Genomic DNA, 115,343 nt, shown 5'->3' with positions numbered 1-115,343 from the left:
AGGAGATAGGTGCTGAAGGCAATTCCTGTACCGCCATAAATAAGGATCAATCCTAATTGTGAGTCTAGAAGGTGCAGAACTTGAAGGAGACGGAAAATCGCGACAATGCTCATAACAGCAGGGAACATCTGAATCAGGATTAAAAATAACAAACCCACACGACGACCGAGAAAACGAAACCGGGAGAAAGCGAAAGCCATTGTTGTCGTAAAGAACAGTGTCAAGGTGCTGGAACAGGTACAAATGATCAGTGAATTTTTCATCCACATCAGAAAATCAATACCACTGAACAGGTTTAAATAATTGTCGAGAGTGATTTTCTGCGGAATCAAACTGCTGCTGTATAGACTGGTTCCAGCAGAAAATGAGGCCATCACCAGCCAGATTGCTGGAAATAGTACCAATAAACATGCGATCACCAGAATCAGCCGGGTAAAGTTTAATTTTATGGCCTGGTCCCATCGTCTTCTTGAGCGGACCTTTTTTGGTTGTTCTTTATTTGTTAATATTGAAAGAGTTGTTGTCTTCATTCTTTCACCTGCCTGAAAGCGCCTGTCATGAATGAATTAATCAGGGTCAAGCCCCCGACGAAGATGAAGATAATAATCCCAATTGCTGAGGCGACGCCATACAACTTGGAAACGTCACCCATCACCAGTTTATACATCCATGTGGAAAGTAAATCTGTCGCTCCGGGAGCTCGGGGATCAATGCTTGTAATCGGTCCACCACCTGTAAGCAAGTAAATTACACCAAAACCGGAAAAATTCGCGGCGAATGAGATAACCAGTAAAGGCAGTGTAGCTGATCGAAGGAGGGGCATTGTGATTCGGTGAAAGATTTGCCATTTAGTAGCCCCGTCGATAGCGGCGGCCTCATTCAGAGTTGGATCTATGCTCTGCAGCGCACCAAGGCAAACTGACATCTGGTATGGGTAAGCCAGCCACAAGTTGACTATGATACAAGAAAGGCGCGCCCAGAAGGGATCGGTCAGCCAGGGGATTGTAGATATGTTGAAAGCTGCGAGGAGCTGGTTCACCGGTCCGAAACTACTGTTTAATAGACCCGCCCAAACCATCACTGTCAGTGTGGCTGGTAACGCCCAGGGGTAGATCAGAATTGTGCGATAAAGGTTTCGCTCTTTCAATGTTGGGTTGTTGAGGAGGATGGCCAGAACTAATCCAACCACGAAATCCAGAAGGGTGGTAATCACTGTCCAAACGAGCGTCCATGACAAAACAGTCAGGAAGTTGCTTTGGTCAATCCCGAAAAGGATGCGTTTGAAGTTGTTGAACCATACAAACTCATAATCAAATAGGTGTTTGGTAGAGTAATTAGTGAACGCAAAGTATATGCTGGTCAATACGGGGATTAAAGTCACGGCTCCGATGGCCACGAGGCCAGGCAGCATAAACATGTATGGCGTAATTCGGCGTTTCACGGTTTTTATTCCTGGTTTTCAATTGCTTGCCTAATGGCTTCGGATGCTTCCATGAGTGCCTGAACTGTACTTTCCTCGCCACGGGCAACTAGCTTGAAGGCATTGTCCAATGGTGTCCACGCCAGGCTCATTTCGGAGATATTGGGAACCGGTTGACCGTATCCGACCTGCTGAACAGCCGCGATTGCGTCGGGGTTATTGGCAATCAGAGGATCAGTCAAAACATCACTCCGGACAGGGATATTCCCGTTTGAGGCTTCAAATAGCGAGACAGGCAGGTTCGCACCGAGATAGACCGCTAGCTGAGCGGCTGCTTCCTGCTTCTGGCTATAGGGATTTACACCCCAACCGTGAAAATTGATCATTGGATGAGGCATTTCACCGTTGGGTAATTGGGGCAGGACCGCAATTCCAACGTCAATGCCCGCTTCTTCATAGATACTTGCCTGGTTGGCATTCATGAACATCATGGCCACTTTACCCTCAGTAAATTTGCCAGTGATCACATTCCAATCGAGATCCGTTGGGATCAGACCTTCCTCATTGCGAAGGGTCATTAAATAATCCATGCCATCCGCAGTATTTTTGCTAAAAACACCGATATCGTTTGGGTTATAAGAGCCTTCTTGCTCGCCAAAGATATACCCGCCATAACCACTAATGAATCCCCAGCTGAACCAAACATTATCGTCGAGAAGTAAAAATCCGTAAATATCATCGGTGGTTAACTGATGGGCCATAATGACCAGTTCTTCCATGGTCTCTGGAGGATCTGAGACCAGTGCTTTGTTGTACAACATGATCACTGTGTCGGCGATTTGAGGGATTCCATACAAAGTATTGGCGGTGGTAAATGCGTTCAAGCCACTGATCTGGTAATTTGCGAGTTCCTCTTCGCTCAAGGCATTATCCGGCAAAGGAGCGATCAATCCTGCCTCAGACCAAATCCCGACGTTGGTGTGGGGATACTCAAACAGGTCAGGACCCTCTCCAGCTGGGAAGGTTGTTTCGACCTTACCTAACATTTCAAAATACGGGTATTGAATCACCTCTACGGTATTGCCGGTTTCAGCTGCCCAGGTGTCCACAACATTCTGCAAGGTTTCCATTTCCTGTTGGGTGGATAGATAGGTCCAGAGAATAATATTCTCAGACTCCTGGGGCCTGCATGCCGGTAGAGAAAAGGCTACCAATAAAACACCTACAATCATGAAAACTCTTAATAACAAGATTTTTACTTTCATATGTCTCTCCTAAAGACTGCTTGACTGCAAGGTTATTTCGCCTGAGCGTAACTGGAAAGCGTTTTAGCTAGTTGATTATTCTCCTGTTGATGCACGAGGAACTAGACAGGGCTTGAGAAGGATTTGTGGTTCTTTTGGTTCTTTACCGTCAATTAGTGTCAGCAACATATCGGCGGCCATACGTCCCAGGCTCATGATCTGGTCGAAAACGACAGTAATAGGCGGTGTAAGCATTGGGTAAAGTGGACTATCCGCATAACCGATGATTGCCAGGTCGTCTGGAACGCTCATACCAAGTTTTGCTGTTGTTTTCAAAACACCCATCACGGCTGCCTCATATGCACCGGATACTGCGGTTGGGGCGTTTGGAGATTTGAGAAGGAGCTCGAGTTCATATGCAATTTCTTCTGGTTGGCAAGATTTGATGAAAAAGCAATCATCGACCGGCAACCCGAAATCCTGTAGAGCTTCACGGAACGCATTTTGGAGGTGGTATCCGACACTGCTGAGGTTCTCATCCATTGCCTGGTAGCCAATATAAGAAATCTTTCGGTGTCCCAATTTGACGAGATGTTCGACCTGTAACCGAGCAGCAGCTTTAATGTCTGCATCAACGTAATAAAGTCCGGTGTTATCCAGGCAGCGTCCAATCATCACAAAGGGCAGGTCTGCGGATTTGAGATAATCCACTCGCTTATCATGGAGGAGGGTGTTGAGTAGGATTACACCATCCATCATCCGGGCCTGGACACTGGCTTCAAGGGTTTGTAACTCTGTTGCATTGGGGAGGGGCAGGATTGTCAGTCGGAAATCGGTTTCCTCGAGTACGTTTCCAATAGCAATTGCAAAAGAGTTTAGAACCATTTGGAAATCAATCAGGTTGCTGGGGTAAGTGAGAGAAATGATATCTGATCGGCCTAATGCCAGAGCTTTTGCAGAAGCAGAAGGTTGATAGTTCAGCTTCCGCATGGCCTCTTCGACGCGTTCAACAGTCTCCTGGCGGACCTTTTTGGATTTATTGATCACATATGAGACTGTGCCTATGGAAACACCGGCCTCCTTGGCGACATCATAAATTGTGGACATGTATCGGCTCCTTTTGCTTTGGTTAAGCGCTTAACTTGAGCATATCACACGGGTTTCTGAATGTCAAGGAGTGTAACCCGGAACCTTTAAGCGCTTAACCAATTTGTTGACAAGCAGAAAAGATTGTGATAATCTATCCATGTGAAAGTTAAGCGCTTAACTTGAATGACCACTTTATCTCACCTAACTTCTTTCCCCTGATTAGTCAGGGACCTATATTCGGAACTGGAGCCACGCATGAAAAATTTGTACAAGTTAGTTTGTTTGCTGATCTGTATTGCTTTTGTTTCCGGTTGTACTCCTGGAACTGAGGTAACGGAAACGGTAATGCCTACAGAATCGGAAATTGTAGAAGAAACTGAGGTTCTTGAAACACCGGTAGCCGAAGAATTGACTTTGACTTTCGAAGATCCAGTTTCCGGGATGACAATCCAATATCCTGAGGGGTGGATGCCAATTTCAAACTCAGGCAGTATTGGTATCACTGCCATGAGTTCGGATTGGATGAACATCGCGGCTTTTAATCTTCTTTATGAAGACCAACAATCTCTGGAAGAGGAATTGACTGCAATTGAAGAAGCTCTGGTTGCAGGTTCTGCTGGTTTCACGGACGCTGCTATTATAAGCTCCGAAAAGCTCACTGTATTTGACACCGAATTTGATGCTTTCTCGTGGACAGGCTTCAATACCATGGCCAGTGCAAATTACTCTGGTATTGATGCAATAGTTCCGTATGGTATGAATATGGTTCATATTAGTGTTTACGCCCCCTCAGAAACTTGGGAGCAGGCGAAACCAACCTTACTCGCGATTACAAATTCTCTTATAGCCCCGGCTGATGATTTTGCTTATATTCCGCCAGTCGCAACCGCAGAATGGCTCTCTTTCAACAGCGCTGAATATGGACTGTATGTATCTTATCCTCCTGAATGGCAAGAACCGATCGCTCCGTGGGTAGGCGAAGGTCTGTGGTTGAATTCAGAAGATTGGATGACTTCTGTGATTGTTTGGGTCATTGAGGGCACTGATGCGAATCAGGCTTTGGCTGATTGGGAATCCACCCAGGACATTTTCCCAACCCTAACGGTTACTGATGGCGATCCGGTCTCGGTATTAGGCGCAGAGTATCCAACGAAATCCGGTGATGGCTTCAATTCGATGGGATCGGCGATCAATTGTGGTGTAACCTTTGTTCCATATAATGGCAAACTCTTGGAAATCTTATGGTATGCCGGAACGGATGGAGATTATTGGACTAATGGACAGACGATCTTTACCGGAATCTTGGAATCGATAAAGGGTGTTTCCACCCTTTCCAGCGAGACCTATAACTTGACTGTATCTTTTCCTTCAACCTGGCAAGAACCGATGGAACCATGGGTTGGTCAGGGTATTTTTCTGAATTCAGCAGACTGGATGTCTGCGGTTGTCATCTGGGTTGAGGAAGGAACAGATTCTGCTCAAATGCTGGCAGATTGGGAAGTTACTCAGGAAATTTTCCCAACCCTCACAGTCTCAGATGGCGATCCGATCACAATTATGGGTGTTGAATACCCTACAAAAGTTTGTGATGGTATGAATTCCATGGGGACAGCCATAAAATGTGGTGTTACGATGGTGCCTCATGATGGGAAAATGCTTGAGATTGTTTGGTATGGCGGGATTGATGGCGGTTACTGGGATGATGCCCAGACAGTATTTCCGGCCATCCTGACATCTATCAATATTCCATAGAAATCGCGTCTTCTCTATTAATACTATCTCTCCTGGATTTTTGAGGAGAGATAGTATTGTTAACCAACATAATCATCTTTTACTTAACCTCATATGATGTACGAGGTTGTCTTTTGGGAAGCAAGCGTTCAAGGTTGAATCAATTCAGATAAATAATCTGCAGAGTACCAGCGACCGTCTGACATCACACCGAGTGGTGACCTAAGGGTTGAGACATCTTCCAGGGGATTGCCGGCGGTAAGAATCAAATCCGCCTGATTGCCGACTTCAATTGTTCCAATATTCCCTTCACCGCCCATGTTTTCAATGATAATTCCTGCATTTACTGTTCCTGTAACCAGTGCTTCGTAGGGGGTAAACCCATTATTCACAAGAATATCCAATTCATCATGGATGGAATATCCTGGCACGATTCCCATGCCGCCAGTGCCCGAGTCTGTTCCCAGTAGGAGCAGAACCCCTCCTTCGTGGAGGCCATTTAATATCCAGCGATCAATTTCATATTTGATTGCGCAGAACTCTTCCACATTTTTACATTGGACCAGGTGTTTCTCCTCACCCAGAAAGTAACTATTAAGATAACCTTTCTCAAAATAAATACTTTCTGAACGAGCCAGGAATGATTCTGAATCAAACAACTTCAATTGAATGACATCATCGATGACCATTGTTGTACAAACCGGAATTCCATTATCCCGCAGATTTTCTGCAATTACTTCAAGCTTCATTTGATTCTGATTTTGAAAATCCAAGAAGAAACTATCTGTAGCAATATCAAATTGTATAATTGCTGATCCGGCGACATATTGTCCCCATTCCGAGGGTGACAAGGATTGATCTCTGTCGAAATTTATAAATTCATAGAGGAGTTCTTCGATATGTGCTATCTCATCCATGTTTTCAGCAATCACACCATCCAATCCAACAGAGTATGGGATATGCCCGGTTGTATACATACCAAGTTCTTCTGCTTTTTTCATTGCTTGATAAAAATCATCGGGGGACAGGTAGGAATAGAACTTAAGAAAATCAAAACCAGCCGAGTAGTTTTCTTGCACGATACCCTTTGGGTCATCCAATGGACTGGCATAAAGTAGTTTCCCTGAAGCATAGATCGTGGGTCCTATCCGGAAACCCGCTTTAATCTCATTTTGCCATTCTAGGGCATAGGTAAGAGGAGAGCCTTCCGGTGCAAAATCCCGAACCGTTGTAACGCCATTTGCTAAATATAACGATAAAGGGTGGGTTGGCCATATGTCACGATCATCCCAATCTGCCCGGGTGTGCATGTGCATGTCTGCCAATCCTGGAAAGAGATAGGCACCATCTCCTTTGATGATTTCCGCATTCTTTGGGATTTTGATTTTTTCGAAGTCTCCGAAAGAAACGATTTCAGAACCTGAGATTAGAACCGTCTGATCAGGGATTACCTGCTTCCCTGTCATAGGTACCAAGTTCACATGGACAAAGGCTGTGATATTCTGGTCGATGGTTTCGCAACCTATCAGTGAGCTTAACAAGATCATCAATACAGCTATGAATGAGAATTTGCCTGAAAGAATTATTTTCTTCATCTTGATTTATAGCTTCCTCTCATATTCAATCCCTGACCAACCTAGGTCAGGATCAACTTCAGTTTCACGGATTTTCACAAACCCAAGCGCTTCATAGAAGTGCTGGTTTCTGATTGCCCATGAGGGAGTTCCTAAGGTCCATCTCGTGACATCTGAATGCAATTTGAACATCTTACACATTGCATCTTGACCGATACCTTTATTTTGATATTTTGGATCAATCCAAATACGGCCTACTTCAAAATGGCTCTCGCCAAGATCGAACAAAATCAAGCCGCCAACTAGCTGTCCATCAAATAATATTTTGTAGTAGTGTGTATGCTGAATCCAATGCAAGTTCCATTTCAATGAGTTGTAGCCAGGAGGGCCTTCGAGACTGCAGTTTGGCGGTTTGTTTTTGTTATCATCAATAAATGCACGGATCTGGGTCTCGGTGAGCTTTTCCACATCTTCAGGGCGTGCTTTTGCGATTATGATCATTTCATTTTTCCCGGATTTTTCGCCATAAGCCCAAGAAAATATTAAAACGGGGGACGCGATTGAGATAGTCGACATAAGATTCTCCATACTGGGATGCACAGAAATGTTCTTCCTGTATAGATTGGAGAACGAAGAAGATGATACAAATGGTCGCAAGCAGATAAATCACCCAATATTGAGTGATGCAAGCAAAGCCAATGGACATCAGCATATAGCCCAGATATTGGGGGTGCCTTGTGATGGCATACAACCCTTTATCTACAACCTGGGTTGTTTCCATGTAACTTTTTTTACTACTAGCATTTCCAGATTTTTGTAGGAGGAAGAATGGAGTGAAAATAAAAACCGCCGCGATCACAAGGATTGAAACCCCTGCAATTTTTAATGGGAGATACTGTCCGTGTGGTAAGAGCATTGCAGCAGCAATTATGGAGATCAAAGTAAGCGAGGCTAGCCATGCAAAGATCTTTGGTGGGGCAATGTTTTTATTGTTTTCAATATGGTTGGGGCTTTTATTCGATTTCATTGGTTAATCCTTTTCTAGATAAGTGGTTTGATTTGAGGATTTATTGATAATTATGCTTTGCCTTTTTCAATATAACCCCGATAATAACAAGAAAAAATGGAATAGTTATCGAGACAAAAATAGTGTTGATGCCGAATACAAAAGGAACAAAAATCGTTCCGATTACTCGAAGAAATTCCCAGTAGTAGTTGGGCCCCAATAAGATTCTGATTTCTGGTTCAGTTTGGCCATCTTTATATGAGCACTCAAATGCGTACTTCCCGGGTTCATCTACTGAGATACTCATGACCAACACGCCTATTCCACCTGCTTCTTTTGACCAATACCGATTGGATTCAACATAGTCCGGTACAGCTTGAATGATTGAGTCTGTTGCATGAGATGTCAAGGAACATTGAATATCTGGGGGAAGGTTGGTGTAATCCTCTGCAGACGCTGCAACCAGGCTGTATTCATAATAAATCCCGTAAGCTCCGGTCCGGGTAAGAAACACCTCTGTTTTACCGGGTAGAGATAGATGATGTTGTTGTTCACGATATGTGTTTGATATCATGGATGGATACATCTTAAGGCCTGGACTTTTAAAGATGACAATGGAAGCGATTATCCCAACGATAAATATTATGCTTGCAAAAAGGAAGAGCCAAGGATATAGATTTTGTTTATTTGTTTTCATTCTTTTTCTCCAACCTTGTTTGTTTCAAATATTGAAAGGTTCAAGTATCCAATACTCACAAATGATCCGATTAGTATAAAATGGTGAAAAAAGCGGAATTTCTGATTCTCCATGTGAATTCTCCAGGCCTAACATATCTTGATATTTTGTGATCCAGAGATCCAACGGGTGCAAAAGTACTCGACCCAGAGGATAAGAAGAGTCGTAGTCACTGGTAGGCAGACCAACATATATAGAAAATAGGTGCCTGTAGGTGCATGTGTAGAAAAATAATAGGTGAATGAGTAGATGAAGACATTTACTAAATAGTGAAAAATCATTGCAGGTATCAAACTATTAGATTTAAGAACAATGTACCCATAGAAAATACCCATAATGCAGCCCATTAAGACTTGCTTCAGGACAAAAGTAGGTTCAGCACCAAAAAGAAGATTAATCAAATGAAGTAGTCCAAAACCGAGAGAAGTGATAAAAATTGATTTCTTTGCTGTGTACTTTCGCATAAATAAAACCAGGAAAACGCCGCGCCAGAAGACTTCTTCAAAAATTGAGGGAAACGAATCGATCCAAACTCTTGTCCCTGGCCTAAGGACTGCTTTTATTTTGAAAGCAGATTGGATAAAACGGAGGCCAAGGGGCATGCCTTCCATCAAACGATAAATGAATGAATTTGTAGATAAAAGTAGCAGCATAATCAAGCTACATGAAACCCCCAATAAAACCAGGGGGATGAATGGTCTGAAATGCGTTAGGCGGATATTGTCCAAATATTTACGGAAAGTTGTCTTTCCATTCGGCAATTTCATGATAAATGGTACGATAATGAATAGGGTTAGGATGTGAGCGAGCGTAGGTGTGATAAATGCACGGTAATGAGCGTCTCCAGGTATACCAACCCAATTTGCCCCCACTGCGACGAGGACGATCAAGATTATGAAAACCACACAAAACATGGCGAGACTGATCCAATGATGTTGGTGAAAATAAAAACGTCTTTTTAATTTGCTTTGACTTCCATTAAGACCCATTGGTTCTCCTTCAGCAATTCATATAAAGGAGAATAACATTTTGGTTAAGAAAACGCATCAGGCGCTAGATTTGAATCAAATAAACCTCCGGCCAGGTTATTAACCATGTCGGAGGTTATAGCTATTGTTGACCCTAGTTTGGGATTCTTACAACCCAAGTAATATTGCGAAGAACTAATCTTCGTTCATAAAACCTTTTTTCCAGGCAAAGACTGCTGCTTGGGTGCGGTCAGCCAGCTGTAATTTATTGAGAATATTGCTCACATGGCCTTTTACCGTGCCAATGCTAATATACAACTCTTTGGAAATCTTCTGGTTGGTATAGCCCGAGGCGATTAAATTTAGAACTTCCAATTCCCGATCTGTTAATTCGGTAAATGGGTTTTGACTTGTTGCTTCCCCTCCATTTAATTGTCTAATCACCCGGGCTGCAATTCTTGGATGCAGAGTGGCTTCGCCCCTGGCTGCCCTGCGGATCGCTTCAACAAGTTCTTGCGCTTTAACATCTTTTAATAAATAAGATATTGCACCTGCCTGTAACGCAGGAAAGATATGGTCATCTTGATGGAAAGATGTCAAAACGATGACCTGCGATCTGGGGCTGACATCTTTTACTTTCCGGGTTGCCTCAACGCCATCCATCCCAGGCATGACTAGATCCATCAGCACGACATCTGGAACGTGCTCTCCAGCTAACCTGACTGCATCTTGACCATTCTCAGCTTCCGCAATCACGGCCAGTTGGGGTTGGGCTTGCAAGTATCCGATTGCACCTTTTCGGACCATTTCGTGATCGTCTACAATCATGACAGTAATGGGCTCTGACATTTTTCACTCACCAATCTCGTTAGTTGAAAAGGAAACCGCAATTCGTGTACCCGATCCAATTTCGCTCATTATATTAATCTCCCCGCCTATAGATTCTGCCCGTTCCTTCATTGATTCTAAGCCGATTCCATCATAGAACTTTTGAGTATCAAAACCAATACCATCATCTTGAATAGACAGCTCAAACCTTTTGTCAGCTTTTTTTAAAGTTACCTTGACCTGTTTGGCCGAACTATGACGGGCCACATTGGCCAGAGCCTCCTGTACAATTCGATAAACTGCTTGTTGGATACCCAGGCGAAGTTGAGGGGTGTCTATTATTTCAAGGTTGGCATTAATTCCTGCCTGGTGTGCCCATTCAATGATATATTCATTGAGTTTCTCATCGAAAAAGTCATCATTTCTTGATGGAGGTCGAAGTTCATGAATAAGGTCGATTAATTCACTTCGAACGGAATTAATTAATCTATCTGCCTCAATAAGATGGCCTTTTGCATTTTGCGGATCCCTTTCATAAAGCGTCAATGCTGTGCCAAGATGAAATGAAGCAGCCAAAGCTTCCTGTTTTGCACTATCGTGGAGATCTCGAGCCAGGCGGTTGCGCTCTTCAGAAACAGCCATTTCCTTACTTCTTCGGAGAAATTCTTGCAATTGCTCAGCCATATGGTTGAGTCTGTTAGCAAGCTGGCTGATCTCATCACCCGATGGATCGGAAATAAACTCAGAGAAATCTCCCTGACTCCAAGCATCAGTCACATTGGAAACCTTTTGCAATCGTAGCGTCATACCTTTAGCGGTCCAAAACCCAAACAATGTTCCGATCAGACCAGCTGCCAATAAAAGTATTAAGACACTTTGACTGAGTATGGTCATTATATTATGTGGGAGGTCATTTTCAGTTGGAATACTTGCGAAGTAGATAACTCCAACACCTAAAAGGTCTTGATTGCTTTCGTCAAAATAAGGAACAGCAAAATAAAAACTTTCATTGGGCTCCAATTCGACAAATAATCGTTCTGGATCGACGTTTCCAGCCAGCGCTGTATCAAGCACTTGTTCCAAACCTGGCAAAATTCCAAGATCCAGTGGCTTGCCAATATTATTTTCCGAAACCAATTCGGTATCAGAAGAAGCGAGAAGGTTTCCTTTCGGATCGAGAATTAATACGCTTCCTTCACCGGTTGTTCTAGCTCGGACTTGCAAATCTCCAATCTGGAACAGGTCGAGAAAAGAAATCTGAAGTTCATCATCCTTTAACAGAAGGGACAATAACTCAGAATCAACTGGCTCATGAGACAAAACATAACGCCATTCGGGAGCATAATTTTGACTGACTGTTTGTATCCAGGCTTTTGGGGAAAGAACATTATTAAGAATATCCAGCGGAACTAGCACAGTTGAGAATAATAGGTATCCCAGGATCAATACAAGAATAAGCAACGATACCATAGTGACAGCGGTGTAGCTGAACGTCAACTTCCACTGCAACCGATGAAAGAAATACTGGATGCGTTTAATAAAAGTCATAGTAGTTTATGTAAAGAAAGAAGCATAAATGGAAAAGTTGTATTTTCAGTATAACAGATAATGATTTTCACTAAACCTGACCTGCGATATGTTCAATATCTACATAAAGTTGGCACTATTTAGGAAAACAAAAAATTTTCTAGGTAAATTCTTCCGAGGGAGGCAAGGTATTCGATCTTCTTCTGTTCGTAAAAGCTCCCGACTGATCCACGGTTAAAGGACCAGATAGAGTCAAACAGAATGCTTAAAATATAGATGTCGAAAAAATGATGTTTCTCGATAGAGCTAAGAGGACGAATAGTCTCATATTCCTGGATAATTGTTTTAGCTGCTTGAATATCCAAAGTTTCCGATGGATAGAGCCATGCCCAGGTGTCGACCAGGCAAGCCAGATCAAAAGATAGGAAGGTGTGGTTAGCGTCATCAAAATCAATCAGCCCCACCAGATGGCCTCCATGGAACAATGCGTTTGAATAGTGGAAATCGCAATGACAGATCCCTTTAGGAAGATTGTCCGGGAACACGAGCAAAGCTAATTGTTGTTCAATCCATGATAATTTGTTATACGCATCAATAGTATTTATGTCTTGGGCAGTACTTGTAGCCAGATCTCGGCATAGCGGAACATTATAATTCCATCGAGAATCTTGATACACTGAATGAAAGTTCTGGGTTAGGATTTGTAATTCAGCTACTTTATGAATTATTTGGCTCTTTTGGGCTGGTGATAATTTTTTGACAGGGTGACCTTCAATGAATTTAAAGAGGGCATAGGGTTTGCTTTGAAAACTGCCAACATAATTGTCTTTTTGATCCTTTATGATGTGGGGACACGGGTATTTGTTTGATGCCAGGAAAGATAACAATTCGCTTTCAAACAGTACTGAATAAGAGGAACGATTCTCGTAATATCTAAGAATGAATTTTCCTGCGGATGTTACCACAAGATAATTCGATTGAACGGTTCCTTGAGGTATTGCTTTGAAACTTACAAGTCTTCCCTTGTTATACGGTAAGAGAAGATCTTCAATAATTTCTTTTGAAAATTTTGTCTTTGCTCCCATAACAAGTTTCCCATTCTTAAATGTTAGGTAAGTATAAACAGATATTGGTTTTATTTTAATAGTCCAGAAGACCTGTTTTCTTTATATCTTTCGTAGGGGATACTTTCCAGGGAGATGAAGGTCTGGTTAAGAATTGGGAAATGAATAGAAAATCATAGCTATCATTTGAATGTGATCGAGAGGAATCCTGAGAAGAATTAACAGAAATTCATAGGATTTTTCGCGTCTATCTCTTGACTAAATAAGTTGTCCCAACCTAAATGAAAGTCCAACAGACTCAATTCGAGAACATATAGCGCCCCCGGCGCGACTCGAACGCGCAACCAACTGATTCGAAGTCAGGTACTCTATCCATTGAGCTACGGGGGCTAGCTGGATTATTATACCGTAATTTCCCTCATGTTAATGGGCGAATTTCGCTTTCATAGCCTTCTTCCTTTGTTGACCTGGTCATCTTTGTCAACTATACTTTATTGAATTAACTATCCCCGCAGATCAACGAGGAGCCGCCATGAGCAAAACCTTCAGATATATCATTTTCAGTCTGCTTTATTTTATCCAGGGGGCGATACTCAGTTATTTCACCGGCTTCAATGCAATTTATCTTCTATCTTTTGGCGTAGATATGAAGGGCGTCGGGTTGATTGGCCTGATCGGGATGCTGCCTTTTGTTCTCAAGATTTTTCTGGGGATGTTGTCGGACAAGGTTAATCTCCTGGGGATGGGATATCGCAAGCCCTACATATTAATTGGCGTTGCCATCCAAGTGGTGACATTGATCATAGTCCCATTTATTGACCCTGGTTTGAATTTTAGTCTCTATGCCCTGCTAGGCTTTCTGATGATGATGGGGATGGCGCTTTATGATACCGCCACGGATGGTCTGGCATTGGATACGACGCCAGAAGAGGACCAGGGAACGATCCAGGGCTTGATGGTCGGAGGTCGGGCACTGGGCGTGGCGATTATCAGTGTTTTCTTTGGCGCTTTTGCGAATTTCGTTTCCTGGCATGCAGCGTTTTGGTCATTAGCAGGGATCAGCACCGTGGCATTCCTGTTGGCCTTCTTTATTAAGGAGAGCCGGGTCAAGGAACATCCAGCTTTTGAATGGTCAGCTTTCAAGAGCCTGGCCCGCAAAGAGATATTAAGCCTTGCTCTGATTGGCGCATTATATTCTTTCATTATTAACTCAGTTGCCGAAATTATGAATCCCTTCTTTGAAAAACGGTTTATGATTTCCACTTTCCTGGCGGGGCTTTATTCCGGCGTGTGGGGGGTAGGCATTATTGTAGGTGGTTTGATGGGAGGACGCTGGACGGATAAACTCGGTCACCGCAATTCGGTGAAATATGCGATGTTAGTCTCTTTTCTGTCCATTCTGTTATTTCTGTTCATTCCCAATCCCTGGATTGCTTTTATTGTGGCGCTGCTATTTGGTTTCGCGTTCGGCTTTTATGAGACGGTTTATTTCGCAGCGTCCATGGCGCGCACAGATCCCCGGATTGCTGCTTCGATGTTCTCAATTCTGATGGCTATTGCCAATATCGGAACGGGGATTGGCTTGGCGGTGACGGGCTTGCTCGTTGATTCATTGGATTTTCCGCTCACATTTGCTCTGCTGGCGGTATTCAACCTGTTGGCTTTCCCGTTGATTCCGGTCGTATTTCAGAAAAAGAGTGCTGAAAAGGTTGGGTAAGTGATGCGGGGTGATTTACACATTTATCTGGAATCCGAGTCCCTTTTTGAGCGTTTGAGGGAATATTTTAACGATCGTTTTGACCTAAATGGCCAGTTGAATTCGCTTCATGTAGAACGTATGACTTTTCACCATGCTCTGAAAGGCGGCTGGAGGCCTCAGGAAAGATCTGACCATAAGGTAGCTATTTTCATGGATGATGCCTATGAACCTTTGCCAGAAAAGCGGGGGCAGTTTGATTATGTTCTATGGCTGAATGAAACCGACTCGCTTGCCCCAGCTGAAATGCCTGTGCACGATCTGGATATCTCAGGATGTGAGAAGTTGACAAACCTGGCATCAATGGTCTCACGCCCCAGCGTGGACCAGTGCTTGAATTGGTGGGAAGAATGGTCTATGCCGGAGAATGTTCAGCGGCATGTGACCAGGGTAGCTGAGGCTGCCTATAAGCTGGCCGTCTGGATGCGGCATGCAGGTATGGCAATCGATCCGATCCTGACACACCGGGCCGCACTTGTGCATGACCTAGATAAAATTCAGACACTCCAACAATCAGGCCAGCATGGTCAAGTCAGTGCTGAGTTTCTATCACAGCGAGGCTATCCCGAGTTGGCGGAAATCGTTCGTAACCACCTTTTGGGGATTTTTCTAACGCAAGATCTGTCGGCTTTTTCATGGGAGATGAAGTTGGTGAATTTCTGTGACAAGCTGGTGGAAGGGGACCGGGTTGTCACCCTGCCAGAGAGGTTCTCTGCCCTGAAACAGCGTTATCCTCACAGTAAGGTCCTTCTTGATTCTACTGAACCTTACCTGTGGCAATTGAACGATGAGATCTGCACAATTTTGGCTCTGGAAGGCCATGTAGCTTTAATCTCAGAATTGAACGCTTAGAACCTAAAGAATACGGCCCTCACAAATGGAGGGCCGTTTTTGATACTATTGGCTTTGAGTTCTTCAACGAATGAAGAATCTATTTGAATTGTTCTGCAAAGTGACAGGCAACCTGATGTCCGGGGCGAAGCTCACGCAATTGCGGCTCTTCTTCCGAACAAATCTCCTTTGCATAGGGGCAGCGAGGGTGGAAGCGGCAGCCGGATGGCGGATGGATCGGGTTGGGGATCTCACCGCTGGGCATGGGCTCCTGGCGCCGTTCGTGTGGGTTAGGCACAGGCACCGCTGCCAGCAAGGCAATGGTGTAGGGGTGCATCGGGTGGGCATAGACCTCACGCAGATCACTGATCTCCACTATTTTCCCGAGGTAGAGGATGCCAATTCGATCGCAGATATACTTTGCCGTCGCCAGGTCATGGGTAATGAAGAGGAAGGTCAGATTGAATTCGTTCTTCAGTTGCACCATCAGGTCCAACAGCTGGGCGCGCACACTGACATCCGCCATGGCGATCGGTTCATCCGCCAGCACCAGTTCTGGTTTAGTAACCAGGGCCCGGGCAATCACAACACGCTGACGTTGGCCGCCTGAGATCTGGTGGGGGAATTTGTTGTAATAGAACAGGGCCGGGGTCAGGCCGACTTTTTCCATAACCTCCAGAACTATATCACGATGTTGTTCTTTGGATTCAGGGTAGTGGATCTCAAGACCCTGTTGAATGGCATTCCCCAACGACATTCGGGGATTCAAGGAGGCCATGGGGTCCTGGAAAATAACCTGCATGCGGCGGCGTAATCTTCGCAGTTCTCCAGCAGTTAATGTGGAAAGATCCATGCCATCAAATTTGACTTCGCCTTCGGTCTTTTCTTCCAAACCGATGGTAACCCGTCCGATGGTCGTCTTGCCACTGCCGCTTTCTCCTGCCAGGCCAAGGACCTCACCGCGCCGAATTTTGAAAGTAACATCATCCACGGCGCGAACATAATCCCGTTCTTTGGAAAAGATTTGGTCGATGAAACTGGTCTGAACAGGGAAGTATTTCTTCAGGTGTTCGACTTCCACCAGATAGTCGTTGTTATTGGATTGAGGGCGTTTTTCTATGTCTGTCATAATTCCACCTCAATGGTTGGTTCGGTTTTATCGGGATGGTCTTCATAGAGCCAGCATTTGACATGGCGTCCGGAACCGATCTCGACCAGGTCGGGCTCCAGTTTGGAGCATATCTCCAAAGCCTTGGGACAACGGGGATGGAACCGGCAGCCGCTGGGTGGGTGGGTCAGGTTCGGGGGCTCGCCGGGCATCTTATAAAGCTCATTTTCCTCATCCAGTTTAATATTCGGAACCGAATGAAGCAGGCCTTTCGTATAGGGGTGGAGCGGATTGTCGAAGATGTTATACACATCGCCGATTTCCACGACATGACCGGCATACATCACAGCCAGCCGATCGGAAAGTTCAGCCACCAGAGCGATATTGTGAGTGATGACTAATAGCGTGACACCGAACTCTTCACGGATATCACGGAATTGGTCGGCTAATTTGGCTTCCACGATGACATCCAGAGAAGTCGTCGCTTCATCAGCAATAATGAGGTTGGCGTTGAGGATCAACCCCAAGGCAACCATCACCCGTTGGCGCATCCCACCGGAAAGCTGGTGGGGATAGCTGCCCATCCGGTCACTCTGGATGCCCAGTTCTTCAATCATGACGCTGGCCCTTTCCAGGGCTTCTTCTTTGGAGATGTCGGGATTATGGACCTGGATGGCTTCAACCAGGTGCTCATCGACCCTTTGGACAGGGTTCAAGGAGGTCATGGGGTCCTGGAAGATCATACTCACATTACGGCCACGAAAATCCTGCATCTGTTTTTCATCGTACTGCATGATATCTTCGCCATTGAAGACCAATTCGCCGCCAGTGATTTTACCGGGAGGTTGGATCATGCGCATCAGGGCCTTGCCCATGGTGCTTTTCCCACAGCCGCTTTCACCTACCAGCCCAAGGATTTCTCCCTCATAGATATCAAAGGAGACATGGTCAACTGCGCTGACCAATCCCAATCGGGTTTTATATTTTACAGAAAGATCACGAACTTGCATCAAAACTTTTTTATCATTCATGGCTTATTGGTCCGTTAATTTCGGGTTCAGGATTTCAGAAAGGCTCTCTCCCAGCATGCTGAATGAGAGCGTCACCATGGTGACCATCAGACCGGGATAGGTAATCAGCCACCAGGCCCGGCGGACATAGTCCTGGCCGCGAGCGAGGTCAATACCCCAGTCGGGGGTGTTTGGCGGCAAGCCAAATCCGAGGAAGCTCAGACCGGCTTCAGTCAGGATGGCATCACCGACGTTCACGGAGAAGATGATCACCACCGAGGGGATAACATTGGGGAAGATGTATTTCGTCAGGATCTTCGACCAGCTGGTACCCAGGCTTCGGGCGGCTTCCACGTAGAGTTCTTTTTTCACGCTAAGGGTTTGGCCGCGAACAATCCTGAAATACGTTGGGATATAGAGGACAGCGATCGAAACAATGATGTTGCCGATACCAGCACCCAGAACGGCGGCAATAGCAATCGCCAGGATCAGGCCCGGGAACGAGTAGAGGCTGTCCATGATGACTGTCAGGACACGATCCAAGGGACCGCCGGTGAAACCACTGATCAGGCCCAGCGGAACACCGACCACCAAAGAGACCAAGGCAGAGGAGAGGCCGACGATCAGGGCGATCCGAGTGCCCCAAATGATCCGGCTGAACACATCCTGCCCGATTTGGTTGGTGCCCATCACGAAACCCTTCGCATCTTCCTCTCGGAGGGTGTTGGCGACTTGTAAAGTCGGATAGCTGGTCAAGACATCACTCAGAACATCCGGGGCGACTACGAAGCCATCAATTTCACCCAAAACCAGGGCATCAAGCCCTTCTTCGAGGGTTTCGAACCGGTTTTGGCGGGGTTGATAGCGGACGCCTTCCGGAGCGGACTCGTTCAATGCATCAGTTGCTTCACGCAGCGCCTGACTGGCAGGGCTACCGATGATGAATCCGATGTTATTGGTTTTCTCACCAATATCCTTCACAGTGATATTCCCGGCTTCAATGGGTGCCACTAACACGTAGGAGGAAGGTGTCTCTCCCGGTGCCAACAAGGAGGGGCCAACTTCCGCCGAAGGATCGTAGGGGGCGAACCATTGGGGGAAAATACCGACCAGGATAATAAAAAACAGCAACACAGAACTGATGGCAACAAACCACCAATCACCACCGTACCATTTTCTGGCAATGAAAAGGCGGCGAACAAAGCCAACTTTATCAAGATCAAGCAGCCAATCGGGTGTTTCTGTGCTGGAATCTGTTTTCACATTTTGATTTGTGTCATTTTTCATAGTATTCTCTCAAGTTCATTCCACACACGTTTAGTACCGAATCCGGGGATCGATAAAGGCGTAGAGGATATCCATCAATAGACTGACAAACGCTACGAACATAGCGAAAACGGCGATGGTTGCCTGGACGGCTGTGTAATCACGCAATTGGATACGGTCGACCAGGTACCGGCCAACACCGGGCCATGAGAAGGTCGTTTCAGTCAACACAGCACCTGCCAAGAGAATGGCAAATTGAAGTCCCAGCATGGTGAGGATTGGGATGAATGTATTTCTCAATGCATGTTTATAGACCAGCCGATTTTCAGCGATGCCCCTTGCCCGGCCGGCCGTGATGAAATCTGATTGAAGCATTTCGATCATATTGACACGGGTTAACCGGACGAACACCCCTGACAGAGCCAGACCGAGGGTGATGGAAGGCATGATCAGGTGGGACAGAGCTGAGCCTAAGGCGGGCCAGTTACCAGTAATAATTGCATCGATAACATAAAAGTTCGTTGGCGATTCGAAATTCGTCAGCATCAAGGTGTCCATCCGTCCAGATAAGGGAAGGATAGGAAATTTCACCGATAGGGCAATTTGAAAGAGCAAGCCCATAAAGAAAATTGGGATGGACGACATGATGATGCTTAGTAACCGAATAATGTAATCTATGGGCTTCTTACGGTTTTTGGCGGCATAAGCTCCTGAAAAAATACCAATTAGTGCAGTAACCGTCATGGCGGGGACAGTCAATTCAATGGTAGCCGGCAGTCGCTCTCCCAGCTCATCCTTGATGGGACGTTCGCCCTGGGTAAGGGCTGTTCCAAAGTTAAAAGTAACCATATCCCCAATAAAATCAAAATACTGGACCAGTATAGGCCGGTTTAGACCTAATCGTTCTCTGAGTGCATCGGCTTGTTCTTCACTGACCCGTGGCCCGAGTTGTGAGCGAATGGGATCACCAGGCAATACCCTCATGATGAAGAAGATCATCGTTACGAGGATCAGTACCATCGGGATGGTCATGAGGAGACGGGTGATCAGGTACCGTCGTAATGAGTTGGACATAATCGCTACTCCAAAGAGTCGTTCTGATATTTATGATTGAGGGCAAGGTTTCCCTCGCCCTCAATCTTCTTGCACGCGTTCAACTTACAGTTTTTCAGGCTCCGCCTGATAGGCAGCCGGACAAACTTCTAATCTGGCCAAATCATTGAATAATCTGAAGCCTGACATAACAATAGTATTCCTTATTCAGGTGATACGTAGGTGTGGTTGAAGACCATGTAGCGGAGAGCAGGAGCGTCAACTTTGACGACAGTCACGCCTTCCACTTCCATCAAGCGGATAGCCTCAACGGGACCGAGGGTCCGCCAGGCAACGTCGATCTCGCCTGATTCAATGGCATTGGACATGGTGGTCGGATCAGCGAAGTAGCGGATGATCACATTCGGGATAATGGCAGCATCATCGCCGAAGTAGTATTCGTTAGCTTCGAGAACCATCTGCTCGCCGGGTGTGTGGGAGACCATCTTATATGGGCCAACCCCATCCAGAACCTCTGGGAAAGCATTGATGACATCCATTGTGAATTCAGCGGGATTAACTGCAACGAAAGGAGCGGTAGCAGCTAAGGCCGGGAAGAACCCGAAGGAGGCTTTGAGGTTGTATTTCACGGTCAGGTCATCAACAGCTTCAACGCTATCAACGTAGAGCTGGATCAGGCCGGAAACCTGGCCCTCAAGAGCGTTCAAACGATCCCAGGAGTAGACGTAGTCAGCAGCGGTCACAGGGGTGCCGTCAGCGAACATCAAGTTATCACGGAGGGTGAAGGTGTAGGAAAGACCATCTTCACTAACAACCGGGAAGTCGACGGCTGTGCCGGGAACGAGCTCGGAGGTGCCGGGGACGTAGGACAGCAGGGCAGCGCCAGTGTTCTTGATGATTTCCCAGTCATGGGTTGCATAGGCATCGTCAGCGTCGAGGCTGTTGACCTCGTCGGTGGTGCCGATGATGATGGTGTCCATGCTGCCGGAGGCCGGTATGGCATCTTCGGTGAAGCTCAGGACGTTATAGTTGAACTCAAAAGGTGGGCCAACAACGACGCCTTCAACACCGTCAGCATAGGTGATGAATTCGGGTTCCCAGAATAACGGGATGGTGGGGACATCTTCAGCGTAGAGTTCACCAATTTGCTGGTAAAGGTCTGTACGTTCCGCGGGATCCGATGAGGAAGCGGCAGCCAGCAGGAGTGCATCCATTTGCTCATTGCAGTAGTTCACACCATTGTCAGGTGACTGCAGGCAGGAGGAGAATGGGGAGAGCCAGTTCTCAGGATCGGCAAAATCCGGGAACCAACCGAGGATGAAGAAGGGCAGATCGCCGGCAACGAAGCCATCGACATATTCAGCCCAGTTCATGCTGTTCAGGTTGACCACGATCAAACCGGTTTCTTCGAGTTGTTCTTTGATAACCTGCATAACGTCAGCTGTGGTTGTGCCGTAGTGCTCGGGGGGGAACCAAAGGTCGAAGACAAATGGATTGTCTGCGGTATAGCCTTCACCCTCAAGCAGGGAGATAGCCATATCCAGGTCACGGGTGCCGTATTTGTCGAAGAACGGCTGGGTGGCGTATGGATAGCCATCGGGAACCATGTGATAAGCAGGAACGTTGCGGCCTTCGAAAACGCGGTCAACGATGACTTCGCGGTCGATAGCGGCAGCAATAGCTTCGCGCAAGGGCTGTGTCCAGAGGAATTCTGGGGCAGCTTCTTCAGTGGCAACCTCGGTCTCTTCAACGACTGCTTCAGTTGCTTCTGGCGCTTCGGTCTCGACGACAGGTTCCTCGGTGGGTGTCTGGCAAGCGGAAAGGATCATGCTTGCGACAACAACGAGAGCGACCAAGAAAAACAATTTTCTAGATTTCATTTTTTACTTCTCCTTTGAAAATTTGGCTAATGCTTGTTTCGTCCGTTAGTGGAAAAACATTGATTGTAATTTGATATAAGATTCACCTCCTTCTCATCAAAGATAAAAAGTTTCCTAATACTTAAAATATGGAACACCAAATAATTAGGGTCTGGCTGCTAATTTTGAAGTGAGGTGGTGAGGGATACCATAAGAGCGCCCAAATTGATCAGAGTGAAAGGTATTGATGTAAGGGGCAACTTTCTGGTACTTAGCAGAAATGTGCTATATAAATTTAAAGATAGAGGATAACACTAATTTCGGATATCTCAATATTATCACAACTATTTTATTCTATTCTTAACAAACCGTTAAAAAGTAGTTCATTTTTTCTCCTGAAAACTGTTGAAAAAAGGAAATATTCAATTTAGTTTGGGAATAATTAATAATATACCTTTAGAATATAAAGAAATCTTAGGATACGCTTGACAATATTGACTTACATGATAATATTATTTTGAATATCAATTTTTCAATCCTGTTTTAAGATCAAAGGATGCAATTATGAGCCACATCTTGCAAATTTCTCAATCCGACCCCGTTATCCATCTGAAGGCTTATGGTGGGCTGAAAATTGAAGGCGTCCAGCAGGACCAGGTGCAATGTGAAATTGATGCCCCGCAACTTGCAACACTGATGGAAGAGGATGGTCATGTATATCTAACGGCCAATTCATCCTGTAGTGTCACCGTACCTGTCGATTCCTCAATTCAAATTGAGAAGGGGATGGGCTCCGTTAGCATCAAGAATATTCGCGGTGATATTACGATTGAAAAGGTAATGGGAAATTTGGTGCTGACCCAGGTGGGATCTGCACATTTGGAACGGACCGGTGGCAACTGCGCTGTCCGAGATTCCTCCGGCGAAATTCTTTTGGAAAAGGTGGGCGGTAACCTGGTGGTGGATAAGGTCGCTTCGCTACGCTGTGAGAAAGTCGGCGGGGTCTGCCTGATAAAAGATGTAACTGGGGATGTATCGGTTGAAAAAGTTGGAGGAAATTTCAAAGCCGAGGAGGTCGCGGGATTGACTTATGTTGGGAGAGTCGGTGCTGATTTCAGAGCTTTGGATTTGACAATTAATGAGGATATTGTTGCAGGAGGGAATATTCGACTTGCCCGATTGAATCTATCGGATGATGTGGATTTGCGCGCGGGCGGGGATGTAATTCTCTCACTAGTTGATACCCTTCCGGGAGCGAAGTTGGTGATGCGGTCAGGTGGACACCGAATCCGGATTACCCATCAGAATGACGATATCGAAATCAAGGCTAAAGAGTACGAATATGCTTTTGGCGATGAGGCTTATAATATCGATATTTCAGCCGGTGGAAAAATATTGATCGGCGAGGAAATTGGCAGCGAAGCGAAAGGCATTGAGGTTGGCGATTTATCCTCATATTTTTCGTATGAGGAAAACACCTTGAATGAAATGGTTCAAGAGCGCATTGAAGCCGCAACCCGGCGGGCTGAGGCAAAAGTTAAAGCTGCCGAAATCCGTTTAGGGCAGATTCGGGAAAATGTGGAGAAGAACCGGAAGATCAAAATAGATATTGATTTGGATGACCTGAAAGCGGTTAAATCGGTTACCCCTGTACCACCCGTGACGAGAAAAGCCGGGAAGAAAGGAGCTTCCGACGAGGAACGCTTGATGATCCTGAAAATGCTGCAAGATAAGATGATTTCTGTTGATGAGGCTGAGTCCTTGTTCAAAGCCCTTGAGAATTAATTAAGGAAGCTGAAATGGAAAATTCTGAACGCAAGATCCTTGATATGGTGGAGCAGGGACAGATCACAGCCGATGAAGGGCTGCGGTTGATGAACGCAATGGGTAAAGGGACTGTTGACCCGCAGCCGGAAGCCCAGGAGGCCAATGGCGGGGTCGCTCGTGAAACAAACCGGTCAACCGGCAGTTATGCTTCCCATATTTCATTGGAAGAGGTCGCCCGTATGAATCGGCTCAAGAACTGGTGGTTATTACCATTCAGTATTGGACTGGTTATTTTGTTCCTGGGTGCCATCTGGATGTATGCCGGTTATCGGGATGCCGGGTTTGGCTTCAGCTTTTGGATCGCCTGGGTGCCTTTTTTGCTGGGTATCTTCATTGTGGCGGTCAGTGCCCGTACAAGCAAGAGCGTGTGGTTTCACCTCAAGGTGAAACAAGCGCCGGGTGAAAAACCTGAGCAGATCAATCTCAGCTTGCCACTGCCGTTGAACCTGGCGAAGTGGTTCTTTACGGCATTTGGAGAAAAAATTACCGGCCTAGACAATAAGGTTGTCGGTGATATTCCAGCTATTTTAGAAAATCTTTCACCTGAGGAGCCGTTCTACGTACATGTGAACGACGATGATGATGGAGAAGAGGTTGAAATTTATATCGGCTAAGTAACACGGAAATAGAAATGCATGAAGAAAAAGACCCTCAGTTTTGAGGGTCTTTTTCTTTAATTTGCAGTATCAATGTTGAAGTAGTTATAGACAGCCTGGCTCAGTTGAGCGAAGAGTTCGTTGACCGGATCGAAGATGGCCTGAACGGGGTGGTGGACGAAGATTGAAAGCGCATAATCGCCACCAGGGGTATAGACCAGGGCTACATCGCCAATGGTATGAAGCAGGCCATCCGTTTCATTCGCCCAGCCATGTTTATGCGCCACGGTCGTGCCGGAGGGGACGCCGGCCTGGATCAGGACGGCGATTTGATTCCGTGCCAGATAGGTGACCATCAGATCGCACTCCTGCTGGCTTATCTCACCCGGGAAGGCCGCGATCAAAGCACCGCCGTCGTAAGTCTGACATTGATAGATATCTTCCAGCAACATGCCCATATCAGCTGTGGTGGTCTGCAGGAAGGCATCTGGACCTGTGTCAACATCGTCACGGGAATTGGCAGGGGTTGTATAGAGCTGCAGTGGTGGCGCGCCAAGATAAAAATATGCGCCCCAGAAGGTATTATCCAGCCCAAGAGTCCGCATATCTTCTGTCACAAGGATGGGAGCGAGGTTCTCGTCAATCACGGTCATGGCGAGTTCGTCCGTGCTTGTGTTCTCGGATTGTTCGATCATACTTTCCATCAAAGCGAGGTATTGATTTGGGGCAGGTTCATTCAGGATTTTGAAGGAGGACACCATCACTGGGATTTTGATTGTGCTCCAGGCGGAGAAGGCAATATTCGGCGTCAGGTCTGATCCCAGCTCATAGGCAAAATGGATATTCTGATCGCTTTCCATGTCTTGCAAATAAACTTCGACAATCCCATCAAAGCCGGAGACATCAATGATCTGTTTCAGCATCGTCTCAAGGTCAGAGGACGATGGCCGCGGAATGGCGGATTGCCCTAAGGAGAGGGCGATACTACGCTTGTCCGGTGAATTGAGGGCATCAATGACCTGGAGGGTAGCCCTGTCCAGATTGAGGCTGGTGCCAGTGACGCCGCTCTCAAATTCGGTTGTGCCTGGGATGGGTTTTGGGGAAGAGGAGGGCGTATCGTAACGGGCTGCGATCTCTGTTTCCAGGTAATTCCGAATGCGCGCTTCATCGTAATCCGCATTGAGAGGAATATTGATGATTTCGATGTTACGGTTCCAGAGGAAATTCCAGAAACCGCTCCAGAATGGTTCAGACACACGCATATTATCGGCCACAGCTAGCATGTTTTCGACCTGCGGCTCGAATCCCAGCACGGCCGGGCGGATTTGAATCAAACTGCCGGCATAATTTAGCTCAATGGGTGAGCGGAAGACGGTGTAGATCCTCTCTGCGGCCTCTTCATAGTTGAGACCACCAATCGGAATGCCACTGACCTCCAGCCCGAGTGGGAAGTTGTCACGAATCCGGCTGTAGCTGACCAATTGAATGGTGGCCAACGTCATTGTTATTAGCAGGAGACCAATCGCGATCCAGCGAAGCAGGGGAAAAGTTTTTCTTTTCATAATGATTACCCATTATACTTAACGATGGCGAATATTGCCATGAATGGGCAGATTTGCCTAATTTTCTGTTTACATTTCAAGTTTGACAGTCAATACTGTAAGGGATATACTTTTATTTCAACTTTTGAAATAAATGTTGGAGGTTCAATTGAAAACTGCATTAATTACCGGCATTACAGGGCAAGATGGTTCCTATCTGGCTGAAATGCTTCTGCATAAGGGCTATGAAGTGCATGGCCTGATTCGAAGGGCAAGTACATTCAATACCCGCCGGATTGATCATATCTATAAAGATCCTCATGGCAACGGCCATAAGGTCAATTTATTCCTGCATTACGGGGATGTGACCGCACCGGATAGTTTATTGGATGTGATTTACAACGTCAAACCGGATGAGGTCTACCACCTCGCTGCTCAAAGCCATGTTCGCGTGAGCTTTGACATGCCCGAATATACCGGTGACGTGACCGCTTTGGGCACTGTGCGGATTTTGGAAGCCATCCGCAAGGCTGGGATGAAATCCCGTTTCTATCAGGCCTCATCCAGCGAGTTGTTTGGGTCATCCAAACCACCCCAAAGTGAGGAAACGCCTTTCCGTCCTCGCAGCCCCTATGCTGCTGCCAAACTCTACGCTTATTGGATCACCAATAATTACCGCGAAGGCTATGGCATGTACTCCGTCAATGGGATTCTTTTCAACCATGAATCACCTCGCCGCGGTGAGACCTTTGTGACCCGCAAGATCACCATGGCACTGGCCAACATCAAAGCCGGCAAGCAGAAACATCTCTATCTGGGTAACCTGGAGTCCCGCCGGGACTGGGGTTATGCACCAGAGTACGTTGAGATGATGCAGATGATGCTCCAGCAGGATAATCCTCAGGATTATGTGGTTGGCACAGGTGAAGCACATAAAATTTCAGATTTCCTGGATGAAGCGTTTGGCTATGCCGATATGGATTGGCATGATTATGTCAAGATTGATCCGCGTTATTTCCGCCCGACCGAGGTGGATTTCCTTGAAGCGGATATCAGCAAGGCAAAGAAGCTGCTGAAATGGGAACCCAAGATCAAGTTCCACGAGCTGGTCCGGATCATGGTGGATGCCGATCTGGAACTGGCCGGGCTGGAAGCCCCTGGCGAGGGTCGCAAGATCATCGAGGATAAATTCTCGGGCTGGCACCGCTGGGAGGACCAGGTCGTCTCAATGGGACGGTAAACGTATCGAATATTAGATTAATGAAAAGCACCGGATTTCCGGTGCTTTTTTCGTGTTGCATTATTTGTAAATAAACACAATCTTGATTATAATATTTAGAACAATCTGCGGAAAGAGAGTGCCGAACCAACCGCCAGAGAAGGATGCCACAAGGCTGGAAGCGTCCCCGGGATTTGGCGGCAATCGAAGTCGCCGCAGCAATCTGCTGAAGAAAACCAATAGGTGATTAGAACAGCACGGGTGCGCCCGTTAGCGCGTGACCGGATGATTGTCCGGAATGAGAGCGCTGTGCGTTACAGCGAATTGAGGTGGTACCGCGGAAAATTCCCCTTTCGTCCTCTGGGATGGAAGGATTTTTATTTTAAAAGATAGGAGTAGCTCCAATGGACAAGCATTATGACCCAAAGACAATGGAACCTGAATTGCAGCAGTTTTGGGAGGATCATGGTGTTTATCATTTTGATCAAGACAATGTGAAATCGATATATAGTATTGATACACCGCCGCCAACTGTATCGGGTAAGCTGCATCTGGGGCATATTTATTCATATAGCCATGTAGATTTTATGGCCCGTTATTTTAGGATGAGAGGGCATAAGGTCTTCTATCCGATGGGTTTCGATGATAATGGCTTGCCCACAGAGCATCTAGTTGAAAGAAAGCTGGGCAAAACAGCCCGGGAAATGGGGCGTAGAGAATTTATTGACGCCTGTCTCGAAACGAGTGATGAGGAAGAGGCTGTATATCGTCAGTTATGGCAGCGATTAGGCCTGTCCATTGATTGGCGGTACTCTTATCGGACGATTGGAGAAGATGCTCGGAAGATATCGCAGAAATCATTCTTGGACTTATACGAAAAAGGGCTGGTTTATCGGCAAATCGCACCTTCAATCTGGTGCCCTAAATGTCAAACCGCCATCGCACAGGCAGATCTGGTTGATATTGAGAATGAGAGTGAATTTGTCACCCTCAGATTTGACCTGGAAAATGGCGGTTCGATCCCAATCGCTACTACACGCCCAGAATTGCTGCCTGCATGTGTCGCAGTTTTTATACATCCAGCTGAGGACCGATATGGCGACATTGTGGGAAACAAAGTGATTGTGCCCCTATTTGGGCAAAAAGTACCGATATTGGCCGATCCTCAAGCAATTCCTGAAGTTGGAACTGGAATTGTAATGTGCTGCACATTCGGAGATCAAACGGATATCCACTGGTGGCGCGCTTATGACCTGCCCTTGATCGAGGCAATTGATCGGGAAGGGAAAATGACAGAAGCAGCTGGCGTTTTTGCGGGTCGATCTGTGATTGAAGCTAGAAAGGATATCAAATCAGTCCTCGAAAAACAGGGGTTGTTATTGGATCGAAAACCGACCTCCCAGATGCTGAGGGCGCATGAGCGGGATGATGTGCCTGTTGAGTATCATACGAGTTGGCAATGGTTTGTACGCCTCTTAGATGAAAAACAACTGTGGCTAGAATTAGGTGAACAACTTCAATGGCATCCAGATTACATGAAGAAGCGTTATATCTCATGGGTTGAAAATTTGAGCTGGGACTGGTGTATTTCCCGTCAAAGATTTTATGGAGTACCATTTCCAATTTGGTACTGCAAGGATTGTGGTGAAGTCTTACTTCCGAATCCTGAAAGATTACCTATTGACCCATTGATAGATAAACCGGATGGGCCATGTCCTACCTGCGGGAGTATGAGCTATCTCCCAGAAGTGGATGTGCTTGACACCTGGGCGACTTCATCCTTATCTCCTCAAATCGCGACTCATTGGAATTCGGATGATGATCTATTTCAAAGTCTATTTCCAATGACACTTCGTCCACAGGCGCATGAGATTATTCGGACTTGGGCCTTTTACACAATTGTAAAATCCTGGTACCACTTTGGGAAATTGCCTTGGAAGGATGTGATGATTTCTGGTTGGGGAATCGCCGGAGAGGGAATGGGAAAGATCAGCAAGAGTCGAGGTGGGGGACCGATGCCTCCGATGGAAATGTTGGAGAAGTATTCTGCAGACGCTGTTCGTTATTGGGCAGCAAGTACGGGCACGGGGAAGGATGCAATTATCAGCGAGGAAAAGGTCAAAGTTGGCCAAAAATTGGTAAATAAGCTTTGGAACCTGGCTCGTTTTAGTCAAAAGTTCATTTTGGCTCCGATGGGTGAATCTCAACCTCAAAATTTGACCGGTGCGGATCGTTGGATTTTGGCTAAGCTCAATGAATTGATTAATCAAGTGACGTTAGCGATGGATCATTATGATTATGCCTTAGCTAAAACTGAAATTGAGAAATTCTTATGGGGATTCTCCGACAACTATTTGGAAATGGCTAAAGGAAGACTTTACTCTGATGATGAAGATATAACCGAGCCTGCAAAGTTCACATTGAGTAAGGTGTTGTTCTCGTTGGTTAAGTTATTTACGCCATTCATGCCCCATGTGACTGAGGCGATCTACCAATCCCTATTCGATGATCCTGAAAATCCGTCTTCTATTCATACTTCCACTTGGCCGGAAGTTGATGAAGAATTTTCCAGCCCTGAATATCTGGAATTGGGGATACAAATAGTTTCAATCGCATCAGCTATCCGTAGATATAAGAGTGAAAAGGGACTTTCTCTTGGCACAATAATTCCAAAGTTAGAAATTGAGGTTGTCAAGGGTAAGGATTTGATATTGCTAAAGGAAGGTTTGCCTGATCTGAAAAGTATTACGCGTGCGAATGAGATAGAAATTGTGCCTGTAATCTATCATGGAATGACTGAAATACATGTTGACCTGGATTCAGTCAAAATTGCTATTAGAGAATCCTGAAGATAAAGTAGATTGACTTAGGAATTAATTATTATTATAATCAGAGCGGTGTTAAAACCTTTCGGAGAATAGTAGATTGTCCACCCGGAAAGAGAAGGTTGGTCAGGGCTGAGAGCCGCCACCGGTAATAACGATCGAAGTCACTCTGGTTAATCTGCTGAAGAAAGCCAATAGGTTATTAGACCAGCACGGGTGCGCCCGTTAGCGCGTGACCGGATGATTGTCCGGAATGAGAGCGCTGTGCGTTACAGCGAATTGAGGTGGTACCGCGGAAGATTCCCCTTTCGTCCTCTGGATGAGAGGGCTTTTATTTTAATTTATCGTGTTTGGAGGATGGACCTTATGGCTAAAGAACTGCCTAAAACTTATGATTTTACTGAAACCGAGAGCAAACTTTACCAGTGGTGGTGGGATCAGGGTTATTTTGAACCCAGCAACGACCCCAACAAGCCTGGTTTTGATCCGAAGGTTAAACCCTTCGTGATCTCCATTCCTCCCGCCAACGTCACCGGCAGCCTGCACTTGGGGCATGCGATGTTCGTTTCGCTGGAGGACCTGATGATCCGCTATCACCGCATGCTCGGGGATCCGGCTTTGTGGGTGCCTGGTGTGGACCATGCCGGCATTGCCACTCAGTTGCAGGTGGAAAAGATGCTGGTGAGCAAGGGAACCAGCCGCGAAGAACTGGGCCGTGAGAAATTCCTGGAAGAAATTTGGGCCTGGAAGGAGAAGTTTGGCGGCATCATCACCAAGCAGATCCGCCGCCTGGGCGCAAGCTGTGACTGGACCAGAGAACGCTTCACCCTCGATGAGGGGCTCTCGAAGGCCGTGCGGGAAGCTTTTGTGCGGTTGTATGAAAAAGGCTGGATCTATCGCGGCCCGCGGATGATCAACTGGTCGCCAGGCTTGATGACGGCTGTGTCGGACCTGGAAGTGGAATACTCTGAAGAACCGGGAAAACTGTTTTACTTCAAATATATGGTTGCGGGGAGCGATGAGTTCATCCCGGTGGCGACCACCCGGCCTGAAACGATCCTGGGCGATACGGCTGTGGCCGTGCACCCCGAAGATGAGCGCTATGGGCACCTGGTGGGCAAGAAGGTGGTTGTACCGATGGTGGGACGGGAAATCCCCGTGATCGCTGATGATTATGTGGACCGCGAGTTCGGCACCGGTGCGCTCAAGATCACCCCGGCGCATGACCCACATGACAATGAGATTGGTGCAAGGCATAACCTGGCCTCGATCAATGTGCTCAATAAGAACGCCACCATCAATGAAGAGGGCGGCGCATATGAGGGTCTGGATCGCTTTGAGGCCCGGAAGAAGCTTTGGGCCGATATGAAAGCGGCTGGGCTGGTCATCAAGGTGGAGCCCTATATGATGAAGGTGCCTCGCTCTCAGCGGGGTGGTGAGATCATTGAACCGATGGTCTCCACGCAGTGGTTCATTGATATCGAACATATGGGCAAGGCCGCGTTGGATGCTGTGAAGGATGGCCGAATTGAGATCATCCCTGAACGCTTCAAGAAAGTCTATTTCAACTGGATGGAGAACCTGCAGGACTGGTGCATCAGCCGCCAGCTCTGGTGGGGACACAGGATTCCGGTATGGTATTGCGATGACTGCCGAGAGATGACCGTGACCCGTGAAGATCCGACCGAGTGCATCCATTGCGGCAGCAAGAATATCCACCAGGACCCGGATGTGCTGGATACCTGGTTTTCTTCAGGGCTGTGGCCTTTCTCCACTTTGGGTTGGCCTGATGAGACCCCGGACCTTGATTACTTCTATCCGACTTCCGTGATGGAGACCGGGTATGACATCCTGTTCTTCTGGGTGGCCCGGATGATTATGGACGGCCTGGAATTCACTGACGAAGCACCATTCCACACGGTTTACCTGCATGGTCTGATCCGGGATGAAAACGGACAGAAAATGAGCAAGACCAAGGATAATGTGATCGATCCCCTGGAAGTGATGGATGAATTAGGGACCGATGCATTGCGCTTCACCTTGCTGGTGGGATCGTCACCCGGCAAAGATACCAACCTGTCGCTCAAGAAGGTGGAAGCCAATCGTAACTTTGCTAATAAGCTCTGGAATGCGGGGCGGTTCATTATTCGCAATATGGATGCCATTCCTGCCAAACCTGAGGGCGGGCCTGAATGGACAGCGGCAGATTCATGGATTTGGGCGAGGATGAAAACCCTCAGCGAAACCGTGAACCGCTTGTTTGAGACCTATCAATTCGGTGAAGCCGGCCGCCAGATCTATGATTTCTTCTGGGGTGAGTTTGCGGACTGGTATTTGGAGATTTCCAAGGACCAGATCGCTGAGGGCGGCGACCGAGCATTCTATACCGTCCAGACGCTGGTGCGGGTGTTGGATACCTGCCTGCGGTTCCTGCATCCCTTCACGCCCTTCGTGACCGAGGCGCTTTGGGGGCACCTGAAAGAAGCCTGTGAAGAGACTTCCAACCTGCTGGCCCCGAAAGGCGGCTGGGAGGAGGCCCTGATCGTGGCGAAATGGCCTGAGATCGAGCCGGTGGAGGGCTGGGAAGAGGCCGCTGTGGCCGATTTCAGCCTGATCCAGGAAATGATCCGGGCAATCCGCAATATTCGAGCGGAATATAAAGTGCAACCGGCACATAAGATTGCGTGTACGATAAGTGCCGGTGAGAAGTTGGCTGTGATTGAGGCGCAAAAGCAGACCTTCGTTTCACTTGCCGGGCTTGATCAGGAGAACTTGTCCATCGTGAAGGATGCTCTGGAACCCTCGGATGACCGCATTACACTGGTGATCACACCGGTGGAGATCACGATCCCACTGGCTGGTCTGGTGGACGTGGAAGCCGAAAGGGAACGCCTGGCGAAAGAACTGGCGGAAGCTGAAGCGCAGATTGAGCGGCTGGAAAAGTTACTTAACAGTCCGTTTGCCCAAAAGGCCCCCGCAACCGTGGTCGAAAAGGAACGCGCGAAGCTGGCGGAGTATCAGGAGACTGCGGAGCGGTTGAAATTGCAATTGGGATAACAGGCACTTAATCTGTTAAAAAATAACCCCATCCCACATATGAAATTGGTGGGTTGGGGTTTAGTAATTTTACAATATATGGTTTATAAACTTTGATCTCGTAATTGCCTAGTTAATTCGTTCAACTCTTCTTGCATTTGAATTAGCCAATCGAAATCTTCTTTATGTAATTCATCTAACTTTTTATGAAGCCACGTATGAAAATCTAATACTAAATCATAATATTTATCAATAAAGTTCTCAATGGAAATTTCCTCTGGTAATTCTTGGAGATATTCTTTTCCTTTCTCCCACCCAGACCATTTGGTCAGAGTGCTTTTATCAATGAAGAATTCGACCCTTTCTTCCTGGTTACCAGTCTCCGGATTACGTATTATCGAAATCCGATGTCCTGTAATTGGTAAATTAATATGCAATGCAAAATTCCGAAAATCATGAATAAATTGATGGAGAGGATTTTTTTTAAATCGTATACCAATTTCACTTTGGTATTCCTCATAAAAGGAAGTGCCTTCATAATTTTCTCGAATAATAATCCTTGTATGATCTACTAAGGTCATTGCTGCTGCTAGAAAATTGTGAACAAATCTGGATATATGGTAAAGAATAATTTGTGATTGATGCTGATCCCATAAAAGGTCAACATGCTCCTCTTGGGAAAACTTATCTATGGCCATTTTTAGATCTTGATAATTTCTATCAAAAATGAATAAATTTTGATCAAGAGACAAAGATCGTTGATAAATTTCATAAGCCTCTGAGTTTAAAATTGCGTCCATAATTTCAGATGGGCTATTATTTTTGACCATTGTTCGCCTCCCAAAAAACAACTGAAAAACACAAAAATATTATCTTATTGATATTAGAATTTCATCACCCTGTCATGTTCCAATTTCATGATTCGACGCAGAATGGCCAGCGAGGTGGCATAGGTCGAATCCACACCAAAGTAGGAGAGGGTGCCTGCTCCGAGGTTCTCACCTTTGGTCAGGGGCGTGTCTGATGCGTAGTGCAAAATCCCGAGGTCAAACGGCAGGTTGTAGAGATTGACGATCTCGTTCACGGGGTGACGGCTCGGGCGATAAAGTTCATATACCGCCGAGAGGTATGGACCCGCTTCCATTTCGACATCCGTGTAACCTTCCCTGTAGACCACTTCCATGACCTGGGCATTTTGGAGATAAGTGCCAAGGACGGTGACGGACTTTTGATTGTCCATCACGGTGCCATAGACCAGATAAGGGCTGACATCGTTAGCGACAAAGCAGTTGCTGTACATATAGGTGTTTTCGGAGTGTTCATCGTAGCTGACGTTGGGAATGATCACGTCACCTCGCCGCCCGTTGAGAGTGGCTGCTTTGCCCATCACATAGATGCCCAGCAAGGGGCTGGCATGTTCAGCAATTTTCACGAGAAGCGTGTAGGCTGCCAGACCGAGGGGATAGTCGATGTTGAGAACCAGGGCGTCGCTTTTTTGCAGAAAGGTCCAATCCGCATGCTGGCCGGCAAAGGCTTCCGGTGAGAGGCGGGGATCAATGGTTTCCGGGTTGAGTTTGGAGAGTTCAATGATCTGCGCCTCAACGTCAAAGGCGTGCTCGCTGGGGAAACGATTGATGCCGTAGAGCTTCTCATATTCTTCCTGAGCTTTGACCAAGTCTCGGCCTTCGGGAATGGCCTGGTATTTCTTTAGGATGTAATAGAGGAAATTCTCCGGTCGGGAGGGGACTTCCTGTTCATTGATGTCCCGCCATTCGGAAAGCAGATCCCCATCCACGCCATTATCAAGGAAACTGGCCAGACGTTCTTCCTGGGTGAGCGCAAAGCCGGACAGCAGGTTGGGGATACTGTGGGTGTTACTGGAGATGAAATAGACAGGGCGCTTGGTGATATCTGGGAAGCGGCGATCAATATTATCCCACCAGAACCGAGTGGCCCGGCGGTATTCGTTGAGTGAGCCGCTGAAGAGCTGCACTTCCAGGTCCATCATCTTTTCATGGATGCGGCCTATCATGGGGATGAAGTCGTCGCCCCAAATGGTTACGAGACGGTATAGGGATTCAAAGGATATCCGTAATATGCCTGCCAGGGTTTCCATATCTTCTGGGGAGTCAACGGACAGAGATTCGATTTCCCGGAGGGAGAGTTCCTGCAGGAAGTTATGGAGTTTATTCCATTCGATTTGGAAAGCGGTGAGCAAGGGGACGACATCGTCAATGTCGGAGCGGGAGGCGATATAACAGGCCAGCAGGTCTTTGCCGTTATAGAAACAGCGCCGACGGCGGGCACGGGCGGTCACTTCCTGCCAGGATTCGACATTTTTCAGTCCTGATTGTTCAAAAACGGTGGCGCTTTGCCCAAGAAGGACGGCTTTGACATCAATGATGCAAGCCGGGAGCCGAAGGACAGCATAAATCATCGAAGAGACGTCGGGTTCAACCGATTTTGCCATTGGGTGCAGAGAGGAATTCATCCCCGCGTGGACCTCTTCCAGAGTGCGGATGCGCACCCGGGTAGTGGACCTCAGCAACGAGTATATGGTCCGCAGATAAAGATCAATCTCATCCGATGCTCTTGTGGGAACGGTTCTCTCCATAATATATCCTTCTTGACCTCAAAAATGGGTTAACGTTGAGACTATTTTACCTGTTTTCAGCCAACAATGGATTCCCTAAATAATTTGCCTGGAACATTTTGGCGGACTCGACAAGCCTGATATAATGACTCTACTTAATTACATGGGACAAAAAAGATAGAAGTATTATGACAATTAGAACAATCATATTTGATTTTGGTGACGTGCTATTCCTGACGCCGGATCGCAACTGGATGAAACACTGGCGTAAAGTGCTTGGAATCAAGGACGATCCGGAGGTCTCAGCTATTTTAGCCAATCCCAACGAATCGGAGTTGATGAATGAAATTTGTTTGGGTCATATCCCCGAGGAGACATTGTGGCAACTGATGGCTGAACGATGGCAGATCAACAGCCGCCTTATGAAACGAATCAGACGCCACACCTCAACGAAGAAGATGTTGAATCAGCCGATGGTTGATCTGTTGTCAGAATTACACAACAATTACCAGACCGGCATCCTGAGCAATGCCGGTGATAAATCGCGCAGCTTGATGGTTGACACCTTTGAGTTGGATAAGATCGTCGAGGATATCATCATTTCTGCGGAGGAGGGCGTGATCAAGCCTGACCCGGACATCTATGAAATTGCGCTGAATCGGCTTAATGCGACACCGGAAACCACGCTATTCCTGGATGATTACCTGCCCAATGTTGAAGCAGCCCGCGATCTTGGTATTACCGCGGTGCATTTTAAGGATAACCAGCAAGCCACTGGTGAAATCCGGGCATATCTTGCTGAAGGAGCCTAAATGTTGTATTTAGTGGCGACACCGATTGGAAATTTGGGTGATATCAGCTTGCGGGCTTTGGAAGTACTGCGTTCAGTGGACCTGATCGCCGCGGAAGATACCCGCAAGACCTCCATCCTGCTGAATCATTATGATATTCATAAACCTCAGAAGAGCTATCATGCTTTCAATGAAGAAAAGGCTGTGCCGAAGCTGATGGAGATGCTATTGGAAGGTCAGTCGGTTGCCGTGGTGACCGATGCTGGGACGCCGGTTATCTCCGATCCGGGGTATACCTTGGTCAGGGCTGCCATTGAAAATGAAATCCCCGTGACAGCTATCCCAGGCGCATCAGCCGTAGTGATGGCGTTATCACTTTCCGGTCTGCCGGCACACAGTTTCACTTTCAAGGGCTTTCCACCGCGCAAATCCGGTGCACGCAAGCGGTTCCTTGCGGCCGATGCCGAGACACCGCATACTCAAGTCTTTTATGAAAGTACCTACCGGATCGAGGCTTTTTTGGAGGACGCTCTGGAAGTGTTGGGTGATCGTCCGGCTGCAGTTGCCAATGACCTGACCAAGAAGTTTGAAACAGTCTCTCGGGGGCTGCTCAGTGAGCTGCTAGAAGCGGTTAAAAAAGAAAAACCACGGGGAGAATACACCGTGGTTATTGAAGGTAAAAGGGACTAAAGTCTATTTGAAAATAAAGGGGGAGAATTTGGTATCTTTATCAAAAACATCGACGCCTTCGGATTTCTTTAGGTGATTGACCACCCAATACGTCACGGGCGTCATCAGGGCTTCCACCCCGACTTTGAAAATGTAGTTGGTGACGGTCAGGCTCCAGAAGATTTCCCAGGGGAACACACCCAGCGCTGAGGCAACGAGGATGAAGGTGAAGGTGTCCATACCTTCGCCAATGATGGTGCTGCCGATGGTGCGCATCCAGAGATATTTCCCTTTGGTCAGCAGTTTCATCAGCGCCATGATGATGGCATTGGAGAAGGAGCCGGCGAAGAAACCCGCCAGGCTGGCGACGACAATCCCACCGGTGCTCATGCTGCCCAGAATCATGTTGTAGGATTGTTGACCGACTTCAGATTCCCAAACAGCTTCACCGGGAAGGATCTGAACCACACGGAAGACGAGTGCGCTGAAGATCAGTGCGCCGAAACCGAGCCAGATGATCCGGCGGGAGCGTTTATAGCCGTAGACTTCCGTGAGCACGTCACCGAAGATATAGCTGATCGGGAAGAGGATTGTCCCGGCGTCAAAGCTGAGTTGAATCGGCCCGAGGCTGATGCCCCAGTCGATGATCTTGGCTGATGAGGCAATATTGCTTAGAACAAGAACTAAAACGAAGACAATTGTGATAATATCGAGATACTTGAATTGTGTTGTTGGTGTAGAATTCTTTTCAGCGTCCATTTGTTAACTCCAAATTTGAATGTTGTAAGTATACCGTGTTATGAATCGATTTTTTATCCAGCCGGAATATATTAAAGGGAAGGACGTCCAGTTTCCCCCCGACCTTAGTCATCAGATAGTCCACGTCCTCCGTTTGAAGGCAGGTGACCCAGTGGAGGTGCTGGATAATTCCGGCAAGGTATATCACGTGGCGCTGGATATTGACTCTGCTGAGAAAACCGTGCAGGGGCAGATTTTGGACTCTTCAATGACAAAAGGAGAGCCAATCGTCACAATTGAGCTATGCGTGGGGCTTTCACATCGGGATAAATTCGAGTGGATTTTGCAAAAGGGGACCGAGATTGGTGTGAGTGTCTTTACGCCATTCATCTCCTCCCGCACACTGGTGCAATCCGACGAGCTGAAGCCGAAACGGCGTGACCGCTGGGAGCGCATCATCCGGGAAGCTGCGGAGCAATCCGGGCGCGGAAAACTGCCGGAGCTGAACGACCCAGTGCCATTTTCGGACTTGCTGCAAGGTGAACCAAGTGATGATGTCCTGTCGCTTATAGCCTGGGAGGGAAAGGACCCGGAGGAATCTGGGCTCAATGATCTCCTGATTGGTTATTCAGGAGTCAGAATCCGTTTGTTAGTCGGCCCGGAAGGCGGTTTCTCAGAAGATGAAGTGGAAGCTGCGCTTGAATGCGGTTGCCAGGTGGTTTCTTTAGGGACGCGGATCCTCAGGATGGAGACTGCGGCCATCTTCTTCCCGGGCTTGGTCCTGTATTTGGTTGAAAACACAAACCAGGTTAGGTAAAAACCTGTTATTCTTTTTTGAAACTTTACTACTTATTATGGGTTAGATTAGGTATACAGATCTGCCTTGGAGAAAACACGTGCATAAATACTGCTTGATCGTCAACCCGCTGGCCGGGAGAGGCTCTGCCCTCAAAGCCATTCCTGAAATTGAATCCATCCTTAATGGACTTGAACTGGATTATGACATTATCCTGACCGAGTACCCCGGCCATGCCATTGAACTGGCGAAGGAGGCGGGGGCCAATGGCTATCAGACGGTGGTGTCGGTGGGGGGTGATGGTACTGCCAATGAGGTGATCAACGGCCTGATGCAGGATGCGATCGCTGGGAACCTTTGTGCGAACCTGGGCGTCCTGCCGGTTGGCCGGGGCAATGATTTCTCCTATGGGATGGGTGTTCCGCAGGATTTGGAAGAAGCCTGCAAGGCATTGGCTGAGACCAAACCCCGTCCGATTGATGTCGGCCTGGTCAAGGGTGGGGATTATCCGGAAGGTCGTTATTTTGGCAATGGCGTTGGGATCGGTTTTGATACCATCGTTGGTTTTGAGGCTGCAAAACTGCCTAAGTTCATCAGCGGCATTCCCGCTTATTTAATTGCGGCCGTCAAAACGATTTTCCTTTATTTCCGAGCGCCATTACTCCGTGTGGAACTGGATGATGAGGTTATTGAACAACCCTGCTTGCTGGTCTCTCTGATGAATGGCCGGCGGATGGGTGGTTCGTTCATGTTCGCGCCCGAATCCGAGCAGGACGATGGCTTCTTGAATTTATGCATTGTTGAAGGGGTTAGCCGTCGGGAAATCCTGAAAATTTTCCCCAAAGTGATGAATGGCACGCAAAGTGAACACGAGGCTGTAAAAATGCCGCTGAGCCAGCGTGTGAAAATCACAGCAGTTTCGGGCTCTCTACCGGTGCACGCTGATGGTGAGACCATCTGCGAGGCCGGTACTGAACTGGAAGTGTCGATCCTCAAACAGCAGCTTCAGATGATTTGCGGATAATCCGATGATTAAGAGATGGTTGGTTAATCATATTGTCCGGTTCCTGTGCAATATCTTTCTCAAGATTGATAAATCTGAATTGCACAAGGTGCCGGCTGAGGGGCCTTTATTGGTGGTGGTGAACCATATCAACTCACTGGATGCCCCGGTCATCATTTCCCATATGTACCCCCGGCCCACGACAGGGCTGGTGAAACAGGAGACCTGGGATAATGCCCTTTACCGTTTTCTGTTCAATGTCTGGGATGGCATCCCGATCAATCGGGAGATCGCCGATTTCACCGCTTTTCGGGCGGCTCAGGAGGCTTTGAAGGAAGGGAAAATCCTGGCTGTGGCGCCGGAAGGCACCCGCACCCGCGATGGGCATCTGATCCAGGCCAAACCTGGCGTGGCGATGCTGGCGATGAAAGCGGGCGTACCAATCCTGCCGGTGGTTTATTACGGGCATGAGGATTATTCCGCTAATCTGAAGAAATTGAAACGCACACCGATGGCAATTAAGGTCGGTGAACCGTTCCGGCTTGACCTAAATGGCCAAGATCGCGAGAAGGGTATCCTGCAGGAAGTGGCTGACGAGATGATGATTGAGATCGCCAGGCTGCTGCCGGAAAAATATCGGGGGTATTATACGGATAAGGTGAATGATGCTCAAGAATTCATTGAGCATCTGAGTGGATCAACGTGGCAGCATGTTTCGCAGGCGTTTGGGTAGGAGTTTGCCCAAACCCAGGTTTCGTCCATCTGAGTCTTTGACCAGTACATATTGACCCTGAGCGGGTTTTTCCACCTGTGGGTTGCGAATATCGCGTCCGGCAATCCATTGTTCGACTTTTTCGGGTGAAATCGTGATGATTTCCTTTGTGAAATGCCAGCCGAAACGGCTGATAAATTCTGCAGAGGGCTCAAAACGGTCGCTGACCCATTTCCCTAAAGACATCCCAATATATTCATAAGGTAGTTCCTGGAAGCGGTCCAAATAGGCCGAGGGGATCAGGAAATATTGCTGGCTGCGCTGGAAAAGTTGGAGATTGAAGTCATCCAACACAGCGCTTAGCGAGAGACCGAAGGATTTTGTGATTTCATCTTCAAGCGCCTGAGTTTCTGTTGTATTTAACGGCAATAATCCCGTTCGGCTCAGGTCTCTGGCCGGGGGTGCCTGCTTGTTGGTGGGCATAGTGTCAGTTTTGGTGATCAGCACGGTGAAAAAGCCGGACATACCCGTCAAATGGGGCCAGAGCCGCAGGGCATGTTCTAATGAGGGGTGAAAATGCTCTGAACCGAAAGAAGTGATGCCGGGGGTGTGGAGCTGGAAGCGCTGGGAGACATCTTCGATTTGTAGGGTATTGGGGAATTGATCCAGGACCGCATTGACCACCATTTCGTCCTCTTCAGGGGCGAGCGAACATGTGGCGTAGACCATCTGGCCGCCAATCTTGAGGCTGGTCAACCCGCTGATCAGCAAATCCAACTGGCGATCGTGTAGCCGGAGGCGCTCATCCATCGTTGTCTCCCGCAGGGGACGGTTTTCCGTCGGGCGCAGGTTTTCCATGCTGCAGGGCGCATCCAGCAAAACCCGGTCGAAGGTTTCAGGAAACCAGCTCCCGAAGGATTCGCCTGGATAGTTGCTGATGGCAATGTTAGCGCCACCCCAGTTGGAGAGCACAGCACGCAGAGCGGAGATGCGACCCTTGCTGCCGTCATTGGCCAGGATAAAGCCTTTATCCCCTGTGCGATCAATCAGGTGGGTGGTCTTGCCGCCGGGTGAGGCCGCCATATCCAATACCAATGGCTGCGGCAGGTCCATATCAAACAAGCTGACGGGTACCATCGAGGCTGCGTCCTGTAAGTAATACTGGCCCATTTTGTGTTCAATGGCGGTGCCTGGGGACTTCTCGGATGAATGGATCAGCCAGCCATTTTCGCAGAAGGGAATGGGAGTCACTTGCCAGCCATACCGGACTGAGAGGGCTGCGATCGCTTCGGCGGGGTTGGATTTGAGCGGATTGATCCGGATCCCGATGGGGAGCGGCTGCTCCTGGATGGCGAGGATTTGTTCGATGTCCTTCTCGCTCAGGATGTCGGAGAAGCGCTCCAGGCTGGGGCGAAGTTTGCTGTTTTCAGCCACTATTGCCTCCCTGGGTGATCGATCAGGAAGATCACTTCTTTATCGAAGATCAATTCCTCCCGGATTTTTCCCGGCGCGAGATTGGATTCCACCAGTTGACGGTGATGATCCAACAGGCTGTGGGTGCCGGCCAGGTTCTGGGTGGGCAGGGAGACGGCCAGGGTGTCCACATTGAGTTTTGCCCAAAAATCACGGTTGCAGCCCGGTTGACGTTTTTCGAAGCGGTGGGCTTCTTTGAAGAAGAGTCCCAGGTCGGCATGGATTTCCGGTGGGGATACGAGGATATCGCGATTCTCTGCCAGGGGGGCCAGACCGATGACCTCAAAAAAGTGGTTGATAAAATCCACTCGAGGCTGGATGATGTCATAAGCGTGGTAAGCGGTCGTGAGAGGCAGCCCCATCCAGGGGAAGGCCAGGGGATGCAGCGCACAGGCCAGGTCCACAATGGTGTCTGGTTGGCCGGTTGCCGCAAACAGACGCTGATAGATTGTTTCCTGCTCGGGAATGCGTTCAGCCGTGGAAGCGTGGGACTTTAGGGTTTCCAGGCAAATAGTGCGAAGTTCCGGTGAGTCGAGGGTGGGATCAGCGAGGGCATCCAGCTTTGCAGACAGCAGTGAATAATCCGGATCACCGAGATAAGGCGCCACGATATTATGCAGCTTTGCTCGGATGGCCTTATAGAGCGCTTTTTCCGAGCTCTGGCGGGGGACTTCCTGGTCAATCAGGTCCAGAACGGTCTCGGTGTTGAGCCCGCTCTCCCGATATTTATGGGCTTTCAGCACGCGTTCCAGCAGGCCGTCACGATCTTCGGGCGTCAGGTTCATTTGGTCACCAGAAACGCGATCTCAGTGGAAAAGCTGAATTCCTGCACCTGCCAGGGTTGACCCTCAATCAGCTCGTAGAAGTGATCCCGATAGAAGGTTGGCATGCCCTTGTTGCGGCCGCCCAGGCTTTTGGCCGGAAAGCTGACCAGAATGTGCTCAGCCAGGATTTGATCCAATAGAGACAGCCCAATTTGTTTATCAACCTGTTCGAGACAGGGGATGGTTTTGAGCAGGAAGGCCACCTGCACCGGGGTTTGGGGTGGCCCGGCCACCAGGTCACAGGGAAAAGCCCGGCTGTTGGTCAGAAAATGGCCCAGAAAGGCGTTCACAAAGGCCATCATATCAAGGTAGATATCGCAGGCCTGGTACCAAGCATCCTTCGCCAGCGGCATCCAGGGCAGGGCCAGGGGATTGAGCCCGCAGGCCAGATCAAGGACGTTGGTCACCGGTGCAATTGGGGCAAGACAGGTTTGGAAGAATTCCGGGAGGATCGAAACACGTTCCGCAGTGGAAGCATGGGTCTGCATCTGCTTTTGGCAGAAGGCCTGCACTTCCGCTGCCTGGAGGTCATTTGGGAGAGATGCCAGCTGATCCGTGGCGCTGGTGAAATTCGGGTTCTGTTTGAAGTAAGCGCCACCAACTTGATGCAGTTTATTGCGGACATCCTTCACAGCAGCTTTACCGCTCAGGCCTCGCTCCAACGCGCTTTGGCAGAGCCGCTGCACGAGGCTGGAAGTGATGTTGGCGTATTTCCGATTGGATTGCACGGCTTCCGCCAGGGCTTCCACCTGGGGCTTATCCGGCATGATTTGCCAGCCGTTCGGTCAGTTGGGTCATGAAGCGTAAATTATGCAGGGTTGCCAGCCGCTGGTAGAGCCAGTCACCGGTCTTGAAGAGGTGGTGGAGGTAACCCAGCGAGTAATGACTGCAAACCGGGCAATCACAGTGCTCGGAGATTGGGCGGGTGTCTTTGATGTGTTTTTTATCGGAGATATAGACAAATTCCAGCCAGTCCTTGCCAGTCAGGGCTTCATCCGGCGCTGTAGTGAAGCGCATCAGGCGGCCATGACGGGCGTCACGGGTGGGCAGGGCGCAGTCGAAGATCTCATAACCCAATTCATAGGTTTTGACCAGATTCAGCGGATGCCCGATGCCTAAAGCGTGCATGGGGAATTGGGCAGGAACGAGTTCACGGGTGAGCCCGACGATGTCTTCCAGCAAGTTGCCGTCGCCATCCAGCGGCCAACCGCCGTAACCAAAGCCGTCAAATCCGATTTCCAGAAGGCCTTCAGCACACTTCCGACGAAGGTCCGGGTAGCCACCGCCCTGGATCACACCAAAAATCAGCGGCTGGTTCGCGGTTTCCACCTGGCGTTGATCCATCTGGCGGTTGTACTCGGTCTTACAGCGTATTGCCCAATCAAGGGTGCGTTGGACGGAGAGTTCCTGCTCTTCGCGAGGCGCATCCACATGGGTGCAATCATCCAGACAGATCACGACATCGGTGTCGTAGCTGATCTGCAGCTGGATGCTCTTTTCGGGGGAGAGGATGAACTTCCGGTCTTTGCCTTCCGGGCGGAATAGGATACCTTTATCGGTCAGCGAGCCGTATTGAGCGTTTTGATGGATCAGAGAATAGGCCTGAAAGCCGCCCGAGTCGGTGATGATCAGCCCTGGCCAATCCGCAAAGCTGTGCAGCCCGTTGAAGGCCTGGATGGTGCTGGAACCGGGTTTTTGCATCAGGTGGAAGGTGTTCATCACCAGCGCTTGAATGTTCACACCCAACAGATCCAGCGAATCCACAGCCCGCACATAACCGAGTGTTGCGTCGGGCAGGAATATGGGCAGGGGGATGGTCTTATCCCGGATGGAGAGCGTCTTGGGTTCGGTCATCTATCTGCGTCTCCGCCGGTTGAGGTTGAGGATCAGGATGAATTCCCGCTTTTGCCCGGCTACCTTGGGCAGGATATCACTGACAGCGCCGCGATAGATACCTTCTTTCTTCAGGGTCATATCACAAGCCAACAATATCTGCTGGTTCTTGCCAAAGACGGTCTGCACCTCTTCCAGCATCTTGGTGAGGCGGTAGGGTGTATCCATCAGGATGACTGGGACCGAGCTCGTTTTATAATCGGAGAGGAATTTCTCGCGCAATTCGGTCTTGCGCGGTGGGAAGCCGGCAAACACAAAACGCGTGATCGGGAAATCGCAGAGAGAGAGGGCGGCCATTAATGAGGCTGGGCCGGGAATAGGTGAAACGGGGATGTTGGATTGGTAGAGTAACTCCAGGAGACGCTGGCCGGGGTCGGCAAAGACCGGTGTGCCCGCATCGGAGATGATCGCCATGGTCTCGCCTTTGGCCAGCCGAACGAGGATATTTTGAGCTTCCTGCATTTCATTGTGCTCGTTCAGGGTGATCAGCTCGTTCTCGATACCTAACTGGTGCAATAACTTACTGCCCAAGCGGTATTCCTCACAGATCACAACATCAACCTTTTTGAGGATCTCGAGGGCGCGCAGGGTGATATCTTTGGGGTTGCCGATTGGTGTGGCAACGATATATAATTTTCCGGTCTTCGTATTAGTATTCATTGCCCTAATTGTAACATTCCCGGAAAGAGGTGGGGATGGGATAATGGACGCAACTGGTCAGAGTGGGGTGATTATGGCATAATCAGGTCAACTGAGCTGCAAATCAGGAAAGGAAAACGATGAAGAAAACCAGTCGATTGACCCGGATCTCATTGTTGTTAGCTGTGTTTTTCGGGATGGATAAACTTTTGGGGGTTCTGCGTACGATCATCATTGGACGTCAGTTTGGTCTCTCTGAAGAACTTGATGTCTTCAACGCGGCCAATAACCTACCGGACTTGCTCTTTGCATTGATCTCCGGTGGCGCCCTGGCGATTGCCTTTATCCCCGTGCTGAGCGCAACGCTCTCAAAAGAAGGGCGGGAAGCATCCTGGCGGGTGTTCTCGCAGGTTGCCAACCTGGCCTTTATCGTAACGGGAGTGCTGGCGATTGTGGTGGCCCTATTGGCAGGCCCTTTGGTCCGCGGTCAGTTAGGGATTGCGCCGGGATTTACACCTGAGCAGCAAGATCTGGCCGTCCAGTTGATGCGGATGAACCTGATCTCAACCCTGATCTTTTCGATCAGTGGTCTGGTGATGGCCGGCTTGCAAGCCAATCAGCATTTTCTCTTACCGGCCATTGCACCCTTGCTCTACGATTTGGGGCAGATTTTCGGCGCTGTGATCTTGGCACCGAAAGAGGGCCTTGTGTTGGGTGGCGTACAGTTGCCCGCCTTTGGGCTGGGCATTCAGGGCTTGGTTTATGGCGTGATCATCGGTGCTGCACTGCACTTGTTGATTCAGATACCGGGATTGATCAAATATAAGTTCCGCTGGTCGCCGAGGATTAATTTCAAAGATGAACATATGAAAGAGGTCCTGCGGCTGATGGGGCCCCGTCTGATCAGTATGGTCTTCATCCAGTTGATCTTCCTGGCCCGGGATAACCTTGCTTCACGGCTGGTGACTGGTTCGGTGACAGCATTGAGCTATGGCTGGTGGATCCAGCAGGTGCCTGAGACGCTGATCGGTACCGCAATCGCAACCGCCTTGCTGCCCACGCTGGCCAGCCTGGCGGCTGCGGATGAGCAGCGTGCTTTTAAGGACACTATCGAGCGGTCTCTGCGGGTGATGATTGCCCTTTCGCTGCCGCTTACGGTGATCATCTCTCTGGTGAGCCTGCCACTGATCCAGGTGGCTTTTGGTTTCTCCCTGGGCGATGCCCAGATGATCCTTTGGGCCACGCAGGGCTATCTGATCGGCCTTTTGGGGCACAGCGTTGTTGAAGTGGGTGTTCGGGCCTTTTATGCCAAACAGAACGCTCTGGTGCCGATGCTGGTGTCCTTCACAGGGTTGATCGTTTATATTGGCCTGGCGATTGGCTTGATGAAACCTATGGCGGCGGGGGGTATAGCTCTGGCAAATTCACTTTCGTATAGTATTCAAGCGCTGATCCTGGTGATATTACTCAACCGGAAAGCACCGGAGCCTTACCAATTTGGGAAACCGATTCTGCGGAGCGTGGCGGGTGCGATTTTGGGCGGGGTGGTAACTTGGCTGATCTATCAGGGGCTGGACTTATCCCTTCCAGCGGTCATTTTGGCGATTGGCGGGGCTGCCATTGGGGCCTTGGTTGCTGCTGTTCCGATCTGGAAAGACCTTAAGCTTCTGGTTCAACTCTAAAAAGGATTAAGGTATAATCTCCGCTATGACTGACAACAACATTGAGGTGACGCAACCCGTCCCCGAAAAGAAAAATAAAAAGAAAAAAGACAAGAAGAAATTCTTTCAACGTCGTTCATCCTGGTATTTGATGGGACTGCTGATCGGCTTGCTGATCATTTTGGGTGGTGCGGCCTTAGGCATCCCGCGTGCCATCAATGATCGTCTGGCTTTGGCCGAAACACAGGCTGCCCCTAAGATTGACTCACAGCTTGAATTGGCCCGGGCAGACATTGCTGAAGGCCGCTATGAGGTGGCGAAAACCCGTCTGGATTGGATTCTGGACGAAATGAGTGTATACCTCAATGATGAAGAAATGGCGGCATTGAATGAGCTCTATCCCCAAGTGTTGCTGATGCTCGATGTGTCCGGCGCTGCCGCACTGGTGACACCGACTTCAAGCCTGCCAACCGTGACTCCCACACCTGATGTCCGTGGCGAAGAGGAGATGTTCAATATGGCTACGGCTCTGATGGAGGCCGAATCCTGGGATGAAGCCATCGCCACTCTGGAGGCCCTGCGGGAGAAAAACCTATCCTATCGCGCGGTCGAAGTGGATGGTCTTTTCTATATCGCCCTGCGAAACCGTGGCCTGGATAAGATCCTGGTTGATGGCAGCCTGGAGCCGGGTATTTATGACCTTTCCCTGGCTGAACAGTTTGCTCCCCTGGATTCCACTGCGGAAGGTATCCGGTCCTGGACACGGCTTTACCTCACCGGTGCCAGCTATTGGGAAGTGGATTGGGCCCAGGTTTACAGCTTTATGGACCAGGTCCGACTGGCCCTCCCAAACCTTCGAGACGGGTCCGGTATGACAGCTTCCGTCCGGTTCCAGCGTGCCGCGAACGAACTGGGTACTTTGCTGGCCAACGAGCAAAAATGGTGTCAGGCCCAGGAATATTTCGATCAGGCTTCTGCCATTGGGACCGATCCTGATTTTCAGGAGCTTGCCAAAACCGCAGCCGAAAAATGTTGGGAGATCCAACATCCACCAACACAAGCACCGGCCACACCAACCCCGACCCCAACGGGTGACGCAACCACAGAGGTGCCAACGGAGGAAGTGACACCTTCACCTGATCCCTAATGACAGGAAGATTCAAATATAATAAAAACAGCGATCCGATTTCGGATCGCTGTTCTTTTATCCTCAGGTCTAATATAAATTAAGTTTATTCTTCTTCGTTTGGGAATAATTGACCAACAAGGTCATGCGTGAGTGCACTGTTGATCTGCACTTCCACCATTTCACCGACTGGAGCGAGATCCTCGATGATCACCAGGCCATCTACTTCGGGGGCGTCACGATAGGAGCGACCAATGGAAATCTGGTTTTCTTCGTCCACACCTTCCACCAGGACATCCAGCACCTTGCCGATGAACTGCTGATTTCGGGCAAGAGAGATATCGGCCTGAACCTGCATCAAGGTTTCCAGCCGTTCGACTTTCTGATCTTCAGTAATGGGATCTCCCAGCGGCTCAGCCGGCGCACCTTTTTCAAAGGAATAAGTGAAGGCACCCATGTGGTCGAATTGGATTTCCTGGGTGAAGTTGACCAGATTTTCAAAAGCCAATTCATCCTCACCGGGGTAACCGACGATGAAAGTCGTCCGGAGAGCAGCTTCCGGCATCTTCTCCCGAATGGCGAAGAGGGTTTCGCGGACAGTATCCATCCGACTTGGGCGGTGCATGGCTTTCAACACACGCGGGTCGGCATGTTGGAGGGGCATGTCCAGATAGGGGACGATTTGTGGCTCGGACGCCATTAGATCAATCAAAGGTTGGGTGACATAACCCGGGAAGGTATACATCAGCCGGATCCAGGGGATATCCGGGACGGCTTTGACCAGACTTTCCAGCAGGGTGGTCAGACCGTCTTTCATTTGCAGGTCATGGCCATAGTCGGTCACATCCTGGGCGATCAGTGCCATCTCCTGGATGCCCATATCAGCCAGTGCTTTGGCATCTTCGACGATTTTATCCATCGGACGACTGACGAGGGTGCCCTTGATCAGGGGGATGGTGCAATAGGCGCAGGCTCTGCGGCAGCCATCTGCAATTTTTAGATAGGCACTGCCGCCCTGGATGGCAACCCGGTGGGAGCCTTTTTCATCCTGGCCAACTGTTTGGACGCTGGGGAAGTGGGTATAGGGGAGGGCTTGGCGGGTCTCATCCGTCTGGCGGATCACATCCATGATATCCATCCAGCGGCGGGTGCCCAACAGGCCATCAATGCCGGGAACGGTGTCGATGATTTCCTGGCGATGGCGTGCTGTCATGCAACCGGCAGCGATCAGTTTCTGCCAATTCATTTTCTCGCTGGCCAAATCTGTCAGCACACCGATAGCTTCATCACGGGCAGCTTGCAAGAAGCCGCAGGTGTTCACGATCAGGTATTCAGCCGCTTCAGGGGTGTCTACGGGGGTCATACCTTCATGGTTGAGCAGTTCAGCCATCGACTCTGAATCAACCAGATTTTTGGGACATCCCAATGATATCAAGTGATAGGTTTGTTTAGTTTGCTTCGTCATTAGTAGGTGTTTGGGTAGGTGTCGAGGAGGGTGTCGCCTGCGGCGTCTCGGTGACGGTTGGCGTGGCCGTTGGCGTTGGCTGGACAAGGCCATTCTCTGTAAATACCAGATCCGCCACTTGTCCGATCAGGCCAATTGGACCAATGTCCTGATCGTTGAAATAGATCTGGAGAGAACCGGCATTTCCGGTGTTAATTTCAATGAGCGCATTGGCGGAATAATCATAGGCGTTTCCGGTTAGCATGCGTCCTTCAAAGGCGAGTTCATAATCCACATAGACCCGGACCCAGGTGTTGTGCCGGGGGATGATCACCAGGTTGATGGCGCTGGTGTTGGCAACGGAAGTGAAGAGGGGTGTTTGTTCCACAACCTCAGTCTCATCACCTTCACCGGCTCCGGCTGTGCCTTCTTCCGTCAAGGCCAAATCCGGGGTGGGCGTCTCTGCCGCACTGGTGGCCAGGAGCACATCGGCCACTTCGGGGAGGTCGGTAGCAGCCGTCTCCGGGATATTCACCGACATGATCCGGTTGACGCCCCAGATGATAAAGAAGGCAAAAACCAGGAAAATCCCAGCGATGACAAACAGGTCCAATGAGAAGAAGTTCTTCAGACGGAGGGCCTTAGGGCTGAGGGAACGGGCAGGGGCATGTTTCGGTGTCGCAATTTGGGATTCAAGGCGCTGCTTCTGCAGTCCTTCAGCGTAATACAGCAAAATCGCATCAACATCCAGGTTTAGAAATTCGGTATAATTTGCCAGCATTCCCCGGGCCTGGACGGGTGAGGGAAGTTCCCCGAAGGCACCTGCTTCGATAAGCTCAAGATAGTGTTTGCGGACATGGGTGTGCGTTTCGACATCACCGAGAGAAAGGCTCAGCAGGTCTCGCCGCTGACGGAGATGTTCACCGATTTCTTTGAAGATAATTTTCGCTTCGGGGGTGGGCTTTTCTTCAGATTCTTCTGGGAGCTCCGGTTTAACGCCTGCCGGGGGAGTTTCATCTGCTGGCTCAATGGTTTTTGTTGGCGCAGGAATCTCGGTACCATACGGCGTTTCTGCCACCGGCTCTGTGCTGCGTTTATTTTCGCCCTCAGGCATATCTTCAGAGATCTCTGAATCGGTTTCCACTTCTTCCGAAACTTCTTCCTCTTCTTCTTCCTGTGAGGCTGCCAGCGCGTCAGCTCGGGTCAGGTGATATCCCTGGACCTTCAGGTCTTCGAATTCAACGCCTAATGTATCAGCATATAATCGGAGAAAACCGCGCATCTGCACCGGAGAAGGCAGGTTTTCAACATCGCCTTCTTCGATGGCTTCCAGATAGTTCAAGCGGATATGGGTAATTTCGGCAATCTCTTCAAGTTGGATCCCCCTGGACTGGCGGATCGCTTTGAGTTGTTGTCCGAGTGTTTGTGTCATGGGCGTATTATAGCTCAAATAAGAACCGGCCTGGTGAATTGTTCACAATCAGGCCGGTTATGGGTTACGATGCTAGGATGCTTAGCTTAGGCTTCGGCTTCTTCGCTTTCGTCCTCAGCAGCCTCTTCCTCTGCTTCGGGTTCTGCGATTTCTTCAACCACAGGAGCCTCAGCAACTTCTTCGACAACGGCTTCCAGTTCCTCAACTTCTTCAGTCGGCAATTCACCTTCACGGTGGATGATGACTTTGATGCTGGGAACGAGGTCCATTGTCAGGTGAACAGGAAGGGTGTAGACACCCAGTTCGCGGATTGGTTCGGTCTCGACCTGGCGTTTTTCCAGTTCAATTTCGAAGTTCTCTTTGACGAATTCCACAATGTCCTGATCGGAGATGGAGCCATAGAGTTTTCCGGTTTCGCCAGCCTTGACAGCGAAGGTCAAGGTCTTGCCTTCCAACACCTCTGCCACGGAGGCCAATTCCTCGTTCAGAACAGCGCGACGTTCTGTCGCCTTGACTGAGATCCGACCAGCCTGTTTCATGGCGCCGGGGGTTGCGGGAATGGCAAAACCTTGGGGAATGAGGTAGTTGCGGCCATAACCATTGGCGACTTTCTTGATCTCGCCGGCTCGACCTAATTTGTACACATCTTTGATCAATAATACTTTCATCTTTACAAGCCCTTTCGTGCTTTCTAATGTTGATTTGTCTTGCCCGAAGGGTACAACGGACAAGCTAAAGGATTTTACCAGAAAAATGGTGAGTAGTGAATGGTGGACTTGGGAGATTAACCAGCAAGGTGGTGCGCACAAAAGTGGTGCAGCACTCTACGAAAACGCATGTCATCGCGAGTAGCGACCGTAAGGTGCAACGTGGCGATCTGGGCGGTGCGCACAAAAGAGGTGCAGCACCCTACGAAAACGCTTGTCATCGCGAGTAGCGACCGTAAGGTGCAACGTGGCGATCTGGGCGGTGCGCACAAAAGAGGTGCGGCACCCTACGATTTTCAAATCCTATTGTTTTCCCATTGATAAAAAATATGAGGTTGATCCTTAAAAAATGTGCCGGTAGGCAAAATGGGTTTCGGGTATACTTGAGGTTAGCCCTAAACCAAAATAGAAAACCATTTGAGGTATGAATGTCTTTAAATGATGAGATGAAAAGATGGGAGGATGAGGTCTACGACCCATTGGTCCGAAAATTCCCTGAACGCCGGGATAAATTCACGACTTCATCCGGTATCGAACTCCCGCCAGTAATGCTTCCACCAGAACATCCTAATTATGAAGGTTCCCTGGGTTTCCCCGGGGAATATCCATATACACGGGGTGTGCAGCCGACCATGTACCGTGGACGGTTCTGGACCATGCGGCAGTATGCTGGCTATGCCACAGCCCAGGAATCCAATGCCCGTTATCGCTACCTGTTGGAGCAGGGTCAGACTGGCCTTTCAGTCGCTTTTGACCTGCCCACCCAGATCGGTTATGACGCTGATGATCCCCTGGCGCAGGGGGAGGTTGGTAAAGTCGGTGTATCAATTTCCTCCGTAGAGGATATGGAGACGCTCTTCAAGGATATCCCCCTGGATAAGGTCTCCACCAGCATGACGATCAACGCTCCGGCCGCTGTTTTGCTGGCATTTTATGTCGCCGTTGCCAAGAGGCAGGGCGTTCCGCTGAGCAAGCTGCGCGGGACGATCCAGAATGACATCTTGAAGGAATATGTCGCCCGTGGGACCTATATCTTCCCGCCGGAGCCTTCCATGCGGTTGATCACGGATGTCTTCAAGTTCTGCAAGGATGAAATTCCCCGCTGGAACACGATCAGTATTTCCGGGTATCACATCCGAGAAGCAGGCTCGACAGCCGCACAGGAAGTGGCTTTCACCCTGGCGAATGCGATTGGCTACATTCAGGCCGCGATTGATGCTGGTTTGAAAGTGGATGATTTTGCCAGCCAGTTGTCATTCTTCTTCAATGCCCATAATAATTTCCTGGAGGAAATTACGAAATTCAGGGCGGCCCGAAGGCTTTATGCCAAAATCATGAAAGAACGCTTCGGGGCACAGGATGAGAAATCGTGCCGCCTGCGTTTTCACACACAGACCGCGGGTTCAACGCTCACAGCGCAACAGCCGGAGAATAACGTTGTGCGGGTGACCCTGCAGGCCCTGGCGGCCGTGCTGGGTGGGACGCAATCGCTGCATACCAACAGTATGGATGAGGCGCTCTGGCTGCCCACCGAGAAATCGGTTCGCGTGGCTTTACGTACTCAGCAGATCATCGCCTATGAATCGGGCGTAGCCGACACAGTGGACCCGTTGGCGGGTTCTTATGTCGTTGAATCACTAACCAATCAAATCGAAGCGATGGCGATGGCATATATTGAGAAGATTGACGCGATGGGCGGTGCGATGAACGCCATCAATACCGGCTTCATGCAGCGTGAGATCCAGGAAGCAGCCTATAAGGTGCAGATTGCGATTGAAAAAGGCGATGAGGTTGTGGTCGGTGTGAACGATTTCCAGGTGGAAGAGGAGATCGAACTCGAATCACTGCGAGTGGATCCCTCCGTGGAAGAAGATCAGGTAGCCCGGTTGGCAGCGCTGCGGGCTCGGCGGGACGGCGAAAAAGTGAGTCAACTTTTAGGTCAGCTGGAAACAGCAGCCAAAGGTGACACACCGCTTATGCCGGTAATGGTTGAATGCGCCGAGAGCAATATCACCCTGGGTGAAATTTGCGGCGTTCTGCGCGATGTCTGGGGTGAATATCGCCCACCAACGTTCATCTAAGGAGAGCAAGCATGGCAGCAGTGAAAAAGATCAACCATGTTGCGGTTGTTGTTAATGATATTGATGCCGCTCTAGGTTTTTGGCGGGATGTGATGGGCCTGGAGCTCGATCATATTGAAGAAGTACCCTCACAAGCGTCGAAAGTCGCTTTCATTCCAGTGGGCGATAGTGAAGTAGAATTGGTCCAGCCCACCGATCCCGAATCGGGATTGGGAAAATACCTCGAAAAACGCGGGGAAGGATTGCATCACCTCTGCCTGGAAGTTGATGACATCGAAGGGATGCTGGCTATCCTTAAAGGAAAAGGGGCACGCTTGATCAATGAAACGCCGATTGAGCTGCCCGGCCGGAAGATGGCATTTGTCCACCCCAAAGCAGCCAATGGGGTGTTGGTAGAATTATATGAGTTAACTTAAGAAAGATTTACGGAGAAGAAAGGCAGTAATGGCAAAAAAGATCCAGCAATGGGCGTCAGCCCCGGAGATGTTAATCGACCTGGCCAAGAATTATAAAGCGGTCATGCATACGGATAAGGGTGATATTACCCTTGACCTCTTTGAGAAATTGGTCCCCAGGACAGTGAATAATTTTGTTTTCCTTGCTCGTGAAGGCTATTATGATGGCACGATTTTCCACCGTGTGATCATGAACTTCATGGCCCAAGGCGGTGACCCCACAGGCACCGGCGCCGGCGGCCCGGGATATTCCTTCAAAGACGAATTCAATAACGAATTACGCCATAACAAACCCGGTATCCTTTCCATGGCAAATGCCGGCCCGAACACCAATGGCTCGCAGTTCTTCATCACCCATGTGCCGACCCCCTGGCTGGACGGCAAACACAGCGTCTTTGGTGAGGTGGTAGATGGGATGGATGTGGTTTTCGCGATCCCGCCCCGTGACCCGATGCACCCGGAATATGATGGGGTGAAAATCCAGTCCATCGATATTATCGAAGAGTAAACCTACGTTAACACCAAAAGGACACACAACTGTGTGTCCTTTTTTAATTTAACTTGGGTCATTATTTCAATATGAGTTCCGTTTGAGGGTTTGACAGGAATTCTGCGCCCTCAGCTGTGACGACGATATCCTCTTCCAGGCCGATAATGCCGAAACCTGGCACCATCAGGCTGGGCTCAAGGGTATAGACCTGACCGACTTCCAGGGGGAGAAACGGCGTCTGCCCATAACGGTCCCAGGCAGGTCCCAGGATAGCGCCGCCATCATGCGCCAGGCGACCGACTTGATGCCCGGTGGCATGCTTGAATTCAGGATACCCCGCACCGGTCACAACCTCGCGGGCAGCTTGGTCAATCTCAGCACCAGTTGCGCCGGGTTGGATGAGGTCGAACGCGGCCTGAATGGCATGCACGACGGTATCGAAACCGTGCTGAACCGCTTCCGGGGCTTTTGATTCACCCGGCTTCAACAAGTAAACCATCCGCTGAATATCTGAGCAATAATCCTCTTTCCGGATGCCGAAGTCGAAGTGCAGGAGGTGGCCGCGTTCGATCCGGATCTCGGTGGGCGCATTATGTCCGACCGGTGAATCAGGGCCCGAGTTGACCGCGGGGTTATTGCTGCGGGGCCAGGCAAAATCGAGCCCTCTGCGGACCACTTCGGCTTGCATCATCTCTGCCACATAGATCTCGCTCAGGCCGGGTTGGATTTCACTAATGGCTTTCGCATAGATTTCTTCGGTTATAGCAAATGCCGTGCGGATGCGAGCGATCTCGAGCGCAGATTTGCGCCCACGCAGGCTGCTGAGCAACTTTTCGGCTGAAATAAGACGGTCAATATAGTGCGTACCTTCCAGCAGAGCGCACAGGTTGAGGTACATGCCGTGGGTGAGGCCGTCTGCAAGGACATCGCTTTCGGAAGTGTTAATTGCGATTTGCTTAGGGGATATGCGCTCCAGTTCCGCCAGCAGAACAGGACGGATTGATTCATCGTAAGGGATGACCTTGTCATACGCCCCAACATTGTGGGCGGTTTCCAGTTCAAAGCGGCCAACAATGGCAATGCGTTCACCACTTTGGGTGAAGATCAGCGCGCTCTGCCAGGTGAGGTCCGATTCGCCGTAGATCAATGGCAGGACGGGGTCACCACCCGCGCTAGTCTCACGGACAAAGGTCAGCCACATGTCAATGTTATTTTCCTTGAGCAGTTCAATTGCTTGCTGGGTTTTCTCGATGACGATAGGGTTCATGTTTCTCCAAACGTTAGGACTTGATATCACCCAACAAGTTTAACCCAAACTGGTTATCTTTGATGATTGTTCGCTCAGCTTCGTAGGTTTGGATGCCAATCCGGTTGTCGGAGATCACATTCTGGTAGATCTCGTGGTCGTGCGGCTTGGGAGGCTGGACCGTCAGGTTGGTGCCGAGGGGTGTCAGCCCTGCCACCTGGTCTGCGGCGATGCGGATGCCGGTGTGATTTCGCAGAAGGGTGTTATTGCGGATATCCCAGAATTTGCTGGTGTCGTTCTCAGGAGGGCGTGGTTGGGTTGATTCGTCCGGCCTGCTCCACAGGAGGATGCCAAAGCGGTTATCCTGGAGGGTGTTGTTGATGACATCGCAGTGGACGCTGTTTTCTGCGGCGATACCGGCCTTGTGATTCCCGACCAGGGTATTCCGCTCGAAGGTGGCCCCTGAAACCCCGGACAAAACGAAACCGGTATTTGAATGAGAAGCCTCATTTTGCAGATAGTGGTTATTTTGGTTGTAACGATCTGCAAAGCTGCTGAAAACACAATGAGAGGCGTCATTTCCTTCGAAGCGATTGTTGCTGCAGGGGGCAGCCTGTCCATCTGAGGTTAGCCCTTCCAATCGGAACCCGGCCGCGCAAAGCCTGGCCTCATTTAATTTGAAGGTGTTATGTTCTGATCCGTTGAACAAGAGGAAGCCGGCAGAATGCTCACTGGCTTTGACGAAAGCCGGGTGCTTGGTCAATTCTGAAGCGCAGTGGTTGGCCTGGTTCTTCAAAAAGGTGGATTTGGAGGTGTCGTTAACGATGAAGCCAAACCCAGGATTATGGCTCGCGATGTTGCTTTTGACGGTCAGTTCACGGCAGGAAACGGCGACCAATCCATTGGATTGGCATTGGAGGTCATTGCGGATGATCTGACTGTTGCCAACGCTCCCCATAAAAACGCCGCAGGGAAAAGACTCTGTTGGATGCCAGGGGGAGTCTGAGGACGAGTCGCTAATCACAACTCCACACTCGCGGATACGGCAATTAGTGATGGTGAGCTCCTGGCAGTCAATAGCCTGGATGCCCTGAGTGAAACCGCTGATCTGCAGGTTCCTGAGGGTGACTTCCTGCAAACCGTTGAGGCGGATGCCAATTCCTGAATGACCGTTGCCGATCAGCTTGGCACCGTTCCCATCCAGGGTGATGCCATTTTCGGCGATAATGATCCCATCAGGCAGGAAATAGGTGCCAGTTTCCAGGCGAGTGTCCTCAGTGAGGACCAGTTGGTTGGTGGGTTGGATTGTTTTCATTGCGATAGCCTTTCACGATAGGCTTTTTAGGTTAGTGTCTCCAATAGGAGAGGCAGGGCTGACTTAATGATTGTCAGGCTAAGGGTTGGGGTGGGTTTGTCAAAGTGAGCGGCCTGCTCTGGGCAAGCCGGCAGATGGATGAACCCGGCTGGGATGGATTGCCCGTGGGTGGCAAGGTGGTGCATCAGGGTGTAAAACACCTGATTGCAGAGATAGGATCCAGCCGTGAGGGAGAGCTCAGCCGGAATATTGTTGGACTGTAAGGCGGTGAGCATGGCGCGGAGGGGAAGGCTGCTGAAATAGGCGGCCGGTCCATCGGGGTTGACAGGTTGATCCTGAACGGTCTGCCCGGCATTATCCGGCATGCGGTAATCCATCAGGTTGACGGCAACCCGCTCTAGCGAGATCACTGAACGGCCAACTGCCAGGCCGAAGCAGATCACAGCCTCGGGTTGGTAACGAAGGATGGCATCTACTAATGCCTCGGGTCCGGCTGCCTTTTCCACCGGGAGAATGGCTTTAACCAGCTCGATGCCACCTGGAAATTGATCCGGCGCGTCTTCCAGCAAGATCTGGCTGGGGTTGATGAGGCTTTGACCAAAGGGTTCGAAACCGGTGATGAGAACTTTCATAGCGTCTCCTGGTTGGGCAGGTCAATTGGATGGAAATATTGGGTGAGTATAGTCTCAGACGAGTGGCCTTCCATCAGTGCATTCAAAAGTTCGGTCAGCCAAGCCCGGAGGGAGTCAATATCGACTGTTTTGAAAGGTGAAGGGAAGGGTTGCAGCCAGTGGAGGGCCCGATCAAAGAATTTATGTGCTGCGGTTGGTCGGCCTTGCGTGAGCCGATAAAAACCGCCGCTGATCTGTAATAAAGCCCGATAGAGTTCACGTTCCTCGAGGGGCGAGGAGCGCCAGGCTTCCTCAAAGTATTCATGAGCATCGAAAAATGCCTGCCGGTTGAAATCCTGCAGGCCTTTGAGCGCATCCTGGTTGAAATCAGCTTGACGTTGCTGCACGGGCCACCTGCCTTGTTGAGATAAACGGATTATAGCATTGACAGTCAAATTTTCCCCTGAGATTATCTCAGGTTTTTTAGCTGGAAGGGGTGCTTGTGCTATAATTTCTCCATCATCATTTATCACTTACCAATGAGAGGAAAAGTATGCTGATCATTAACGGTAAGATCATCACTTGGGGTCCTGAGAACCAGATATTGCCTGAAGGAACAGGGATTTTGGTGCGTGAGGGGATCATTGAAAAGATTGCCCCCCAGGACGAACTCACTCAACTTTATCCAGATGAAGAACAATTGGATGCCGAAGGGCAATATGTCATGCCGGGAAATATCTGTGCGCACACCCATTTCTATGGCGCATTCTCCCGTGGGCTGGCCATCCCTGGCGACCCGCCGAAAAACTTCGTCCAGATCCTGAAGAAACTCTGGTGGAATTTAGATAAAGCTTTGGATGAGGATGGAATCAAATATTCCACTCTGGTCTGTTTGGTGGATGCCATTAAACATGGCACGACGACCCTAATCGATCATCATGCTTCACCTAATGCCATTGAAGGGTCATTGGATATCGTTGCCGATGCGGTCAATCAATCCGGGATCAGGGCTTCGCTGTGTTACGAAGTGACGGATCGCGATGGGATGGATAAGGCCGAACAGGGTATGCAGGAAAACCTCCGCTTCATCAAACGGATTGCCAAACACAACCCGGCAGATGCCAATTTGCGGGCTCATTTTGGCCTGCACGCCAGCCTGACTCTTTCGGCTGAGACCCTGAATCGCTCCCGAGACCTTTGTCCTGAGGACATTGGCTTTCATATCCATGCGGCTGAGGGTTTGGCTGACCAAGTGGACAGCCTGGAAAAATCCGGCAAACGGGTGATCTTCCGGTTGGATGAATTCGGTATCCTCCAGCCAAAATCGATTTTGGCGCATGGGGTTCATTTGGACAGCCGCGAAATCGCCCATTTGGCAGAATCTGCTGCCTGGCTGACCCATCAACCCCGTTCTAATATGAACAATGCGGTCGGTGTTGCCCCAGTGGAAGAGATGCTGGAAGCCGGCGTCCGTGTGGGCATGGGAAATGACGGATTTTCCAACACAATGTGGCAGGAATGGAAAGAAGCCTACTTACTGCCCAAGATGGCGCATTTCAACCCGCAGCAGATGAATGGCTACACCGTGATGAAGATGGCTGTTGAAAACAACAGCGAGCTTGTGACCGAGGTCTTTGACGGCTTGCGGGTGGGATGGATCAAGGAAGGCGCCGCTGCCGACCTGATCTTTGTTGACTATCATCCCTTCACGCCGCTGACATCTGGTAACTTGCCCTGGCATATCCTCTTTGGTTTCCAGGAGAGCATGGTCACAGCGACCATCGTGGCTGGAACGCCGTTGATGTATCAGAAGAAGCTACTCACCCTGAATGAGGCGGAAATTGCCCAAAAGGCGATGGAAAACGCCGTTCAGACCTGGCAGCGATTTGAAGAGATCGCAACCAAGAATTAGGATATGAGAATGACTGAAAATAAAGAAACGTATACAATCGGTATCATCGGCGGGACGGGCAAAGAAGGCAAAGGCCTGGCTTACCGCTGGGTGCAGGCCGGACATCATGTGATCATTGGCTCACGCCAGGCCGAAAAGGCCCAACGCGCAGTGGATGAACTGAAAGCGCTCCTGGAAGAGGGCGGCGGCGAACTGGAAGGTATGGAAAACCCGGAAGCTGTGGCTGCCTGTGATATCGCCGTGGTCACGGTACCCTATTCCGCTCATCGTCCAACCCTGGAGGGCTTGAAGGATCTGCTGGATGGCAAGATTGTGGTTGATGTCGTTGTTCCGATCGTGCCGCCCAAGGTGACCAAGGTCCAGATGCCGCCCGCTGGGTCCGTGGCCCAGGAAGCCCAGGAAATCCTCGGTGAGAATTGCCGGGTTGTGGATGCTTTCCAGAATATTTCCTATGAACGGTTAATGAACAAGGATGAGGACGTGGACTGTGATGTGCTGGTCTGCGGGAAATCCAAGGCCGCGCGCACGGTCGTCCTTGGTTTGGTGGCAGATACTGGCCTTAAGGGCTGGGATGCCGGTCCGATTGAGAATGCCGTTGTGGTTGAAGGGATGACATCCGTGCTGATCGGTTTGAACATTCAGCACAAGGTCAAAGCCTCCGGCATCCGGATCACCGGGATATCCGAGCAGGAATAGAATGCCCCTGACGCTTACCCCATTACAATCCATCCCAATGGTGCAGCCCGCCGACGACCTCGCGCGGATGATCCTGAATTCGCTAAATGTGCAGCAGATCAAGCTGGAGGATGGGGATATCCTGGTTTTGGCGCAGAAGATCGTCTCCAAGGCCGAAGGACGGATGAAGAACCTCACCCTGGTGAAGCCTGGCGCTGAGGCGCTGCGTTATGCTGAAATTACGGGAAAGGATCCTCGTTTGCTGGAATTGATCCTATCTGAGAGCAATGAAGTGCTGCGCACCCGAGAGAATCTGATCATTGTGGAGCATAAATTAGGCTTTGTCAGCGCCAATGCCGGCATTGACCATTCCAATGTGGAAGGATCCTGGGGGGAACCGGAAGATTGGGTGCTGCTCCTGCCGGAAAACCCTGATCTCTCCGCTGAGAAAATCCGCAAAACATTGGAAGCTGAATGTGGCTGCCAGTTGGGTGTGCAGATCATTGACTCACATGGCCGTGCCTGGCGAAATGGCACCGTCGGGGTGACAATTGGCCTTTCCGGCATCCCCGGGTTGGTGGATATGCGGGGTGAAGCGGATCTCTATGATTATCATTTAAAGGCAACCCTGATTGGTGCAGCCGATGAGTTGGCGGCAGCAGCTTCATTGATGATGGGCCAGGCCGCAGAGGGGACACCGGTCGTGCATGTGCGCGGTTTCCCTTATCCCCTAAGGGAAGGGGGCCTGCAGGAATTGATCCGGCCCAAAGATCTGGATATGTTCAGGTGAAATGGCATGTTTGCGCTGATTAGTGAACTGAGTGAACCGGCCACAGTACAGGTGATGCGTCTTTGGCGGCAGTTAAACCAAAATTGCGGCCTGGAAGGGATCTTTAATTATCCCAACCCTCATTTCACCTGGTTTTCAGCGGAAATGCTGGAAGTTGAACGCTGTGAGCCAATTATTGAAGTCATCACTCAGGAAACTGCAGCCTTTGATGTGCATACCTCAGGATTGGGCTTCTTTGATGGTGAGGATCCGGTACTCTACCTGCCGGTGGTGAAATCACCTCAATTAATGCGCCTTCATCAAAAACTTTGGGATCAACTGATGCCCTATGGGAAGGGCTTAAATGAGTTTTATTCGCCGGATGAGTGGATTCCTCATATTTCACTTGCCTTGCGTGACCTTACCTTGAAAAATTTGCCTTGCGCCATTCAATCCATTGGAAACGAGCCGTTTGATCTGGTCACCACTGTGAACACCATTTGGGTCGTCAAATCTGAAAATCAGAGTACAGGAGAGACATTGTCCGTATTTGACCTTACATCCGAAGGAAGTGAAGCATGAAGGTAGTTGCCTTAGCGGGTGGGGTTGGCGGCGCAAAGCTGGTGGATGGCTTTGCACAGCTGCTTGGGCCAGAATCGCTGAGTGTAATCGTCAATACGGGTGATGATTTTGAATATCTGGGCCTGCAGATCAGCCCTGACCTGGATACGGTCTGTTACACACTGGCTGATTTGGCAAATCCAAAGACGGGCTGGGGATTGCAAGATGAGGCCTGGACGACCTTCGATACTTTAGAAGCATTGGGCGGTTTGGCCTGGTTCCATCTGGGGGATAAGGACCTGGCAACCCATTTTTATCGCACGGAAGCCCTGAAACAGGGCAGGCGACTTTCAGAGATCACTCACGAGCTTTGCATGAAGTGGGGGGTGACCCATCCGGTTTATCCGATGAGCGATGATCCGGTCAGGACCATTGTGAAAACCAAGACCGGTGAATCCCTGGGGTTTCAGGAATACTTTGTCCACCAGGCCTGCCAACCGGAAGTGACCGGTTTTGAGTTTGTCGGGGCGGATATTTCTCAACCGGTGCCAGCAGCAATGGCCGCGATTGAGGCTGCTGATCTGGTTATCCTAGCGCCATCCAATCCCTGGGTGAGTATCGCACCGATCCTGGCAGTGCCAGGCTATTTGGACCTTATTACGGAAAAGCGTGTGATAGCCGTTTCGCCGATCATTGGCGGTAAGGCTTTGAAGGGACCGGCTGCGAAAATGTATACAGAGTTGGGATTTGACCCTTCGGCTTCTGCTGTGGCGGATCATTACCGTGATTTCCTAACGGGTTTTGTTTTTGACACAATAGATGCGGCTGAATTGGAAAAAATACGGCGTTGGCGTATAATTCCTTTAGTAACTGATATTATAATGAAGGATAGATCAGACCGTTCACGCCTGGCCAAAGAAGTCTTGGCATTTGGCGCGTCGGTCATCAATAGGAGCCAATGACCATATGAGCCTTTGGGCAATCGTTCCAGTTAAACCTCTCCGCCGGGGAAAATCCCGACTTTCTGAAATTTTATCCGAAGATGAACGAACGAACCTTAACCACCAGTTATTTGTCCATACAATTGAAATCTTAAAAGAAGTAGATGCCATCACCGATATCCTGGTGGTGAGTCGTGATTCCGATGTCCTCACCGAAGCCCGAGATCTGCAAGTGCGCACTGTGACAGAAAACGGCACACCGGAACTGAACGCCGCCCTAAGAAGGGCGACTTTATTTTCCAAGAACTTTTCCACAGAAGGTGTGCTGATCGTTCCGGCGGATTTACCATTGATGACTCCCGATGACGTGAAGGCCTTTCTGGATGCACGCACAGAACCACCCTGTATTGTCCTTGCTCCCGATCGGCGGCGTCAGGGCACGAATTTATTATTTACTACACCTGCTGACCTGTTGACTTTCTCCTATGGAAAAGAATCGTTTGACCGCCATATTGAATTGGCCAAAGAAAAAAAGGCTCAGGTGGTGATTGTGGAGAATGAACGTATCGCTTTAGACTTGGACCTACCGGAAGATTATGCTTTGCTAAATTCCGCCAAGGCGATCCCGGTTTTTATAGAAATTTAAACCTCACCTCTAGAAAAGGAAGAAGCCATGATTGAGAGAGTTGCCTTATATTTGCAAGACGCCCATGATCTTCGGGATGGCCTGGATTACGTCAAATACGCAGAGGAGCGCGGGTTTGAGGCCGTTTGGCAAGCAGAAAGTCGTCTGGTCCGGGACGCAATTGTCCCGATGGCGGCCTATGCAGCTGTCACGGATAAGCTGAAAATTGGCTCCGGCGTGATCAACAACTGGACCCGAAATATCGGCCTCCTGGCAGCGACTTATCTCACTCTGGATGACCTCGCCCCTGACCGGATCATTTGTGGGATCGGCGCCTGGTGGGACCCGCTGGCTGGCAATGTCGGCATTCATCGCAAGAACCCCCTGAAAGCTATGGAAGAGACCGTGTTGACCATGCGCCGCCTGCTCAATATGGAACGGGTGACTTTTGATGGTGAATTTGTGCATGTCAACGGCATCGAGTTGGATGTGGTTCACGGACGCCGCGAGCCTCGGAACGTACCGATCTACATAGGCGCTACCGGCCCCAAGATGCTTGAACTAACCGGCAAGATCGCTGACGGCGCGCTGCTGAATTACTGCGTGCCGCCTGCTTACAATGAGGTTGCTATCAATAAACTCAAGGCTGGTCTCAAGGAATCCGGCCGGACACTGGAAGAACTGGACCGCCCGCAGCTCGTGGTCTGCTCGGTGGATGAGGATGGCGATAAAGCGCGGGACACCACCCGTGAACTTCTGACCCAATATCTGGCCCAGCAGCCCCATATCGCCAAAGCCTCAGGCGTTTCGATGGACATCGTTCACGAGATCCAATCGATCCTTGGCTGGCCTGCCACCCACGAACAGATTGCAAAGGCCAAGCATTTGGTGCCAGATGAGCTGATCCATAAGATCACTGCTTCGGGTACGCCTGATGAGGCTCGTGCCAAAGTGCAGGAATATATTGATAACGGCGCAACCTGCCCGGTGCTCTACCCGGTGGGTGGGAACGTTAAAGTCCTGATCGATACTTTTGCAACAAAATAGCGATGCATAAAAAACAACCAGGCTCATCGAATTGTTTCATTTGTGGCCAGGAAAATCCAGTTGGTTTGAAATTGGATTTCCACTTTATCGAACCCGGCCTGGTTCAGACAGAGATCAACATCCCTGCCCAATATGAAGGTTACACTGGTGTGGTCCATGGCGGTATTTTAGCTGCCATTTTGGATGAGACCGGTGGACGGGCTTTGATGGAAAATCCAAATCACTTTATGGTCACGGCGCAACTCAATGTCCGCTATCGGAAACCTGTGCTTTCTGAGACGCCTTTGGTCGCCATTGGCGTTGCAGGAGAGCGAAAAGGCAAGGTTGCTAAAGCCCATGCGGAGATTCGCAATGGCGATGGAGAAATCTTGACCGAGGCGGAATTGGTGTTGGTAGATATCCCTGAAAGCCAATTAACGGATGTGGATCTGGAGGAGATGGGCTGGCGCGTTTATCCTGATAAGGAGGACTGATGATAAAAGAATATTTCCGGCCTGGTTCGGTTGCAGAGGCCGTTCAATTATTGAAAGATGAAGGCTCTAACCTGAAGCCACTTGGGGGTGGCACTTATTTGAGCCGCCATCAGGGGGATATCCCTGGTGTGGTTGATCTGCAGGGTACCGGTTTAGATCAGGTTGAAACGCGCGGACAGCGGATTGCGGCTGGCGCGATGGTCCAGTTGGTGCAATTGGTGGAACATCCTGATGTTCACGAGGCGATTAAAGCCGCGATTTTGCTGGATTCTTCCCTGAATATCCGCAATATGGCAACCATCGGCGGGTGGCTGATGAGCAGTGATGCCCGGTCAGCTCTCTCCACAGTTTTATTGGCATTGGACGCCACGCTGACCTGGGAGCCGGACGGCAACCGGGTACGGATGGGGAACTGGCTGCCGATGCGGGACGAGGAAAAGCCCGGTGTGCTGATGACGGAGGTCGAATGGTGGCTGCGGCCGCATGTCGTGTTCGAGTATGTGGCCCGTTCACCTAAAGACCGGCCAACCCTGATTGTTGCTGCCGCCCAATGGGGCTCGGGCAGGACACGAGTGGTTTTAGGCGGCTATGGGGCCGCACCGATTGTGGCCATGGACGGACCGGAAGACCGAGGTGTAGATGTCGCCGCCCGAGATGCGTATTTTGAGGCAGAAGACCAATGGGCGACTGCTGTCTACCGGCGGGAAGTCGCCTCCCGGCTGGCATTAAGATGCCTGGATCGGATTGATGCGCTCAAGGAAAGCGAGGCCTGAAATGAACGTTACACTGACGATCAATGGACAAGAATTCCCTCTGCGGGTTGATCCCAATGAACGATTATTAGATACCCTGCGTAAACTAGGTTTCTTCAGTATTAAAAGCGGCGGCTGTGAGCATGGTGAATGCGGCGCCTGTACAATCCTTTTTGATGGCAGGTCGGTCAACAGCTGCACGATGCTGACGGCTCAAGCTGAAGGTCATAAAATTCAAACTGTGGAAGCTGAGGGTGCCCATCCCGATCACGGCTGGAAGAAAACCGATGGGTTGAGTGTGATCCAACAGGCTTTTGTAGAAGTTGGCGCGATCCAGTGCGGTTACTGTACGCCGGCGATGGTGCTGACAGCTAAGGCCCTTTTGAATCGTGACCCCAATCCGGACGAGGACCAGGTCCGGGACGCTCTTTCGGGCGTCCTGTGCCGCTGCACCGGTTACATCAAGCCCGTGCAGGCAGTTTTACGGGCCGCTGCAATTTTACGCGGCGAAGAAGTCATGCCGGTCAATGGGCCGATTGATGTCACTGAGGCTTTGAAGCCGTCAGAAGGACCTGTTGACGGCGGCGTGCCTGTGACCAATGGTAAAGGCACCTTGACCGAAACCAAGATCCTGCCACAATTGAAGATTGTTGACCCGCATTCAGAGATGAAGACTGTGGGCCATGCAGAGACCAAAGTGGACGCGGTCAAACTGGTACAGGGGAAACCAGCCTTTGTGGCTGACTATGAGATGCGCGACCTGCTCTATGCCAAAGTGCTGCGCAGCCCTCATGCCCACGCTGAGATCAAAAATATCGACACCTCCCGGGCGGAAGCCCTGCCGGGTGTCGCTGCGGTACTTACCTGGAAAGACCTCCCACGAGTAGCCTATTCCACAGCAGGACAGTCCCACCCGATCCCCGGGCCGCTGGATTCCTTCTCGCTGGATCATAAGGTGCGCTTCGTGGGTGACCGGGTGGCTTTTGTGGCCGCCGAATCGGTTGCCATTGCTGAAGCTGCCTTGGATTTGATTGATGTTGAATATGAAGTGCTGGAACCTTTGTTGGATCCCAGCAAAGCGATGGATAAGGGTGCACCGGTTATCCATGATGAACCGGAATATGTGAATTTTGACGAATCGGATCCTTCCCGCAATATCGCGGCGGAAATCCGAATTGATATTGGCGATGTCGAAAAAGGCTTCGCCGAAGCGGATCGGATCATTGAAGGGGATTATGATGTCCCCAAGGTCCAGCAGGCTCATATCGAACCCCATGTCGTGATGACCTATTGGGATGAGGATGACCGCCTGGTGATCAAGACCAGCACCCAGGTGCCCTTCCATGTCCGGCGGCAGATTGCTCCGGTGTTGGACTTGCCGATCAAGCGCATTCGAGTGATCAAACCCCGGATTGGCGGCGGTTTTGGCGGCAAGCAGGAAGTGCTGGTGGAGGATGTCGCTGCACACCTCACGATTGCCACGGGCAAACCGGTGCTCTATGAAATGACCCGGGAAGAGGAATTCATTGGCGCACGGACCCGGCACCCAATGCGCATTCACCTAAAAACCGGCCTCAAGAATGACGGCACGATCACGGCGAATGAGATGTACTGCCTGAGTGATACCGGTGCCTATGGCTGCCATGCGCTGACTGTGGCCGGCAATACCGGTCATAAGGCGATGGCGATTTATGTGGGAGATGGTGAATATCGTAAAGATCCTAACATTCGCTTCTATTCGGATGTGGTTTATACCAACACAGTGCCCTCCGGCGCTTACCGAGGTTACGGTGTCCCGCAGGGATTCTGGCCGGTGGAGCGGCATATGGAGAACATTGCCCGAGAATTAGGTATGGACCCGATTGAATTCCGCTTGAAGAATGCATTGCGCTCCGGTGAGATCCATCCCTTCAGCAAGGCCTGGAGCGAGGGTCGCGAACCGAAGCCTGAGACGATCTACACTATTGGCCTGGAGGATTGTGTTGAACAGGGCCGCATGGCGATAGGTTGGGATCATAAATTTAATAATCAGCAGTGGCATATCGTCCCTGGCCAAAAGCATCTGCGTAAGGGGATTGGTGTGGCAATGGTGATGCAGGGCACCGCTATTCCCTATTTGGATATGGGCGGGGCAAGCATCAAGATGAATGACGACGGATCGTTTAACCTGTTGGTAGGTGCCACGGACCTCGGTACTGGCTCCGATACGGTCCTGGCACAGATGGCCGCAGAGACACTCGGTGTTCCGGTGGAGGATTTTGTGGTGTATTCTTCCGACACCGATTTCACCCCCTTTGACAAAGGTGCTTATGCTTCCAGTACGACTTATATTTCCGGAACTGCGACGGTGAAAGCCGCTGAGATCGTGGCGGAACGAATTCGGGTGCGGGCATCCATGATGTTCGCCGAGGAAGGTAAGACCGTATCCCCGGATGAGATCATCCTGGAAGACCGCAAGGCTATTGCGCCCTCCGGTGAGTTCTATACCATGAAGGAAATTGGCCTGAATTCATTACACCAGACCGATCAGGAACAGATCATGGGCGTTGCTTCACACATGTCCCCGGTGGCACCACCACCATTTGCAGCGCAATTCGCCGAAGTGACCGTGGATGTCGAAAGCGGAATGGTCACGGTTGATAAATTAGTCATGGCTGTAGATTCGGGTGTGATTATCAACCCTGTGACGGCCTCGGGGCAGATTGAAGGGGGCATGGCCCAGGCTTTGGGGTATGCGGTCAGTGAAGAAATGCGCTATGATAAAGACGGTCAGCCCCGTGAGAAGGATTTCGTGGATTATCATATCTTCCGGGCCGACGAGATGCCGGAGCTGACCACGATCTTTGTTGAGACTTATGAACCCTCGCATCCCTATGGCGCTAAAGCTGTGGCGGAGATCCCATTGGACGGGGTTGCGCCTGCAGTAGGGAATGCCATTTTGGATGCTTGTGGGGTTGCGTTGAACACCATTCCTGCCATTCCAGAACGGATTTGGCGGAACTTAAAAGGTTTACCTTTATAGGAAGAGGTCTGAAGACTTAATGGCGAGTATTCACAGTATGGCAAATTTGCGGGATTCAAACCGCATTTTTGTCATTGGTCATGTCAACCCTGATACCGATGCGATTGCCTCGGCGATGGGCTATGCCTGGTTGCTGCAGGAAAGGGATGGGGCGAACGCAGTTCCAGCTCGGTCAGGGGCGATCAACAGGCAAACTGCCTGGGTTCTACACGAAGTGAACCTTGAACCCCCTGTACTTTTCAATGATGCTTCTCCCCGTTTTGATTCGGTGATGCATAGATTAGACACGGTCACACCCGACCGGCCATTGAGTGAAGCCTGGGCGATATTGAACCGGACCGGAGGAATTGCCCCTGTGGTAAACCCAGATGGGACGCCCTATGGGCTGATCACCGGTCAATCACTTTTTAATTTCCTCAGCCGCCATATGGGTCCACATCCCCGCTATAAGGAGATGACCCTGGCAGAACTGCTGGAAATCCCTTGCAAGGAATCTGCTGAGACGGATATTGCTCGCTATACCGCTACGACCCGCATTAGGGACGTGATCCGGCGATTGCTGCGCGACGAAGTGGATGAATTTTGGGTATTGGATGACAACAAACGCTATTTGGGCATTTGTCGTCAACGGGACTTGCTCGATCCGCCGCGCTTGAAGATCATTTTGGTGGATCATAATGAACCTCAGCAGGCATTGGGCTCCCTGGACGAGGCCGAATTGGTCGAAATCCTTGATCACCACCGGCTGGGTAACCCTACCACGCATGAACCGATCCGTTTCACAGTGGATGTGGTGGGAAGTACCTCCACGCTGGTGTCGGAATTAATTGAAGACGCAGGGTTGAGTGCCCCGCCTGAGCTGGCTGGATTGATGCTGGCCGGGCTGTTATCGGATACGCTGGTAATGACCTCTCCGACTACCACAGAACGGGACCATCAGGCTGCTGAACGTTTGGGCCGCTGGGCTCTGGTATATGGTGGGCCTTTGGAAGGGGAGACAATCCATAGTTTCGGTGAGAAGGTACTCGCTGCCGGGGCTGGGCTTTCCAGCCGGGACCCGAAAGATGTGGTCTCAACGGATATGAAGCAGTATGAGGCCGCCAGCACCCGCTTTGCGATTGCGCAGGCAGAAGTTTCCGATCTTTATGAGCTGAACGACTATCTGGAGCCACTGAGGAACGCCCTGCAGGAATTGCGTGAACGCCGGAGCCTGGATTTCGCCATGCTGATGGTGACCGATGTGGTGCAGGGTGACAGCCGTCTGTTAATGGTGGATGCACCTGCAGTTTTGGAAGAATTGCCGTACCGTCCGCTTTCCGATGGAACCCGCCTGGCAACGGGTGTGGTCTCCCGAAAGAAACAGCTCCTGCCGGTGGTATTTAGCTTACTTGAGGACTAAGATGTCATTATTGGATCACTTGAATGAAGCGGTGCATGCCGGGCAACCTGTGGCGCTGTGTACGGTGGTCAATACCACAGGTTCAGTCCCGCGCCATGCCGGAGCGAAGATGCTTGTCTTCCCTGACGGCCGCTTTGAAGGCACGGTGGGCGGCGGGGAGACGGAAAAACTCGCTCATCAGGAAGCACTCGGTGCGATCAAGGATGGACGAACTCGTTTTTTAAAATATAATTTAATTAACGTTGAAAAAGGCGATCCGGGACTATGTGGAGGGACGGTGACGATTTTCGTCGAGCCCTTTCTGAGCGCGCCAACCGTGGTGGTCATCGGCGGCGGGCATGTTGGCCGGGCAGTGGTCCATTTGGCCTCATGGTTGGGATATCGCGTCGTCCTCAGTGACGACCGGGTTGAACTCTGTACACCGGAAGCGGTCCCTGAGGCTGATGAGTATCTGCCGATTCCAATTGAAGAGGTTCCGGGAAGGGTAACCATTGGGCCACAGACCTTCTTTGTGTTGGTGACTCGGGGCGTGGAAGTGGACCTGATGGGTCTGCCGCCTCTGTTTGAGACCTCCGCTCCCTATATCGGCTTGATTGGCTCAAAGCGACGCTGGGCTCACTGCCAGGAGAAGTTGCTGGAAGCCGGGATCCCCCAGGAGCAGATTGACCGAGTACATTCACCGATTGGGCTGGAAATCAACGCAGAGACCCCGGACGAAATAGCAGTCAGTATTATGGCGGAAATTACCGCCATTCGAAACGAAGGCAAACGACATTTTCGTAAGGCCTAAGGAGAGAAGTCGTATGTGGCAAAACTATATCATGGCAGAAACACTCGATGAGGCAGTTGCGGCCTTAGCACAGGCGGGTGACTCCGCCCGGATCATCGCCGGGGGCACAGATTTGATCCTGGAGATCGAACGCGGTGTCCGGCCGAACCTCAAAACGATTATTGACATATCCAAGATACCAGGCCTGGATAGCATCACGGAAGATCTGGATGGAACCATCCATCTTGGCCCGACAGTCACCCATAATCATGTGGTCGGCTCACCCTTGATCCATGAAAAGGCTTTTGCCCTGCTGCAGGCATGTTGGGAAGTTGGTTCTCCCCAAATCCGCAATCGTGGGACGGTAGCCGGAAACCTGGCGACCGCTTCACCCGCCAATGATACGATCAGCCCGCTGATGGCTTTGGACGCCAAATTGACCCTACGCTCTCTGCGGGGAGAGCGGGTTGTGCCGCTATCGGAATTCTATACCGGTGTGCGGCGAACGGTGATGGCGCCGGATGAGATTATTACCGATATTGCTTTCAAGGGATTGACGGATAGTCAACCTTCCTTCTTTATCAAATCAGCCCTGCGAAAAGCCCAGGCCATCTCGGTGATCAATGTCACCGTCATTCTGGATCTGGATGGCTGGCAGGTATTGGATGCCCGAATCACCCTGGGCGCCGCCGCTCCCACCATTATCAACGCTGAGAAAGCAGAAGCCTTCCTGATGGGTAAAGCCTTAGGCGAGGATGTGATTGAAGAAGCCGGCACTCTGACAGCACAGGCTGCTCAACCGATCTCGGATATCCGCGGCTCTGCGGAATATCGGGATTACATGATTGGCGTGATTGCCAAACGTGCCCTGACAGCGATTATGAACGGCGGGGATAAGGAGCTTGTACCTGATGAACCGGTGCTCCTGATGGGGGATGGGATGTTTGCCCAGAAACCGAAGGTGCCCTGGGATGGCAAGGAAATCCATACCTGGATCAATGGCAAGGAATATCATTTCAAGAGTGGTTTTAATAAGACCTTGTTGAACCTGATCCGGGAAGACGCCGGATTGACCGGCACAAAGGAAGGCTGCGCCGAAGGGGAATGCGGCGCATGCACGGTGTTCCTCGACGGCCGGGCCGTGATGAGCTGTCTCGTGCCCGCTCCCCGTGCGCACGGCGCTGAGATTGTGACGATTGAAGGCTTGCAGGAAGGTGGCGAATTGAGCGTCATGCAGAATGCCTTTGTGGAGCATGGTGCGATCCAATGCGGTTTCTGCACCCCGGGTTTCATCATGTCCGCAACCAAACTGCTGGAAGAAAAGGAAACCCCCTCGCAGGCCGAGATCAGACAGGCAATCACGGGCAATCTTTGCCGCTGCACAGGATATTACAAGATCATTGAAGCGATTGAGGTCGCAAGCAAGACTCAATCGAAGCAGGCTTAGGAGCTAAAAATGGCGACAGTCGGAAAATCTGTTATACGATTTGATGTAAAAGACAAAGCCACCGGCGCCGCGCTCTATCCCGGTGATTTCAATATGCCCGACCAGGTATATATGAAGGTGCTCTTTGCCGAGCGCCCACACGCGATTGTCAAATCGATTGACACTTCAGCAGCGGAGGCCATGGGAGGTGTTATCGCTGTCTTCACGGCCAAGGATGTCCCGGTGAATGAATATGGCTTGGGCATCTCCGATCAACCTGTGCTCTGTGGACCGGGATCCTCGATACCATTCGCGGATCATGTCCGGTTTGTGGGTGATCAGGTTGCTTTGGTTGTAGCTGAAAGCAATGAAATTGCTGAGGCGGCCCGGAAGAAAATCAAAGTGGATTATGAAGACCTCCCACTGGTGACGGAAACAGAAGCGTCGATAACTGATGAGATCCTGGTACACCCTGAAAAGGGAACCAATCTGATGTTACATTACAAAATTCGGCACGGCGATGTGGAAGAGGCTTTTACGAAATGCGATGTGATTGTAGAGGGGGAATATCATACCCCGATGCAGGAACATGCTTATCTTCAACCTGAAGCCGGTATTTCCTATATTGACGAGGAAGGCCGGATCACTGTGGTTGTCGCTGGTCAATGGACCCATGAGGATCAGGAGCAAATTGCGCATTCACTCACACTGCCTGAAGAAAAAATTCGGGTGATCTATCCCGCGATCGGCGGCGCTTTTGGCGGCCGTGAGGATATGTCTGTGCAGATCATTCTGGGTTTGGCTACGATGCGGTTGCATGAACGAGGAATTGATCGACCGGTTAAGATCATCTGGACGCGGGAAGAATCGATCATTGGGCACCATAAACGCCATGCTTATAAACTGAAGGCGAAATGGGGTGCGACGAAGGAAGGTAAGGTCCTCGCAGCAAAAGTCGATATCCTGGCCGATGGCGGCGCCTATATGTATACGACCAACAAGGTTCAGGGTAATGCGACTATCGTATGCTCCGGGCCTTACGAGATTCCTAACGTTCATGTCGATTCTCGGTCTGTTTATACCAATAATGTACCCGGTGGCGCTTTCCGTGGATTTGGCGGCCCTCAGGGTGCCTTTGAAGCAGAAATGCAGATGAATCGCCTGGCGGAAGCCCTCAATATGGATCCGGTTGAATTGCGGATGCGAAATTTGATCGATGATGACTCGATCCTATCCGTCAATACAAAACCACCTAAGGGCGTCACAATTAAACCGGTCATGGCTGTCTGTGCAGAGCGATCCGGGTGGACTGAGACGGACAAGGGCTGGCAAGCGCCAGGGCCAATACCCGGAGATGGTGTTATCAAACGGGGACGCGGAATTGCCTGCAGCTTTAAGAATGTCGGATTTTCATTTGGTTATCAAGAAAACAGCGCAGCTATCATTGACCTTTATGGTGACAAAGAAATAGAAAAAGCCGTCCTGCATCACGCCGGCGCGGATGTTGGTCAAGGTGCTCATTCCATTTTCCGCCAAATTGTTGCGGAAGAATTGAATTTACCACTTGAGAAAGTTGAACTAATTGCCTCAGATACCAGCTCATCAGGGAATTCTGGAAGCTCCTCAGCTTCTCGGATGACTTTCATGGGTGGGAACTCCGTACTTGGCGCTGCCAAATTGGCATTGAAGAAATGGCAGGAAACGGATGAACGGCCTCTAACGGTTGAATATAAATATTTAGCGCCGCCTACTCAACCATTTAATAAAGAGACAGGCGAGTGCTATCCGAACGTGTCCTACGGTTATGTGGCGGAGAATGTTGAATTGGAAGTGGATACGGAGACAGGTGAAATTCACTTGTTAAAGATCCTCTGTGCGGATGACGTCGGCAAGGCGATCAATCCCATGCAGGTGGAAGGGCAAATTGAAGGTGCGCTAATCCAGGCCGCCGGTTATTCCATCTTGGAGAACTTCATCCAAAAGGATGGCAAGGTTTTAACCAACATGCTCTCCAATTACCTGATTCCCACGGTGCTGGATATTCCTGACGAAGTGGAATCTGTGATTCTTGAATTTGCTGAACCCAATGGACCTTATGGTGCTCGGGGTATGTCAGAAATGCCCTATTTGCCGCTGGCACCAGCTATTATGGCGGCCATGCACGATGCGACCGGCGTCTGGTTTGATGAATTCCCGCTGACCCCAGAGCGAGTCCTGCGGAAATTGGGGAAGATAAAATGATCCCCTTTGTCCTGGTCTGGGGTGGGGGTGACCTGGCCAGCGGTGTCGCTCTCCGGTTACATCGTTCTGGGATCCATGTGGTCGTTGTGGAACGCTCGCAACCATTGGCTGTCCGCCGTTCGGTGGCTTTTGCCCAGGCGGTTTATGATGGTGATGCCACCATTGAAGAAGTGACCGGTCGGTTGATCCAATCTGCTGACCAGATGGGGGCCTGCTGGCAAAACGAGGAAATTCCGGTGATTATTGACCCGGACTTGAACCTGCTGAACAAATTTTATCCTGTTGCGGTGGTGGATGCGCGGATGCGCAAGAAAGCCACTGAGATTGATCTTTCCATCGCCGATATGGTGATCGGCCTGGGTCCGGGCTTCACCGTTGGCAAGAACTGCCACGCCGCAGTGGAGACCAACCGCGGGCACTTCCTCGGCCGGGTCTATTGGGAAGGCAGCCCGGAACCGGATACCGGCATTCCTGGCAAAGTGCAGGAATATGCTGCTGAACGGGTGCTACATGCCCCGGCAACTGGCATTGTGGAGACCTTGGTGCCGATTGGGCATACCGTCAAGAAAGGCGATCCGCTCTTGTTGGTGAACGGTCAGGCGGAAGTTGCGCCCTTTGATGGCGTCGTACGTGGTTTGATTCACAATGGCGTGCAGGTGCGGGAGGGTATGAAGGTGGGGGATGTGGATCCGCGGCCAGAGATCTTTCGCTGCTGGTATGCTTCGGAGAAATCGCTGTCAATTGGCGGCGGTGTGTTGGAAGCATTGTTAACGCGACCGAAGATTCGGCAGCAGCTCTGGGAAGGATAATCCGGTTTGGACCTCCAAAGGGTATTTAGACTCCGGCAAGGTGAGTGCATCGCATTAACCGGTGCGGGCGGGAAAACCAGCCTGATGTTTGCCCTGGCAGAGTGCTATCCGGGCCCGGTGATCCTGACGACCACAACCCATTTGGGTGCCTGGCAATCCCCATTGGTGGAAAGACATCTTATCCTCCAACCTGGCGAGGATTTATCTCAAGATTTCATTGAAAACACCCATTCGCTCCTTGTGACAGGCCCAGTCAGTTCGGATGACAGGCTGGTGGCACTGGAACCGCGCCAATTGGAGACGCTCAGCGATTATTGTCGGAAAAACAGGATAACCTTGTTGATCGAAGCGGATGGGGCCCGTCAGAGGAACCTGAAAGCCCCCGCAGGTCACGAACCAGCCGTTCCTGAGTGGGTGGATCAGGTGATTGTGGTGGCTGGGTTAGGTGGTTTGGGCCAGCCACTGGATGAGACCACCGTTCACCGGCCGGAACGTTTTGCCGCGATAAGCGGCTTTAAACTGGGCTACCGAATTACCAGTGAAGCGCTGATTAGGACGCTGAGGAGTGTGGAGGGTGGCTTGAAAGGCATCCCACCCAAAGCCAAGCGGACCTTATTTCTAAATCAGGCAGATACACCCAAATTGCAGTCCCAAGCTGGACGGATCGCCAGTGAATTGAGGGATTGTTATTCACAGGTGGTGATTGGTTCTTTGCAACAGCCAGGTAAAGATGGGACGGTTTTTAGTGTTCACTCGAAGGTTGCAGGCGTGATCCTGGCAGCAGGTGGCAGCAAGCGCCTGGGACGGCCCAAGCAGTTGCTGGGCTGGCAGGGACAACCATTTATCGCCAAAGTGGCCCAAAACGCCTTAGATGCGGGCCTGACACCGCTGGTCGTGATCACTGGGGCGGAATCCGACGCGGTGAGGGCTTCGCTGACCGAATTACCTGTGACTATTGTGCATAATCCGGATTGGCAGAAAGGCCAATCGACATCACTGAAAAAGGGCGTTCAGGCATTACCGGAGGACTGTCAGGCGGCGGTCTTTTTGATGAGTGATCAGCCCCAGGTTTCGCCGACATTGATCCGATCGGTGGTGGAGGCCTATTATGCCAACCTCCTGCCCATTGCAGCCCCAAGGATTTCTGGAAGACGGGCGAACCCAGTGCTGTTTGCCAGGGAAGCATTTGATGCTCTGGAGGCCATTCAGGGGGATCAGGGTGGCAGGGCGGTATTCAGTCAGTTTGAGGTAGCCTGGCTGGAGTGGTCAGATGAGCGTGACGCCTTGGATGTGGATGACGAGGAAGGCTATGAACGGCTGAAACGAGCCTATTTCCCTGACTCGGAACGCGGAACAGGCTTTCACGACTTCCTTACCGATTCCGGTGATTAAGGTATAATGGGGGGCACCTTAATTGAGGTGAACGTAGAACATTGACATGGGAATAAGAAGCGCCTGGCCAGCTTGAAGATTAAGTTGGTGACGAGGAAGGAGGTTCCCCAGTGCAAACCGGGGTTAACGGCTGGTCGCTGCCAGTCGGAAAATCGAGAGATCGGCGGATGCCTCCCACTACAAGAGTAGTTGATTCCCATACCGAACACAACTGAGTGCCAAGCCCCAAGAGGCCCCTGTGATGGCGGCCCCATTTCTGGACGCGTGGCGCGCAAACAACCATGGAGATAAGAACCTATGTGTGGCATTGTTGGCTATATCGGAGACCAGGATTCAACCCCCATTATCTTGAAGGGACTGAAACGCCTCGAATATCGGGGCTACGATTCGGCCGGTGTGGCTGTGTTGGATAACGGCCATATCGAAATCCGGCGTGATGCCGGGAAGTTGAGCCACCTGGAAGCTTTGGTGCATGATCTGCCGTTGCATGGCAAGATCGGCATTGGGCATACCCGCTGGGCAACCCACGGCGAACCCAACGCCCGGAACGCCCACCCGCATATCGGCAGTACCGGTGAGTTCGTGGTGGTGCATAACGGGATTGTGGAAAATTACCTGACGCTGCGTGAAGAACTGGCTGCCGAGGGTACCGTTTTTCATTCCGATACCGATTCAGAGACCATCGTGCACCTGGTGGAGAAATTCTACGCTGCAGGTACGACATTGGTTGAAGCTGTCCGTCAGACCCTGCGTCAGTTGAAGGGCGCGCATGGGATCGTGGTGATGTCCTCCCGCGAACCTGATAAGATCGTGGCGGCTCGGATGGGGAATGCCGGCGGTGTGGTGATCGGTTTGGGCGAGGGCGAGAACTTCGTCGCATCTGACCTGCCGGCGATCCTTGAACACACCCGCCGGGTGATGTTCCTAGAATCGCATCAGATGGCGATTGTCACCAAGGAATCCGTGGAAGTGACCGACCTGGACGGTAACCCGGTGGATCTGCCGGTGCAAACCATCTCCTGGGACCCGGTGGCTGCAGAGAAGGGCGAATATCGTCACTTCATGCAGAAGGAAATTCACGAACAGGTCCGCTCGCTGACCGACACACTTGCCGGCCGGGTGGATTTTGACGAGGGCAAGGTCATCCTGCACGAGTTGAACCTGGATGCCGAAAAAGCTAAGAAAATCAAGCGGATCATCATCACCGCCTGCGGCACGGCCGCTCACGCCGGGATGGTGGGTAAGATCCTGATCGAACGGATTGCCCGAATTCCAGTGGAAGTGGCGATTGCCTCCGAGTTCCGCTATGCTGACCCCCTGATCGATGAAGATACCGTGGTGATGGCGATCAGCCAGTCAGGCGAGACGGCAGATACTCTGGCGGCGATGGAAGAAGGCCGCTCGAAGGGCGCGATGCTGTGGTCGATCGTGAATGCGATTGGCTCACAGGCGATGCGGATTGCCGATGGCTGCATTTCGATGCAAACCGGACCTGAGATCGGCGTGGCTTCGACAAAGGCTTTCACGGCGCCGTTAATTGACCTCTATCTGCTGGCGGTCTATCTGGGTGACCTGCGCGGCACACTGGATGCCGGAGAGCGCTACCAGCTGGTCAATGACCTGATGGGCGTCCCTGCGCTGGTGGGTGAATGCCTGAACCGTGAGCCGCAGGTGTTGGAGCTGGCCCGCAAGTTTATGAACATGGAGCACATGCTTTACCTGGGGCGGGGCATCAATATGCCGATTTCCTATGAAGGCGCATTGAAACTTAAAGAAATTTCGTATATCCACGCCGAGGGCTACCCGGCGGGTGAGATGAAACACGGCCCGATCGCCTTGATCGATCAGGATATGCCCGTGGTGGCGCTGGTGGCGGATGACCCCTGGTATGACAAGATGATCAGCCAGATCGAACAGGCGCTGGCCCGCGGCGGGGCAGTGATCGCAGTGGCGACGGATGGCGATGAGCGCATCCCGGACCTGACCGAGAACATCCTCTGGGTGCCGAGGACGCCCTGGCTGCTCTCACCGGTGATCACGATTATCCCGCTGCAGCTTTTTGCCTATCATATCGCCTCGCTGCTGGGATTGGATGTGGATCAGCCGAGGAATTTGGCAAAGAGCGTGACGGTGGAGTAAGAAACTACATTTGAGAATATGCAGAAGGGTGGGCCAACAGCCCGCCCTTTTTTATGTTATGGGTGTGGTTGATACTCAGCAAATTTGATAGAATAAAAAGTGAACTGATATCGTAGGTCACGTGTGGTGGCGCAGCCGTCTACGTGACAAAGTTGATATGATTGTCACGCTGGAAGCGTGACCTACGGTGTTCGGGACTGTTAATTGTAAGGTGAGTAGAGTGGGTCGCGGGCCCACATTTTATAGTATTTGTCCCGTACGCTGCCCGGCAAATGACCTTCGAATTCGAATTGATTTGATTGATATCTGGAATATTGTGTAAAATTTAATAAAGTGGTTGTTAAATTCTCAATTGTGTATTGGGGAGGGATGCCATGGCGAAAGAACTCTTAACCCGGTGCGGGTATCGGTGCGATCTCTGTCTTGCTTATGCTGAAAACATAAAGGTCAACGATCAACGAGAACTTTTGAGTGAAGGCTGGCAGAAGATTTTTGGGATTGACTTGCAGCCTGAGGAGATTTATTGTGAGGGCTGCCTGACCTGTTCCTCCGACCCCATTTTGGTGGATAAGGGCTGCCCGGTGCGTCCCTGCGTGATCTCAAAGGGGATTGAAAACTGCGCGCAATGCGATGATTATCCCTGCGAAATTCTCGAGACCCGGCTGGTTCGCTATGAGGATTGGGTGGAGAAGGTGCCTTTTACCCTAAGTCGATCCGATCGGAAGAATTTCATCAAGCCATACGAAAATGTCGAAAGACTAAAGGCGTTAAGGGAAAAATATCCAGAACACTCCCGAATGTTCAACAAAATGATTGTTCCGGAATATGATGATCTCAGGTTGTTTTTGGGTGACTCCGATATTATTAGCAAATGGGATGAAATTCATAATTATTTAAAGTCACACTATGACCTTTCCACCATCATCAGGTTCGGGGGAAAAGATTATGGCTGGGGAATTAATTATCGCAAAGGAAGTAAATCCATCATTAGTTATCACCCAGAGCGGCACTCATTTACTGTACTGCTGGTGTTTGGCAAAAAAGAATTGGAAATGATAGAAGGATTGAAAGAAAAAATATCTGAAAAGATGGTGACTCAGATAAATAACACCCACCAATACCATGATGGAAAGTGGGTGTGGGCCAGGGTGGATGAGACCACCGAAATAGATGATTTTAAGATTCTTTTAGGGGTAAAACGCAATCCCGAGAAGTGATTCATGGGTATCAATTAATGTGAACATAAAAGGGTGGGTCAGCGACCCACCCTACGGTTTTAATTATCATTTAACCTAAATAACAAACGCAACTACATACAACCCGATCCCACCTAAGATCGTCAGCACCCAAAGGACCATCGCCAAGCGCATCAGCACTCGTATGCGGCGGGGTGGGAGCTTGCGCGCCCATTTCATCGGGATCACGGTATAGGTCATCACGAGCTGGGCGACGGTTCCGATGATTGCGTGGATGATCGGCATCATGGTCAATTCTTCAATTAATGGGTAAAATTGAACAGGCAATCGAACTAATCTCACCTGACCTGCGGGCATTTTGGCAGTATCAATGTCAGGGTTGGTTTTTACTCAGTTGAAAGGATGTTGGTAACATGGCAGGTATCACCGAAAAAGATGTCCTGGCTGCGCTCAGTCAGGTTCAGGATCCGGAATTGCACCGGGACCTGGTTAGCTTGGGGATGATCAAGGATGTCAAGGTTGATGGTTCGGCGGTGGCTTTCACCGTGGAACTGACCACACCCGCATGCCCCCTGCGCACCCAGATCCAAAAGGACGCTGAAGGTGCCGTGCTGGCGCTGGACGGTGTGGACTCGGTCAATGTGACGATGGGCGCCAAGGTGCCGGAAGATAAGAAGATCACTGATCTGGATATCAAGAATATTATCGCCGTTGGTTCCGGTAAGGGCGGGGTGGGCAAATCCACCGTCGCCGTGAACCTGGCCGTGGCGCTGGCCGAAGCTGGTGCCAAGGTTGGCTTGCTGGATGCGGATATCTACGGACCCAACGTTCCCACGATGATGGGCGTGGAAGCACTCCCGCCAACCCCCAAGGGCATGAAGATTCAACCTGCGATGGCATACGGCGTCAAGGTGATGTCAATCGGTTTCATGGTCACCACCGGTCAGCCCCTGATCTGGCGTGGACCTATGCTCCATTCCGCCATCAAGCAGTTTCTGATGGATGTGGACTGGGGCGATCTGGACTACCTGATCGTGGACCTGCCGCCTGGAACCGGTGATGTGCAGCTCTCACTTGTGCAGACCGTACCGTTGAGCGGTGGCGTGATCGTCACCATGCCCCAGCAGGTATCCTTTGATGATGCCGCCCGGGCCGTTTCCATGTTCAAGAAGATGGAAGTGCCGGTTTTGGGCGTGGTCGAAAATATGAGCTACTTTGAAATGCCCGATGGCAGCCGGCGTAAGATCTTCGGTGAAGGCGGCGGCGAGCAACTGGCCCGGATGGCCGGTGCGCCTCTGTTGGCAAATTTGCCGATTGATGAGAACGTCCGCCTGGGCGGGGATGAGGGCCAGCCTGTTGTGGCAGTGGACCCGACCTCAGCCGGTGGGATGGCGCTGACGGCATTGGCGCAAAACGTGGCTGCCCGAATGAGCATGGAAGTGCTCGATTGATCTCTCGCATGCTGAAAAATCAGCATGATATAATTTGCCTATGACTCAAACAAATATTATCGGTGTAAAATTCGAAGCTGTTGGAAAGAATTACTATTTCGACGCGTCCAATTATCCGGATATCAAACCGGGTGATCCTGTCGTCGTGCGGACCAGCCGGGGTACTCAGTTGGCGACCACCACTCAGGTAGCCCTCAATGTTGATGATCTGGAGTTGACCGCGTTTAAGCCGGTCGAGCGGCCAGCGACTTCCAAGGACCTGATGCAGCGGAAAGCTCTTGCGATCAAGGAAGAAGCGATCAGAGAGCAGATCGAGAAGCACCTCAACGAAAACGATATGAGTGGTGTGAAGATCATCACCATTGAATATTCGCTGGATGGCAGCCAGTTATTTCTGGCGCTCAACAGTGAAAACTCTGTGCATTACAATCTCAAGCGTTTGCATCAGGACATTCAGAAGATGATCAAGGGAGTCCATCTGGAAATTCGCCAGATTGGTCCCCGTGACGCTGCCAAGGTGATCCAAGGGATGGGGGCCTGCGGTCAGGAAAAACGCTGCTGCTCCAAATTCCTGACGGACTTCTCTTCAATTTCGATCCGCATGGCAAAGACCCAGGATATTTCCCTGACCCCCTCTGAAATCACCGGGATGTGCGGCCGGTTGCGCTGCTGTCTGGGCTATGAATACGATCAGTATGTGGAGGCAATCAAGACCCTACCGAAGCGGAAGAAACGTATCCTCACGCCGATGGGCGAGGGGCGCGTGATCCAGATCCTGCCATTACGTCAGACGGTGATAGTCGATATCCCGGAGATCGGTCCCCGCCAGTTCACGAAAGAGGAGCTGGATCGGGCTGAGAAGATCGCAAATGGTGAAGAAGTCGCACCTTTGGAAGTGAAAGAACCTCCCAAGGAAGTATCTCTGAGCCGCCCTGAGGACCAAAAGGTTGAGCGGGGCAAGGCAGACAACAACAGTAACCATAAAAGCTCAAAAGGTCACAGCTCAAATCGGCGAAGAGGACGACGTTCCCGACGGTCCAATCACAGCAACAAGAATAATAACAACAGCAAGAATAACAACACAAACAATCAAAAGAAAACATAGCGGCAGTTATTGAGGACTGGAACGTCATGGAATTTTCTGAAGGTTGGGATTCCCCAAAAGAAATCCTGGTTATTTTGGCGCATCCGGATGACCCTGAGTTTTTCCTCGGGGGCACGATTGCGCGGTGGATCAAAGCAGGCCATACAGTCCGCTATGTCTTGTTGACCCAGGGTGATAAGGGGGCCAAGGATGTGACCCTCACGGCGAAAGACATTGCGAACCTTCGAATTAGGGAGCAACAGGCTGCCTGTGATACATTGGGCGTTAGCTCAGTAGATTTCTTTGATTATGAGGATGGCTATATCGTCCCCGACCTGGAAATGCGCAAGAAGGTCGTGCGTGAAATCCGGCGCTATCGCCCGCAAATCCTGGTGACCTGCGACCCCAGTAACCTATTCCCCAGTTCGCAATATATCAACCACCCCGATCACCGCTATGCCGGGCAGGTCGTGGTGGATGCCGTCTTTCCTGCAGCGGGTAACCATTTCTTTTTTATGGATTTAGTTGAGGAAGGCTTTTCACCGCATGAGGTCGAAGAGGTCTGGATGAGCCTGACCTGCCAGCCCGATGTCACCCTGGATGTGACAGAATTCTGGCCGCTGAAACTGAAAGCGCTAAAACAGCACGCGACTCAGATTGGTGCCCCCCAAGCCTTTGAAAAAAGGATGCAGGAGCGGGTTACGGATGCTGAGACCGGTGAGATGAAATTGGAAGAGACCTTCCGTGTGATTAAATTCAGGAGAGCCTGACGATGGACTTCTTTGCAAAGGCAAAAGAACTTAAGGACTACACCGTGACGATGCGGCGCGATTTTCACCGTCATCCGGAGCTTGGATTCGAAGAAATCCGGACTGCAGGGATTGTGGCTGACACCTTGCGGGAATTGGGGATGGAAGTCACCACTGGTGTGGGCAAGACTGGCGTGGTCGGCTTGCTAGAGGGTACTAAGAAATCACCCGTTGTTTTGCTGCGTTTTGACATGGATGCTCTTCCGATTCAGGAAGAAAACGATATTGACTTTGTTTCAACAGTCCCCGGTAAGATGCACGCCTGCGGACATGACAATCACATCGCTGTGGGCCTGACGGTGGCAAAGATCCTGGCGGGGATGCGGGAATCGCTGCCGGGAACGGTCAAGTTTGTATTCCAGCCGGCTGAAGAGGGCGATGGCGGGGCTGAATTGATGGTGAAAGAAGGCGTTCTCACCAATCCGAAACCTGATGCTGCCTTGGCGATGCATGTCTGGAATGAGAAACCGGTAGGTTGGTATGGTCTCAAATTCGGTCCGTTGATGTCCGGGGCGCACACTTTCTATGTAAAGGTGATTGGAAAAGGCGGTCATGGGGCTATCCCGCACCTCAGCATTGATCCAATTGTTGCAGCGGCACAGATGGTTACGGCGTTGCAGACGATTGTGTCCCGTAACGTCAATCCGCTTGATTCGGCCGTGGTGACGGTTGGCGCATTGCATTCAGGGACTGTCTTTAACGTGATCCCTCAGGATGCGGTTTTTGAAGGGACGATAAGGACCTTTAAAACCTCTATATTTGACTTGGTGGAAGAACGCTTCCGGGAGATTGTTGAAGGTATAGGCCAAACGATGGGCTGTGAGACGGAGATTGAGATTGTTCGGGTAACCTATCCGGTGGAAAATGATCCTACGCTGGCTGCTTTGATGGCGGGCGTTGTTCAAACTATCCAGCCTGATGCAGATATTGACCAGGCTTACCAGACAATGGGATCAGAAGATTTTTCGTATATGACTCAGGATGTGCCGGGCTTCTATATGCTGGTTGGTTCATCCAACGCTGAAAAGGGGCTTGACTTTGGTCACCACCATCCGCGGTTCAATATCGATGAGGTTTGTTTACCCTATGCTGTGGCGGTAATGGCGCAGGGTGCGGTTGAGATTTTGAAGAATATCAAATAGAAAATGGTACTCTGACGATTGTCTATTGGATTAGCAAATAAACTGAAATAATTTGACTCATTTTATAGTATTGGAATGTGAATATTGGTGAATAATTCTGCAAGTAAAGCCCTGTCAATTAAAAAAGTCTTTCGCACCTGGCTGCCATTGGTGGCCAGCTGGATCTTGATGAGTATCGAGTTGCCCTCGATAAATGCTATCGTCGCCCGGTTGGCGAATCCTGAAATTAGCCTGGCAGCCTATGGGGGCGTGGTCTTTCCGATCGCACTCATCATTGAAGCACCTGTGATTATGCTCCTCGCCGCTGCTACGGCACTCAGCCGGGATTGGGCCTCTCATCAGAAATTGCAGAAGATCACCCTTTGGATGGGCGGTGTTCTGATGGCGCTGCACATTCTCATCGCGGTCACCCCCATGTTTGATTTCATAACCAATGTCTTATTGAAATCCCCAGCGGAAGTGATTGAACCGGCCCGACAGGGTTTCCTTTTCCTTTCACCCTGGACTTTGGCGATCGCTTACCGCCGGTTCCAGCAGGGCACGATGATTCGCTTTGGGCATTCCCGTATGGTGGGGCAGATTACTTTCGCCCGCCTGATCGCTGTGGCGATTGTAATCACCATTGGTTTTATCGTTAAGACTATTCCCGGGCCGACATTGGCTGGTGCAGCGCAAGGTATTGGTGTAACCGTAGGCGCAATCTATGCTGGCTTATTAGGCCGCAGGATCCGTCCAGAAATCCAGTCAGCGCCGCCTGTTGAAGATCCATTAACATTGAAAAAGTTCGTCTCGTTCTATCTCCCATTGGCCATGACCTCTGCGCTCTGGCTGCTCTGGCAGCCCTTTATCAGTGCTGCAATCTCTCGCATGCCTAACCCATTGGAATCACTGGCCGTCTGGGCGGTTATTTCGGGTTTGTTGTTCATTTTCCGCAGTCCGGGGGTGGCCTATAACGAAGTGATGGTTGCGCTGTTGGAAGATTTCGACCCCAAGCCTGCTCTACGGAAATTTGCCCGGGATATTTCCTTGGGACTATCTGCGCTTCTTCTGCTTTTTGTGGCGACGCCTCTCTCCAGGCTCTGGCTGCAATACATCGCCGCTTTACCTTTGGGTTTGATCCCGGCGGGCCGGGTGACACTGGCTCTGGCGATTCCCCTTGGTGTGCTCAGCGTCTACATCAGCTATTATCAGGGTTTTCTGATCCATAGCTCCATTACCAGGAGTGTGGCCGAATCGGTGGTCGCATTCCTGATCGCCATGATTGCAGTTTTGTTGGTGGGGATCATCACGAAGGCATTTGTCGGCATCTATATTGCCTCAGTAGCTTTCACCTTTGCCCATCTCATCCAGGCTGCCTGGCTGGCCCTGCGCAGTAAATCCTTGCGTCAGGCTGAAATGGAAACGGTCTAAGCTTTCCGGTTAAGGAGCAGCTGAGTCAACTCGAAAAGGGCTTCGCTGTATTCGTTGGGTTTGGGGAAAACACATTCAAGGGTATTGAAGGCTTGTTCGGTTAATGAACCGGCTTCACTTTCAACCTGCTCACGGACGCCGCATTGCTCTAATAACTCAGCCATTTGATTGACCTCATCTTGCGAGAGGGCTTCTTTTTCCCAAAAAACACGAAATTCGGAACATTGCGCCAGGCCAAAAAGGTTGGGCAGGGTTTTCTTGCGGGTCAGGATGTCACTGGCAGCGGACTTCCCAGTTAACTTTGGGTTCCCCCAGATACCAAGAATATCATCTTGAATCTGGAAAGCGAGACCAAGACATCTCCCGAATTCGGATAGTTTTTGATATTCTGTTGCAGTTTGTCCGGAGATCAATGCCCCGAGGCCAGAAGTATATGCGATCAGGGCAGCTGTTTTCCCGGCTATCATGTCCTTATAAGCCTCAACGGTGACATCTGGTCGGGTTTCAAAGGAGATATCCAGAGATTGGCCTTGGGTCAGGTGCAGGCACATCTCGTTGAATGCCCTGGTCGCATCCAGAACGACGTATTGGTTGCAGGTTTTCGCCAGATCCAGCATGCTGAGCTGGGCGATACTGAAGAGCGCATCGCCGGCATTGATGGCCTGTGCGGTGCCGTACCTGTGCCAGAGGGTGGGGCGGCTATGACGCATTGGGGATTGGTCTTCAATGTCATCATGGATCAGAGTGAAATTATGCAGAAGCTCCACGGCAACGGCGGCCGCCATGGCCTTAGTGGGATAGTCACCAAACGCACCGGTCGTCAGCAGGACGATCAGGGGCCGCAGCCGCTTGCCTTTGGAAGCCTTAGCTGGCAGATTATCCTCCCAGCCCATGTGATACCGCAGCATATGCCCCAATTCAACGCTCGATCTGAAATCAATGGTTTGGATGAATTCTTTTAGTGCGTCCTCAATTTGAGGGACAAGAATGGTCTGCAGTTTTTCCAATGTCATAAGGCGTTCAATTCTTATTTACAAGTTTGGCGGGGGTGAGATCGGCCAGGGTCTTTGCACCGGTGGCGAACATTGCAATCCGGACCTGATCCACGATCATCTGCATGGTTTGGGCAGCGGCTTGCTCGGATTCAACTGCGGCTTTCAGGAACAGACCTGCCATGGCACCCAGATTGGCCCCAAGCGCCAGACATTTGACGATATCAATTCCCGTTTTCAGCCCTCCTGAAGCGATGACAGGGATGGTTTCACTCTCTTCGCGTACATTGAGGATTGAATCGGCTGTTGGAATGCCCCAATCCACAAAGGCGGCTGCTGTTTGGGCGCGATAGGGATTTTGAATCCGGTGCATCTCGACTTGAGACCAGGAGGTCCCGCCCGCACCGGCAACATCAATAGCTGCCACACCGACTTCCATCAATCGCCGAACGGTCTCTCTGGACATGCCCCAGCCAACCTCTTTGACAATCACTGGTACGTCCAGCTTATTAACAACTGCACCGATCTTGTCTGCCAGATGAGAGAAATCATGATCACCTTCAGGCTGGAGGGCTTCCTGAAGGGGGTTGAGGTGCAGGATCAGAGCGTCAGCTTCGATCATTTCGACTACCCTGCGGCATTCATCGACACCATATCCATAATTGAGCTGGACCGCACCAAGGTTGGCGAAGAGGAGGATGTTTGGTGCAACACTCCGCACCTCAAAGGTGGAGGCAAGCTCGGGTTTCTCAATTGCTGCTCGCTGTGATCCGACACCCATTGCCAGCCCGGTCTCCTGAGCCGCGATGGCTAAATTCCGGTTTATTCGTGTCGCTGAGTCCGTTCCCCCGGTCATGGATGAGACGAGAATTGGCACAGGTTGCTGTTTCCCGAAGAGGGTTTGGCTCAGATCGATGTCCGCCAGGTCCATTTCAGGCAGGGCCTGGTGCAGCAGCCTGTAGCGCTCCAATCCAGTCGTACTTCCAGATTGGACGTCCTCTTCAAGGTTGATCCGGATATGTTCTGATTTTCTATGATTTATGTGAGTATCTTTTTCCATAATCTTGTGTTTATCATCCTAGAAATCTATCTGTGGGCTTGACAGTTTCACAAGGCAGGTTAGAATTTGTTTAGATCATCTCAAGCTAGAGGAGGCGCTATGTCCGATACATTATCAGAAGTCAAAGAAGTCATCGTTGATGTGTTAAAGATTGATGATGCTAATATTACCCCGGAAACACGTTTCATTGAAGATTTAAAAGCCGATTCAATGGATCAGTTCTTCTTGATTGACGGTTTTTGCGAAAAGTTTGATATCACCATTTCTGATGAAGATGCCCGCGATATCCAGTCCGTGCAAGATGCAGTGACCTATATCGATAATCATAAATAGTTCATTTCCATGCTATTCGCAAGGGGAGACTCATGAAGGCTTTAGTCCCTTCCCGAGTCTATTAGATGACTGAAAACAAAGAACTCCCGTTTCATGGGAGTTCTATTGGTTTAATGGTTAATTTATGAGTTCTTAATCGGTAATTTTTTGACCGTTAAACTTCTCGCCATATAAAGATCCAACAACTTCGATTTTGCCAACGATATGGCGGTTGAATTCGTCAAGCTCTTCAGCAGGCACCCATAACTCCTGATGGATTTTGCCACCAACGGTTTTGATTTCAAATCCTTCAGCATAGTCCTGATCGATTTTAAAACGGGTGACGAAACCTGCATAGGGCGGGGTTGTCGCGTTCCAATCCCGGGCGATTTGTTCCGCATAGGCCTGGTTGAGGACCGGATAGAAAATGGGTTGTTCAGGCAGCCGAGGTGGAAAGACTGAATAGCCTGAGGCAGCGATCAGTTCCAGTTCTTTTAGCCCAACGGGGCGATAGAGGATCATGGTGTACTAAATAGGACCCAGATTAGGGGATCATGTCTGGAATTTCTTCCGGGTAGTGCGCAACCTGAATACCTGCGGTTTGAAGTGCCTCGATCTTGGCCTGAGCTGTTCCCACGCCGCCTTCGATGATCGCACCGGCATGCCCCATGCGCTTATTTGCAGGAGCGGCCTGGCCGGCGATGAACCCGATGACAGGTTTGGTCATATGGTCTGCGACGAAAGCAGCAGCTTTTTCTTCTTCCCGTCCACCGATTTCACCGATCATCACGACGACATCCGTCTGCGAGTCGCCCTCAAAGTGGGAGAGGACCTCACTGAAGTTCGTACCAATGATGGGGTCGCCGCCGATTCCCACGCAGGTGCTCGTACCGATGCCAGCCTGTTTCAAAGCATAGAGCACCTCATAGGTCAGGGTGCCGGAACGTGAGACCACACCAACATTACCTTTTTCTGTGATGGTGCTGGGGATGATTCCGACTTTGGCGGAGCCGGGGGTGATCAGGCCGGGTGAGTTCGGCCCGATCAGGGTTACGTCTTTATCACGGATGACTTGTTTGACCGTCAGCATATCATTGACGGGTATGCCCTCGGTGATGCAGATGATCAGGTCAATGCCTGCATCCACTGCCTCAAGAATGGCATCTCCGGCGAATCGGGCCGGGACAAAGATGACGCTGGTATTGGCGCCGGTGACTTCCACGCCGGTGCGTACGGAATCGAAAACGGGAATTTTTCCTTCCAAAACCCATTCACCGCCGCGACCGGGGGTCACACCGGCGACAATATTGGTGCCATAGTTAAGCATTTGTTGCGTGTGGAACAAGCCTTCCTGACCGGTGATCCCCTGAACGAGAAGCCGGGTAGAACCATTGACGAGGATGCTCATCAGGCCACCTCCTTGGAAAGATGGACGGCTTTTTCAGCCGCTTCTTGCAGGCTTTCTGCCGTGTTAAGGTTGGCCTCAGCAAGGATCTGCCGGCCTTTAGAATCATTGGTTCCAACCAGGCGAATGACAAACGGTACTTCGGGCTGGAGTTCTTCTAGGGTTTGTTTAATCCCACTGGCGACTTCATCGCAGCGGGTGATCCCGCCAAAGATGTTAATCAGAACGGTTTGTACCTGGGGGTCAGAGAGGATAATCCGCAGGGCAGCAGCGACTTTTTCTGCGCTAGCTCCTCCGCCGATATCCAGAAAATTCGCAGGCATTCCACCTTTATGTTTGATGATGTCCATCGAAGCCATTGCCAGCCCGGCGCCGTTAACCAGACAGCCGATATTGCCGTCCAGCTTGATATAGGCCAGGCCGAATTTTCGGGCTTCGGTTTCTTCGGGTACTTCCGCTGAGATGTCCCGCTTATCCATCAGGTCCGTGTGACGGAAAAGGGCGTTGTCATCCACAATGATCTTGCCATCCAGCGCAATAATGTGCTGATCCAGCGTGATTACCAGGGGATTGATCTCAGCCAGGGTAGCGTCCAGTTCCAGATAAGCCTCATAAAGATTTTGGCAAATGGAGATGAAGGAACGCCAGAGGTTACGGGGGATTTCGATCTCTGCGGCCAGGTTGCGGATTTGGAAATCCCGCAGACCCAGTAGCGGATTGATCCCGACCCGGGCGATCTTTTCCGGTGAGACGCGGGCGACTTCTTCAATATCGATGCCGCCTTCAGCGCTGGCGATCATGACCGTTTCACCGCGTTCGCGGTCAATAGTCATGCCTAGGTAAATTTCTTGCTGAATGCTGACGCCTTCCTCCACCAATAGACGCCGGACAGGAATATCTTTGATCCGGTTTCCCAGGATCTTGGATGCTTCTTCTTCTGCTTCTCTTGGTGAATGAACCAGTCTGATGCCGCCTGCTTTCCCCCTGCCGCCGATTAAAACTTGGGCTTTTAGTACGACAGTCCCGTTAAGTTCCTCTGCAATTAATTTGGCTTCCTCGGGTGTGGAAGCCAAACGTCCTCTTGGTATGGGTATATGATGTTGGGCAAAAATATCTTTAGATTGGTATTCGTGAAGCCTCATGTCACTCTCGTTGTTAATATGTTGTTAAAAAAATTATACCATGAGGGCTATTCACATAAGGTTAAGGCTTCTAGCAATTTAACCAAAAAAGGGTGCTTGATCATCTCAAGCACCCATGTTTTTGACTGGAAAAGGATTAGCCTTTCAAGAAATCATTGAGGGCATCTTTGCTAATGCGGAAGGCGTTCCCGATTTTGCGGGCTTTGAGGTCGCCGGCTTCGATGGCTGCCACCACATCCTCTGCAGAAACCTTCAGGAAGGTGGCCGCTTCGGCGGGGGTCATCACATCGGGCATCACAGAGCCATTCGCTGCGGGTGCAGCCTGGCCGCCATTTTGCATCTGATTATTGAGCGTGGAGCTGAGGACATTACCAATACCCATCCCAGCGCCAATCCCAGCGGTGAGGCCAGCCCCGCCATTGGGGTTCTGAGCAGCATCCCGCATGGCATCCGCAGCCTGCAACTGGGTGTAGGTCTGCATATCGAGCATACCCATGGCCCGAAGATCTTCGGCGGATTTGTCGGAGGGTTTCAGGTTACCGATGTAGAAGGAAATCAGCTGCAAACCAATGGCCTTGAAATCATCCTGAGTCTTGGCCCGGACACCGGCAGAAAGTTCGTCGGTCAGGCCGATCAGATCCAGAACGCTCTTGGATGCAGTGGTCTCGCCCAGGAGGTCCTGAAGCTTCGAGAGGAGCATGGTGCGCAGACGGTTTTCAATATCGCTGGTGCGATAGTAGCCCTGAGCGCCCACGATCTGGGTCACGAATTGCTGGGGGTCAGCCACTTTGAAACTGTAGGTGCCGAAGCCCTGCAGCAAAGCTACGCCAAGGCCCATCCCAGGGTTGCGGACTATGATCGGTTGGGGGGTGCCCCATTTGCGATCGGCAAATTCCTTCATGGAGACATAGAAGACTTCAGCCGTAAAGGGGGTCCGGTCGCCAAATGCTTTACCAACCAGGTCAACTAAGAGCGGAATATTGGCAGTGGTGATAGTGTGTCGGCCGGGGCCAAGCACATCCAAAGCACGTCCATCCCGCATGAACACGACATTTTGTGATTCTCGGATGATGACCTGGGAGCCAATTCGCAGATCGGCGACACCGGATTCAGGGAAACGATGGACGATCTCGTCCGCCATCTCTTTTGGATATTCAACAACATCAAAAATTCTAGCCATAGTTTTTCACTCCATTTTCTATTCTTCAATTACTAAGATGACATCGAAGCATTACTCAGCAGCGATATCTTTCATTACCTCTGAGCGTTTGTTGAAAGCGTCAACGCACTGCTGGCTGACTGTGACCAGATGACGGATGGCGGCATCCAGGCCGTCAGTGCCCATCGAAGTCTCCACATTATCAATGGCTGAGCTGACCTGATCGGACAGACCGAGCAATGCGGCGTCATATTCATAGACCATAGCCAGTTTATCTTCTTTGATCTTGATGGCATCAAAGATGCCGCTGTAGCCATATGAGGCAGTTTTGATACGGTCAATGAACTGGCGGATCTTGATGGCAGCGGCTTCCATGTCATCCACATAGGCGATTCCGCCCTGGCTGATCAGGTCACGCTGAAGCCCAGAAATCCGGCCATAAAGGGTCTCAAACTCATTGGCTACCTGTTCCCGCAGGAGTTTATCGGACATACGGCGGTCACCGCGTTCAATATATCCTTTGAAGCCAGGCACCTTTGCCAGAATTTTCTTGATGAAATCCTGTTCACCGGATACTTTTTCAAATATATCACTCATAGTTCCTCCAATTTGGTTATTAGGATAAATATTGGGTTATTTCCCTTATTTACTTTCGATATTATTATACAAATTTCAAAATAGCTAAGCAATAGATTTTCTTAGGACTTTTGCGAGTTTGCGGTATTCTTATTATAGAGTATATTGGGCTTGTATTATAATGATTCAAAAATCTTCTTTTGGAGGTTGCATGGCAAGAATAGGAGAAAGTCGAGGTTTAGGCACCCTAGAATGGATTTTAATAGCCATTTTGGTTGTGATGGTTCTGATCACAGCTTATCTTTTGCTTGAACCAGCCCTTTTGCTTCTATGGGATTCGATGTTACAATCAATACAACAATAGATCATTAAACGAGCTTCATCATAAGGCGATAACCTTTGTTGAATTTCCGCATTGCACAGGTCTTATACCGGGGGTTTTGGACGGCGCTGGACTGGATGTACCCGCCCAATTGTGTAGGATGCGGAGAACAGGGTTATCGTTTATGTTTTAAGTGTCAGCAGGAAATAAAACCGATCAGTGGCCCACTTTGCCAGCGCTGCGGCAGCCCAATAACGGCAAAAGAAAATCTATGTGCGGAGTGCCAGAGCGAAGAACCGCCATTTGAGGCGAGTAGAAGCCTGGCGAGTTATGAGGGTGTGATCAGGGAATGTGTGCATTCCCTGAAATATGACCGCAACCAGGCTATGGGCGAATTCTTCGCTGAAGAACTGACTGAATTGATCAGACGAGAAGGGTGGGACCTGGATCTGGTCGTACCGGTACCTCTCAGCCCGATCAGGATGAAGGAACGCGGCTATAACCAGGCCACGTTATTGGCCCGGCCGATTTCTTATGCGCTGGGCATCCCATTTACACCTTTTGGCTTAAAACGCATCCGAAATACGCAATCTCAGGTTGAACTATCCGCAAAAAAGCGTAAGTCCAATGTCCGGGGGGCATTTGAAGCTACGCCAGAGATTGTTCATGGGAAGCGTGTTTTATTGATTGATGATGTGACGACTACAGGATCAACTCTGAAGGAATGTTCACTAGCATTGAAAAAAGGAGGCTCTTTAAAGGTTTACTGTTTAACCCTTGCCCGTCCGATCCAAGGTTTACCCCCTGTTCTTTCGGACTCTCCATCAAGTATAATCTGATTACCCAACCTGAAATGGAGGACAAAATGACAGTCAAAATTGATATCTTCACCAAGAATTTAGAATTGACGGATCGCCTGAATGACTATGTGATCAAAAAAGTGGAGAAGCTTGAAAAATTCCTGGACGAGGTGGATGAATGCCGTGTGGACCTTTCACACACCAAGACCGCCCGGAATGCCAATGACCGACATGTCGCTCAGCTAACTTTGCGAGGTAAGGGATTTATCCTGCGCTCAGAGGAGCGCTCCGATAGCATTTTTTCAGCCATAGATGCCTCTTTGGATAAGATGCGGCGTCAGATCAGACGGTATAAAGGCAAACGGGATCGCGGCCGGGGAGATGGCCAGACTATTGCGGATGCGGTTTCGATGCAAGTACCAGAGGAAGAAGTTTTTGACGAACCAGAACCAGTGATCGCCCGCAGGAAACGGTTCGCATTGGTTCCAATGGATGAAATGGAAGCCGTGGAACAGATGAAATTGCTGGGACACGAGAATTTCTTTATTTTCTATAATGCGAATACCAGTGAATTTAATGTGCTCTATCGCCGGCTTGATGGGACCTATGGGATCATCGTTCCAGAAATTGGCTAGGTGGTAATAAATTTGGGAATAGGGCAGCCTGTACAAAACATTGTACAGGCTGCTTTTTTTAGGTATTATCAAAGCTAAATATGATAAAATAAATCCAATATAATATAACTAAAACAGGAGTTTTATGATGGTTGAAGATTGCAAAGATCCCATGGCTGAAGCCGCTGATCTATTTTGTGATCAGGACATGGACCTTGATACGATTGAACACTCAGTGAAAGATATTCTGGAGGCGATTGGGGAGGATGTGGACAGGGAAGGTCTACTGAAGACACCACATCGGGTGGCCAAAGCCTATACAGAATTGCTGGCCGGTTATCGGATGGACCCCCGCGAGCTGATTAATGAAGCTGTATTTGATGTGGGTTATGATGAGATGGTCATCGTCCGGGATATCGAATTTTACAGCATGTGCGAACACCACATGCTGCCCTTTATTGGACGGGTGCATGTGGCCTATATCCCAACGGATAAGGTCATCGGCCTATCCAAGATTCCCCGAATTGTGGACCTTTTCTCCCGTCGTCTGCAGGTGCAGGAACGGATGACCCGCCAGATTGCGGAATACATTAATTTTGTGCTCAAGCCGCAGGGTGTTGCCGTGGTGGCTGAGGGGGTGCACATGTGCATGATGCTGCGCGGTGTGAAAAAGCATGATGCCCGTATGACGACATCCACAATGCTGGGTGTTTTCCGTAAGGATATGTCGACCCGGATGGAGTTCCTCGACAATATCAGCCGAGGCGCAACCAGCCTGCATTTCTAAGGCTTTTAAGACCGCTTACGGGTGATCTCCACGCCGACAGACTCGGCTGCCGTGACCGCCTCGGTTTTTTCGACCCGCAGCCAAACCTTTTTTACCTTGTCATTTTCGAGGACAAGGTCAGCCAAGGCCGAGATTAGGGCTTCCACCGTATAGAAGTGGGTGGACTGTACCTTCTGGATGATCTGCTTGGCAATGGTTGAATAATTAACTGTCTGGTGGATATCATCATCGGCCGCGGCCATAGAGGTATCTACCGACATCACGACATTGATTTGAATGGGCTGAGGTGTTTCCTGCTCCCTTTGGTGGATTCCCAGGATTCCCTCAGTCTTTAGATTTTTGATAATGATCTTATCCATTGTGACATCCTTTTCTGTGCTCTCATTGTACCGAGAATCAGAGAATTGAGAAATCCATGAAGATCGTAATGTTTTCCATAAATCCGCTTTATCCCAATAAGGTCACGGGTGGAGCTTCCAAGCATCTCTATCACATCGCCAGGCACCTGGGAGAATTGGGACATCAGGTCGAGATTGTCTGTGCCCAGGCTGTTGAGCCTCAGGAGTCATTTGCATGGGGTGAACAGGAACATGTGTACCCTGTTCTGCCGTTTCACCTCCCATTTCCGCAACCGTACGCCGTCAGCGGCCCGGACCTGGCCCGGATCATCGAAAAACTGACGGATTTTTTGGGAGATGCGGACCGGTTTTATATCCATGATGGTGAATTCCTCATTCCTGATGTCTATCAGCATATCCCGACCGTTGTTTCTCTGCGGGATAATATTTACCCTGAATCGGTGTTGGGTTCCTTCATTGGCCGATATGACGAGTTGATCTGTGTCTCACCATATTCAGCTTCTGTTGTCCGGGCTACGGTGGGCAGGTTCTATCCTGAATTGGATTTGCGATTGCACCAGGTGAATAACGGCATTGATTTTGAGATGTTCCATCCAGTGGATTACACTAAACTGGCGGCTGAACTGGGGGTTGATCCCGATGAACAGGTGATCCTCCTGCTCCCCCACCGGCCTGAGCCGGGCAAAGGCTTGCCGGAAACGATCCGGGTGGCCGAAGTATTGGTGCACCGGTTCGGCATTTATAACCTCAAGATCCTGATCCCGGAGTGGATTGGCTCAATGGTCTCGCAGGGTGAAGCAGAATTCTATGGCGAGATGATCCGGTTGATGGTGGATTTGGATGTGCGGGATCATTTCATGTTTGTACCCTGGATCCCGGCGGCAAGGATGCCGGAACTATATAGTCTGGGCCAGGTGACACTTTGCCTGGGGAATATTGTGGAGGCTTTTGGCAATGTTGCCTATGAGTCACTGGCCTGCGGCACGCCCAGTGTGGTCTCCAGAACAGGTGTGCACCGCACACTTCTGCCAGATGAGCTGATTGATAAGGTGAATTATGGTGACATTCATGCTGCGGCGGAAAAGATTGTTAAGATTATCCATTCTGGTGGAAATGTGAGTGCAGCGACAACAACATTCATTCAAACCTACCTGGATTTTAATTTTCAGGTTGAGCAGTATGCCCAGATCATCACGACGGCTGAAAAACGTGAGCCAATGCCTTTTTCAAAATATCGGCCGGATGAGAGCACGCCGTATCAAATTGCACCCTGGTGCTATTTGGAGCAGGATCGGATTTATCATGACTTTCGGGGGAAATTTGAACCTGCTGTTGAACTGGCAGAAGTTTTCAAGGGGATGGAGTGGATTTCTGCGGCCTATGCTGAAATGAAAGGTTTCTCTGAAGAACAATGGCAAGATTGGATTGATAAAACCTATCTCATTCCTGTGATCAATCGGTGGAAAGGATTTTGAGACATGGGAAAATTCACAGATAAAATTGTCGTTGTTTCCGGTGCGGCTGGGGCATTAGGCAGGGAGGTCGTCAAGGCCTTTCTGCGAGAAGGGGCCACAGTCTGTGCTTTAGATCATCGGGAAGGACGCCTAGCAGAGCAGGGATTGGATGTGGGGGTCAGCGGACGCTTGGAAATGGTTGAGAACATTGACCTCAGCCAGACCGGTGTTGCGCCAAAAGTACAATCTGAGGTTCATCAACGGTCAGGTCAAGTCGATGTGGTCGTGCATACGGTTGGAGGCTTTACCTATGGCGAGACAGTTGATGCGCTCTCAGCAGAAACCTGGCAGAAGATGCTGGATATCAATGTGAACACCTTCTTGAACCTTGCCAAGGCTTTTATCCCGGATTTGGTTGAGACGGGCAGCGGGAAGATCATCACGATTGGCGCAAAGGCGGCCTTGAAGGGCGGCGCCAAAATGGGGGCGTATAGTGCCACGAAAGCGGCCTTATTGCGGCTGACGGAAAGTATGGCGGCTGAGTTGGCTGGGAAAGGTGTTCAGGTCAATTGCGTGCTGCCGGGGACGATTGATACCCCCAATAACCGGGCTGAGATGCCCAATGCCGATTTTTCCAAATGGGTTTCCACGGCGAAGATCGCAGAGACGATTCTGTTCCTGGCTTCACCGGAGTCGGATGCGATCACAGGGGCATCCATTCCTGTCTACGGCCAGCCCTGATCAGAGATATTGCCCACCGTCCACCCGCAGGAACGCACCGGTGGTGAAGTCACTCTTGATGAGGTGGAGGGCGTTTTCCACAGCGATTTCGGGACTTCCGGTTCGCTGCAAGGGGACATGGCTTTTGGCGTAAGCCTCCAAATCTATGTCTTCCCGGTCTGCCAGAGGCAGCATGATACCGGGTGCAAAGGCATTTACCGTGATGTTGGGGGCGAGTTCGAGCGCAAACATCCGGGTCATCTCCACCAAGGCCAATTTGGTCAATCGGTAGGCGAAATGGTCAGGTCGGTGTTGCAGGATTTGGGCATCGGCGATATTGAGAATGCGTCCGGGGCGCCCTTTGGGAAGCTGGTGCGCAAAAGCCTGAATCAGCGTAAAGGGGGTTTGCAGGTTGATCCTGAATTGTGATTCCCACATCTCACGGTCCGTTTCCAAACCGTCGCCGCGCAGGTAGATGGCAGCGTTATTGATCAAAATATCCACAGAGTCAAAGTGTTTCAGGATTTCAGGGAATAGGGCTTCCACTGCGGTCAGGTCATTGAAATCCGCCCCAAAGGTAACGGCTTTAACGCCCAACTCGCGGGCAAGTTTGGCTGTCTCTTCAGCCGGTTCTAAGGAACGGTTATAGTGGATAGCCAGGTTTACGCCTTCCTTTGCCAGCGCCAGGGCATAGGCGCGCCCCAGTCGGATGCCGCCGCCGGTGACGAGTGCTGTTTTACCCTTCAATTCCATCTTTCACCTCTTCGATTTTCTGGATGTCCAGTTCTTCCGGAGATAATTTTAAAATTAGATCATCAATTGATTCGCCTGTGGCCGGGTGACGAAAATCCGGGGTGGTTTCAGCCAAAGGCAGCAGGATATAACCATGTTTCCGCAGATCGGGGTCGGGAATTTGGCGGTTTAGGTTGGAAAACACTTGTTTACCAAAAGTGAGGACGTCCAGATCCAGGGGAATGACATCCAGTTCACCGTGCTGCCGCCCGTGGGATTGTTCAATCTCTTTGAGGGTGGCGATAAGCTCAGGATAGGAGAGCGAGGTTTCAATCAGTAAGACTCGATTGAGATAGAAGATGTCTTCGTGGCCTTCACGGATATCTTTGGTTTTGTAGACCTCTGAACGGCGTAGAATCTTGAAATGAGCCGCGATGTCCTGGCTGCCTTCATAGAGGTTATCCAGGGGATCACTATTCGATCCCATTGAGATGTAGACTTTCGTAACTTTGGGCTTTCGGAAGCCCAGTTGATTGATGATTAATAGACTTCCTGCCAACAGGATCAGCGAAAACAATTGGATTTGATCCACGCCAAACAGCAGTTGTTTCTCGGCTATGAAGGCTTGCGTGGTCAGGGTGATAAGGGCTAAGCTGCCAAAGGTCAGGCTGAATAGAATCCCGCTATGATAGAAACCGTTTTGTTTGGTGAAACGGGTCCGGGCCAACCACCAGATAAACAGCCCGGCCGTCAGTATTAGGGCATAGATCTGAACGGGATGGCGGATGGCGTTCCAGAGTGAAATGCCCCAGGGCAGCTCTGCTGGCAGCCCATAGGCGTTACCGTTCGCCAGGTTCGCCAGTTGAAAGCCCGCATAAGCCAGGATCATCAGGGGGCTGAGGGTATCCAGTGTGGGCCATAAGGGGAGGTGCTTGCGCTGGAAAATGATCAGTGCGATCAGTAAACCTGCCAGGAGCCCAAAATTGGCATCCAGCATGGAGGGGGTCAGGGAGACGATGCTGAGCGGATTTTCCTGCAGGATTGTGGGATTGGTTAATAGAAATCCCACTCTGGCTGCGACAATGCCACCCATGAAACCATACAACAATCCGTTTTCAATCACATCGCCATTGGTGCCCAGGTGAGTAGCAAACTTACCGCTGAGCCACAATCCAAGCCAGACACTGAGGATGATCAACAGGCCGGCAGCCTGAAGGGCAACGGGGCCGAGGTCAATAACTGGAAACATCGTCTATTCCCCCTGTCCTATTGATAGCACTTCATCCAGCCAGGCGCGCAGCTCACCGGCATTCATGCCTGCACCAATCACAACCCTTTGAACAATGCCATCCGGTCCAATCAGGATGGAGGTTGGCAGCGCATGCATCTGATATTGCTGGGCCACTGAACCATCCGGATCGAGCAGCATTGGAAAAGAAAAGCCCTGGCCTTCGAAATAAGTGATTGCTGATGAAGCGACATCCTGGGATGTCATGTTGACTGCCACGATCTCAAACCCCCGGGAGGCATATTCCTGATAAACGGGTTCCAAACCCGGCATAGTGGCTTTACAGACTGAACACCAGGAGGCCCAAAGGAAAACCAGAACTGGCTTCCCGGTGAGATCGGATAAGGTAACGGACTGACCGTCAGGGGTAAACAGGGTGAAATCCGGCGCTTGAAACCCCTCATGGGCGGCCTGGGATGACCCTGCCTGAACAGCCGGAAAGATCGCCGGGGTCAGGAGCGTCCAGGCAATCCCCAGCATGAGAATGATCGAAGCGATGATCAGGTAATTATGTTTCTTCAAAGGTTCCTCAATTACGATTATTTGGGCAATAGTAAAGTTGTTCTTTATTATATTCAATAACAGACTGATGGATAATTGTCACATCTTATAAGAAAATGAACATGGTAAAATGAAACCGATCAATTAACGAAAGGAATCAATCTTATGAGTACAGATTCAATTCAGGAAAAAGCAATTAATGCGATTAAATTCTTGTCCGTTGATGGTGTACAAACCGCAAAATCAGGCCATCCGGGTTTACCAATGGGCGATGCGGGGATTGCCTATGCCTTATGGATGAAACTTCTCCGCTATAACCCCAAGAACCCAAAGTGGTTTAACCGTGACCGTTTTATTCTTTCAGGCGGTCACGGTTCTATGTTAATTTATACCATGCTTCACCTCACGGGGTATGATCTGCCGCTTTCCGAGCTGCAGCAATTCCGTCAATGGGGCAGCAAGACCCCCGGCCATCCGGAATATGGGATGACCCCTGGCGTTGAAGTGACGACCGGGCCTTTGGGGCAAGGTTTTGCAAATGGCGTTGGTTTTGCTATTGCAGAAGCTCATATGGCGGCGGAATTCAACCGCCCTGGACATGAGATCGTCGATCACTATACCTATGCGATCGTCACCGATGGCGACCTGATGGAAGGGATTTCCTATGAGGCGGCGTCATTAGCCGGACATCTCAAATTGGGTAAGCTGATCTATTTTTATGACAATAACCACATTTCCATTGATGGTTCAACTGAACTGGCTTTCACCGATGACCGCCGGATGCGTTTTGAGGCACTGGGCTGGCATGTGGGGCACGTTAGTAATCCTTATGACGTAGATGCCCTTGTGGCCGCTGCAGAGGCCGCTAAGGCCGATCCTCGTCCTTCACTGATCATTGTGGATACGGTGATTGGGGATGGCCTGCCTGATGTGCAAGGCACAGAAGCTGCCCACGGGTCGCCTCCTGGATGGGATGAGATTGCCAAGGCCAAGGAAGCTGTTGGCTGGCCGGTGGAACCGCATTTCTTCATCCCAGAGGATGTCAAAGAACATTTCCTGGCCAAACTGGATGAGGGCGAATCCCAAAATATGTGGTGGGGGCGCAAATTTGAGGATTATCAGAAAGCTTATCCTGAATTGGCAGCTGAACTAAAACGCCGGATCTCCGGTGACCTGCCCAAGGATTGGGAAAAAGGCTTGCCGGTCTTCCCTGCCGATGAAAAGGGTATCGCCTCACGTGCTGCTTCCGGCAAGGTGATCAATGGCCTGGCTGCCACGTTACCCGAGTTGATGGGTGGGGCGGCTGACCTGGCGCCATCCAACAAAACCTGGATCAACGGGGAACCTGCCTTCAGCCCGGAGACACCTGAAGGGCGCAATATGCACTTTGGCGTGCGTGAACATGCAATGGGCGCGATCATCAATGCGATGTCTGTCCATGGCGGCATCGTACCTTATGCTGGCACTTTCCTGGTCTTCTCTGACTATGTTCGCCCTGCAGTGCGGCTCTCCGCCCTGTCAGGGTATAAATCCATTTGGGTCTTCACCCACGATTCAATCGGTGTTGGTGAAGATGGACCGACCCATGAACCCATTGAGCATGTTGACTCACTGCGGATCATCCCCGAGCTGGTTACTCTCCGGCCGGGTGACGCCAATGAGACTGCTCAAGCCTGGAAGTTCGCTGTTGAGCATGACGGCCCCACGGCATTGATCCTCTCTCGGCAGAACCTGCCCACCATTGACCGTAATGTCTACGCCGACGCAGAAAACCTGCAAAAGGGCGCTTACGTTTTGGCGGATATGGGCGAAGGCACACCTGAACTGATCCTGATGGCCTCAGGCTCCGAAGTCGGTTTGATCATGACCGCAGCCGGTCGGATGGCGGCAGAGGGTGTGAATGTGCGTGTGGTTTCCTTCCCGAGCTGGGAACTCTTTGCGGGTCAATCGAAAGAATATCAGGACCAGGTTTTGCCCCCGGCGATCAAGAAGAGACTGTCCGTTGAAGCAGGATCGACCTTTGGTTGGCACCGCTGGGTTGGTGATGCCGGTTATTCCATCGGCATTGACCGCTTTGGTGAATCAGCTCCCGGTGGTTTGGTTATGGAGAAATTTGGCTTTACGGTTGAGAACGTGATCGCCGAAGCGATGAAATTGCTTCGGGCCAATGCTGGTGCAACCGAAAACAATAATGGTCATAAGTAAAACACTATAAAGGTATGAAAGGACCCAAGAAAATGAGTGCAGCAGATAAATTGCATATCCTTGGTCAATCGGTTTGTTACGATAATATTCGGCGAAAGCTGATCGTTGATGGCACCTTGATGGGCATGATTGAACGTCGGGATATCCTTGACCTGACCTCCAATCCCAGTATCTTCATGAAGGCTATTGCCGACAGTGATGACTATGATGCGGATTTACAGACTATGGCCTGGGCGGGTTTGGAACCTCTGGAAACTTTCTTTAATCTGGCGATTAAAGATGTTCAGGACGTTGCTGACCTATTCCGCCCGATCTATGAAGCGACCGACGGCGCAGATGGCTTTGTAAGCCTGGAAGTGGACCCACGCTTGGCCCACGATACCGAAGGTACGCTCGAACAGGCCATTTGGCTTTGGGAAACCGTGAACCGGCCAAACCTGCTGGTGAAAATCCCTGGTACAGTGGAAGGCCTTCCCGCGATCACCGATGCGATTGCGGCGGGGATTAATATTAACGTGACTTTGATCTTCTCCCGCGCTCGATACCGTGACGTGATGGATGCCTATTTGAAAGGTATCGAACGGCGTGTGGCGGCTGGCCTCGCTGTGGATGGGATTGTCTCCTGTGCCTCCTTCTTCGTCTCCCGTGTGGAAGTCAAGGCGGATGGTTACCTGCAGGAAGTCGTGGATGCCGGCGGTCCGAATGCTGAGATCGCCCAATCACTGATGGGCAAAATGGCGGTGGATAATATCCGCCTGGCCTATCAGGACTTTGAGGAATTCTTCAATGCTGAACGCTTCCAGAAGGTTGCTGAGTTTGGCGCGCAGAAACAGCGACCGCTTTGGGCTTCCACCGGCACAAAGAATCCTGCCTATAGTGATGTCAAATATGTTGAAATGTTGGTTGCACCATATTCGGTCAACACGATGCCCCCCAAGACCCTGGATGCTTATCTGGATCACGGGGAACCCCGAGTGACCATTTATGATGATCTGGATGAGGCAAAAGCGGACTTCGAGAAGTACGCTCAGATTGGACTCTCATTTGATAAGGTCAGCGAAGAGCTGGAAGCTGAAGGCCTGGCAAGTTTTAACGCTGGGTTTGATAAATTGCTGAATGTGATCGAACAGCGCCGCAAGCAGTATGTGGATGGGCTGGGCGATCTTTTTGATGCGGTGGTAAAGCGCACTGAACAGTTTGACGCTGAAAATATTATTTCCCGGATTCATCGGATTGACCCAACAGTCTGGACGAATGATCCCGCCGACAAGGATGAGATTCAAAAGCGTTTGGGTTGGCTGACTCTGGCGGATGACAATCAGAGCCTGGTGGAGGATCTCTATGGTTTCGCCTATGAAGCCCTGGATGAGGACTTCGAGAAAGTCGTTCTTCTGGGTATGGGCGGATCATCACTGGCTCCTGAGACAATGGCCAAGATTTTTGAAGGGTATATCGAAGGCGCAGAACTCCGCATCCTTGACTCCACCATTCCGGAACAGGTCAAAGAAATGGATGAATGGGTGGATTATGGCAAGACTCTCTTCATCGTCTCCAGTAAATCCGGCGGCACCACTGAAACCATGAGCCTGTTCCATTATTTCTGGGATAGGGCCAAAGCGGAAGCCGGAAAAGACTTCGCTAAACACTTCATTGCCGTCACCGACCCCGGCAACAAACTGGCTGCGATGGGGAAAGAGCTAGGGTTCCGCGCAGTTATGACTGCCAACCCGAATGTGGGCGGCCGTTATTCAGCATTAAGCCAATTTGGCCTGGTGCCTGCTGCACTGATGGGCGTGGACCTGGATGAATTCCTCTGGGCTGCCAGTGATATGGCTGCCCGCTGTTCGCAGGATCAGCCGCTGGTTGAGAACACCGGCGCACTCCTGGGGATCATTCTGGGTGAAGCGGCCCTGGCCGGTAAGGACAAACTAACCTTCCTGACTGATGACGCTGTGGCGCCTTTAGGTGCCTGGCTGGAACAACTGGTCGCTGAATCCAGCGGTAAACTCGGTAAGGGCATTGTCCCGGTGGCCGATGAACCTCTGGTTGCGGCAGATGCTTATGGCAATGACCGGATTTTCGCTTATTTGCGGGCGACTGGTGAACAAGATGCCTTCGCTGCCATGCTTGTGAAAGCCGGACAACCTGTTGTGACGTTGGATATCCCCACGCTCTATGATCTGGCCGGCGAGTTCTATCGCTGGGAGTTTGCAATTGCTACAGCTTGTAGTGTGATTGGCGTAAATGCCTTCGATCAGCCGGACGTGCAGGACAATAAGGACCGCACCAGGAAACTGATTAAAGCCTATCAGGATGCCGGTCATTTGGATGAGCCTGAAACCCTCTGGGAAAAGGACGGTGTGGAAGTTGCTGGTGTGGATTTCGATGGCTTGAAGAAATGTGGTTCGGTTTCAGAGGTAATTGCGGCCTTCACCGCCCAGGCAAAAGACGGTGATTATATCGCCATCAATGCTTACCTGCCGCGGAACGAATCTGTGGAAGCCAAACTGACCGCTTTACGGGAGCGCATATTGAAAGCGACCAGCAAGGCGACCACCTTGGGCTTTGGCCCCCGCTTCCTGCATTCCACCGGGCAGCTACATAAGGGCGGCGCGAATAACGGGCTGTTCCTGCAGATTACTCAGGCCGACGCAGAAGACCTGGCGATTCCTGAAGCGTTTTATGGCTTCTCGATGCTTGCCCGGGCGCAGTCACTGGGTGATTTGGATGCTTTGCAGAGCCGTGACCGGCGGGTGATCCGCATTAACCTGCCAGCAGGCGATAAACTGGATTTCTAGATCCAAAATAGATGATGATAAGTTCCCGGTAGGTGAAATCCTCCGGGAACTTTTTTCTTACCCAGGGTAAATATTGTATAATTCCCATTAAGTATGAAAAAACGATCCAATTCAAGGAAAATGGAAAATCCGAGCGCCGGGAGGGGTGAATGAAAGTGTTGGCGGTTGATCCGGGCGAAAAACGGATCGGTCTGGCCATCAGTGACCCCACCGGGACGATTTCGCGCCCTTTAACGGTACTCACGCATGAGGCCAGGGCGAAGGATGCTCAAAAGATCGCTGAGATCGCTGCGGAAGAGGCTGTCGGGACGATTGTGATTGGGCAGCCACTGGATGCAAATGGCGAGGTTGGCCCCCAGGCACGCAAATCCATTCGTCTTGCAGAGGCCATCAGGGAATTTACCAAGATTCCAATCCATCTTTGGGACGAGAGCGGTACTACCCAGGCCGCCATTGGCAGCCGGGTGGCATTGGGTACCAGCCGCAAGAAACGCAAAGGGCATCTGGATGACCTGGCGGCCAGCATTCTGTTACAGGATTTCCTGATCCAAAACGAGGATTGGGTTCGGGGCGAGGAGGACCATCATGGCTAAAAAGCAGCGCCGTTCATTATTCCTTTTGATTGTTGTTTTGATCCTTTTGATCGGTTGTGTCGGGCTGGTCACAGGTTATCTGTATGTCTCACAGCAAGTTACAGCCCATTATGGCCCGGCATCACCTCTGCTATCGCTCACCCAGCGGGTGATTTACCCATTGGAGCTTTTCTCTAACCGAGTGAAAATGATGTCACCCACAAACCCGACCCTGCCGGAGCAGTCCTTTAGCGTGGGGCAGGGCGAATCGGTGTCGATGGTCTGCATTCGATTGGAGGATGAAGGTTTCATTCCGGATGCGGAATTGTTCCGGATTTACCTGGTCTACAGCGGCTTGGATCGTCAATTGCAGTCCGGGGAATACCTGTTGAGCGGTCAGATGTCGCCGATGGACATCGCGGCGGATATGCTGGATGCGACACCCAGGGATGCGACTGTGAGCATTCTAGCTGGGTGGCGGATTGAAGAAGTTGCTGCCAGTGTGGCGGGCAGCGGGTTGAATATTGAAGCCGAGGAGATCATTAATCTGGCTTATAACCCTCTGCCGGAATTCTTTGCCTATCTGCCGGTGGACAGCGCGCCGACTTTGGAGGGGTTCCTATTCCCAGGTGTGTATACCATCCCGCGTGAGGCAAATGCCATCACCGTGATTGAGACCTTCCTGGCAAACTTCTCAGCGAATGTCAGTCAGGAGATGTTGGACGGATTTGTGAGGCAGGGATTGACTGTGCAGGAGGCGGTGACTCTGGCTTCGATTATTGAGAAGGAGGTCGTCGTGGATGACGAAAAGCCACTGATTGCATCAGTCTTTTATAATCGGCTGAATGACGGCATGCGGTTGGAATCAGATCCCACAGTGCAGTATGCGCTGGGGTATCAGAATGATCTTGGGACATGGTGGAAATCCCCGCTGAGTGGTGCTGATCTGGGCGTGGAATCGCCCTATAACACCTACCAAATTCCTGCCCTGCCACCCACACCGATGGATAATCCGGATTTATTGTCTCTGCAGGCAGTCGCTTTTCCGGCTGAGACTCCATACTACTTCTTCCGGGCGGCTTGTGATGGTTCCGGACGGCATAATTTCGCGATTACTTATGAAGGACATCTAAATAATGGCTGTGAGTAAGTAGTAGAAGAGGAGTGATGATGGCTGTCTTAGGTATTGATATTGGTGGATCGGGGATCAAAGCCGCACCTATTGATGTGGAAACGGGCGAATTCCTGAAAGACCGGATTCGTATCCCAACCCCTGAACCGGGTACGCCTGACCAAGTCATTGAGGTGATCAAGCATATCGTCAGCGAATTTAACTGGCAGGGCAAAATTGGCGTTGGCTTCCCCGGCGTGGTCCGGCGAGGCGTGGTTATCACTGCGGCGAATGTCGCCCAGGAATGGACGGGCACGGACCTGCGTGAATTGATTGAGACCCACACCGGCTGCCAGGCTATTATCTTGAATGATGCCGACGCTGCCGGCCTAGCAGAAATGCGGTTTGGCAGTGGGAAACACTTTGAGGATCGGTATGTCATCTTCCTGACAATTGGGACCGGGATTGGCTCCGCATTCTTTATGAATCGTGAGCTCTGGCCAAATACGGAATTGGGTCATCTTCAGATCCGGGGTAGGGATGCTGAGCACCGGGCAGGGGATGGTGTGCGCAAGGAAAAGGACCTTTCCTGGAAGCAATGGGGGAAGCGGCTGAAGGAAGTCCTCCAGACGTATGACTTCTTATTCAGCCCGGATGCGATCATCCTGGGTGGGGGTGTCAGTCGGCAATTTGAGCAATATGGTAAATACCTGAAGGGCATTCGCGCCGAAGTGCTGCCCGCTGAGCTGGAGAACCAGGCGGGGATCATTGGCGCAGCAATGGCTGCTGAGGAAGGTATCGCTCTGGACTAATGCCTGTCAACGTATAAAAACCGGTGTGCTCATTTACTCAGCACACCGGTTATTGGTTAAGTGAGAATTCTCATTAGTCGTCCAGGGCATCATAGCCCGGACCATCTTCAAAGAAATCGTAATTCGTCTGGATATCTGCGGTGAGGTCCACCTCTTCATCTGCTGCCAAGCGGCGGGTGGCCTCCAAATGAACTGGATTGCCTTCGTAGTCATGCCCGTCGAAGGTCTCTTCGAAGCCAGCCGTTCCGACAGGTGCGGATTGGATTTCATTGCCCTGGGCCAGGAAAGCCTCAGGAACTTCATCTTCCGGGAAGATGGCATGGAAGGGGCATTCTGGGATGCATGCACCGCAGTCTATACAGGTTTCCGGGTCAATGTAATAGAGCGGCCATTCATCCTGCGGGTTGCCGGGCACGATACATTCCACCGGACAAACGGTTACACAACTGCCATCACGGATGCATAAACTGGTGATAATGTGAGTCATTATGTCTCCCAACTCCTGTTTTTATGGGATTGTAGTGGAGAGGAGAACCTTTGTCAAGCAGTTGATTTGCATTACAATTAATCCCCCATGACCGAAAAGATCGATACCACCAAACAACATCATCCCGTACTGGCCACGCTGGCAGGGATTATCTTTGTTTCCACTGCCTCACTGTTTATTCGGTTTGCCCAAGCTGAGGCTTCATCCTTAGTGATCGCTGCCGCCCGGCTGACGGTTGCCAGCCTGGTTCTGGTGCCGATGGCACTCATCCGTAATAAAAAAAGGCCTGTGCATTTGAGCTGGCAGGAATGGGGAAAAGGATTGCTCGCCGGGTTGTTCCTGGCCTTGCACTTCGCATCCTGGATCACGTCATTGGAATATACCTCGATTGCCAGTTCCGTCGTGTTGGTGACCACCACACCGTTGTGGGTCGCCCTGCTGTCACCGATGGTCCTTAAGGAGAAAATCCGGCAGACCGTGTGGATTGGCCTGGTGATCTCTGTGGTGGGTGGGGTGATTGTGGGTCTGGCGAACGCCTGTCAGTGGGATACCACTGGACTCACTTGCCAGGCACAGGGTTTTACTGGTCAGGCCATGTGGGGGAACGCTCTGGCGCTGTTTGGGGCTTGGATGGCTGCCGGGTATATGCTGATGGGTCGTCAATTGCGCAAGAAGCTTGATACGATTTCTTATACTACCTTGGTTTATGGCACCGCAGCAGGGATCCTATTGGGTGTGCTTATTATCAAGGCCGAACCCGTTTTCTCTTATAACTCCAAGACCTATCTATGGCTGCTGGCATTGGGGATTATCCCGCAGTTGCTGGGACATTCCCTGTTAAATTGGGCCTTGAAGTATATTTCTGCGGCCTATGTCTCGCTGACCTTGTTGGGGGAACCAATCGGCACTTCAATTCTGGCATATATCTTCCTAAGAGAAAGCCCCACACTCCTGGAAGGGGCGGGGGCTGTATTGGTCCTGGTGGGGATTGCGATTGGCTCTGTGCGCCGGACGGCAGCCAGAGCTAGTGAGGCATAACCTGACCTTCCGTATCAGCAACCATCTTGTCATGGAGTTTAGCTTTTTCTTCCTCGTGCAATCTGCCATAAAGATAATTGGTTTCGTGTAGCCTTGCGATTAAGCCTTCGTTGATCGCATTGGGGTGCATCCGCCACTGCCAGTTGCCAGAGGATGTGCCGGGATAATTCATCCGTGCCCATTCTCCCAGGCTGAGGAAGTCCTGCATTGGAGCCAGTACCCACGCTGCCACCGAGTCCCAAAGGACACGGATCATGGACCAGGCGATGTCACCCCCTGAGCGGGCGAGGTAACGACGGCAGAAGTCCTTTTCACGTTCGGGGGCAGCTTCGTACCAGCCGCGGGTGGTGTTGTTATCGTGGGTGCCAGTATAGGCAACGCAATTGACGGGATAGTTATGAGGCAGGAAGGCATCGTCCGGGTCGGAAGCGAAGGCAAACTGGAGGATCTTCATCCCCGGCAGCCGGAAGGCATCCCGCATTTCGGTCACGCCCTCGGTGATCACCCCGAGGTCTTCGGCAATGATCGGCAGGTTTCCCATTTTCTCTTTAATCACCTTAAAGAAGTCCTGGCCTGGCCCGTTGACCCAGCGGCCTTCGACAGCGGTCTCATTACCATAGGGGATTTCCCAATAGGCTTCGAAGCCGCGGAAATGATCCAGTCGGACCACATCGACCTGTTTGAGGACAGCCTGGAGGCGTGAAAGCCACCATTCATAACCCTGAGCTTGATGGACGTCCCATTTATAGAGCGGATTGCCCCAAAGCTGACCGGTTACGGAGAAATAGTCTGGTGGAACGCCGGCCACGACCTCCGGCAGACCATCTTTATCCAGATAGAACAGATCCTTGTGAACCCAGACATCTGCGCTATCGTAGGCAACAAAGATCGGCACATCACCAATGATCCGGACACCCTTTTCGTGGGCATATTCACGGACAGCCTGCCACTGCCTGAAGAAGATGAACTGAGCAAAAGCCTGCTGCTCAATTTCATCTTTGTGGGATTGGGTAAATTTCTTCAAGGCTTCCGGTTTACGCTGGCGCAGGTCCTCCGGCCAGGTGTCCCAGGGATTGAGGTTGTGTTCGGTCTTGATCGCCATAAAGATCGCAAATGGTGCCAGCCAATCTTTCTCCACCTCTTTGAAAAGTTCAAAATCCTTCTGCAGGGCTTCATCGCTAGTGGAGAGGAAATTTTGATAGGCTTTGGCGATGATCTTCAGTTTCCATTGAATCACTGGTCCGTAATCCACCCGTTCAAGGGGGAAGGTGGGCCGATCCGCGAGATCTTCCTTAGTCAGGAGTCCCTGATCCAGGAGGATCGTTGCGCTGATCAGATAGGGATTGCCGGCGAAGGCAGAAAAGCATTGGTAGGGTGAATCGGCATAACCGGTGGGGCCCAGGGGAAGAACCTGCCAAAATTGGCAACCGGATTGGTGAAGAAAATCTATCCAGCGAAAGGCCTCTGGTCCCAGATCACCGATCCCATCCGGGCCGGGTAAGCTGGTTGGGTGCAGGAGAATGCCTGCGGCACGGTTTTGTTTCATCCAAAACTCCTTGGCACTTATTTACTTTGAAGCACCTAATAATTCTTCATAAGCGGCGACATATTTGCGAGCAGAGTATTCCCAGGAAAAATCAGCCCGCATGCCATTGGCCTGAATTTGTGACCAGATATCCGGTTTTTGGTAGAGCCGGAAGGTCCGCTTGAGGGCAGTTGCGAAGGCAGAGGGATAGGGCTTGGTGAAGAGAATACCGGTGGATTCCTGAGGTTTTCGTGGTGAATAATGGATGGTGTCAGCCAAACCGCCGGTGGCCCGGGCGATTGGAACACAGCCATAGCGCATGGATATGAGTTGTGAGAGGCCGCAAGGCTCGTAGCGTGAGGGCATCATGAAGATATCTGCCCCGGCATAAAGCTGGTGGGCTAATTTTCCATCAAATTTAATGATGCTGCGAACCCGATCGGGGTAATCAACTTCCAATTGGAGGGCCATCTCCTCGACATAGGGGATGCCCGTGCCTAAAATGATTGCCTGCCAATCCTCATTCTTACAATGTTGGAGTCCTCGCAGGGCGATATCGATGCCTTTTTGTGGGTCCATTCGGCTGACGATGGTCAACAGGGGTGTTTCGGGGTTGATTTCCAGATTAAATTGCTTTTGCAGCGTTTCTTTGTTCTTCTTACGGAGGCCTAGGCTCTCCTGATCGTAATTCTGGCTCAAGTTGGGATCGGTTTGTGGGTCCCACCGTTCAGCATCCAGACCATTAAGGATCCCACTGATCACGTCCTTGCGTGTCTTGAGGAAATCGTCCAGTCCGCAGCCAAATTCCGGTGTCAAAATCTCTTCGGCATAATGGGGGGAAACAGCGATGATCCGGTCGGCGGAATACAATCCCATCGGAAGCGGGGCGTGCCTGGCCCATTCGGGCAGAATGGGATCGTCAATCGGCGGCAGGCCGTAATCCGTGAGTGCCTGCTGGACACCAAAACCCATGAAGGGCATGTTGTGAAGCGTGTGAATTGTTCGGGTGTCCTTCAAAGGCCCCTTGCGAAAGCGTTTTTTGGTCAGGGCATAAACGGATGTAGCGGTGTGCCAGTCATTGGCTTGGAGGATATCCACCCGCCAGTTGAGGAAATGGGGAAGCTCCAGCGCAGCCAATGAGAAGAAGACGAATTTATATCCATCTAAAATCGGATCAATGGAATAAACCGGGGATTTATCGTCAATGGGGTCGCCATCCAAAAGATAAATAGGAATAACGCCTTTGTCATAACGATAGACCTGGCATTTTTCGCTGCCATCGACTTTTGGTACATCGAATTCACCGATCAAGTGTGTATCGAAATCTCGCTCTTTGATGGCATAGTGGTAGGGGATCACCAGCCGAATATCCACCTCTGGCAGGTCCGAACCTGATCGGGTTGCATGATGGATGGCTTCCGGGAGCGCGCCGGCAACATCGCCAAGCCCGCCAACCTTGATGAAGGGTTCGGCTTCTGCGGCGAGGAAAAGAACGTTGAGGGTCATATTATTTCTTTTTCCGATCTGTGCTATTTGAGATGGGATTCAACGATCTCGATATAATCCTCGGTTTCTGCTGCTTCCGGTGAAGCGCCAAGGTTTTCGATCAACTCCGCAATTATCTTGGATTTCTTCTCGGCATCATCGCGGCTCCAGGTGCGGCTCTTGACCTCCAGGAAGTGACCAAGATCGGGTTTGATGAGTGTGTCAATGTTAATATAGAAGTCCACGCCTTTGTATTGGATCTTGAAACGGATGCGGTCCTTTTCGATATCCACTTCACTCCTCGGATCAAAGTATTCCCGGTAAAACCGCAGGGAGTGGGTAGCGGGGGCATAGTAGCGGCTGCGGGAAAGCATCACATCATGATCGAAAGCATCCTCACGGGTCACGCCAACCAGGGTTAGGCGGCCGCGGACATTGGTGATCTCGCCTGATTCATCGATGAATTCATCCTCACGGTAGCGCAGGCGGCCCTGGTTTTCATCTTCGAAGTAGAAATAAGTATCAAATTCATGGTAATGACGGGAGTAGATGACCTCAACCGAATCCTTTTTCAGGGCTTCGATGATGATATCTGGGTCCTTGACATGCACTTTGGCCTGGACTTCGAAGCTCTCCTGTTGCATCGCACCGCCGATGGCAATCAGCTTGGAGAGAACGGATTGTTCCCGTTCGATCAGGAAAGTGTCAATCCTCTTGGCATATTCCTGCGCATCCGCGATCAATTGATTCTCATTGAGTGTCAACAATTCCCGATCCCGCATCAGCCATTGGCCGTTGACCATCACATCGCTGATATCAGTGGCTTTGGCAGCATAGATCACCTGGGCATAAACGCCATTGGGGTCACGTTGGAAATTGGGGGAGTTGTGAAGTTCATTCAGATCCAGCAGGATCAGGTCAGCTCGTTTGTCGGGGACCAGTGAGCCGGTCAGGTGGTCAATATGGATGGCTTTGGCACCTATTGAGGTGGCCATAGCCAGGGTTTGCCTGGCGGGGAGTGCCGTGGGGTCACCGGATTCGCATTTGGCAACCATGGAGGCCAGGCGGATTTCCTCGATCATATCCAGGTCGTTGTTGGATGCGGGACCATCCGTGCCGATCCCTACATTGACTTTGTGATCCATCATCTTCTTGACCTTGGCAAAGCCGGAGGCCAGTTTGAGGTTGGAGGAGGGGTTATGGGCAATGCCGGCATGGGCGTGCTGGATTGTGCGCATTTCTCCTTCATCAATATGTACGCAGTGTGCGGCGATCACTTTAGCTTCGAAAATGCCGCGTTTTTTGACATAAGGCACAACCGGCATCCCGAATTCCTTGCGGATGTTCTCTACCTCGCCAGCCGTCTCAGCAATGTGAATATGGAGTGGCACATCATATTTCAGTGCCAGATCCGTGCAGGCTTTCAGAATCTCATCCGTACAGGTATAGGGGGCGTGTGGTGCGATGGCAGGGATGATTAAGGGATGGCCTTTCCAGGAGGCAATGAATTCTTCAGCGTATTTGAGTGCATCTTCATAAGAAGCCGCATCAGGGGTGGGGAACTTCAGAATAGATTCACTGCAGATGGCCCGTAACCCTGCCTCAGCTGTGGCCTCGGCAACATCCGCTTCGAAATAGTACATATCCACAAAGGTTGTCACACCACTGCGGATCGATTCGGCGCAGGCCAGTTGGGTGCCCAGGCGGACAAATTCAGGTGAGACGAATTCGCGTTCTACGGGCATCATGTACCCCATCAGCCACACATCCAGCCGCAGATCATCCGCCAGGCCGCGCAGCAATGTCATGGGGACATGCGTGTGGGCGTTGATTAACCCTGGCATCAGGATCTTAGCTTCGCAGTCCATCACGTTATCGGACTGGTATTGTTCCAGGATTTCCGCTTCCGGTCCCACAGCCAGGATGCTGTCGCCTTCAACAGCGAGTGCACCTGGTTTGTAGATATGGTATTGGTCGTCCATGGTCAGGACAGTAGCATTTGTAAAGATGAGGTCTGCTTTTTTCATTTTTCTCCTTAACAATAATTATTTTTGAGCAAGTTGGATTTTGCGCCTGAGGTAATCCAGGCTGGTATTTCTGGACCAAAGTGGCGCATGATCCTTCGGGCCTCCATAATGGCGAGTCGTGTTGTCATGGTCTTCGCCTTGGATGTAAACGATATAGAGCGTGACATGGGTATCCACAATCAGCGCTGCACCCAGGCAGGCATTCACATCAAGCTGCTTGGCATATTCTGCAACCTGGTTCTCAAAGAGGTCAATATCCTCGGGTTGGTCATCGAGGATGAAGCTCTTAAACTTCTTGGGATGTTCGGATTGGAGCTGCTCAATCAGAGTGCCGTCCAGCCCATATTCGACAACGCCCAGGCTGAGGTCTTTTTCGTTCAAGAGGGCATTGATCACGCCTTGCAGGGTTTCCTGATCACGGCCGTAAATGTTATTACCCAAGCGATCGAGGAGTTCCTGAACCACAGGCTGGGAGAGGGCAGCTGCTTCTTCTTCCGAGGAGGCTTTAGCAGTCACGCGGACATCAACCTGCCCGGGGTGGGCTAACAGCCCTACTGTGGGGTTGGCATATTCTTCCAGGTCACCGATCAGTTCATCAATTGCTGATTCACCTAATGAGGCAGCATGCAGAACAGTTGCTTTGATGATCCGGGTCTTCAATTCAAATTTCTGATGCAGGAATGGAATAATTGATTCGTGCAGGATGGTTTTCATCTCACTGGGTACACCCGGCAGGGAAATCACACAGGCTTCGCCCATATCCACGACATAGCACGGCGCGGTGCCGACCGGATTCTCGATGGGGAGTGACCCTTTGGGAATGTAGGCCTGTCGGCGGTTATTTTCAGTTGGTTTCCGGCCATAAAGCTTGAAACGTTCCTGAATCACTTCCCACAAATCTTCGCGATATTCCAGTTCCCGATCGGTTGCCATTGCGACAGCCTCGCGAGTGGGGTCGTCAACTGTGGGTCCCAGGCCGCCGGTGGTGATGATGATCTCCGCCCTGGTGAGGGCCTCTTTAATCGCTAAGGAGATCCTTCCGGCATTGTCACCGATAGTGGTGATCCTGTAGATATCAATTCCATGATCCCGAAGGGTCCGGGCGATATATGTTGAGTTTGTGTCCTGAATTTCACCTAATAATAATTCTGTACCAATTGTAATGATCTCTAATGTAGGCATTGTTCCTCCTACTGAATTTTA

The 115,343-nt window shown here is 50.6% G+C and carries 103 protein-coding genes and 1 tRNA gene (1 of these 104 cut by a window edge); 53 read left to right on the top strand and 51 right to left on the bottom strand.

The genetic code is table 11. The annotated features are described in order from the left end of the window. The 4 genes from JR338_04480 to JR338_04465 form a co-directional block, all read right to left on the bottom strand. Positions 1 to 530 carry the 5' portion of a sugar ABC transporter permease gene (locus tag JR338_04480; protein QRN84010.1) on the bottom strand. It extends 364 nt beyond the left edge of the window, so only the first 530 of its 894 coding nucleotides appear in the window; its start codon is at positions 528 to 530; its stop codon lies off the left edge, out of view. Continuing rightward, the gene (locus tag JR338_04475; GenBank protein ID QRN84009.1) at positions 527 to 1,441 is read right to left on the bottom strand and encodes a sugar ABC transporter permease; all 915 of its coding nucleotides are present in this window, start codon (positions 1,439 to 1,441) and stop codon (positions 527 to 529) included. Before JR338_04475 ends, JR338_04480 begins: the two co-directional genes overlap by 4 nt. A 5-nt stretch (positions 1,442 to 1,446) precedes the next feature. Then, positions 1,447 to 2,685: an extracellular solute-binding protein gene (locus JR338_04470; GenBank protein QRN84008.1), complete on the bottom strand. Its 1,239-nt coding sequence runs from the start codon at positions 2,683 to 2,685 to the stop codon at positions 1,447 to 1,449. A 75-nt stretch (positions 2,686 to 2,760) separates the two neighbouring features. Continuing rightward, on the bottom strand, positions 2,761 to 3,771 hold the full coding sequence (locus tag JR338_04465; protein ID QRN84007.1) for a LacI family DNA-binding transcriptional regulator: 1,011 nt from the start codon (positions 3,769 to 3,771) through the stop codon (positions 2,761 to 2,763). A 237-nt stretch (positions 3,772 to 4,008) separates the two neighbouring features. On the opposite strand from JR338_04465, the gene JR338_04460 reads away from it, so the two are divergent. Further along, positions 4,009 to 5,505, top strand: a complete 1,497-nt coding sequence (locus tag JR338_04460) for a hypothetical protein (GenBank protein QRN84006.1) — start codon at positions 4,009 to 4,011, stop codon at positions 5,503 to 5,505. Positions 5,506 to 5,633: 128 nt separating this feature from the next. Here JR338_04460 and JR338_04455 read toward each other — a convergent pair whose 3' ends face one another. The 9 genes from JR338_04455 to JR338_04415 form a co-directional block, all read right to left on the bottom strand. Continuing rightward, positions 5,634 to 7,079: an amidohydrolase family protein gene (locus JR338_04455; GenBank protein QRN84005.1), complete on the bottom strand. Its 1,446-nt coding sequence runs from the start codon at positions 7,077 to 7,079 to the stop codon at positions 5,634 to 5,636. Between the two features lie 6 nt (positions 7,080 to 7,085). Then, a complete protein-coding gene (locus JR338_04450) occupies positions 7,086 to 7,559 on the bottom strand; it encodes a GNAT family N-acetyltransferase (GenBank protein QRN84004.1) in 474 nt (157 codons plus the stop codon). Between the two features lies 1 nt (position 7,560). After that, positions 7,561 to 8,085 (bottom strand): isoprenylcysteine carboxylmethyltransferase family protein, encoded by a 525-nt coding sequence (locus JR338_04445; protein QRN84003.1) that lies wholly within the window; start codon positions 8,083 to 8,085, stop codon positions 7,561 to 7,563. 40 nt (positions 8,086 to 8,125) lie between these two features. Next, the gene (locus JR338_04440; GenBank protein ID QRN84002.1) at positions 8,126 to 8,761 is read right to left on the bottom strand and encodes a hypothetical protein; all 636 of its coding nucleotides are present in this window, start codon (positions 8,759 to 8,761) and stop codon (positions 8,126 to 8,128) included. Positions 8,762 to 8,889: 128 nt separating this feature from the next. Beyond that, on the bottom strand, positions 8,890 to 9,789 hold the full coding sequence (locus JR338_04435) for a CPBP family intramembrane metalloprotease (GenBank protein ID QRN84001.1): 900 nt from the start codon (positions 9,787 to 9,789) through the stop codon (positions 8,890 to 8,892). A gap of 174 nt (positions 9,790 to 9,963) precedes the next feature. Continuing rightward, on the bottom strand, positions 9,964 to 10,617 hold the full coding sequence (locus JR338_04430; GenBank protein QRN84000.1) for a response regulator transcription factor: 654 nt from the start codon (positions 10,615 to 10,617) through the stop codon (positions 9,964 to 9,966). Between the two features lie 3 nt (positions 10,618 to 10,620). Beyond that, positions 10,621 to 12,144, bottom strand: a complete 1,524-nt coding sequence (locus tag JR338_04425) for a HAMP domain-containing protein (GenBank protein QRN83999.1) — start codon at positions 12,142 to 12,144, stop codon at positions 10,621 to 10,623. A 119-nt stretch (positions 12,145 to 12,263) separates the two neighbouring features. After that, positions 12,264 to 13,208 carry a homoserine kinase gene (locus JR338_04420; protein QRN83998.1) on the bottom strand — a complete coding sequence of 315 codons (945 nt, stop codon included), beginning with the start codon at positions 13,206 to 13,208 and terminating at the stop codon, positions 12,264 to 12,266. Between the two features lie 296 nt (positions 13,209 to 13,504). Beyond that, positions 13,505 to 13,577: transfer RNA gene (locus JR338_04415), tRNA-Arg, on the bottom strand. Positions 13,578 to 13,719: 142 nt separating this feature from the next. Between JR338_04415 and JR338_04410 the strand changes: the two genes are divergently transcribed. Beyond that, positions 13,720 to 14,904, top strand: a complete 1,185-nt coding sequence (locus JR338_04410) for an MFS transporter (GenBank protein ID QRN83997.1) — start codon at positions 13,720 to 13,722, stop codon at positions 14,902 to 14,904. A 192-nt stretch (positions 14,905 to 15,096) separates the two neighbouring features. Next, positions 15,097 to 15,795, top strand: a complete 699-nt coding sequence (locus JR338_04405; protein ID QRN83996.1) for an HDIG domain-containing protein — start codon at positions 15,097 to 15,099, stop codon at positions 15,793 to 15,795. A 79-nt stretch (positions 15,796 to 15,874) separates the two neighbouring features. Here the strand turns inward: JR338_04405 and JR338_04400 are convergent, their stop codons facing one another. From JR338_04400 to JR338_04380, 5 genes are all read right to left on the bottom strand, one after another. Beyond that, positions 15,875 to 16,903, bottom strand: a complete 1,029-nt coding sequence (locus JR338_04400; protein QRN83995.1) for an ABC transporter ATP-binding protein — start codon at positions 16,901 to 16,903, stop codon at positions 15,875 to 15,877. Next, positions 16,900 to 17,913, bottom strand: coding sequence for an ABC transporter ATP-binding protein (locus JR338_04395; GenBank protein ID QRN83994.1), 1,014 nt, complete (start codon positions 17,911 to 17,913; stop codon positions 16,900 to 16,902). The genes JR338_04400 and JR338_04395 overlap by 4 nt, the downstream gene beginning before the upstream one ends. A 3-nt stretch (positions 17,914 to 17,916) precedes the next feature. Beyond that, a complete protein-coding gene (locus JR338_04390) occupies positions 17,917 to 18,582 on the bottom strand; it encodes an ABC transporter permease (GenBank protein ID QRN84355.1) in 666 nt (221 codons plus the stop codon). 627 nt (positions 18,583 to 19,209) lie between these two features. Then, positions 19,210 to 20,232, bottom strand: a complete 1,023-nt coding sequence (locus tag JR338_04385; GenBank protein ID QRN83993.1) for an ABC transporter permease — start codon at positions 20,230 to 20,232, stop codon at positions 19,210 to 19,212. A 182-nt stretch (positions 20,233 to 20,414) separates the two neighbouring features. Next, positions 20,415 to 22,091, bottom strand: a complete 1,677-nt coding sequence (locus JR338_04380) for a hypothetical protein (protein ID QRN83992.1) — start codon at positions 22,089 to 22,091, stop codon at positions 20,415 to 20,417. Positions 22,092 to 22,634: 543 nt separating this feature from the next. Between JR338_04380 and JR338_04375 the strand changes: the two genes are divergently transcribed. Both JR338_04375 and JR338_04370 read left to right on the top strand, forming a co-directional pair. Further along, the gene (locus tag JR338_04375) at positions 22,635 to 23,855 is read left to right on the top strand and encodes a hypothetical protein (GenBank protein ID QRN83991.1); all 1,221 of its coding nucleotides are present in this window, start codon (positions 22,635 to 22,637) and stop codon (positions 23,853 to 23,855) included. Between the two features lie 14 nt (positions 23,856 to 23,869). Further along, positions 23,870 to 24,511, top strand: coding sequence for a hypothetical protein (locus tag JR338_04370; GenBank protein QRN83990.1), 642 nt, complete (start codon positions 23,870 to 23,872; stop codon positions 24,509 to 24,511). Positions 24,512 to 24,570: 59 nt separating this feature from the next. Here the strand turns inward: JR338_04370 and JR338_04365 are convergent, their stop codons facing one another. After that, positions 24,571 to 26,055 (bottom strand): serine hydrolase, encoded by a 1,485-nt coding sequence (locus JR338_04365; protein QRN83989.1) that lies wholly within the window; start codon positions 26,053 to 26,055, stop codon positions 24,571 to 24,573. Positions 26,056 to 26,203: 148 nt separating this feature from the next. Between JR338_04365 and gmd the strand changes: the two genes are divergently transcribed. From gmd to JR338_04350, 3 genes are all read left to right on the top strand, one after another. Next, positions 26,204 to 27,274 (top strand): GDP-mannose 4,6-dehydratase, encoded by a 1,071-nt coding sequence (gene gmd / locus JR338_04360; protein QRN83988.1) that lies wholly within the window; start codon positions 26,204 to 26,206, stop codon positions 27,272 to 27,274. A 383-nt stretch (positions 27,275 to 27,657) separates the two neighbouring features. Beyond that, positions 27,658 to 30,102, top strand: coding sequence for a valine--tRNA ligase (locus JR338_04355; GenBank protein ID QRN83987.1), 2,445 nt, complete (start codon positions 27,658 to 27,660; stop codon positions 30,100 to 30,102). Between the two features lie 342 nt (positions 30,103 to 30,444). Next, positions 30,445 to 33,135, top strand: a complete 2,691-nt coding sequence (locus tag JR338_04350; GenBank protein ID QRN83986.1) for a valine--tRNA ligase — start codon at positions 30,445 to 30,447, stop codon at positions 33,133 to 33,135. A gap of 83 nt (positions 33,136 to 33,218) precedes the next feature. Here the strand turns inward: JR338_04350 and JR338_04345 are convergent, their stop codons facing one another. Next, positions 33,219 to 33,944, bottom strand: a complete 726-nt coding sequence (locus JR338_04345) for a hypothetical protein (GenBank protein ID QRN83985.1) — start codon at positions 33,942 to 33,944, stop codon at positions 33,219 to 33,221. Between the two features lie 53 nt (positions 33,945 to 33,997). Then, positions 33,998 to 35,728, bottom strand: coding sequence for a hypothetical protein (locus JR338_04340; protein ID QRN83984.1), 1,731 nt, complete (start codon positions 35,726 to 35,728; stop codon positions 33,998 to 34,000). A 167-nt stretch (positions 35,729 to 35,895) separates the two neighbouring features. On the opposite strand from JR338_04340, the gene JR338_04335 reads away from it, so the two are divergent. Together JR338_04335 and rsmI (JR338_04330) are read left to right on the top strand one after the other, a co-directional pair. Then, positions 35,896 to 36,519, top strand: coding sequence for an HAD family phosphatase (locus tag JR338_04335; GenBank protein ID QRN83983.1), 624 nt, complete (start codon positions 35,896 to 35,898; stop codon positions 36,517 to 36,519). After that, positions 36,520 to 37,188, top strand: coding sequence for a 16S rRNA (cytidine(1402)-2'-O)-methyltransferase (rsmI, locus tag JR338_04330; GenBank protein QRN83982.1), 669 nt, complete (start codon positions 36,520 to 36,522; stop codon positions 37,186 to 37,188). 3 nt (positions 37,189 to 37,191) lie between these two features. Here the strand turns inward: rsmI (JR338_04330) and JR338_04325 are convergent, their stop codons facing one another. Then, complete coding sequence (locus JR338_04325; protein QRN83981.1) at positions 37,192 to 37,926, bottom strand: queuosine precursor transporter; 735 nt, start codon at positions 37,924 to 37,926, stop codon at positions 37,192 to 37,194. Between the two features lie 40 nt (positions 37,927 to 37,966). Between JR338_04325 and JR338_04320 the strand changes: the two genes are divergently transcribed. The 3 genes from JR338_04320 (at position 37,967) to JR338_04310 (ending at position 40,437) form a co-directional block, all read left to right on the top strand. Further along, entirely contained in the window at positions 37,967 to 38,722 is a 756-nt protein-coding gene (locus tag JR338_04320) for a 16S rRNA (uracil(1498)-N(3))-methyltransferase (protein QRN83980.1), read from the top strand. 79 nt (positions 38,723 to 38,801) lie between these two features. Then, the gene (locus tag JR338_04315; GenBank protein ID QRN83979.1) at positions 38,802 to 39,725 is read left to right on the top strand and encodes a diacylglycerol kinase family lipid kinase; all 924 of its coding nucleotides are present in this window, start codon (positions 38,802 to 38,804) and stop codon (positions 39,723 to 39,725) included. A 4-nt stretch (positions 39,726 to 39,729) separates the two neighbouring features. Beyond that, a complete protein-coding gene (locus JR338_04310; protein QRN83978.1) occupies positions 39,730 to 40,437 on the top strand; it encodes a 1-acyl-sn-glycerol-3-phosphate acyltransferase in 708 nt (235 codons plus the stop codon). Here JR338_04310 and JR338_04305 read toward each other — a convergent pair. The 5 genes from JR338_04305 to rsmI (JR338_04285) are packed head-to-tail and all read right to left on the bottom strand — an operon-like array spanning position 40,402 to position 45,266. Beyond that, positions 40,402 to 41,850, bottom strand: a complete 1,449-nt coding sequence (locus JR338_04305) for a hypothetical protein (GenBank protein QRN83977.1) — start codon at positions 41,848 to 41,850, stop codon at positions 40,402 to 40,404. The two genes, JR338_04310 and JR338_04305, sit on opposite strands and share 36 nt — an antisense overlap. Further along, entirely contained in the window at positions 41,850 to 42,674 is an 825-nt protein-coding gene (locus JR338_04300) for a hypothetical protein (protein QRN83976.1), read from the bottom strand. The genes JR338_04305 and JR338_04300 overlap by 1 nt, the downstream gene beginning before the upstream one ends. Continuing rightward, positions 42,671 to 43,480, bottom strand: coding sequence for a hypothetical protein (locus JR338_04295; protein QRN83975.1), 810 nt, complete (start codon positions 43,478 to 43,480; stop codon positions 42,671 to 42,673). Before JR338_04295 ends, JR338_04300 begins: the two co-directional genes overlap by 4 nt. Next, positions 43,470 to 44,567, bottom strand: a complete 1,098-nt coding sequence (locus JR338_04290; GenBank protein QRN83974.1) for a queuine tRNA-ribosyltransferase family protein — start codon at positions 44,565 to 44,567, stop codon at positions 43,470 to 43,472. The genes JR338_04295 and JR338_04290 overlap by 11 nt, the downstream gene beginning before the upstream one ends. Next, on the bottom strand, positions 44,568 to 45,266 hold the full coding sequence (gene rsmI, locus JR338_04285) for a 16S rRNA (cytidine(1402)-2'-O)-methyltransferase (GenBank protein ID QRN83973.1): 699 nt from the start codon (positions 45,264 to 45,266) through the stop codon (positions 44,568 to 44,570). It abuts the gene before it with no gap. A 119-nt stretch (positions 45,267 to 45,385) separates the two neighbouring features. Between rsmI (JR338_04285) and murJ the strand changes: the two genes are divergently transcribed. Then, positions 45,386 to 46,927: a murein biosynthesis integral membrane protein MurJ gene (gene murJ / locus JR338_04280; GenBank protein ID QRN83972.1), complete on the top strand. Its 1,542-nt coding sequence runs from the start codon at positions 45,386 to 45,388 to the stop codon at positions 46,925 to 46,927. A gap of 25 nt (positions 46,928 to 46,952) precedes the next feature. Next, on the top strand, positions 46,953 to 48,053 hold the full coding sequence (locus tag JR338_04275; GenBank protein ID QRN83971.1) for a hypothetical protein: 1,101 nt from the start codon (positions 46,953 to 46,955) through the stop codon (positions 48,051 to 48,053). An 85-nt stretch (positions 48,054 to 48,138) separates the two neighbouring features. On the opposite strand, the gene rimO is transcribed toward JR338_04275, so the two are convergent. The 3 genes from rimO to rplI all read right to left on the bottom strand — a co-directional run bounded on the left by rimO (position 48,139) and on the right by rplI (position 51,576). Then, positions 48,139 to 49,497, bottom strand: a complete 1,359-nt coding sequence (gene rimO / locus JR338_04270) for a 30S ribosomal protein S12 methylthiotransferase RimO (protein QRN83970.1) — start codon at positions 49,495 to 49,497, stop codon at positions 48,139 to 48,141. Further along, positions 49,481 to 50,908: a DUF4115 domain-containing protein gene (locus JR338_04265; GenBank protein ID QRN83969.1), complete on the bottom strand. Its 1,428-nt coding sequence runs from the start codon at positions 50,906 to 50,908 to the stop codon at positions 49,481 to 49,483. Before JR338_04265 ends, rimO begins: the two co-directional genes overlap by 17 nt. Positions 50,909 to 50,994: 86 nt before the next feature. Next, positions 50,995 to 51,576, bottom strand: a complete 582-nt coding sequence (rplI, locus tag JR338_04260) for a 50S ribosomal protein L9 (GenBank protein QRN83968.1) — start codon at positions 51,574 to 51,576, stop codon at positions 50,995 to 50,997. Positions 51,577 to 52,043: 467 nt separating this feature from the next. On the opposite strand from rplI, the gene JR338_04255 reads away from it, so the two are divergent. From JR338_04255 to JR338_04245, 3 genes are read left to right on the top strand one after another with little or no spacing between them, the layout of a single operon-like run. Then, positions 52,044 to 53,696 carry a methylmalonyl-CoA mutase family protein gene (locus JR338_04255; GenBank protein QRN83967.1) on the top strand — a complete coding sequence of 551 codons (1,653 nt, stop codon included), beginning with the start codon at positions 52,044 to 52,046 and terminating at the stop codon, positions 53,694 to 53,696. Between the two features lie 11 nt (positions 53,697 to 53,707). Next, entirely contained in the window at positions 53,708 to 54,112 is a 405-nt protein-coding gene (gene mce / locus JR338_04250; protein ID QRN83966.1) for a methylmalonyl-CoA epimerase, read from the top strand. A gap of 28 nt (positions 54,113 to 54,140) precedes the next feature. Then, entirely contained in the window at positions 54,141 to 54,659 is a 519-nt protein-coding gene (locus tag JR338_04245) for a peptidylprolyl isomerase (protein ID QRN83965.1), read from the top strand. A gap of 61 nt (positions 54,660 to 54,720) precedes the next feature. Here JR338_04245 and JR338_04240 read toward each other — a convergent pair whose 3' ends face one another. From JR338_04240 to JR338_04225, 4 genes are read right to left on the bottom strand one after another with little or no spacing between them, the layout of a single operon-like run. After that, positions 54,721 to 55,908 carry an aminopeptidase P family protein gene (locus tag JR338_04240; protein QRN83964.1) on the bottom strand — a complete coding sequence of 396 codons (1,188 nt, stop codon included), beginning with the start codon at positions 55,906 to 55,908 and terminating at the stop codon, positions 54,721 to 54,723. Positions 55,909 to 55,921: 13 nt separating this feature from the next. Beyond that, entirely contained in the window at positions 55,922 to 57,202 is a 1,281-nt protein-coding gene (locus JR338_04235) for a right-handed parallel beta-helix repeat-containing protein (GenBank protein QRN83963.1), read from the bottom strand. 26 nt (positions 57,203 to 57,228) lie between these two features. Further along, positions 57,229 to 57,834 carry a pyroglutamyl-peptidase I gene (pcp, locus tag JR338_04230; GenBank protein QRN83962.1) on the bottom strand — a complete coding sequence of 202 codons (606 nt, stop codon included), beginning with the start codon at positions 57,832 to 57,834 and terminating at the stop codon, positions 57,229 to 57,231. Continuing rightward, entirely contained in the window at positions 57,831 to 58,346 is a 516-nt protein-coding gene (locus JR338_04225) for a DUF309 domain-containing protein (GenBank protein QRN83961.1), read from the bottom strand. The genes pcp and JR338_04225 overlap by 4 nt, the downstream gene beginning before the upstream one ends. Before the next feature lie 20 nt (positions 58,347 to 58,366). Here JR338_04225 and ssnA point away from each other — a divergent pair, with 20 nt between their 5' ends. From ssnA to JR338_04135, 18 genes are all read left to right on the top strand, one after another. Next, a complete protein-coding gene (gene ssnA / locus JR338_04220; protein ID QRN83960.1) occupies positions 58,367 to 59,725 on the top strand; it encodes a putative aminohydrolase SsnA in 1,359 nt (452 codons plus the stop codon). A gap of 9 nt (positions 59,726 to 59,734) precedes the next feature. Beyond that, positions 59,735 to 60,421 (top strand): NADPH-dependent F420 reductase, encoded by a 687-nt coding sequence (gene npdG, locus JR338_04215; protein ID QRN83959.1) that lies wholly within the window; start codon positions 59,735 to 59,737, stop codon positions 60,419 to 60,421. 1 nt (position 60,422) lies between these two features. Further along, positions 60,423 to 61,190 (top strand): coenzyme F420-0:L-glutamate ligase, encoded by a 768-nt coding sequence (gene cofE, locus JR338_04210; GenBank protein ID QRN83958.1) that lies wholly within the window; start codon positions 60,423 to 60,425, stop codon positions 61,188 to 61,190. A gap of 6 nt (positions 61,191 to 61,196) precedes the next feature. Continuing rightward, positions 61,197 to 61,751 carry a 2'-5' RNA ligase family protein gene (locus JR338_04205; GenBank protein QRN83957.1) on the top strand — a complete coding sequence of 185 codons (555 nt, stop codon included), beginning with the start codon at positions 61,197 to 61,199 and terminating at the stop codon, positions 61,749 to 61,751. After that, a complete protein-coding gene (locus tag JR338_04200; protein ID QRN83956.1) occupies positions 61,748 to 62,692 on the top strand; it encodes a 2-phospho-L-lactate transferase in 945 nt (314 codons plus the stop codon). The genes JR338_04205 and JR338_04200 overlap by 4 nt, the downstream gene beginning before the upstream one ends. A 4-nt stretch (positions 62,693 to 62,696) precedes the next feature. Further along, positions 62,697 to 63,317 (top strand): 2-phospho-L-lactate guanylyltransferase, encoded by a 621-nt coding sequence (cofC, locus tag JR338_04195; GenBank protein ID QRN83955.1) that lies wholly within the window; start codon positions 62,697 to 62,699, stop codon positions 63,315 to 63,317. A gap of 27 nt (positions 63,318 to 63,344) precedes the next feature. Next, entirely contained in the window at positions 63,345 to 64,343 is a 999-nt protein-coding gene (locus tag JR338_04190) for an LLM class flavin-dependent oxidoreductase (GenBank protein QRN83954.1), read from the top strand. 65 nt (positions 64,344 to 64,408) lie between these two features. Further along, positions 64,409 to 64,816 (top strand): PaaI family thioesterase, encoded by a 408-nt coding sequence (locus JR338_04185; protein ID QRN83953.1) that lies wholly within the window; start codon positions 64,409 to 64,411, stop codon positions 64,814 to 64,816. Further along, positions 64,816 to 65,589 (top strand): FAD binding domain-containing protein, encoded by a 774-nt coding sequence (locus JR338_04180; protein ID QRN83952.1) that lies wholly within the window; start codon positions 64,816 to 64,818, stop codon positions 65,587 to 65,589. Before JR338_04185 ends, JR338_04180 begins: the two co-directional genes overlap by 1 nt. Before the next feature lies 1 nt (position 65,590). Beyond that, positions 65,591 to 68,590: a molybdopterin-dependent oxidoreductase gene (locus tag JR338_04175; GenBank protein ID QRN83951.1), complete on the top strand. Its 3,000-nt coding sequence runs from the start codon at positions 65,591 to 65,593 to the stop codon at positions 68,588 to 68,590. A gap of 37 nt (positions 68,591 to 68,627) precedes the next feature. Further along, positions 68,628 to 69,989 (top strand): DHH family phosphoesterase, encoded by a 1,362-nt coding sequence (locus tag JR338_04170; protein ID QRN83950.1) that lies wholly within the window; start codon positions 68,628 to 68,630, stop codon positions 69,987 to 69,989. 1 nt (position 69,990) lies between these two features. Then, positions 69,991 to 70,779: an XdhC family protein gene (locus JR338_04165; GenBank protein QRN83949.1), complete on the top strand. Its 789-nt coding sequence runs from the start codon at positions 69,991 to 69,993 to the stop codon at positions 70,777 to 70,779. Positions 70,780 to 70,792: 13 nt separating this feature from the next. Next, entirely contained in the window at positions 70,793 to 72,205 is a 1,413-nt protein-coding gene (locus tag JR338_04160) for an FAD binding domain-containing protein (GenBank protein QRN83948.1), read from the top strand. Positions 72,206 to 72,214: 9 nt separating this feature from the next. Beyond that, positions 72,215 to 74,425 carry a xanthine dehydrogenase family protein molybdopterin-binding subunit gene (locus JR338_04155; protein QRN83947.1) on the top strand — a complete coding sequence of 737 codons (2,211 nt, stop codon included), beginning with the start codon at positions 72,215 to 72,217 and terminating at the stop codon, positions 74,423 to 74,425. After that, the gene (locus JR338_04150; protein ID QRN83946.1) at positions 74,422 to 75,234 is read left to right on the top strand and encodes an EF2563 family selenium-dependent molybdenum hydroxylase system protein; all 813 of its coding nucleotides are present in this window, start codon (positions 74,422 to 74,424) and stop codon (positions 75,232 to 75,234) included. The genes JR338_04155 and JR338_04150 overlap by 4 nt, the downstream gene beginning before the upstream one ends. Before the next feature lie 6 nt (positions 75,235 to 75,240). Continuing rightward, a complete protein-coding gene (gene yqeC, locus JR338_04145) occupies positions 75,241 to 76,626 on the top strand; it encodes a putative selenium-dependent hydroxylase accessory protein YqeC (GenBank protein QRN83945.1) in 1,386 nt (461 codons plus the stop codon). Between the two features lie 297 nt (positions 76,627 to 76,923). After that, positions 76,924 to 78,765 carry a glutamine--fructose-6-phosphate transaminase (isomerizing) gene (gene glmS, locus JR338_04140; GenBank protein ID QRN83944.1) on the top strand — a complete coding sequence of 614 codons (1,842 nt, stop codon included), beginning with the start codon at positions 76,924 to 76,926 and terminating at the stop codon, positions 78,763 to 78,765. Between the two features lie 374 nt (positions 78,766 to 79,139). Then, positions 79,140 to 79,982 carry a DUF3788 family protein gene (locus JR338_04135; protein QRN83943.1) on the top strand — a complete coding sequence of 281 codons (843 nt, stop codon included), beginning with the start codon at positions 79,140 to 79,142 and terminating at the stop codon, positions 79,980 to 79,982. A gap of 75 nt (positions 79,983 to 80,057) precedes the next feature. Here JR338_04135 and JR338_04130 read toward each other — a convergent pair whose 3' ends face one another. Further along, positions 80,058 to 80,288 (bottom strand): hypothetical protein, encoded by a 231-nt coding sequence (locus tag JR338_04130; GenBank protein ID QRN83942.1) that lies wholly within the window; start codon positions 80,286 to 80,288, stop codon positions 80,058 to 80,060. An 86-nt stretch (positions 80,289 to 80,374) separates the two neighbouring features. Here JR338_04130 and JR338_04125 point away from each other — a divergent pair, with 86 nt between their 5' ends. The 5 genes from JR338_04125 to JR338_04105 all read left to right on the top strand — a co-directional run bounded on the left by JR338_04125 (position 80,375) and on the right by JR338_04105 (position 85,857). Continuing rightward, on the top strand, positions 80,375 to 81,412 hold the full coding sequence (locus tag JR338_04125; protein ID QRN83941.1) for an Mrp/NBP35 family ATP-binding protein: 1,038 nt from the start codon (positions 80,375 to 80,377) through the stop codon (positions 81,410 to 81,412). Between the two features lie 40 nt (positions 81,413 to 81,452). Next, entirely contained in the window at positions 81,453 to 82,517 is a 1,065-nt protein-coding gene (locus tag JR338_04120; protein QRN83940.1) for a hypothetical protein, read from the top strand. A 26-nt stretch (positions 82,518 to 82,543) separates the two neighbouring features. Next, positions 82,544 to 83,266 (top strand): PIG-L family deacetylase, encoded by a 723-nt coding sequence (locus JR338_04115; protein ID QRN83939.1) that lies wholly within the window; start codon positions 82,544 to 82,546, stop codon positions 83,264 to 83,266. A 2-nt stretch (positions 83,267 to 83,268) separates the two neighbouring features. Next, positions 83,269 to 84,447 carry an amidohydrolase gene (locus tag JR338_04110; GenBank protein QRN83938.1) on the top strand — a complete coding sequence of 393 codons (1,179 nt, stop codon included), beginning with the start codon at positions 83,269 to 83,271 and terminating at the stop codon, positions 84,445 to 84,447. Between the two features lie 87 nt (positions 84,448 to 84,534). Next, complete coding sequence (locus JR338_04105; GenBank protein QRN83937.1) at positions 84,535 to 85,857, top strand: hypothetical protein; 1,323 nt, start codon at positions 84,535 to 84,537, stop codon at positions 85,855 to 85,857. Here the strand turns inward: JR338_04105 and JR338_04100 are convergent. Both JR338_04100 and JR338_04095 read right to left on the bottom strand, forming a co-directional pair. After that, positions 85,854 to 86,870, bottom strand: coding sequence for a polyprenyl synthetase family protein (locus tag JR338_04100; GenBank protein QRN83936.1), 1,017 nt, complete (start codon positions 86,868 to 86,870; stop codon positions 85,854 to 85,856). The genes JR338_04105 and JR338_04100 overlap by 4 nt on opposite strands. Positions 86,871 to 86,877: 7 nt before the next feature. Next, positions 86,878 to 87,909: a type 2 isopentenyl-diphosphate Delta-isomerase gene (locus JR338_04095; protein ID QRN83935.1), complete on the bottom strand. Its 1,032-nt coding sequence runs from the start codon at positions 87,907 to 87,909 to the stop codon at positions 86,878 to 86,880. A 99-nt stretch (positions 87,910 to 88,008) separates the two neighbouring features. Here JR338_04095 and acpP point away from each other — a divergent pair, with 99 nt between their 5' ends. Further along, complete coding sequence (gene acpP, locus JR338_04090; protein QRN83934.1) at positions 88,009 to 88,242, top strand: acyl carrier protein; 234 nt, start codon at positions 88,009 to 88,011, stop codon at positions 88,240 to 88,242. Between the two features lie 132 nt (positions 88,243 to 88,374). Here the strand turns inward: acpP and JR338_04085 are convergent, their stop codons facing one another. The 5 genes from JR338_04085 to JR338_04065 form a co-directional block, all read right to left on the bottom strand. Continuing rightward, positions 88,375 to 88,743, bottom strand: a complete 369-nt coding sequence (locus JR338_04085; protein ID QRN83933.1) for an ADP-ribosylation/crystallin J1 — start codon at positions 88,741 to 88,743, stop codon at positions 88,375 to 88,377. A gap of 22 nt (positions 88,744 to 88,765) precedes the next feature. Further along, entirely contained in the window at positions 88,766 to 89,629 is an 864-nt protein-coding gene (gene sucD, locus JR338_04080) for a succinate--CoA ligase subunit alpha (protein ID QRN83932.1), read from the bottom strand. Beyond that, the gene (sucC, locus tag JR338_04075) at positions 89,629 to 90,768 is read right to left on the bottom strand and encodes an ADP-forming succinate--CoA ligase subunit beta (protein ID QRN83931.1); all 1,140 of its coding nucleotides are present in this window, start codon (positions 90,766 to 90,768) and stop codon (positions 89,629 to 89,631) included. The genes sucD and sucC overlap by 1 nt, the downstream gene beginning before the upstream one ends. 136 nt (positions 90,769 to 90,904) lie before the next feature. Further along, positions 90,905 to 91,948: an SPFH domain-containing protein gene (locus tag JR338_04070; protein ID QRN83930.1), complete on the bottom strand. Its 1,044-nt coding sequence runs from the start codon at positions 91,946 to 91,948 to the stop codon at positions 90,905 to 90,907. Positions 91,949 to 91,999: 51 nt separating this feature from the next. After that, complete coding sequence (locus JR338_04065) at positions 92,000 to 92,524, bottom strand: hypothetical protein (GenBank protein QRN83929.1); 525 nt, start codon at positions 92,522 to 92,524, stop codon at positions 92,000 to 92,002. Between the two features lie 381 nt (positions 92,525 to 92,905). On the opposite strand from JR338_04065, the gene JR338_04060 reads away from it, so the two are divergent. From JR338_04060 to folE, 3 genes are all read left to right on the top strand, one after another. Then, positions 92,906 to 93,664, top strand: a complete 759-nt coding sequence (locus tag JR338_04060) for a ComF family protein (GenBank protein ID QRN83928.1) — start codon at positions 92,906 to 92,908, stop codon at positions 93,662 to 93,664. 26 nt (positions 93,665 to 93,690) lie between these two features. Further along, positions 93,691 to 94,260, top strand: coding sequence for a ribosome-associated translation inhibitor RaiA (raiA, locus tag JR338_04055; protein ID QRN83927.1), 570 nt, complete (start codon positions 93,691 to 93,693; stop codon positions 94,258 to 94,260). Positions 94,261 to 94,447: 187 nt separating this feature from the next. Beyond that, positions 94,448 to 95,026, top strand: coding sequence for a GTP cyclohydrolase I FolE (folE, locus tag JR338_04050; protein ID QRN84354.1), 579 nt, complete (start codon positions 94,448 to 94,450; stop codon positions 95,024 to 95,026). A gap of 5 nt (positions 95,027 to 95,031) precedes the next feature. Here folE and JR338_04045 read toward each other — a convergent pair whose 3' ends face one another. Next, complete coding sequence (locus tag JR338_04045) at positions 95,032 to 95,385, bottom strand: dihydroneopterin aldolase (protein QRN83926.1); 354 nt, start codon at positions 95,383 to 95,385, stop codon at positions 95,032 to 95,034. A gap of 68 nt (positions 95,386 to 95,453) precedes the next feature. On the opposite strand from JR338_04045, the gene JR338_04040 reads away from it, so the two are divergent. Further along, positions 95,454 to 96,860, top strand: a complete 1,407-nt coding sequence (locus tag JR338_04040) for a glycosyltransferase family 4 protein (protein QRN83925.1) — start codon at positions 95,454 to 95,456, stop codon at positions 96,858 to 96,860. Between the two features lie 3 nt (positions 96,861 to 96,863). Beyond that, positions 96,864 to 97,580, top strand: a complete 717-nt coding sequence (locus JR338_04035) for an SDR family oxidoreductase (protein QRN83924.1) — start codon at positions 96,864 to 96,866, stop codon at positions 97,578 to 97,580. On the opposite strand, the gene JR338_04030 is transcribed toward JR338_04035, so the two are convergent. Genes JR338_04030 through JR338_04020 form a run of 3 tightly spaced genes read right to left on the bottom strand, consistent with a single transcriptional unit; the run spans position 97,581 to position 100,101 of the window. Beyond that, positions 97,581 to 98,312 (bottom strand): SDR family oxidoreductase, encoded by a 732-nt coding sequence (locus JR338_04030; protein QRN83923.1) that lies wholly within the window; start codon positions 98,310 to 98,312, stop codon positions 97,581 to 97,583. After that, positions 98,296 to 99,540, bottom strand: a complete 1,245-nt coding sequence (folK, locus tag JR338_04025) for a 2-amino-4-hydroxy-6-hydroxymethyldihydropteridine diphosphokinase (protein ID QRN83922.1) — start codon at positions 99,538 to 99,540, stop codon at positions 98,296 to 98,298. Before folK ends, JR338_04030 begins: the two co-directional genes overlap by 17 nt. A 3-nt stretch (positions 99,541 to 99,543) precedes the next feature. Beyond that, on the bottom strand, positions 99,544 to 100,101 hold the full coding sequence (locus JR338_04020) for a TlpA family protein disulfide reductase (protein ID QRN83921.1): 558 nt from the start codon (positions 100,099 to 100,101) through the stop codon (positions 99,544 to 99,546). A 144-nt stretch (positions 100,102 to 100,245) separates the two neighbouring features. Between JR338_04020 and tkt the strand changes: the two genes are divergently transcribed. The 5 genes from tkt (at position 100,246) to JR338_03995 (ending at position 107,578) form a co-directional block, all read left to right on the top strand. After that, complete coding sequence (gene tkt, locus JR338_04015; GenBank protein ID QRN83920.1) at positions 100,246 to 102,285, top strand: transketolase; 2,040 nt, start codon at positions 100,246 to 100,248, stop codon at positions 102,283 to 102,285. A gap of 32 nt (positions 102,286 to 102,317) precedes the next feature. Continuing rightward, positions 102,318 to 105,083: a bifunctional transaldolase/phosoglucose isomerase gene (locus tag JR338_04010; protein ID QRN83919.1), complete on the top strand. Its 2,766-nt coding sequence runs from the start codon at positions 102,318 to 102,320 to the stop codon at positions 105,081 to 105,083. Between the two features lie 149 nt (positions 105,084 to 105,232). Then, the gene (ruvX, locus tag JR338_04005; GenBank protein ID QRN83918.1) at positions 105,233 to 105,676 is read left to right on the top strand and encodes a Holliday junction resolvase RuvX; all 444 of its coding nucleotides are present in this window, start codon (positions 105,233 to 105,235) and stop codon (positions 105,674 to 105,676) included. Continuing rightward, positions 105,669 to 106,805: an endolytic transglycosylase MltG gene (gene mltG / locus JR338_04000; protein ID QRN83917.1), complete on the top strand. Its 1,137-nt coding sequence runs from the start codon at positions 105,669 to 105,671 to the stop codon at positions 106,803 to 106,805. Before ruvX ends, mltG begins: the two co-directional genes overlap by 8 nt. Positions 106,806 to 106,825: 20 nt before the next feature. Then, positions 106,826 to 107,578 (top strand): ROK family protein, encoded by a 753-nt coding sequence (locus JR338_03995; protein ID QRN84353.1) that lies wholly within the window; start codon positions 106,826 to 106,828, stop codon positions 107,576 to 107,578. A 73-nt stretch (positions 107,579 to 107,651) separates the two neighbouring features. On the opposite strand, the gene JR338_03990 is transcribed toward JR338_03995, so the two are convergent. Next, positions 107,652 to 108,065, bottom strand: a complete 414-nt coding sequence (locus tag JR338_03990) for a ferredoxin family protein (protein ID QRN83916.1) — start codon at positions 108,063 to 108,065, stop codon at positions 107,652 to 107,654. Positions 108,066 to 108,152: 87 nt separating this feature from the next. Here JR338_03990 and JR338_03985 point away from each other — a divergent pair, with 87 nt between their 5' ends. Continuing rightward, positions 108,153 to 109,103: a DMT family transporter gene (locus JR338_03985; GenBank protein QRN83915.1), complete on the top strand. Its 951-nt coding sequence runs from the start codon at positions 108,153 to 108,155 to the stop codon at positions 109,101 to 109,103. On the opposite strand, the gene malQ is transcribed toward JR338_03985, so the two are convergent. Genes malQ through JR338_03965 form a run of 4 tightly spaced genes read right to left on the bottom strand, consistent with a single transcriptional unit; the run spans position 109,090 to position 115,322 of the window. Then, a complete protein-coding gene (gene malQ, locus JR338_03980) occupies positions 109,090 to 110,649 on the bottom strand; it encodes a 4-alpha-glucanotransferase (GenBank protein QRN83914.1) in 1,560 nt (519 codons plus the stop codon). The genes JR338_03985 and malQ overlap by 14 nt on opposite strands. 21 nt (positions 110,650 to 110,670) lie before the next feature. Beyond that, positions 110,671 to 112,134, bottom strand: a complete 1,464-nt coding sequence (locus JR338_03975) for a glycogen synthase (GenBank protein ID QRN83913.1) — start codon at positions 112,132 to 112,134, stop codon at positions 110,671 to 110,673. 23 nt (positions 112,135 to 112,157) lie between these two features. Then, positions 112,158 to 114,140 (bottom strand): amidohydrolase family protein, encoded by a 1,983-nt coding sequence (locus JR338_03970; protein QRN83912.1) that lies wholly within the window; start codon positions 114,138 to 114,140, stop codon positions 112,158 to 112,160. Positions 114,141 to 114,158: 18 nt separating this feature from the next. After that, positions 114,159 to 115,322 (bottom strand): competence/damage-inducible protein A, encoded by a 1,164-nt coding sequence (locus JR338_03965; protein QRN83911.1) that lies wholly within the window; start codon positions 115,320 to 115,322, stop codon positions 114,159 to 114,161. Positions 115,323 to 115,343 lie beyond the last annotated feature (21 nt).

It is taken from the genome of Chloroflexota bacterium, assembly GCA_016887485.1.
Classification (GTDB): Bacteria; Chloroflexota; Anaerolineae; order Anaerolineales; family Anaerolineaceae; genus Brevifilum.
This window is presented reverse-complemented; position numbering and strand designations above follow the sequence as displayed.

Excerpts from the sequence above, each read along its gene's own strand:
- JR338_04470 (QRN84008.1), bottom strand. The coding sequence starts at position 2,685 with ATGAAAGTAAAAATCTTGTTATTAAGAGTTTTCATGATTGTAGGTGTT.
- JR338_04465 (QRN84007.1), bottom strand. The coding sequence starts at position 3,771 with ATGTCCACAATTTATGATGTCGCCAAGGAGGCCGGTGTTTCCATAGGC.
- JR338_04460 (QRN84006.1), top strand. The coding sequence starts at position 4,009 with ATGAAAAATTTGTACAAGTTAGTTTGTTTGCTGATCTGTATTGCTTTT.
- JR338_04455 (QRN84005.1), bottom strand. The coding sequence starts at position 7,079 with ATGAAGAAAATAATTCTTTCAGGCAAATTCTCATTCATAGCTGTATTG.
- JR338_04450 (QRN84004.1), bottom strand. The coding sequence starts at position 7,559 with ATGATCATAATCGCAAAAGCACGCCCTGAAGATGTGGAAAAGCTCACC.
- JR338_04445 (QRN84003.1), bottom strand. The coding sequence starts at position 8,085 with ATGAAATCGAATAAAAGCCCCAACCATATTGAAAACAATAAAAACATT.
- JR338_04440 (QRN84002.1), bottom strand. The coding sequence starts at position 8,761 with ATGAAAACAAATAAACAAAATCTATATCCTTGGCTCTTCCTTTTTGCA.
- JR338_04435 (QRN84001.1), bottom strand. The coding sequence starts at position 9,789 with ATGGGTCTTAATGGAAGTCAAAGCAAATTAAAAAGACGTTTTTATTTT.
- JR338_04430 (QRN84000.1), bottom strand. The coding sequence starts at position 10,617 with ATGTCAGAGCCCATTACTGTCATGATTGTAGACGATCACGAAATGGTC.
- JR338_04425 (QRN83999.1), bottom strand. The coding sequence starts at position 12,144 with ATGACTTTTATTAAACGCATCCAGTATTTCTTTCATCGGTTGCAGTGG.
- JR338_04420 (QRN83998.1), bottom strand. The coding sequence starts at position 13,208 with ATGGGAGCAAAGACAAAATTTTCAAAAGAAATTATTGAAGATCTTCTC.
- JR338_04410 (QRN83997.1), top strand. The coding sequence starts at position 13,720 with ATGAGCAAAACCTTCAGATATATCATTTTCAGTCTGCTTTATTTTATC.
- JR338_04405 (QRN83996.1), top strand. The coding sequence starts at position 15,097 with ATGGATGATGCCTATGAACCTTTGCCAGAAAAGCGGGGGCAGTTTGAT.
- JR338_04400 (QRN83995.1), bottom strand. The coding sequence starts at position 16,903 with ATGACAGACATAGAAAAACGCCCTCAATCCAATAACAACGACTATCTG.
- JR338_04395 (QRN83994.1), bottom strand. The coding sequence starts at position 17,913 with ATGAATGATAAAAAAGTTTTGATGCAAGTTCGTGATCTTTCTGTAAAA.
- JR338_04390 (QRN84355.1), bottom strand. The coding sequence starts at position 18,582 with ATGGGCACCAACCAAATCGGGCAGGATGTGTTCAGCCGGATCATTTGG.
- JR338_04385 (QRN83993.1), bottom strand. The coding sequence starts at position 20,232 with ATGTCCAACTCATTACGACGGTACCTGATCACCCGTCTCCTCATGACC.
- JR338_04380 (QRN83992.1), bottom strand. The coding sequence starts at position 22,091 with ATGAAATCTAGAAAATTGTTTTTCTTGGTCGCTCTCGTTGTTGTCGCA.
- JR338_04375 (QRN83991.1), top strand. The coding sequence starts at position 22,635 with ATGAGCCACATCTTGCAAATTTCTCAATCCGACCCCGTTATCCATCTG.
- JR338_04370 (QRN83990.1), top strand. The coding sequence starts at position 23,870 with ATGGAAAATTCTGAACGCAAGATCCTTGATATGGTGGAGCAGGGACAG.
- JR338_04365 (QRN83989.1), bottom strand. The coding sequence starts at position 26,055 with ATGAAAAGAAAAACTTTTCCCCTGCTTCGCTGGATCGCGATTGGTCTC.
- JR338_04355 (QRN83987.1), top strand. The coding sequence starts at position 27,658 with ATGGACAAGCATTATGACCCAAAGACAATGGAACCTGAATTGCAGCAG.
- JR338_04350 (QRN83986.1), top strand. The coding sequence starts at position 30,445 with ATGGCTAAAGAACTGCCTAAAACTTATGATTTTACTGAAACCGAGAGC.
- JR338_04345 (QRN83985.1), bottom strand. The coding sequence starts at position 33,944 with ATGGTCAAAAATAATAGCCCATCTGAAATTATGGACGCAATTTTAAAC.
- JR338_04340 (QRN83984.1), bottom strand. The coding sequence starts at position 35,728 with ATGGAGAGAACCGTTCCCACAAGAGCATCGGATGAGATTGATCTTTAT.
- JR338_04335 (QRN83983.1), top strand. The coding sequence starts at position 35,896 with ATGACAATTAGAACAATCATATTTGATTTTGGTGACGTGCTATTCCTG.
- rsmI (QRN83982.1), top strand. The coding sequence starts at position 36,520 with ATGTTGTATTTAGTGGCGACACCGATTGGAAATTTGGGTGATATCAGC.
- JR338_04325 (QRN83981.1), bottom strand. The coding sequence starts at position 37,926 with ATGGACGCTGAAAAGAATTCTACACCAACAACACAATTCAAGTATCTC.
- JR338_04320 (QRN83980.1), top strand. The coding sequence starts at position 37,967 with ATGAATCGATTTTTTATCCAGCCGGAATATATTAAAGGGAAGGACGTC.
- JR338_04310 (QRN83978.1), top strand. The coding sequence starts at position 39,730 with ATGATTAAGAGATGGTTGGTTAATCATATTGTCCGGTTCCTGTGCAAT.
- JR338_04300 (QRN83976.1), bottom strand. The coding sequence starts at position 42,674 with ATGAACCTGACGCCCGAAGATCGTGACGGCCTGCTGGAACGCGTGCTG.
- JR338_04295 (QRN83975.1), bottom strand. The coding sequence starts at position 43,480 with ATGCCGGATAAGCCCCAGGTGGAAGCCCTGGCGGAAGCCGTGCAATCC.
- JR338_04290 (QRN83974.1), bottom strand. The coding sequence starts at position 44,567 with ATGACCGAACCCAAGACGCTCTCCATCCGGGATAAGACCATCCCCCTG.
- rsmI (QRN83973.1), bottom strand. The coding sequence starts at position 45,266 with ATGAATACTAATACGAAGACCGGAAAATTATATATCGTTGCCACACCA.
- murJ (QRN83972.1), top strand. The coding sequence starts at position 45,386 with ATGAAGAAAACCAGTCGATTGACCCGGATCTCATTGTTGTTAGCTGTG.
- JR338_04275 (QRN83971.1), top strand. The coding sequence starts at position 46,953 with ATGACTGACAACAACATTGAGGTGACGCAACCCGTCCCCGAAAAGAAA.
- rimO (QRN83970.1), bottom strand. The coding sequence starts at position 49,497 with ATGACGAAGCAAACTAAACAAACCTATCACTTGATATCATTGGGATGT.
- JR338_04265 (QRN83969.1), bottom strand. The coding sequence starts at position 50,908 with ATGACACAAACACTCGGACAACAACTCAAAGCGATCCGCCAGTCCAGG.
- rplI (QRN83968.1), bottom strand. The coding sequence starts at position 51,576 with ATGAAAGTATTATTGATCAAAGATGTGTACAAATTAGGTCGAGCCGGC.
- JR338_04255 (QRN83967.1), top strand. The coding sequence starts at position 52,044 with ATGTCTTTAAATGATGAGATGAAAAGATGGGAGGATGAGGTCTACGAC.
- mce (QRN83966.1), top strand. The coding sequence starts at position 53,708 with ATGGCAGCAGTGAAAAAGATCAACCATGTTGCGGTTGTTGTTAATGAT.
- JR338_04245 (QRN83965.1), top strand. The coding sequence starts at position 54,141 with ATGGCAAAAAAGATCCAGCAATGGGCGTCAGCCCCGGAGATGTTAATC.
- JR338_04240 (QRN83964.1), bottom strand. The coding sequence starts at position 55,908 with ATGAACCCTATCGTCATCGAGAAAACCCAGCAAGCAATTGAACTGCTC.
- JR338_04235 (QRN83963.1), bottom strand. The coding sequence starts at position 57,202 with ATGAAAACAATCCAACCCACCAACCAACTGGTCCTCACTGAGGACACT.
- pcp (QRN83962.1), bottom strand. The coding sequence starts at position 57,834 with ATGAAAGTTCTCATCACCGGTTTCGAACCCTTTGGTCAAAGCCTCATC.
- ssnA (QRN83960.1), top strand. The coding sequence starts at position 58,367 with ATGCTGATCATTAACGGTAAGATCATCACTTGGGGTCCTGAGAACCAG.
- npdG (QRN83959.1), top strand. The coding sequence starts at position 59,735 with ATGACTGAAAATAAAGAAACGTATACAATCGGTATCATCGGCGGGACG.
- cofE (QRN83958.1), top strand. The coding sequence starts at position 60,423 with ATGCCCCTGACGCTTACCCCATTACAATCCATCCCAATGGTGCAGCCC.
- JR338_04205 (QRN83957.1), top strand. The coding sequence starts at position 61,197 with ATGTTTGCGCTGATTAGTGAACTGAGTGAACCGGCCACAGTACAGGTG.
- JR338_04200 (QRN83956.1), top strand. The coding sequence starts at position 61,748 with ATGAAGGTAGTTGCCTTAGCGGGTGGGGTTGGCGGCGCAAAGCTGGTG.
- cofC (QRN83955.1), top strand. The coding sequence starts at position 62,697 with ATGAGCCTTTGGGCAATCGTTCCAGTTAAACCTCTCCGCCGGGGAAAA.
- JR338_04190 (QRN83954.1), top strand. The coding sequence starts at position 63,345 with ATGATTGAGAGAGTTGCCTTATATTTGCAAGACGCCCATGATCTTCGG.
- JR338_04180 (QRN83952.1), top strand. The coding sequence starts at position 64,816 with ATGATAAAAGAATATTTCCGGCCTGGTTCGGTTGCAGAGGCCGTTCAA.
- JR338_04175 (QRN83951.1), top strand. The coding sequence starts at position 65,591 with ATGAACGTTACACTGACGATCAATGGACAAGAATTCCCTCTGCGGGTT.
- JR338_04170 (QRN83950.1), top strand. The coding sequence starts at position 68,628 with ATGGCAAATTTGCGGGATTCAAACCGCATTTTTGTCATTGGTCATGTC.
- JR338_04165 (QRN83949.1), top strand. The coding sequence starts at position 69,991 with ATGTCATTATTGGATCACTTGAATGAAGCGGTGCATGCCGGGCAACCT.
- JR338_04160 (QRN83948.1), top strand. The coding sequence starts at position 70,793 with ATGTGGCAAAACTATATCATGGCAGAAACACTCGATGAGGCAGTTGCG.
- JR338_04155 (QRN83947.1), top strand. The coding sequence starts at position 72,215 with ATGGCGACAGTCGGAAAATCTGTTATACGATTTGATGTAAAAGACAAA.
- JR338_04150 (QRN83946.1), top strand. The coding sequence starts at position 74,422 with ATGATCCCCTTTGTCCTGGTCTGGGGTGGGGGTGACCTGGCCAGCGGT.
- glmS (QRN83944.1), top strand. The coding sequence starts at position 76,924 with ATGTGTGGCATTGTTGGCTATATCGGAGACCAGGATTCAACCCCCATT.
- JR338_04135 (QRN83943.1), top strand. The coding sequence starts at position 79,140 with ATGGCGAAAGAACTCTTAACCCGGTGCGGGTATCGGTGCGATCTCTGT.
- JR338_04125 (QRN83941.1), top strand. The coding sequence starts at position 80,375 with ATGGCAGGTATCACCGAAAAAGATGTCCTGGCTGCGCTCAGTCAGGTT.
- JR338_04120 (QRN83940.1), top strand. The coding sequence starts at position 81,453 with ATGACTCAAACAAATATTATCGGTGTAAAATTCGAAGCTGTTGGAAAG.
- JR338_04115 (QRN83939.1), top strand. The coding sequence starts at position 82,544 with ATGGAATTTTCTGAAGGTTGGGATTCCCCAAAAGAAATCCTGGTTATT.
- JR338_04110 (QRN83938.1), top strand. The coding sequence starts at position 83,269 with ATGGACTTCTTTGCAAAGGCAAAAGAACTTAAGGACTACACCGTGACG.
- JR338_04100 (QRN83936.1), bottom strand. The coding sequence starts at position 86,870 with ATGACATTGGAAAAACTGCAGACCATTCTTGTCCCTCAAATTGAGGAC.
- JR338_04095 (QRN83935.1), bottom strand. The coding sequence starts at position 87,909 with ATGGAAAAAGATACTCACATAAATCATAGAAAATCAGAACATATCCGG.
- acpP (QRN83934.1), top strand. The coding sequence starts at position 88,009 with ATGTCCGATACATTATCAGAAGTCAAAGAAGTCATCGTTGATGTGTTA.
- JR338_04085 (QRN83933.1), bottom strand. The coding sequence starts at position 88,743 with ATGATCCTCTATCGCCCCGTTGGGCTAAAAGAACTGGAACTGATCGCT.
- sucD (QRN83932.1), bottom strand. The coding sequence starts at position 89,629 with ATGAGCATCCTCGTCAATGGTTCTACCCGGCTTCTCGTTCAGGGGATC.
- sucC (QRN83931.1), bottom strand. The coding sequence starts at position 90,768 with ATGAGGCTTCACGAATACCAATCTAAAGATATTTTTGCCCAACATCAT.
- JR338_04070 (QRN83930.1), bottom strand. The coding sequence starts at position 91,948 with ATGGCTAGAATTTTTGATGTTGTTGAATATCCAAAAGAGATGGCGGAC.
- JR338_04065 (QRN83929.1), bottom strand. The coding sequence starts at position 92,524 with ATGAGTGATATATTTGAAAAAGTATCCGGTGAACAGGATTTCATCAAG.
- raiA (QRN83927.1), top strand. The coding sequence starts at position 93,691 with ATGACAGTCAAAATTGATATCTTCACCAAGAATTTAGAATTGACGGAT.
- folE (QRN84354.1), top strand. The coding sequence starts at position 94,448 with ATGGACCTTGATACGATTGAACACTCAGTGAAAGATATTCTGGAGGCG.
- JR338_04045 (QRN83926.1), bottom strand. The coding sequence starts at position 95,385 with ATGGATAAGATCATTATCAAAAATCTAAAGACTGAGGGAATCCTGGGA.
- JR338_04040 (QRN83925.1), top strand. The coding sequence starts at position 95,454 with ATGTTTTCCATAAATCCGCTTTATCCCAATAAGGTCACGGGTGGAGCT.
- JR338_04035 (QRN83924.1), top strand. The coding sequence starts at position 96,864 with ATGGGAAAATTCACAGATAAAATTGTCGTTGTTTCCGGTGCGGCTGGG.
- JR338_04030 (QRN83923.1), bottom strand. The coding sequence starts at position 98,312 with ATGGAATTGAAGGGTAAAACAGCACTCGTCACCGGCGGCGGCATCCGA.
- folK (QRN83922.1), bottom strand. The coding sequence starts at position 99,540 with ATGTTTCCAGTTATTGACCTCGGCCCCGTTGCCCTTCAGGCTGCCGGC.
- tkt (QRN83920.1), top strand. The coding sequence starts at position 100,246 with ATGAGTACAGATTCAATTCAGGAAAAAGCAATTAATGCGATTAAATTC.
- JR338_04010 (QRN83919.1), top strand. The coding sequence starts at position 102,318 with ATGAGTGCAGCAGATAAATTGCATATCCTTGGTCAATCGGTTTGTTAC.
- ruvX (QRN83918.1), top strand. The coding sequence starts at position 105,233 with ATGAAAGTGTTGGCGGTTGATCCGGGCGAAAAACGGATCGGTCTGGCC.
- mltG (QRN83917.1), top strand. The coding sequence starts at position 105,669 with ATGGCTAAAAAGCAGCGCCGTTCATTATTCCTTTTGATTGTTGTTTTG.
- JR338_03995 (QRN84353.1), top strand. The coding sequence starts at position 106,826 with ATGGCTGTCTTAGGTATTGATATTGGTGGATCGGGGATCAAAGCCGCA.
- JR338_03990 (QRN83916.1), bottom strand. The coding sequence starts at position 108,065 with ATGACTCACATTATCACCAGTTTATGCATCCGTGATGGCAGTTGTGTA.
- JR338_03985 (QRN83915.1), top strand. The coding sequence starts at position 108,153 with ATGACCGAAAAGATCGATACCACCAAACAACATCATCCCGTACTGGCC.
- malQ (QRN83914.1), bottom strand. The coding sequence starts at position 110,649 with ATGAAACAAAACCGTGCCGCAGGCATTCTCCTGCACCCAACCAGCTTA.
- JR338_03975 (QRN83913.1), bottom strand. The coding sequence starts at position 112,134 with ATGACCCTCAACGTTCTTTTCCTCGCCGCAGAAGCCGAACCCTTCATC.
- JR338_03970 (QRN83912.1), bottom strand. The coding sequence starts at position 114,140 with ATGAAAAAAGCAGACCTCATCTTTACAAATGCTACTGTCCTGACCATG.
- JR338_03965 (QRN83911.1), bottom strand. The coding sequence starts at position 115,322 with ATGCCTACATTAGAGATCATTACAATTGGTACAGAATTATTATTAGGT.